We start from the raw sequence: 115,343 nt of genomic DNA on the forward strand, positions 1-115,343 counted from the left end.
GTCTTCGTGTAGTGTCTACGGTGTTGCAACCGCAGGTGATGTCACAGAAGAATCCCCAGTTAATCCCCAAACAGCCTACGCAGAATGTAAAACTCTCGTAGAAAGAGATGTCAGACCACTCGCTGACGATGACTTCTCTCCCACCTTTATGCGGAATGCTACAGCCTTTGGTGCTTCTCCCAGAATGCGTTTTGATATTGTTTTAAACAACTTAGCTGGCTTGGCATGGACTAGCAAAGAAATCAAAATGATTAGTGATGGCACACCTTGGCGGCCATTAGTCCACGCATTGGATATTTGCAAAGCAATAGTTTGCACCTTAGAAGCACCACGAGACATTGTACATAACCAAATCTTCAACGTGGGAGATACAGCAAATAACTATCGCGTTAAAGAAATCGCGGAAATTATTGCTGATGTTTTCCCAGATTGCAAATTGTCCTTTGGTGATAACGGCTCAGATAACCGCAGCTATCGCGTATCCTTCGAGAAAATCAACACAATCCTACCTGGATTTAAATGTGATTGGAATGCCCAACTTGGTGCCCAGCAGCTATTTGATTTATTCAGTCAAATACACATGGCTGAAGATACTTTCTTGTTTAGAGGATTTACTCGTTTAAAACAGCTAGAGTATTTAATTCGCACAGAACAAATTGACAAAGATTTCTTCTGGAATAAAAAGTAGCTAAAGTTGCCTAGCCGCAACTGAAAAAGAATCTAAGCTTCCGAATCAAATAGTATTGATTCGGGCTTATTCCATCCATCAAATTATTTGCAATCAGCGAGTTAAATTTTATGGCGCTCATCTCAGCATTAATAAACGAGTTAGCCATCTGAAAGCTAAAGAGATTGCCGCTGGACTGCATCGCTACATTTTGAGAAAAAGCCAAAGAAACAAAGCAGAAGATGAATAAATTGCTGACTATCGCAATTCCTACATTCAATCGTGCCCAGATTTTAGATAAACAACTTACTTGGTTAGCCAAATCTATTAAAGGGTTTGAGTCTGACTGTGAAATCTTTATTTCTGATAATTGTTCTACAGATAATACCCAAGAAATTATTAAAAAGTGGCAGATAATTCTTAGTAATGTCACATTTACATCAAATAGGAATAATGAAAATATCGGGGTCATGGGTAATATTGCCTGTTGCTTAAAAGCCCCAACTAGTAAATATATTTGGACGATTGGTGATGACGATCCAATTCAAGAGAGAACCCTAGATTATGTGTTAACAACACTAAAAAAACCTTCAGATTTAGCACTAATGTTTTTAAACTTCTCTGGTCGTCAAAAACAAACAGGTCAACTTGTTGTCGAACACTGGTTGAATAGTGATAGCGACGAATTAAGAGTTGATGGTAAAACTGTATTTCAAAGTTATCTAAATGAAAATTTTGGTGGTGTACTTTTTATATCAGCAGCAATTTATCGCACAAATCTAGTGCAACGCGCTTTACAAAAATGGCCGTCTGCTACTAATAATTGGGCATCTCAAGCATATTGGACGGCCTTTTGTGCTGCTCATGGGAGTGTCATCGTCACTAAAGACACTTATTTAGAATGTACTATGGGCGCTAGTCTTTTGGATCTCGATCCAACATGGAACTTTAAAATGCGATATGCCTACATACCTGAAGTTTATATAAAACTACTAAAGGTAGGATATCCTCATAAATTTTGTCAGGAAATGATTTGGCAGAATTTCTATCAAAAAACTGACTTGAAAATCCTATTAGGTGCTTTAAAACGTTGGCCTTTATTGACAATCAAGATATTTATTCCTTATCTACGTTTGTTAAGCATATCAGCTTGGGCAATTCTTTTTCCACCCAAACAGCTAGAGACTAACCTGTAACCATTCATATATCAATTTATTAACTACTATTTTTACCATGCAGAAATTACTGACCATTGCTATACCGACTTATAATCGTGCTGAATTACTAGATAAACAGTTAGCATGGCTAGCTCAAGCTATCAAAGGTTTTGAAGATGATTGTGAAATTTTAGTTTCTGATAATTGTTCAACAGACAATACTCAGGATACGATCAAAAAATGGCAAATAATACTTAGCAGCATCCCATTTAAATCAAATAAAAATGTTCAGAATTTAGGCGTTGTCAAAAATATTATGTATTGCCTAAATTCTACCACAACAAAATATGTTTGGACGATTGGTGATGATGACCCAATTCAAGATAGAGCTATTGCTTATGTAATTAGCAAACTTAAGCGATATGAAGATTTATCATTATTGTTTCTCAACTTTTCCGGTCGGAACCAAATTACTGGTGAACCAGTTCATCCACCAACAATTGTTGGTAATCGCTGGTTTGATATAGATAGTGAAGATGGTGATGGTGATGGTAAAGCTATATTTGAGCATTGTTTCTCAAAAAGTGTCGGTGCAGTCATTTTTCTGACTGCTACAATCTACCGCACTGATTTAGTGAAACGCGCTCTACAAAATTGGCAAGATGCTGAGAATAACTGGATATCTTTAGCATATTTAGCCGGGTATTGTGCCTCTAATGGTCGTGTAATTGTCACGAAAGAGACTTATTTGGAATGTGTTGTGGGTGTGAGTTATTGGCAGAAAGAACCAAAATCTGCACTTTTAATGCAATACAAACATATACCCGAAGTAATTTTGAAATTGGAAGAGAGTGGATATTCTAAGCAGTTTTGTCGGCGGATGCTTTTGCAAAACGGTAAAGAAGTCAACTTGAAAGTTTTCTTAGGTGCTTTAAGAAGATGGCCTATGTCTGCTATTCAGACAGTAGTCCCATTTTTGGCTTTAGTCGGTTTATGTGCTTTTGACGTGATGATTTCTAAAGAATTTAGTTTAGCAGAATCAAGTGAAATACCTGCTCAAGAAATACGGAGCTATAAGCCATAAGCTACTAAATTACTGATAAATCGACATTGAAACTAGGAAGAATTTACCACATGTTTAATCTAATTAAACGCAAAATATCTACGCTATCTGCTGACTTTCAATATTATGTAGCTCGTTGGAAGCATAGCAGAAATCTGCCAGCATTAGAAGGGCGCGATCGCAATATCCTCAAGGCTCTCAAAAAAGACGGTGTTTATGTCACAACACTGGCAGATTTAGGCTTCAACTCTAGCTCCGAACTGCTCAAAGCTGCTTACCAGCAATTGTCTCAGATGGAAAATCCCAACAACGACCATCTAGACGAAAAATTGCCACAAATTTCCACAGTTACAGGTTTACCAGAGTTTTATGCCTGGGCAATGGAGAAAAGGCTTCTCAATCTCATCGAAAACTATATTGGTCTTCCTATTGCTTTTCACGGTGTACATTTACGTAAAGATTTCCCTAGCAAACATCAGTTTGGCACACTACTATGGCATGGCGATTCCGAAGACCGTCGCATTATCAAAATCTTTGTTTACTTGAATGATGTCGAAGAAAAAAATGGGCCTTTTGAATACATTCCCCGCTCTTTAACTTCTTTATTTAGTTGGAACTATATTCGGCTCTATTACAAACTTTGGAAGTCAGGTTATAGGGGCATCGATGATGAAGAAGTGAAAACAGTCATCTCCAAATCAGCTTGGAAATCCTGCCCAGGCCCAGCAGGTACTGTCTTGATTGCAGATCCGAAAAATACTTTGCATCATGGCACAGTCCGCACAGAAGAACGCTCAACACTATTCTTTTGTTACACCGCCAACCCTCCTGAAAAACCAGAACTCTGCACCCAATACTGGGATGATACTTATCCCAGAGCAGAGCTAAGGCAGCAAGTCGAAAATAGCCGATAGTGTACTAAAGGTAGTCATGCAATGCTGATCAAGATTAAACGCAAAATATCTTCATTGGGATCTGAATTAGTTTACAGATTAGCACTTTTGAAACACACTGCTAATTTGCCTACACTAGAAGCAAGCGATCGCAAAATTATTAATGACCTTAAATGTGATGGTATTCATATTACCAAACTTGCTGAATTGGGATTCGATTCAACATCAGAATTACTCAAGGCAGCTTATGGTTATTCATCCCAAATGGAATCTGGCAATCATGACGATTTAAATGAAAAAATTCCCCAAGTTTACACAGTTACATATTTACCTGAATTTGCTACTTGGGGAAGCGAGAAAAGGCTCCTAAACATCATTGAAAACTACATTGGTCTGCCAATCATTTTTCATGGTGTACATCTCCGCAAAGATTTCCCTAATAAAAGTCAGTTTGGTACACAACTATGGCATAAAGATGCAGAAGACCGCCGCATGATCAAAATCATTATTTACTTAAATGATGTTGAAGAAAAGCACGGGCCATTTGAATATATTCCAGCATCTTTAACTTCTTGGTTTAGATTAAACTATTACCGTACTTACTACAAGCTGTGGCAATCTGGTCATTTAGGCATCACAGATGAAGAACTAAATGAAATCATCCCGAAAGAGGCTTGGAAATATTGTACAGGATCGGCAGGAACAGTCATTATTGTCGATCCCAAAAAAGCCATACATCACGGTACATCACGCACAGAAGATAGGTTAACTTTATTCTCGTGCTACACTTCTACTTCTCCCGATCGTCCAGAAGTTTGTACTCAATATCGAGACAATACTTTTCCCCAACCAAAGTTAACTGAACCAGTCAGTAATAGCGCCATATAGTTCAATTAAAGCAAGCTACTTGTTAATCTAAAAATCCACTCAATACTATTGTTGATGAGGTTTGTAACAAGTTAAGTTTTCAAATTTGCCAAGTTTTGTTGTCGTCAATATTCCTATCGAGGTTATTCATTCATGCTCTTTACTCAAACTGCACTCAAAGACGCATTCATCATTGATTTAGAAGAAAAGCCAGACCACCGTGGTTTTTTCGCTCGGTCTTTCTGCGCTCAAGAATTTGAAGCACACGGATTAAAGCCAACAGTTGCCCAATGTAACCTGTCTTTTAATTACAGAAAAGGTACTATCCGGGGAATGCACTATCAAGTTCTGCCAGCAGCAGAAACAAAATTAATTCGCTGTACGAAAGGCGCAATCTACGACGTAATTATTGATATGCGTCCTGAATCTCCTAGCTTTTTATCACATATTGGTGTAGAGCTAACCCCAGAAAATCGCCGTGCTTTATATGTTCCAGAAATGTTTGCTCATGGCTATCAAGCGCTCACCGATGAGACTGAAGTTGTATATCAAGTGGGTGAATTTTACACCCCAGGATATGAAAGAGGTTTACGCTATGACGATCCATTCTTTAACATTGATTGGCCTCTAGATGTGACTGAAATCTCCGAGAAAGATTTAAATTGGCCTTTGTTGAGAATGATGACTGTTGGCGTATAGACTATTTCTCTTTGCCAGGTGTTTTTCGCACAACACACTGGCTCCTCTGCATAAGGTAAGGTACTTCCAAAAAATATACCATTGCTATAACGTGAGTTCGATGAACCTCTCCCTCCCAGCCTCCCTCTCCGAAACGGAAAGGGAGGAGCAACGAAAAATTACCTTTTTGCTCGCCTCTCTGTGTCCGTTGCTATAGAGACAGGGGGAGCAAGAGCAAATCAATACCAAAGAAAAGTTTGCCCAAGCCTACAGAAATGCTGTGGAGCAAATTATCAAAAATCATAGCCGGAAAACAGACTGCTGTTATAGCATCTAGCAAACAACCAGTTAGTAGCTATCATTAATGATAATTTCCATGAAAATGTACTTAATGTTTAGCTGTAAAAATTATTAAGTGCAAAATTATCGAGAATTTGTAACACAACAAACAGTTCCAAAAAGGAGTTTAGTTCATGATTATTATCGATCGCGCCTTACAAGCCCGTGCAGCAGCAGGAAATCCTATCAAGGTGGGAATGATTGGTGCTGGTTTTATGGGTAGAGGAATTGCCAACCAAATTGTCAATTCAGTGCCAGGAATGGAGTTAGTTGCTATTTCTAATCGCCAAATTAGTGCAGCTAAACAAGCTTATTCGGAAGCAGGAATTGAAGATATTCAAGTTGTTGCAACTGTCAGCGAATTAGAAGATGCGATCGCTAACGGTAAGTATGCAGTCACAGAGGACGCTAAGTTACTGTGTCGGGCTGAAGGCATCGATGCATTAATCGAAGTCACAGGTGCAGTGGAATTTGGCGCTCAGATCGTTATGGAAGCGATCGCCCACCGCAAACATGTGATTATGATGAATGCCGAACTCGACGGCACCATTGGCCCCATCCTGAAAGTGTATGCTGACAAAGCAGGTGTGATTCTCAGCGCTTGTGATGGCGATCAGCCAGGGGTACAAATGAACCTTTATCGCTTTGTAAAAAGCATTGGTTTAACTCCCTTATTGTGCGGTAACATTAAAGGACTCCAAGACCCCTATCGCAATCCCACCACCCAGGAAGGATTTGCTAAACGTTGGGGTCAAAAGCCCCACATGGTGGCTAGCTTCGCCGACGGAAGCAAAATTTCCTTCGAGCAAGCGATCGTTGCCAATGCCACAGGCATGAAAGTCGCCAAACGGGGAATGTTGGGATATGACTTCAGCGGTCATGTCGATGAAATGACCCAGTTATATGATGTTGAACAACTCAAAGAACTAGGCGGTATTGTCGATTATGTAGTTGGAGCCAAACCAGGCCCAGGCGTATATGTATTTGCCACTCACGACGACCCCAAGCAACGCCACTATCTCAACTTATATAAATTAGGCGAAGGCCCACTTTACAGCTTCTATACTCCTTATCACCTCTGTCATTTTGAAGTTCCCTTGTCCGTAGCGCGTGCTGTTTTATTTGGTGATGCCGTTATGTCTCCACTAGCAGGCCCGCTAGTAGATGTTGTCACCACCGCCAAAATCGACCTGAAAGCAGGAGAAACCTTAGATGGCATTGGCTACTACATGACCTACGGACAATGTGAAAATTCCGATATCGTCCAACAGCAAAATCTTCTACCAATGGGTTTAGCTGAAGGGTGCCGCCTCAAACGAGATATTTCTAAAGATCGAGTCCTCACTTATGAGGATGTAGAATTACCTGAAGGCAGACTTTGCGACCAACTACGAACTGAGCAAAATGCCTATTTCGCTCCAGAAAAAATCTTAGTAGCAGTTGGATAATATCGGTTCTCAAAACATTTGCCACAAATGAATTGGCTGTAGGGGTGTACAGCTGTACGCCCCTAATACGTTTCGGATAAGATCCCCCCCGCCTGCGGCGACCCCCTTAAAAAGGGGGTAAAAAGAAGAAAAAGCCCCCCTTTTTAAGGGGGGTTGGGGGGATCTCCGAGACCCCTACTAACGTATTTGTCGCCAGAATTTCATCAAGAGGATAGAAAGCTATACTGCGGGACACTAAAGTTGTTGATAGTAACTTGCTGGGGAGCGTTTCAACAAACCCGATCGAAACTTTAGGTCAAATTTCATGAAAATTGCTCTCGTCCATGATTATTTAACCCAGCGAGGTGGGGCAGAGCGTGTGTTTGAACTGCTTTGTAAGCGCTATCCCGAAGCAGATATTTTCACATCTTTGTACGATCCCCAAAAAACTATCGATCTAGGCGATCGCATAGTTAATACAACCTTCTTACAAAAGATTCCTGGTGCAGCAAAATATTTCAGGTCAATGGCTCCTCTATATTTTCCTGCCTTTCGTGCCTTGGATCTGCAAGACTACGATTTAATTATTAGTAGTAGCACCAGCTTCGCCAAAGCAGTGCGAAAAAATCCCAATGCCCACCACATTTGTTTTTGCCATAACGTTACCCGTTTCTTATGGGATACAGCAACTTATTTAAGAGAGTACGGGGACTATAGATATTTTGCTCCTTTAATCGAACAAGTATTTCAAGTCATGAGAAAGGTAGACCTGAAATATGCACAGGAGCCTGACCTTTACATTGCTAATTCTAGTGTTGTTGCCCGCCGAATTGAAAAGATTTATGGCAAAAAGGCAATGATGGTGAACTATCCAATTGATACTAGCAAATTTGTTTTTTCAGATATAAAAGATGAATATTATCTGGCCTCCGCCCGGATGATCAGTTATAAGCGACTTGATATAATAGTCGAAGCTTTTAATTGGTTGGGGTGGCGGCTATTAATATCTGGTGATGGGCCAGAACTAGCACGGTTAAAATCCAAAGCATTACAAAATATTGTGTTCTTGGGACACGTAAGTGATAGAACCCGCAAAGACTTGTTTTCCAAAGCCAAGTCTATTATTGTCGCAGCCTTAGAAGATTACGGGTTAGTTCCAGTAGAGGCTAATGCTAGCGGCACACCAGTCATCGCTTATGGAGCGGGTGGAGTATTAGATACTCAAATACCAGGTGAAACAGGAGTCTTTTTCAAAAGACAAACACCCGAATCTCTACAAATTGCATTACAAGAAGCCAATGGTATTTCTTGGGATTACGATCGCATCCGTAATCATGCAGTAGCAAACTTTTCAGAGAATGCATTTTTTGGCAAGGTTGAGCAAATTATCAATCAAGCTTGTGGCGTGCAGCAATTATTCATTTGATTTCTGAATCTCTTTCCACTATCAGATTACCTATTTATTTGCTCTCTCCTCATTGGCGGTTCGTAAAAAAATAGGTATTTTTCGGAGAATCTCTTAGCGTAAGTCTTGAAGACAAGGATATAAAAGTGGTTCAAACTAGTCTAAATCCTCATCTAGCTCCAGCTTCTGAAAGTGAACCAAGTTACGGGCAAATGTTTGCCGTATTTGTGCGGAGATTTCCTTGGTTCTTAGCAGTATTAATTAGTTCTATTGCTATTGCCAGCATAGTAACTGTAAAAACGAAGCCTACTTATAAAAGTTCTATGCAACTGCTAGTAGAACCTAACTATCAAGGTAAAACGGAAGGTGGTGCGGGGGTAGACAATCAGTTTACTGACTCTAACGTGGTTATAGATACTGCCACTCAGCTTAACTTGATGCAAGGTTCGGGACTCATCCAGAAAGCAGTTGATAAACTTCAGTCTAATTATCCAGATATAACTTCAGCTGAAATTAAAGCTTCTTTGGTCTTAACTCAAATTAGGAGCAAAGAAGATAATGTCGCTACTAAAATCTTTCAAGTTGAATATACCGCTGGCGATCCTGAAAAGACCCAAAAAGTTCTAGATGCAATTCGACAAGTTTATCTGGAATATAACAAACAACAACAAAGTTCGCGTTTACAAAAAGGTCTGCAAATCATCAGGGAACAGCTAAGTAAAGCTAGTGAAGAAGTAAACGCATCTGAGACAAATTTACAAAGATTTCGCAGAAATCAGAACTTAATCGATCCAGAGTCACAGGCCAAAGCAATTGAAACAGCTTTGAACAATCTTTCCCAAGAAAGACAGACAACTCGTGCTCAGTATGGGGAAGCTTTAGCACGCCAAAAATCTTTAGAAGAACAACTTAACCGTTCTCCCCAAAATGCTCTAGTTGCTTCTCGTTTGAGTCAGTCTACTCGCTATCAAGGCTTACTAAACGAAATCCAAAAAAGCGAATTGGCACTAGCACAAGAACGCTTACGCTTTACAGATCAAACTCCGAGCGTGCAAAAGCTGAAAGAACAGCTTCAGGGTCAGAAGGAATTATTGCAACAAGAAGTAGGAAGAACTTTAGGCGGAAAATCTGCTGGTGCATTCACGAATGGAGATTCTCTTCTCGAAAAAGGACAGCTGGGCCAAATCGATCTCAGCCTTGCTGGTCAGTTAGTAGAAACGCAGACAACTATAGTTGCTTTAACTGCTCGCGATCAAACTTTGGCTCAGAAAGAAAACGAGCTACGTTTGGAAATCAAACGCTTCCCGCCTCTGTTGGCTTATTACAATCGGATGCTACCGCAGTTGCAATTTAGTCGTGAAAGATTAGAGCAGCTTTTAAGAGCAGAACAACAATTACGGCAAGAACTTTCCAAGGGTGGATTTAATTGGGAAGTGGTAGAAGATCCCCAAAAAGGCGCACAATTAGGCCCCAATCTCCAACAGAATTTGCTGTTAGGTGCTGTGGTTGGCTTAATGTTAGGAGGAATTGCTGCCTTTATTCGCGAATCGGCTGATGATGCAGTTCACACTACTGCTGAGTTAGAGAAGCAAATGGCTATGCCGTTGTTGGGGACAACTCCCAAGTTACCGCCAGCTAAACCCAGAGAATCAATGATCAAGTTGCCTTTTGGCAAGCCAGAAGTTCTCGCCCCCTGGACGATTCAGGTATTGCAATCTCCACCGCGTTGGGAATCGCTGGATCTGATTTACAAAAACATCGAACTTTTAAATACTGTTACTAATTTAAAATCTTTGATGATTACCTCAGCTTTAGCCGATGAGGGTAAATCAGCTTTGGCGTTGGGTTTGGCAATGAGTGCTGCTCGTTTGCATAAAAGAGTACTGCTGATTGATGCCAACTTACGCGATCCCAGTTTGCACCATCAACTGAATCTTCCTAATGAGCAGGGACTTTCAACTTTATTGGCGAGTGATACAACTCTACCCAACCAAATTAGTCTTCAATACTCAGGTTCCGCCTACATCGATATTTTGACCGCTGGCCCCAAACCTACCGACCCAGCTAATCTGTTGAGTTCTCCGCGGATGATGCAATTAATGGCAGCATTTGAGGAAAACTATGATTTGGTTCTGATAGATGCGCCCCCAGTTCTCGGTTTGGTGGATGCGATGCTTACCGCATCATCTTGTCGTAGTGTGATTATGGTGGCAAGCATTGGTATTGTGACACGAAGTCAGCTTAATCAAGCGACAGCTATGCTGAGTAAGTTAAATCTGATTGGGGTTGTAGCTAATGGGGTATCAAACTCTAGTAGCAATTACGTACCCAATATCAAACAACAGCAATTGGCTCTACGTCAGGCTGTAGAAAAGTAGCTAGTACGGCTAGATGATAAATCCCCGACTTCCTAGAGAAGTTGGGGATTTTGCGTAACGAACCGCAGAGGCGCAGAGGAAACAGAGAGAAGAGAAAAAAATGCTTAACCCAAGCGTATTGGTTCATTGGGCTGCTGCCGTGAGTAAAAGAGGCGGAGCCTCAAGGACGAGCATTCCCAGTCTGAGACTGGGAACGAAGCAATCTGCTAAAAGCTGGTTTTAGACTGGCTTTTAGCTTAAATTGACAGCAATGATTCATGAATTGCCTCTACGTTTTGAATGAACCAAATTGAATTTTGTTGCGATCGGGAAGAATTCAGTATATTTATGCTATCTTTATGAGTTTTCAGAGAAATCACTGACTCTTTAAAGAATAAATAAAGAAGTTATTTGAGCGATCGCTATTTCTACAGAGTCTTATATTCTAGAGATTAAAGCACCTTCATAAAGGCTAGAAGACAAGAGCAGACTGGTTTTTGAAATCTATCGAGACAATGAACACCTTAGCATAATTAAACGTAGATATAGATTCATGGGTAATTTCCCTCTACACTTCTCTACTGTCAGTAGTTTCCGGAAAATCAAGATTTGCCCATGAATGTTAATAGTAGCGGTGATTGCTACCTATGTAATTAGTATCTGTCTAATTTGTACATCTCTACACCAGCAGAATTCTGCGCGATATGTGCTTGGCTAAGTGGCAAATACTATAGCATATTTTTGCCCTCAATTCTCTCCAACTTTTTGGACTTACAACAAGATTCGGATTTGGGTCTTTGGCATTAATAGCCTTTGATAACGCCTCAGTAATTCACTCCTGTATAAACCCAAAGACATTATGACAACTTCAATAATTCCAACTCTAGAGAATTTATATGATGTAACCCAGTCACACCAAGATAATCGTGGGTACTGCACACTCCAGTGGCGACGGGGTAAGCTGTTGGTAAAGCCGCTTGGAGGAGTGAAACAACCATATCTGGCTTCATTAGATAGTAAGCGATCGCTAGTAGAATGCTTACAACATTCTCCAGTAAGTTTGGTCAGCATAGATCCAAAATTGGGTGAGACTTTGCTCAAATTTTGGGCAGATGCGTGTGAAGCAGCTCAAAAACCAATATTCCTAAGCATACCCGCTGGCAAAAAACTTCCTAACCAACCCTTCAGACAATTGCAGCGAGTAATTGATTGGATTGCTGCTTTCGTATTGCTGCTATTAGTAAGTCCAGTCATGTTGGGATTGATTGTATTAATGCAGGTTTACTCGCCAGGGTCACTTTTTTGTCATGAATGGCGTGTTGGGGAACGGGGTAAACTCTTTCAAGCGATGAGCTTTTGCGCCAAGAATAACACACCGCTAGAGCGTTGGATGGGAAAATACAATCTCGACAATCTGCCACAATTATTTAACGTCCTACGGGGTGACATGAGTTTAACCGGATCTCGTTGTTGGACTTTGAAAGATGCAGTACAGCTAAATAAATTACCAGAAATTACAGCTTCCTGGGAAGTAGAGGCACAGTCTCACTTGTTACATCTGGATAGCCAAACTCTGTAATTTATCTGTGCGGTAATTGATGATTTCATCTACCGCACTGAGGCTCAAACAAAAATTGTTTATGTAGCATCTATCTATAGAGTAATCCGGTTCTAGATAATTGATTTTCCAGACGCGATAAATCGCATCTCTACATCAGGTTTTTAGGCTTATCTGAACTGTATTAATCTATAGAGGTCTATCTACCTTGCCAAACTATTATGATAAAATTCATGAATTTACAGCTTCCTCAACCACTCAGTAATCTGCTTAAAGCTAGCAGCTTTTGGCAGGAAAATTATTTGATATTGCGAGAATTTAAACACTTTCGTAAAATTGCAATTTTAGCTCTGGTTTTCTCAATTTTGGCGGCAACTTTTGAAGGTGTCAGTATTGGTTTTTTACTTTCCTTCTTGCAAAGCTTAACTAGCCCAGACGCTCAACCTGTCCAAACCGGAATAGAATGGTTTGATCTTTGGATTTTGGGAGCCAAGACCTCAGCAATTAATCGTTTATATCGTGTATCTTTGCTGATTCTATTGAGTACTTGGTTACGTGCCACCTTTAATTATTTTTCTCAAGTTTATACTGAATTATCTCAACTACATCTTGCCGATCGCTTACGCAAGCAAATTTTTGAACAATTACAATCCTTATCCCTAAGTTACTTTAGTCAAACTCGTTCTGGCGAACTAATTAACACAATTACCACTGAGATTGAAAGGATCAGACAAGGTTTTAGTGGCGGAGCTTTTTTAGTAACTAGAGGACTAACAACCTTTGTCTACTTAATATCAATGTTTTTGATCTCATGGCAATTGACGATAATCTCAGCATTGCTATTTACACTTTTAGGTGTGGGGTTGTCAAATCTGAATGCCAGAGTCAGAGAATCGAGTTTTGGCATGACAACTGCTAATGCTAATTTTACATCAACAGCCATAGAATTTATTAATGGGATTCGCACTGTTCATTCTTGTGGTACTCAAGAATTTGAGCGTCAGCGTTACTATAAAGCTAGCGATAAAGTAATAAGTAGTACAACAAAGGTTGTATTTACCTGGACACTTGTGAAGCCAATTGCCGAAGGTGTAGCAACTACGGTATTGATCGGAATGATTATTTTGGCATTCACTAGTCTTGTCACTAATGGAACGCTACAAGTTGCTTCTTTACTAACCTTTTTCTTTGTACTATTTCGCTTTATTCCATTTGTTCAAGATATTAATGGCACGAGAGCATATCTTAGCACTTTACATGGTTCAGCAGATAATATTAAAAATCTGTTAAAAAGTGATGAAAAATATTACTTTCAAAATGGCATAGTTCAGTTTAAAGGATTAAACAGGTCAATAGATTTAGTATCTGTGGATTTTGGCTATGATGATGAAAATCTAGTACTGCATAATATTACCCTGACGATTGAAAAGGGAAAGATGACAGCGTTAGTCGGATCGTCTGGCGCAGGTAAAACAACCCTTGCTGATTTAATTCCCCGATTTTATAATGCTACAGATGGATATATTTACATTGATGAAATGGATATCCAGCAGTTTGAAATTAACTCTCTTCGTCGCAAAATAGCTGTCGTCAGTCAGGATACCTTCATCTTCAATACTAATGTTTGGCAGAATATTTCTTACGGCACTCCAGAGGCGACGAATGAGAAAATTCAAGAAGCCGCTAAACTAGCGAATGCACTAGAATTTATTTTAGAAATGCCCGAAGGTTTTGATACCCAATTAGGAGATCGGGGTGTTAGATTATCTGGAGGACAAAGACAGCGAATTGCTATTGCACGAGCTTTACTGCGGAACCCAGAAATTTTAATTTTAGATGAAGCAACTAGCGCCTTAGATTCACTATCTGAACGCTTAATTCAAGATTCATTAGAAAAGCTATCTGTTGGTAAAACAGTAATTGCGATCGCTCACCGTCTTTCTACTATTTCTAAAGCAGATAAAGTTGTAGTTTTAGAACAGGGACGGATAGTAGAGCAAGGTAAGTATCAAGAACTATTGGAACTAAAAGGTAAGCTTTGGAAATATCATCAAATGCAGTATGAACTAAGACAGCCAGATTAGAAACAACATCCAATTACCAAAAGACTTACAATATATTAATCGGCTGTATATCTCTACAGCCGTAAACCCCTAAATATGTATCAGTAATTTTGCAAAATCGTAGAACAATAATAGGACTTACGCAAAAACCCTCTCAAACTCTCATTTCTCCGTGACCTCTGCGCCCTCTGTGGTTCGTTTTCCGTTACCTGTGCGTAAGTCCTAAATAGGATTTTAACCACTTATTACCTCTATAAATAAGTTATTAGAATTAGCCCTATATACTTAAAAATCATAGAAAATATGTCCCAGGAAATCTTTGACAAAGACCTAATTTATCAATGCTCAAGTTTTGGTGTCGGTGGGAGCGGAGGTGTTGAAACTTATTTAGCTTCTCTGTTTAAACATCGACCACCTGATGTTAGTGATCGCGTGATAAAATCACTTAAAAATATCGATCAAAGCCAGTTCAAACTGCTACACATCCACAGTCCAGATTTGCTATTACAGCTTACAGGCGAATGTCCTGCTATCTTCAGCGTTCATAATCACTCATTTTACTGTCCTAGTGGCACAAAGTATTTAGCAGAGCAACGGACAATCTGCGATCGCAACTTCTCTTACTTAGGATGTACCTGGGGTAAATTAGTAAATAAATGTGGTAGCCGTAGACCTTTAAGAACTCTTAGAGAACTTCAAACAACTCATCAGTTTTTAGATGTCTTGAAAAGGCTAAAAATTACTTTCATTGCGAATAGCGAATATGTGCGGCAAGAGTTAATTCAAAACGGTGTATCTCCAGAACAAACTATAACGCTACACTGTGGAATCTCTATACCAGAAACAGCAAGTTCACCCCTAAGCTTGGAAGTACATCAAAATCATCGAATTTTGTTTGCTGGACGAATTGTTTCTGATAAAGGTCTGGAATGGTTACTGAAAACCTTAATACATACAGACCCGAAAATTCAACTTGATATTGCAGGTGAAGGTTGGGAACGACCACGATTAGAAAAGTTAGCAAGTACACTCGGATTGAATCAGCGAATCACTTGGCATGGTTGGTGCAATTCGGATAAATTAGATAAACTTTATCAACAGTGTTTTGCAGTCATCTTTCCCAGTGTTTGGCCTGAACCTGCTGGTCTTGTAACTCTGGAAGCATACTCTCGTTGTCGACCTGTAATTGGTAGTGCAGTCGGAGGGATTCCAGAACATTTACGAGATGGAGAAACGGGTATTCTTGTTCCAGGCAATAATATCCAAAAGCTGGCTGATGCTATTAATGAATTGTATAGAGATTATCAAAAAAGCCGATACATGGGTGAGCAAGGTCATACTCTATTGATGAAGGAATTTACAATGGCTGCTCATGTAAATAATCTCCGAACAATTTATGCAAAAACAATAGCTGAATTCTCTTCCCAAGCCAACAAAGTATATAGTATCTCTCCAGCTAAATAAGCTGAATTTACTAAAAACATCAATTATTGCATCTTTTACTTAGAAAATATAAAGTGAGAAAAATATGTCCTTACATCAAGAATGTCAACAACCTTTAGTCAGCGTTGTTATCCCCACCTATAATCGACCAGACTATCTCAAGCAAGCGATCGCAAGTGCAATAAAACAAACTTATCAAAATATTGAAATTATTATTTCTGATAATTGCAGTTCAGAAAATCCCCAAGCAATTGTCGCATCTTTTGGTGATTCACGCATTAAATTTTGGCAGCATCCGCAAAATGTGGGGATGTTAGCTAATCAGCAGTATGGTTTCAATATGGCACAAGGTAAATATGTTGCTAGTCTCCATGACGATGATATTTGGAATGAAGACTTTTTAGCAAAGCTTGTACCACCACTAGAAGCAAATTATGATTTAATTCTCGCTTTTTGTGACCAATACATTATAGATGCTAATGGCATAATTAATCATGCTGGTACTGAAGAAAATACACGCGCTTACAAGCGAGACAAACTAGCAAAAGGAATTTATAAACCTTTTTCCAAAATTGGGTTAGTAGATAAAAGTATACCTACTGCTGCATCTTGCGTAATTCGCAATAATTTGGTGGATTGGTATAGTATTCCCTCAGAAGTTGCTGGGATGTGGGATTTATATTTAACCTATCTATTCTGTATATCTGGTTATGGCGCTTACTATTGTCCAGAAAGATTGACGCGATATCGCGCCCATGAACAAACTGATACTATGCTCAGTGGTAGTCGAGATGTACAAGCAAAAATTCGCAAAGCGAAAAGCGAAATGTTTTGCTATCAAGTATTTATGGAAGATCCTCGGTTACAGGAATTTAAAACTCATTTTCAACAGAAATGGTTAGAAGCTAATACTACTTTGGGAATTGGTTTGCTACGAAGCGAACAGATAGCCGCAGCACGCCCTTATTTTTGGCAAGCGCTGAATCAACAAAAATTTAATGTGCGAACTATGGCAGCACTTAGTCTTAGTTTTACGCCGCGATTTTTAACAAGTAAGTTAATAGGAATATCGAAATAATATCTCAATATCTCTGAGTTGAGGAATTTATTTTACCCCACCCTAACCCTCCCCTTGTAAAGGGGAGGGAACAAGATTCTCTTGTTTCCCCCCTTTATAAGGGGGGATTAAGGGGGGTAATTCGACTTGTGTGTACACCGTAGGCCCTTCCCAAGGGGAGAGGTGATTCAAGGATTTTATCCTTAAGGAAGTAGTGTATGAAACTTTGTATTGTTACTCATAAAATCAAAAAAGGTGATGGTCAGGGGCGGGTAAACTATGAGGTTGCTAAGGAAGCAATTCGTCGTGGTTATCACTTGACATTATTAGCTAGTGAAGTTGCACCAGAACTAGAAGAAAATAGCCAAGTCAATTGGATTAAAATTCCAGTCAAAGGCTATCCTACAGAATTTTTACGTAATTTCGTCTTTGCCCAAAAAAGTGCAGATTGGTTACGTAAACATCGCTCTGACATTGATTTAGTTAAAGTCAATGGAGCAATTAATCTGGCCGCGGCTGATGTGAATGCTGTACATTTTGTCCACAGTTCATGGTTGCGATCGCCTGTCCATATTTCTCGTAACCGCCGCGATTTATATGGTTTCTACCAGTGGTTATTTACGGCTTTTAATGCCCGTTGGGAAAAACAAGCTTTCCAAAAAGCGCAGGTTGTTGTGGCTGTATCCGAAAAGGTAGCTCAAGAATTAGTCAACATTGGTGTACCGCGTTCTCGGATTCGGGTAATTGTCAATGGCGTTGACTTAGAAGAGTTTACTCCTGGTGAAAGTGAGCGCCAAAAATTAGGTTTACCAGAGAATGTCACCCTAGCCCTGTTCGCTGGAGATATCCGCACACCCAGAAAGAATTTAGATACAGTATTACACGCCTTGGTGAAAGTTCCCGATTTACATCTGGCGGTGGTAGGTCATATCGAAGGTAGTCCCTTCCCAGAACTAGCGGCATCCTTGGGGTTAAGCGATCGCGTGCATTTTGTCGGATTTCGCCGTGATATCCCCGAAATTATGCGGTCAGTAGATTTATTTATTTTTCCTTCCCGATATGAAGCTTGTAGCCTCGTATTGTTAGAAGCACTTTCTTCAGGACTACCAGTAATTACAGCCACAGCTACCGGGGGTGCAGAGTTGGTGACACCAGAATGTGGCATTGTCTTAACCGACTCAAATGATATCGAAGCTTTGGCTGTGGCGATGATGTCCTTGGTAAGTGTAGATATGCTTATGCAGCAAATGAGTCAAGCTGCTCGTTCTGTGGCAGAACAACATAGCTGGACTACTATGGCACAAACTTATGTGGATTTATTCGAGGAGTTAATAAAGAATGCGGAACACCGTTCTTATACCGACTTATCGCCGTCCACAAGACCTCTCACGCTGCCTTTTGGCGCTACAGGAGCAAACTAAACCAGTCGATCAGGTGATAGTGGTTGTCCGCGATACGGATGCAGAAACTTGGCAATTTCTTGCGCAATACACAGCGCACAATTTGCCACTGCATACCGTGAAAGTGACACAACAGGGGGTAGTAGCAGCTCTCAACGCCGGACTAGCAGCAGTGGAGGGCGATATTGTTTCGATTACTGATGATGATGCCGCACCCCACCCCGATTGGTTAGAGCGGATTGCGGCTTACTTTACCTGTGATAGTCGCCTCGGCGGACTGGGAGGGCGTGATTGGATATACCACGGCAGCAAATTAGAAGACGAATCCCGCCCAGTAGTGGGACAGTTGCAATGGTTTGGGCGAGTTATTGGCAACCATCACCTGGGAGTGGGAGAACCCCGCGAAGTCGATATTCTCAAGGGCGTAAACATGAGTTTTCGTACCCAAGCGATTGGACAACTGCGCTTTGACGAGCGGATGCGCGGTACTGGAGCGCAGGTACACTTTGAAATGGCATTCACCCTGGCATTAAAGCGGGCTGGTTGGAAGATAATTTACGATCCTAGCGTTGCTGTAGATCATTATCCAGCCCAACGTTTTGACGAAGACCAGCGAAATAACTTTAATGAAATTGCCTTTATTAACTTAGTCCATAATGAAACCTTAGTTTTACTAGAGCATTTACCATTTATCCGCCGGATTGCATTTTTGTTCTGGGCAGTATTTGTAGGTACATGCGATAGTTTGGGCTTAGTACAATGTCTGAGATTTTTACCTAGCCAAGGGCAATTGGCGGGGAAAAAGTTATTAGCATCTTGGCGTGGACGTTGGCAGGGATATCAAGAATTCAAAATTCAAAATTCAAAATTCAAAATTAAGGAAATTTGAATTTATTGGAAGCTGCCAAATTTATTTATATGTACATCTAAAATTGAATGAATTCTAAGCAGATACTTTTCAATAGTTTTTTACAAGAAAACTATTCTCCCGAAGAGCGATCGCTACAGGGTTGGATGGCGATCGCAGGCTTTATATTACTAACTGTAGTTTGCTATTTTGGTGGTGTTACTGCCGGATTGCGCCTAATTTACCCGGCGACAGCTTTAGTAGTAGCCTTATTTTTATACTTGCGGCATCCCATTCTCTACATTGGCTTTACCTGGTGGATTTGGTTTCTCACACCCTTAGCGACTCGCTTAGTTGACTATCGGGTAGGGTGGGATGCTAGCCGTCAAATGCTCATAGCACCATACTTAGTGGTGTTTATAACAATAGCAACATTTTTGCGGCATTTTCCCCGCGCTTCTCGCCAAGGGGGTTTGCCGTTTGTTTTGGCTTTTATCGGAGTTTTCTATGGCTTTCTCATCGGTCTAATTTACAACGCACCTATCCCTGTAGCACGCGGATTGATGGATTGGCTCAGTCCGGTTATTTTCGCTTTTCACTTATTTATCAACTGGCGAGATTATCCCAGCTATCGCCAGAACATTCAGCGAACATTTCTCTGGTGTGTGTTGATTTTAGGAACTTATGGCGTATATCAATTTGTGGTAGCTCCTGAGTGGGATAGGTACTGGCTCATACAATCAAAATTATTCATGAGTTCTGGAAACCCTGTACCTTTCGGGATGCGCGTCTGGAGTACATTACACTCAGTCGGCCCCTTTGGTTCTGTTATGCAGGCTGGGTTACTATTATTATTTACTAGTTCAGGAAGCTTAATTTTTCCGGCTTCAGCTGTTGGTTACTTATCTTTTCTATTAACACAAGCACGTACTAATTGGGGAGGCTGGTTATTTGGAATAATTATGATTATGGGTTCAGTCAAAGCCAGAATTCAAATGCGCTTAATTACCATAATTATGGTCATGGCTATTTGTGTTGTGCCATTGACAACTATCGAACCAATTGCTGGGGTGGTAGCAGCACGTTTTGAAACTTTTTCTAATATTCAAGAAGATGGCAGCTTTAAAGATAGATCGGGAACTTACGATAGAAATCTCGGTTTAGCCATTTCTAATGCTCTAGGTAACGGCTTAGGAAATATTTGGAAGGTCAACGAAAAAACTGGTCAAATTGAAGTAGTGGTAATTGATAGCGGCATTTTAGATATGTTTTTCACCCTTGGGTGGTTTGGAGGCATATTTTATATGGGTGGATTAATCTTTTTGATTATTACTGTTAGCAGCTATGGTGAAGGTCGTTTCGATAGTTTTGTCAGTGCTGCCCGTGCCATTGGGATCAGCTCCGCTTCACAGTTAGTTATCGGTAGCGGGATGTTGAGTGTATCAGGGATGATTCTTTGGGGATTTTTAGCTATGGCTATGGCAGGACATAAGTACTATAGCAATCCTCAGATGCTATCCAATATTCCTAACTTCTCTAAGAAATCGAGAATCTCATAAATCTTACAACTTAAATAGGACTTTTATAGATTATGAAAGTAATTATTGTCATGCCACTGGCCGAGCAACGAGGCGGTGGTGAAATGATGCTTTGGGATTTGGTACAGCAGGGACGTAATGCTGGTGTTGAGTGGCTGGTGATATTTTTAGAAGACGGCCCGATGGTCGAACAAGTAAAGTCTCTCGGTATTGATGCACGAGTTGTGGAAAGTGGACGTTTACGCCAAATACACCGTTTTATTGGCGCTGTTTTGCGGATAGCTGCGATCGCACGCCGCGAACGTGCAGATATAATTGTCAATTGGATGTGGATTACGCATATATCTGGAGGTTTGGCGGCAATGTTGGCAGGGTTGCCTGCTGTGTGGTATCAACTAGAAGTACCTAGTGATAAAACTTGGTTGGTGCGAATTGCTACTTTAATTCCAGCGCGGGCAATTATCACTCTTTCGCAAGATGGCAAGCAAGCACAGGCAGAGATTTGGCCCCACAGACCAACACCTTTGGTTTATCCTGGTGTCGCATTAGACCGATTTGAGCCGAATGCTTTACCAACTCCAGAAGAAGCACGGCGAAAATTAGGCTTACCTTTACACGGGCCGTTGATTGGAATTGTGGGACGATTGCAACGATGGAAGGGAATGCACGTATTGGTGCAAGCAATGCCCAAAATTTTACAGAAGTATCCCGATGCCCATTGTCTGGTAGTTGGCGGTAAGCACGATTTGGAACCGGATTATGAGGACTTCTTAAAAGCCGAAATCGCCGCTTTGGGTTTGAAAGAGCAGGTAATTATGGCTGGACTACAGCGTAATATCCCGGAATGGGTGCAGGCGATGGATGTATTTGTTCATGCATCGGATAATGAGCCGTTTGGGATTGTGATTATTGAGGCGATGGCGCTGGGTAAACCTGTAATTGCTGGTAGTGCAGGCGGCCCGACAGAGATTATCACTGATGGCATGAATGGACTATTAACACCTTACGGCGATGCGGAGCAATTAGCGATCGCAATTCTCCGCTATCTTGACGAGCAAGAATTTGCCCGAAGTGCGGGAATAGCTGCACGAGAACGCGCTCTCGATTTTTCAACGCAGAATTATGCCCAAAATTTTATTAATGCAATTCGCTCTGTAATGCCTAGCCCTTTATCGCAAAAGTTTTGATAGGTTTGTAATAAGGACTTTAGTGCTTATTTGAAAAGTGTTTGACTGTGATTTTAATCACCCCCCTTAATCCCCCCTTGTAAAGAGGGGAAACTAGAAAATCCAGTTCCCTCACGCCACATGCTTCAAGTCGGGCGTTGCCCGCCCAACGCAGTGGCTCCCCTTTATAAGGGGAGGGTTAGGGTGGGGTAAAAAATATTTGATACATCAACTATGACTTTTCAAACAACCTCTTAAATATTTTCAGACTAAAGTCCTGACTACAAACGCATTTACACCTCGTAATTAATGCGATAAATCATTATAAAACTCTCTGCGCGTCTGCGTGAGACAAAAAATATTTATGCAAAAGGAACTAAATCAATGTTGATTGATAGCCGCAAATTGCCAATAGATGAAATTATCAATACGGAAGTTTGTATAGTTGGTGCTGGCCCAGCAGGAATTACACTTGCACGAGAATTAATTGGGCAAGACTTTCGAGTGTGCTTACTAGAAAGTGGTGATTTAGAATTTAATCAAGAAACTGCATCTCTTGGTGAAGGTGAAACGGTTGGAGATCCTTTTCCACCTTTACAAGATATGCGTCATCGTCAATTTGGTGGAATGGCTAATGTCTGGAATATTGAAATTAATAAAAATCAACTTGGTCTGAGGCACGTACCGTTAGACGAAATAGATTTTGAAAAACGAGATTGGGTTCCATACAGTGGCTGGCCTTTTAGTAAATCTCACCTCAATCCATTTTACGAGCGCGCTCAAGCAGTCTGTAAACTCGGTTCTTTTGCTTATGAGGCAGAGGCTTGGGAAAATGCTCAATCTCCTCGGACACATTTCACAAGTGACCGAGTTACTACTAGTATGTTTCAGTTTGGCCCACGCGACATTTTCACCAATGAATATCGCCATCAAATCAATCAATCTCCTAATATAACTACATTCCTCAACGCCAATGTGGTAGAAATTGAAGCAGATGATGCAGCCCAAACAGTGAAACGTGTGCAAGTTGCTTGTTTATCTGGTAAGAAATTTTGGGTTGTTGCAAAAGTATTTATTTTAGCCGCAGGTGGGATTGAAAACGCGCGTTTATTATTACTATCAAACAGAATTCAAAAGAATGGATTAGGCAATCAACATGATTTAGTGGGTAGATTCTTCATGGATCATCCATTTATTCGTTGTGGTATGCTTGTTCCGCAAAATCGCAAAATCTTTAATTCGATGGCTTTGTATGATTTACGCCGCGTGAATAATGTCACAGTCATGGGAAAGTTTGCGCTGACGGAACAAGTGATGCGCCGCGATAAATTACTAAATATGACCGCGTTGTTATATCCCAGAGATGAAAGGTATAGATCGGCTGCAAAGGCTTCTGCAAAAATTTTGTTCTCTTCAGTTCGACAAAGACAGTTACCTAAAAATATTTTTCAGCATTTGCAAAATGTGATTACGAATATTGATGATTTAGTAGCTGATTGGTATAAGTATAATCTCAAAAAGGAATATTTATTCCCTGATTTAAGTCATGGAGGATGGTCTGACCATGAAGGTAATGAACAGAAATATACAAAGTTTGAGGTTCTCAGCCAAACTGAACAAACTCCAAATCCAGATAATCGGGTAACACTCAGTAATCAACTAGATAAGCTGGGTTGTCCGCAAGCAAAATTAACTAATCATTGGAGCGAAATAGATATTTGCAGTGTGAAGCGATCGCAGTTAGTATTTGCACAAGAATTTGCTAGTGCCGGACTGGGTGAGTTGCAGATTGAATTAGATGGCGATCGTCCAGTTGCTTCTCTTAGTACCCATCACAATATGGGTACAACGCGTATGCATCACGACCCAAAACAAGGAGTAGTCGATGCAAATTGTCAAGTTCACGGCATCTCTAATTTATTTATGGCAGGTAGCTCTGTTTTCCCTACAGGAGGCTATGCTAATCCTACGCTCACTATTGTTGCCTTGGCAATTCGATTGGCTGACCATCTGAAAGCTGAATTGTCTCACTAAGTATAACTTTGTGTAAAATCGTCACGTTTTAGATGTAGCGATCGCCTGAGCGCACATCACCTACAGTATCTGCACCGATCCCAAGCCTGTTGCTACTGCCACAAGCCAGTGAAAAATGACTTTTTACTGTTCTATTGCTGGATTAGAAGATAAAAATTGATTTTTCTTTCACCAAAAGTCCTCCAACCCCAGTTGGAGGACTTTTGGTGGGATACTTACTGTAAAAGTTTGTTTCGCTCATTTCGTACATTGCGTTCATTTTGAATAAGAGTTATTATATGGTGGTATAATGAAATTGCAATCCATATTTTCGTATGGATAAGTGGAGTGCAATTCGATATTAGACAGAGAGAGGCTGATATCTATGACACTCAGTACATACCAATCTAGTAGGACTGCTGTACCTACGGAAGAAGATGCTACGCTAGCTAAAAAAAGTAGTCAAACTTTGGCATCCTATGTACGGGATAATGATGCATACCGCACTATCAAAGTTGTGCAAGATAACGCTATAAGTGAAACAGTTACCATACCAGCAGCTGCTTTTCATCTGCTTGTTGACATCCTGACGCAAATGGCTAAAGGTAATGCTGTTACTCTTATACCCGTACACGCAGAACTGACGACACAAGAAGCAGCTGATATTTTAAATGTTTCTCGTCCTTATTTGGTAGGGTTATTGGAATCTGGAGAGATGCCATACCGTAAAGTAGGAACGCGACGACGGGTGCGTTATCAGGATCTACTCAGTTACAAAAATCAAATTGATACTTTACGAATGCAAGCTCTTGATGAGCTTACTGCTCAAGCTCAAGAACTAAATATGGGGTACGAATAAGAATCCTGATACATAACAGTTTCGCATGATTAGCCAGATGCTCTGCTAAAGGCAACTCTAGGAATAAAAGTACATCTAACAATCAAGTAAACTAAGTCAGGAAGCCCTCTAGTAAGCAACTGACTTAGTTTTAACTTTAATGCCATTGAAACTATAAGTTAAGATCAAAAATTTACTTAGTATAAAGGACATTTATAAAAAAAATTTGTTACCACTGTTAAGGGTAATAATTTCAAACTAATAGAGCAATTATAGTGTCTAATTTTACAGCTATTTATGATGCATGTGTCTTATATCCAGCACCATTGAGAGATTTTCTTATGCGGCTTGCAGTCACTGACCTATTTAGGGCACGGTGGACGGATGCAATTCACTCAGAATGGATTAGAAACCTTTTAAAGAATCGTCCTGATCTCACGCTTGAGAAGCTTACCAGAACTAAAAATCTGATGAATAGCCATGTCCGAGATTGTCTCGTTACAGGTTATGAGGCACTGATCGCAGGTTTACAACTTCCAGATCCAGATGATCGCCATGTCCTCGCCGCAGCGATTCGTTGTAATGCAAGTATTATAGTCACTTTTGACCTTAAAGATTTTCCTGCTCAAGCTCTTTCACTATATGGTATTGAGTCCCAGCATCCAGATGACTTCATTGTGCATCTGATTGACCTTAACCCAACAGAAATTTGCAAAGTGGTAAAGAGGCATAGAAGTAGTCTTAAGAATCCGCCTCAAACATCTGAAGAATACTTAGAATCGCTTTTAAGGCAGGGATTACCACAATCAGTTACTGCTCTACAAGATTTTTGCTATGACATTTAATAGAAATCTACTGAGATTATGAGAAATAAAGTATTTTAAAATACTATTGTTATTTTACTCTTTTAAAAGAGCGTAATTAGCCCCAGACGGCCAAAATTCGTGTGAAGCACTGGCTAGATGAACTCTTTTAAAATAATTGCCAAAATATCTATAAGTATTTCTCTCAAACCCTTGTAAAAACTTGATTGCAAATTTTCGGACAGGTCTATTTATCTTTCCTTTTTGAATGCTTGATCTGCCGCCCTACCGATCGCCCTGGCAGAAGTGAAGCAGGAGTTCAAAAACGCCGCCCAAAAGCTTACCCCTTAATGACAAAACCCCAGCATGAATTACGCAAGAAATTGTAAACTGTTTAACTATAAGTGTTTGAGCTTTTCTTCGTGCCATTCAGTGCGAAAACTTACTTGACTCTTACCGAATGTTGTATCAGCCAGCAATGTAAGCCCACCATTAACAGCGCCAATGGCAGCATCAACATTGGGATGATTTCTAAACTTGTCCAACTTGCAATCCAGCCTGCTCCAGTGGGTATAATCGCTGCTCCCAAACTGGCAGCACTAGTGGCAATGCTAACAGCCGCAGGAACATGGGGGTCTGGCAATCGTTGAGGGATTAACCAAATGGTTGCAGGAAAGATGGCTGCCAACCCAAAGCCAATCAACGGCAAGCTAATCCATTGATCTGGCAGTTGCCACCAAGCCAGCAATCCAATCATTACAAGACTGAGCGACATACTGATTGTGCGGACTGCCCCAAGCCATTGCAAGAAATAACCTAAGATGAAACGTCCCAATGTTAATCCCACCCAGTAGGCACTAACGCTGTAACCAGCTATCAGCGTGGGAGTGTGACGAGCTACAGACTGCACAGTGTATGCCCAGTTACCAATGCAGGCTTCAGTACCAACATAAACCAGCAAAAGTAACCCAGTTAGCAGTACTATCGGAGTTTGCAGCGCTCTACCCAGATTTTCTAACGCAGTTGTTTTTGAGGGCAATACCCTTACTGTCATTGGTGTGTAGTTGAAGATGATTACGCCCAGCACGCTCACAATTAATAGGCTGACAATCCCGGCTAATACCCCATAAACCTGTCGCCAGTTCATGCCAACTGCTAACAAAGTAGTAGCGATCGCGGGGCCTGAAAGAGCGCCAATACCATAGAAAGCATGGAGCAAACCAATCAAACTGGCACTGCGGGAATCTTGCACAATGTAAGTGTTGATGCCTGCATCAATCAACCCAATGCCCAATCCCAACGCCGATCCAGCCGCAACCATGAGAAACCAGGAGGGTGAGATGGCATAGATCGTTAGTGCCATCGTCAGCGCAGCCGCAGCAATCAACAGCATTCGCGCTAACCCCAGCCGGCTACTCACCAGACTGCTGGTGAATGCTGCCAGAATGTAGCCGCTAATTTGACTGAGAAACAGCAGGGTGACGGTTGCTGGAGTCAGGTTATAGGTAGAGAGAATGGAGGGCAGAAGCACTCCTAATCCTGCTTCAGCTATACCAATGGCAATAAAGGCATAAAAGGCGATCGCCGAACCTATCCACAGAGGCGGTAAGGTGCGTTGATAGTCTGTCATTGGCTGGAATGCTCCTGGATCGGACAATTTGACTGCTGAGATTTACTCAATTAATCAAGAAATTTATGGTTGTGCAAAGTATGAATAGTTAAAAATATTTTTATAACTACCAAATGGCATTATTAGTAATTATCTCAAAATCTCATCACCATGTGGCTAAAAAGTCTACAAGGATTTATCTCAAATCCTTGTAAAAACTAGATTGCAAATTTTCCGAAAAGTTTATTTATCCTCAATCTTTGAATACTTGAGCTGCTAGCAACGCTAATGCTGCTGTACCAGCGATCGCACCCCATTGTAAAAGCGGATTTTTATCTAGCCAGTCGGAAACGCTAGGTATAACTAAGTTACTAAAATCACCCTTAACTCTATCGTCTTCAGGAACAGATTGGTAAAAATTATTTGGTGCATCTTCAGACTTCGCCTCAGAAGAACGTAGTAAATCGAAGCCGACGAGCAGTAACAGTGAATCTACTAATGATGGTGAGATGCGCTGTATTACATCTAATATTTTAGCTACATCTCCAACCAAGAAGTCACGAGTTGGATGTTCGGCTACGTAGAGGATAGCATCAGCTACAAGTTTAGGATCGTAGTAAGGTGGTATCCCGGAAGGCTTTACGCCTAATTTCGTCAGACCATTATTCCAAAAGGGAGTGTTGATCACCGCTGGTTTCACACTCGTGACGCTGATCGGCCATTTTTCATGTAGCAACTCAAGGCGCATGGCTTCGATAAAGCCCTCGACTCCGTGCTTGGCTGCTGAGTAAGCACTTTGGTAGGGGAGCGATCGCTTACCTTCCATTGAAGAGACGTGGATCAGTGCCCCCCTTCCCTCACGCTTCAGATGGGGTAGGGCTGCCATTGCACCATACACTTGTCCCATGAGATCGACATCAATGACATGCTTAAACTCTTCTGGTGTTATGTTGTCGAAAGTGGCAAAGATGCCGATAGCAGAGACATGTACCCATGTATCGAGTCGCCCGTACACTTCCACAGTTTTATCTACGATCGCTTTAACTTGCTCAAATACTTCTACATCAGCTACGTAAAAAGTTGCCTCGCCGCCAAAGCCGCGAATCTCCTCCACTAAAGACTTTAGCTTCGACTCACTCCGAGCTGAGACTACGACTTTTGCGCCGCGTCTAGCAAACTCAAGAGCTGTGACACGTCCGATACCGCTGGAGGCTCCAACGACCGAAACGACCTGCTGATTGATTGGCTTTAATTGCATAAGTGTTACTCTTTAAAATAAATTAGGAATTAGGAATTGGCTTCGACAACGTTAGAGACTTTAGCTTCAGTAGGTAATTCAGTCGCTTCATTAGTATCAGTTGTTATTAAAAATATTTCTTAATAACTCTCCTATACATATATGTTAATTATTATTACGGTTACATTTCTCTGTCTATTGGGGAATCTGAAAGCGCCACAGGAAGTAGATGTAAGCATTTTCTAGACTTTTAAGACTTTCGACTAATAAACATCAGGAACTTAGTCAACAAATCTCACAAAATCTCATCTGTCGCCTTTTACTTACTTCAGAGGATGTTTGAAAAGTCTGTAGTAGTGTATCAAATATTTGTTTACCCCACCCTAACCTCCCCTTGCAAAGGGGAGGGAACTAGTAGATTTTCCGGTTTCCCCCCTTTACAAGGGGGGATTAAGGGGGGTAATTCGACTTTATTTGATTAAATCTGTTTAAGGGAGCCATTGTAATCCCTTATTCTGTAACTTCTGCTCGATCTGCTGCATTTCCTGGATAGTTTCTCCAGTCACGATCGCATAAATTTCGGTGTAGATTTTTCCGTATTTGACCCTCTCTAAAGCGGACAGAAGGATTAAGTCCTTGCGATCTAGTTCTGATTTTAAGGTGACTAAAATTGAATCTAATGTTCCTTCCATGCGGTAGCTACTAGAATATTTAGCAACTTCCTTTCCCAGTCCCAGTAGGGTGTGACGCTGCAAGCACAATGGAGTCGATCCATTAACTCGGAAATTGGCATCGATCGCATAAAATTGTCCGTCTCGATCTTCCAGCACATCGAACCCAATCACGCCGAAATAACCCTGTTTGTGAGCATACTGACCAATGGCGGTAATCATCTCAAAGAACTTGCTCATGTCAGTGTTGCGGTAGTCAATCAGTCCCCCTAAATAATTACCTTCTGGAGTGACGAGTTGCCTAGTAGTGCCGATGAGGGTTATCTCTCCCATTTTGTTGACATAGAACTGTACGCAGTAATTCTGCACTTCATTCTTAACGAACTCCGAGACAATAATCCTATCGAGCAACTTAATATTGAGATATTTCCTGATTTCTTCCAAGCAGTAGTTCAGATCGTTGAGGCTTTTGATGATATAAGTGCCTTCCCCTGAGAGTCCGTGGGACGTTTTAATTAAGTAGGGAAATTGTGGTAAGTTAATGTCTTCTAAATTACAGGTGTGCAAATCGTAACTATCGTATTTTGGACATTGCACCCCCAGTTCGGCTAGGGTTACTTTGCTGAGTAAACGGTAATGAGTGTCTGAATCAACAGCGTGTTTTTCTTTTTTGAGGCGATCGAAGGGAAATAGAGTAATAAGTTTATCAAAGCGTTCGCCCTTGGCGTTGGCGCAGCCATCGCTGTGGCTGAGATCGTCCAGATAAGTTAAGCGATCCATTATCAACCTATGGGAGTAGCTGAAGCCAAAATGCTCTTGCCAGTATGCAAGCAGCGACTTTGGCGGCGGATTAATCGCAATTCCTGGAATGCGATCGCCTAACACAGCTAAAATTTTCCAAGGTTCCTTTTGGCAAATCTTGTCAAAGGAGGTTTTGGTGGCTTCACTACTGCCATCTTGAATAAAATATTTTTCCAGGTTGGGATAAGCAGCCCAACTGGCTGTTGCAGGGTAATTTAGGATAAATCCATAAGATGCATCTGTGATGTCTTGAGCAAATAGATCGGAAAGAGAACTTCCTTGAAAGTATTGAAAGTTATTTTGTGAGTTCATTTAGCCCTCCCAGAAACCGCATCCTCAAACAATTGCACAGATACATCTTCTGTCTGCACTCCTGCCAGCAGCATCCTGTCTTGCTCAGAGACAATTTCTTTAGTAATTGCAGCTAAAACTTCAATAAATTTCGGCAAAATGAATCTATCTGTTGGTTGATTTTGTTTGGAAATCAGTTGTAATTGTTTTGTTTTACTATATCTTATAGCCTGAATACTGCTATATTTTTTTCGCATAAGCTAAAATTTGGTAATTTGCTCTTTATTTATATACCTTACTTATCTTTTAATTAACTCTATCAAACGAAAGAAGTAAATCACTTTATTCTTTCTACGAAATAGTTGTTCATCTTAATTTTACAACTTAACAATAAAACTATTCCGCAGATGAAAGTCAGCCTCCTCACCTCTATGAGTTAAAGCCCAGTAACTCACATTACCATCTATATTTTTGATAACAGTAGTAATGCCAATTTCAATAGCTTGTTCTGCCGAGACGATTTTATCCAAATCGACATCTAATGCAAGTGCTAAACCGTCGGCTTGATTGTGAACATTAAATGGTAGCTTTTCAAAAGCTGTTTCCTCTTGCATTCCTTGACGATAGCCATCAAAGCGATAGACATTCCAGTGTCCGGCGGGGGAGAGGTTAAATTCCCAATATCGTAGAGAATCTTTGATGCCAAGGAAGAACTCAAAACAAGTGTCTTCCCATAATTCGTACTTGCGTGATGGTGCATTTGATGGTGGAACAATTGCAATTTCCTTTAAATCACCTCCAAGGTTGTAGCAGATAGTAAGTTGATTAGCATTTCGAGAGATATTACCTGTAATTTTCAAATTAGAAAAAGACTCAGTAGAAGGGAAGGGTTGGAGGGAAAATGTCTGGTTGTTCATTTCATATCTTGGATAATTTTGCGAATCTGCGTTTCTTGAGATTCAATACTTTCAGTCAGCTTAAACTGGACGATCGCTCTGGCAAGATTATGTTCTGGGTGCTTAACTTTGAAGTAGACATTCCCTGCTAAATAATCAGCAAAAAATCTCAGTCCTAGTTCAAAAGTAATTAAACGGATGGCATCATAGATGTATGCATAATCATTCTCGGTCAGAAATGTCTTAGCCACAGCAAGATAACCCCGGAGGATTTCTTGACACAGATCGGTATCGAAATAAATACTTTCCCAATTCTCGGTTTCTTCACCAGCAGGATTGCAACCCGATCGCAGGCAATCACCAATATCGTAATGTACCAGACCGGGTTTCACGGTATCGAGGTCGATGACGCTGACGGCTTGCTGGGTAACAATGTCAAACATCACGTTATTGATTTTGGGATCGCCGTGCATCAGACGTAGAGGTAACTTGCCTTCAGCTTTGGCATTTTCTAGGATATGTGCAAAGGTTTGGCGATCGCTAACAAACTGTAAGCAATAATTAACTTCCGAAGATTGACGCACACTAGTTTTCGCCAAAACTTCATCGTAATGCTGGAGATAGAACGGTGTAATATGGAAGCCTTTGAGGGTGTCAGCAAGTTTTTCTGCTGGCAAATCGCTGATCAAATTGTGAAACATCCCCAAGGCATAACCGATTTCTTTGGCGTATGAGCGATCGCGCATACTATCAAAAGACTGGGAGCCTTCAATAAAGCTGATTGCCCGCCAAAAGGAGCCATCTGCATCCTTCCAGTGGTCTTGAGCGTTTTTGGTCAACAGTACGCGTGGTACTTCCCAGCGACGATTAAGGGGTATATCCTGCAACCTTTTTTGAACGTGTTCAGTGAAGGTACACATATTCTGCATAATCAGTTCTGGCTGACGAAACACTTGCGTGTTGATGCGTTGCAAGACAAAATGTTGCTCTTTTGAGGAATCTAGAGTTGCTAAAAAGGTGTCATTGATATTACCACTGCCCAAAGCTTGAACATCAGTAACCTTTCCCAGTTGGGTGAATTGGTTAGCGATCGCCACCAGATTTTCTGCGCCTTGTGTATTGAATTCTTGTATCATCTGTTTGACCTGTACTACTCCTCACGTACATTGCACGAAAGCAATAGGGGATATCGTAGCGCAAGTATCAAGATAATTCGTAATTGATTACCGAACTGTCAATTATAAATTTTTAAAAGTACTAGAGCAATCCTGAATCTATTCGTGAAAACAAGATCCCCGACTTTTTTGAAAAGTCGGGAATCTGCGGGTTGCAATTTTCGTCAACCCTGTGCTAATTCAACAGTTAGGAAATCTCATCGCTATCAACCCACTCGTCATAAGATGAATCATAACCAATGTAGTGAAGAAAGTATTGCTGACCTTGGACTTTCTCAATCGTTGCGGAATACCAAGCCTCTTGGTCATCATCCCAACATTTTACTTTTTGACCTACTGCATATCCATTTTCATCAGTGGAGCGAAGATCGCGAGTCCGAATGTCATCTTCGCCTACCCACTCGTCATAAGATGAACCGTAACCAAGGTAATGAACAAAGAACTGGTCATCTTCGATTTTCTCAATAGTTCCTTGATACCAATCCTCGTCATCATTATCCCAGACTTCTACTGTTTTGCTGACTTCATACTGAGTTTTATCTAATTTATCTGATTTAGCAGCAGATGAGACATCTTGAATCGGCTTTTGTTCCTCTTGTTTGATTTCCTCTTTTACTAGAGTGTATGCTTGCAAAATCAAACTGCGAACGACAGTTTGAATTCCTGTATGCTCATAGTAATTGGTTGTTTGATCTAAGAATGCTGCAACTAAATCTAAATTATCATCAGCAATCTGAATAAAATTACCCAAATGACTAGAAATTGATTGCGGGGTTACGCCTGTCTTGGATACTAAATTAGTCATCCAGCCTTGCACGGAGTTGAAACTCTGATTGATAAAACCAACTTTATCAGAAGGATTACTGCCTGGAAGAAAGTTATTAACGGCTAAGAAAACTGGATTTTGAGTTATTGCACTAGAATCAGTACCACTAATAACTCCGTGAATTTTGCTGAGAAAGTCAGGGCCCAGGGGGAAAATTCCATCTAGACAAACTAAAGCTACCATCCGCATTAGGGATGCATTTTGATAGTTGTTAGTTAGGGAATTAGCAAACTCTTGGGGATTAGGTTGAGGAATACCGTTTAGTTTACAAAAGGCGATAATTTCGACGGCGATTTTCAATACTAAGTCAATAGATTGAGTGACATCAGCTTTAGGAGTAATTTTGCCTAAAAAGGAGAGAAAGCCAATTTTTTCACTAACTTTATTCGCTAAAGCCGCCGCTGCCATCGCTGTGTCTGCCTTATCAATTGTTTGATAAAGTTTGATTGCAAACTGGTAGCCTTGTTGAGGATCTTCGTATAAGGTGACAGCGCGATCGCGAATTTTCTGAATTACCTTAGCATCGGTTTCTCCAGTAATGGCGCGGATATTATTGTCAAACCCCGTCAAATTGCTCCATTCACCTGGTGCTACATAATCAAGAGCCTTTAAAACTTTGACAGTAATATTGTCAGTCGGTAACTCGTCAACCAACTGAATAATTGATTTATCCATCAGCCGATCCTCAAAACTCATAATATCGTTACAATACGGTTCAGAGCAGCCCACATCTAGCGCTGGGCAATTACTAAACCCTATTTATAGAGTTCCCCAACCTGACCAAAAAATAACCATGTTAGTAACAGAGGTTACACCTAAAGATGCTGTAACATAAGTCTGTTTCTCATAACATCAAAACGGAAGTCGCTACAGGGAAGGCGGAAGCTACTACAGGGAAGGCGGAAGCCACTACAGGGAAGACGGAAGCCACTACAGGGAAGACGGAAGCTACTATAGGGAAGGCGGAAGCTACTATAGGGAAGACGGAAGTCGCTACAGGGAAGGCGGAAGTCACTACAGGGAAGGCGGAAGTCACTACAGGGAAGACGGAAGTCGCTACAGGGAAGACGGTAGCCGCTAGAGGGAAGAAGATTTTTATCTTTACTCGGTAATATGTGGTTATTTAACAGAGCATTAAAAATACCCCACCCTAACCCTCCCCTTGCAAAGGGGAGGGAACTAGATTTTCCGGCTTCCCCCCTTTCCAAGGGGGGATTGAGGGGGGTAATTTCACTTGTGTCTACACCGTAACTTTGCTAAGAGGAGGGAATTGTATTCCTAGTTTCCCCTCTTTGCAAGGAGGGATTAAGGGGGGTAATTTGGAATTACCAAAAATCAAGATGTTATGACAGAGCTTTATAACAAAACCTCGGAGAGAGAAAAAAGACGATCGCTCCGTAATAATATGCCATCTGCTGAAAAGATTGTGTGGGAAAGGTTGAAAAATCGGCAAATTGATGGTTGCAAATTTCGTAGACAGTACAGTATTGATGTATTTGTTGTGGATTTTTATTGTCCTGAATTAAAACTTGCTATAGAAATTGATGGTAATAGCCATTTTCAAGAAGGAGCGCAGGTTTATGATTATGAACGACAATGTTTTCTTGAATCTAAAGGGACTTGTTTTTTGAGGTTTACAAATCAACAGGTTTATCAAGAGTTGGAAGGTGCGATCGCAATGATTGCACAAACGGTTTGTCAATTGCGGAAGATTACCCCACCCTAACCCTCCCCTTGCCAAGGGGAGGGAACAGTTTCCCCCCAATGCATCGGGGGGATTAAGGGGGGTAATTTGACTTATGTGTACACCGTAGCTCTCTACGCAACATCACATAACAAATAAATTTATATGCATTAAGCGATCGCTTCCAATCTACTCATAGTTTGTAAACTGTAGCATTCGGCTAATCTCTGTTCACTTGCAAGGTGAGTAATTTATACTGAATAGGCCCTAACAATACAGCAAACGCTTGAGTAATTTATGATCGCACTGGAAGGGTATAAAGTCCTGACAGAACTGCACACAAGCCCTAATTCTCAGGTTTATCGGGGATATCGAGAGTTAGATCGACAACCAGTAGTACTGAAAGTTCTGTGGCAAGAATACCCATCCCCAGAAGCGATCGCTCGGTTTAAACTTGAATACGATCTCACGCGCCGCGCTCAAGCGCCGGGAATTATCCAAGCCTACGATTTGAAAAAGTATCAAAACACCTTAGTCTTAGTTTTAGAGGATTTTGGTGGACAACCTCTGCGTGAGTTACTCAATCAATCGCCTCTACCGCTAGAGGATTTTTTGCAATTGGCTATGCAAGTAGCAGCAGCTTTAGAAGAAATTCATCAGCAACAGATTATTCATAAAGACATTAATCCTGCCAATATTCTTCTCAATCCCACGACTCAACAAACGAAAATAATTGACTTTGGCATTGCTACTTTGCTGTCGCGGGAAAATCCCACGTTGCGAAACCTGAATGTTTTAGAAGGGACTCTCGCTTATATTTCTCCCGAACAAACAGGACGGATGAATCGCTCGATTGATTATCGCACCGATTTTTACTCTTTGGGAGTCACTTTTTACGAACTATTAACTCAGCATTTACCTTTTATTAGCGACGATCCTGTAGAACTGGTTCACAGTCATATTGCGAAACAACCGATTCCGCCTGATCGAATCAATCCCCAAATTCCGCCAGTGCTTTCGCAAATTGTAATGAAGTTGCTGGAAAAGACCGCCGAAGCGCGTTATCAAAGTGCTTTTGGATTGCAGGCAGATTTAGAGCAATGCCTGGAAATGTTGCACACTACAAGGCAAATTCCCTTATTTGAACTAGGACAGCACGATCGCTCCGGTAGATTTCAAATTCCTCAAAAATTGTACGGGCGAGAAGCGGAAGTGGCAAATTTGCTGGCAGCTTTTGAGCGAGCTAGTCACGGTCAGAGTGAAGTAATGCTGATTGCAGGTTATTCTGGGATTGGCAAATCAGCCTTGGTTCAAGAAATTTATAAACCGATTACTCAGCAACGGGGATATTTTATTTCCGGGAAGTTTGACCAGTTCCAACGCAACATTCCCTACAGTTCTTTAATTCAAGCCTTTCAAGCTTTAATTCGCCAACTGTTAACTACAAGTGAAGCCGAAATTACTACTTGGCGCAAAAAATTATTAGATGCTCTTGGTGTCAATGGTCAGGTGATTATCGAAGTGATTGCAGAGGTGGAACTGATTATTGGTCAGCAGCCACCCGTTATAGAACTATCGCCCAAGGAAGCGCAAAGTCGGTTTAATTTAGTCTTGCAAAACTTTATTAAGGTCTTTACCCAAAAGGAACATCCTTTAGTGATGTTCTTGGATGACCTGCAATGGGCGGATAGTGCATCACTCCATCTGATTCAGTTGTTAATGAGTCAGGCGGACAGTCAATATCTGTTGCTGATTGGTGCTTATCGTGATAATGAAGTAGATAAAACCCATCCCCTGCGAACAACGATCGCATCTTTAGAACAAGCAGGGGTGGCTATTCACGAACTCACCTTAACACCCTTAGCATTACCTGAAATTCAACAACTTCTCAGCGATACCCTCAACAATGCCGATTTAGCAGATGTTACTCCTTTAGCAGAACTGCTTCAGCAGAAGACTAACGGCAATCCCTTCTTCATGAATGAGTTTCTGAAGTCGCTGTATGCAGAAGAATTACTCCAGTTTAATTTCACTCAGCGAAAATGGCAGTGGCAACTGGAAAAAATCCAAGCGGCCCAGATTACTGATAACGTAGTTGAGTTGATGGCGCTGAAAATTCAAAAGCTGCCAGTAGCTACCCAGGAAGCTTTAAAATTAGCAGCTTGTATTGGCAATTCCTTTGATTTGCATACTTTAGCGATCGCTAGCTCAAAATCCCTTGCAGATGTAGCCGCCCAACTCTGGGAAGCTGTGCAAACAGGGCTAATTCTACCCCAAGGTAATGACTACCAACTCTTGCAAGTTGCCGACCTAGAAGTAACAGCGTTGACAAATTTGGATGTAGTCTACAAATTCCTGCACGATCGCGTCCAGCAAGCAGCCTATTCACTGATTTCTACCGATCAAAAACAGGCAGTACACTTGCAGATTGGGCAACTATTATTACAAGGCATTACTCCCCAAAAGCAAGAAGAAAGAATTTTTGACATTGTTAACCAACTGAATTTCGGCATCAACCTAATTACAGACCCTCAACAGCGGCAAAAACTAGCTCAGTTGAATTTAACAGCAGGTAACAAAGCCAAAGCCTCAGCAGCCTATCAGCCAGCTTTAGATTATCTGACAATGGGGATTAACAGCCTAGCAGCTAGTTGTTGGCGGCAGCAGTATCAGCTAGCTTTGGCATTGCACACCGCCGCCGCCGAAGCTGCTTATCTGGGTGGGAACTTTGAACGCATGGATGCACTCACAGATGAAGTACTGCAAAAGACCCGCAGCACAGTCGATCAGGTGCAAGTTTATGCCATCAAAATCCAAGCTGCGATCGCTCGCGATCAACTCTTAGCAGCTTCTCAACTCGGTCTGCAAGTTCTGCAACTACTGGGCATTCCCTTAGCTAGCAACCCCGGTCAACCGCAAATTATGCTGGGATTGTTAAAAACTAAATTTGCTTTGGTAGGTAAGCAGGTACACACCTTAGTTGACTTGCCAAAACTCACCCATCCCACAAAATTAGCGGCAATTCGCATCCTTGCTAGTATCGCCTCCGCGACCTACCTTGCAGCCCCGAATGTTTTTCCTTTAACGGTCTTTAAACAGGTAGAAATATCCGCTAAATATGGCAATGCGGCGGAATCAGCCTTTGCCTACGCTACCTATGGTTTGATTCTCTGTGGCGTTGTTGGGGATCTGCAAGGGGGATATAAATTTGGTGAATTAGCCTTGAAAGTGCTAGACCGCTTCAATGCCAAGCACTTGCAAGCGAGAACTTTATTTGTAGTTAATTCCTTTGTCCGCCACTGGCAAGAACCACTCCAAAATACTATTCCTTCACTGCAAGCCGCATTTCAAATTGGGCGTGATACGGGTGATACCGAATACGCTGCATTTTGTGCCAATACATCCTCTATGCATTCCTATTTTTCTGGTCAAAATCTGGCTGAATTAGATAAATATTTAGCTATTTACGGAGAAGCAATTCAGCAGTTTAAGAAAAAACCGATATTTATTCTCATTCAACTTTATCGCCAAGCAGTTGCTAATTTACAGGGCAAAAATACTAATCCCTGTCAGTTGGTGGGGGAATTTTATGATGCAACGGCTATGTTAGCCCAGCATATCGAGAGTAACTATCGCACAGCTATTTTTTATATTTATACTAATCACCTAACACTGAATTATTGGTTTGAAGATTATGCTACAGCCGTCAAAAATGCTGATTTAGCAATTCCTTATTTAGATGCAGTTGTGGCTTTATATATTGTGGGATGGTTCCACTTTTATGACTCATTAGGACGACTAGCTTTAGCTTCTGTTGTCAGTGCGGCAGAACGTCAAAAGTTACTCCAGCGAGTAGCAGCAAACCAGAAAAAATTGCAAGTCTGGGCGAAATTTTCTCCTGTCAACTATACCCATAAATTAGCGCTAGTAGAAGCAGAATGGCATCGGGTGCATGGAGAATCTAGTCAGGCGATCGCCTATTACGATCGCGCCATTGCCTTAGCCCAAGAAAACCAGTATTTGAATGAAGCGGCTCTCGCCAATGAATTGACTGCGAAATTTTATCTAGCCCAGAACAAATCCAAGATTGCCCAAGTTTATCTGCAAGAAGCCCGCTATCTTTATTTGCAGTGGGGAGCGATCGCTAAGGTAAAAGATTTAGAAGCCAAGTATCCCCAACTTTTAACGCGCATTCTAGAAAAAGCTGTTAACTCAACTTTATCAACCACTACTTCTAACCCGACTGGCCTCACAAGTACCAGTCGCTCAGAATCATTGGATTTGGTGACAGTCATCAAAGCATCTCAAACCCTTTCCGAAGAAATTCAGCTAGATAAACTTTTATCTAATTTAATGCGGATTTTAATGGAAAACGCCGGGGCGCAACGAGGATTTTTGTTGTTGTCAACCAAAGGTAAATTTCTAATTGAAGCTCAGGGAACCGTTGGTGAGAATACTATTCAGGTATTGGAATCACTCAGTATTGAAAATAACCAAATTCTCTCGACTGCGATCGTTAACTATGTGATTCGCACTAAAACTAATGTAGTTCTAAACGATGCCATCCACGAAGCAGTTGGGATTGGGGAATTCATCAAAGATCCCTACATTCGCCAATACCAACCGCGATCGATTCTGTGTACTCCCTTAATTAACCAAGGAAAGTTAGCAGGAATTGTCTATTTAGAAAATAACTTGACAACAGGAGCATTTACCCCAGATCGTTTGGAGTTGCTCAACTTACTTTCAGCACAAGCAGCTATTTCTATTGAAAATGCCCGTTTGTATACGGATTTAGCTGCACTCAACAAAGCTTATGAGCGCTTTGTCCCGCGTCAATTTCTGCAATTTCTCAATAAGCAAAGCATTATAGATGTGCAATTAGGCGATCAGGTGCAGCGGGAAATGTCAGTCTTATTTACCGACATTCGCGCCTTCACCACCCTTTCCGAAAGTATGACTCCCGCCGAAAATTTCCGATTTATTAACTCCTATCTCAGTCGCATGGAGCCAATCATTCTGGAAAACAATGGCTTTATCGACAAATATATTGGTGATGCCATCATGGCCTTGTTTGCAGGAGATGCCGATGATGCCGTACAAGCGGGAATTGCCATGTTGCAGACATTAACAACCTACAACGAAAAACGTCAAACCAAGGGCTACTCACCAATTCAAATTGGCATTGGGATTAATACTGGTTCGCTAATTTTGGGGACAGTCGGCGGGTTGAATCGCATGGATAGCACAGTGATTAGTGATGCGGTTAATCTAGCAGCGCGAATCGAAGGATTAACCAAAACATTCAACGCCCCACTCTTAATTACCGACCAAACTTTTGAGCGCTTACAAAATCGCGATCGCTATGGCATTCGTGTAGTTGGTCAGGTAAAGGTGAAGGGTAAAACGAATGCTGTGACTGTTCATGAAGTGTTTGCAGCCGATCCCCCAAAAGTGAGTGCAGGTAAAACAGCGACTTTAGAAGTATTTGCGTCAGCATTAGCGTGTTACGAACAACAAGAATTTGCCGCAGCAGCCAAGTATTTTCAAGATTGCTTGCAGCAAAACCCGTGGGATCAAGTCGCGCAGATATATCTTGGGCGCTGTCATCCGGGAAAAGAAATAGCATCAATTTTTACTGAGGCAGTTAAATTTTAAGGGATTTACCATACTGATTGCTGACTAAATGAAGAAGTACTCAGTAATTAATTACCCCCCTTAATCCCCCCGATGCATTGGGGGGAGACCGGAAATCTAGTTCCCTCCCCTTTGCAAGTTCGCTTGCAGTACAACACAGACCCAACTTTGATGGGGGAGACCGGAAATCTAGTTCCCTCCCCTTTGCAAGGGGAGGGTTAGGGTGGGGTAAAACCATGATTTATCAGCTATTTCAAACTTATGTATACACGGTAGCCCGTTATAGACAGTCTTTCAACTCAGCACTCTTCATAGTTGGATTCAAAAATCCTGAAAAAGCTGATGTTTGGACATTTGAGGGCAAAAACTCAATTTTTAAATTAAAACCTAATGTTATACCTAAAAGCAAAACACCAAATCAGAGTGCAATTCCAGGGTATCAATTAATGAATCCTAAAATTTCCGAACCCCGATTTCCAGAGGCAGCAATAACTGCCAGCCGTCAGGAACTATCGAATTTACCGCTGAATACGATCTATGGGCATATACCGACAGATTTATCTGGGCACATGTTCATTATTGCTCCTGTAGGTAGTGTTGCTTCTGGGGGTTTACCCAATCCAAATGCAACCCACATTTTTAACGGTGATGGGATGATTTACCGCTTAGACTGGCAAGACGGACAGGTTACTGCCAAGACGAAACTGGCACGTACACCTTGCTATTATGCAGATCAAGCAACTTTTAAAAATCTTGCTTATCGCTCTTATCAATTTCGCGATCATGGGTTGTTGCGCTTCTCCCCTTCCTTGGGCTTGCGAGATGAGGTAGATATTGCCTTTCTCGCCTTTAATACAGCTAAAGACAGCCAAGAGCGATTAATGATTACTTATGACGCTGGTCGTCCTTACGAAATTGATACCAGCAGTCTAGAAGTTGTTACCCCGGTGGGTGCTAACACTGAGTGGAAACCGTTTCTACCTTTTTCCTATCCTTTCCCCCCTGTGTTGAGTACGTCTCACCCAACCTTTGATGGTTATACTAACGAAGTTTTCTTAGTTAACTATGGGCGATCGCTGAGTAATTTTCTTGAAAGTGCGCGTTTCATTTATGACCTCGAACAACTGCCCCAGGAATTCGAGCAACTGCTAAGTGCGATCGCTCAACTTTTAGACAACAATCCTTTGCGGATTCCTTTGGGAATGTTCTCGAAGTTTTCTCAAGGTGTCTGGCAACAATTGATTGGCTGGATTGAGAATTTGTTGGGAACTGCTATGCCAGATTTTGTTTATCTGTTGCAGTGGGATGGTGTCGGAAAACTCCAGCGCTGGCAGTTGATGCTGCCGGATGGTTCCCCAGTGCGAATTGAACAAAGTATGCATCAGTTGGCAGTTACCAAAGATTACGTAGTGCTGATGGACACTTCCCTGAAGATTGGCCCAGAACAAATCCTCAATAATCCTATTCCCGATAGTTTGGAAACTGAGCGCCTCCTGCGGCGATTACTGACGCGATCGCAGCAGCCCAATTCCCCCATTTACATTGTGCGTCGGGCTGACCTGAAAGCAGATGTGACTACTGTGGTAGTCCGCCCAGCTGTAATTCCCTTAGAAACAGTGCATTTTTTGACCGATTACGAAAACCCCGACGGTCAAATCACTTTACACGCAGCCCATCTCTGCGCCACAGATATTGCCGAATGGGTTCACAAGTATGACATCTCAAAATTCGACGCTCCCAAATCTGCGCCTCTGTGGTTGGGAGGAATGCTGGCTAATGGGCAAATGGATGTAGGTCGTCTGGGTCGCTATCAAATAGACGGCGAGACAGGTCAGATTCAAGATGCTAAAGTAATTTACGATACTCGCCGTCATTGGGGTATAGGGTTCTACGCTTGCCAGGAAAAACTGGCCTCTGGATTGCCTCCAAAGCGGATTGATAATGTTTATTGGCAATCTCTCGGTTTTTGGCCAGAATTGCTGACTGAATTTATTTACAACTTGTACGAAGACTATCCCTATCGGGCTGTACCACTAAAAGAATTAATGCAACGAGAAGAAGCATTAAATCGCCCTTCTTCTTTGTTTCGGGTCGATACAATCAAAATGGAGGTAGCAGATTTTTATGATGCGCCCTCTGGTTACTTCATCAGTTCACCCCAGTTTATACCGAGATTGAACAGCAATGGCAGTTCTACAGATGGCTATATCGTCTGTACGGTTTTTGGGGAAGATAAGAACGAAATTTGGATCTTCCAAGCCGATCAATTAGCAGCTGGCCCTATATGTAAGTTGAGCCATCCCCAACTGGATTTTGGCTTCACAATGCATACTACTTGGTTATCTGCGATCGCACCTCGCACTGCTAATTACGATATCCCCGTGCGACAAGACTATGAATCGTTACTTAACCAGCCAGCCATTCAGCAATTATTCGCAGAAGCCGTTTATCCACATTTTCAGTAGAAATTGCAATTTGGCAAAGAGCATATACATATATATTAGGAGATTTTAAAAGCGTGAATGTAAGGAACAGTAACGTTTCTACCTTCTGCCTCCTACTAATCGCAGCATTCTCAAACCAGGGCACATTACTAACTAAGAATCAACAGTGTATGACTAAAGTATCTAAAGATGCACGAATTTGTATTGTCGGAGCGGGAGCAGCCGGGTTATCTACGGCTTACTTTTTGAAAAAGCAAGGCTACCGCAACGTACTTGTCCTAGAAAAAGCTGGACGGGTAGGGGGATTGTGTTGTTCGATTACCTATAATTCCCGTTCCTTTGATTTGGGAGCAAATTATCTCACCCCTGCCTACAAAGAAGTCCTAAAAATGGCTGAAGAAGTCGGCGCTCAACTTTACAGTGAAGGGCCAGGGCAAGTCTACAACCCTTTTAAATCTCAACCGGGACAACCTGCCTACACCTCAATTATGAATGCCGTTACCGAGAGAACTGACCCAGTAACGTTTTTGGCAGCCGTTGGACGCTATTGGTGGGAACGTCTTTTGCTAGAGCCAATTATTTCCGTTCCTGGGTTTGCCGGTATCAGTCAACATCCCGAACTCACTCAACCTTTTTCCCAGTGGTTAGCAGAGAAAAATTTGTCATGTCTGGCAACTTTATTTGAAATTCCCATTACTGCGATGGGCTATGGCTATTTAAACGAAATCCCTGCTGCCTATGCCTTAAAATACATGACCCTAGAAACCTTTGGGACTTTAGTTACTTACGGTGCAGATATGCGCTGCGGTTGGCCTAAACGGTTTACTGATGGTTTCCAACGCTTCTGGGAGCGTGTTGCTTGGGGACTAAATGTCCGCTTGAATATTGACATCAAGGAAATCAAGCGTGGGGCAATTACACGAGTGCGGTTGACTGAGCAAGAGCAGATTCTTGACAAGATTGTTACCCATGAAGAAGTTTTAGAATTTGACTATCTGGTTTTAGCTTGTCCGTTAACGCTGAATGTCCTCAACACCTTTCTCGATTTGTCGTCAGCAGAAAAAGACCTATTTGAGCAGATTATTCTCAATCCCTACAGTTTGATTACCTATCTGATTCCCGAACTGGAAATGCCAACCCCGGTAACTAATGTCATTCCCTTAAATGTGGTGGGGAATCCCTGGTTTATCGCTCAACAGTTTGCTGACAATGACCTGATTGCCTTTTACACTCGCCTAGATCGTGAGGGAAAAATCACTAAAGCAGATGTTCTCCAAGGGATTCAAAAGACATTAGAGAATTTGGGAGTGCAAGTAGATGATGATTACTACACCTACGATAAGTGGCCTTACTTTCCTCACGTTACCTCAGAGGTCATGCAAGCGGGATTTTACGATCGCTTAGAAGCCCTGCAAGGTCAACGCAAGACCTTCTATGTGGGAGGCTTATTGAATTTTGAATTGGTTGAGACTATTGTGGAGTATTCAAAAAGTTTAGTCGAGAAGAACTTTTAGTCTAGAAAACTTCTTTCTCCCTTGAAGTAAATAGACTTCTTGCATCTATAGCAATTCTCAATTGCGTGAAATACAGACCTAGCAGCCCCTTAAGAGCTAGCGTAAGCCTCTCTCCTAAAAGGCTACGGTGTACATACAAGTCTGAAATAGCTGATTAATAAGTGTTTTACCCCACCCTAACCCTCCCCGATGCATTGGGGAGGGAACTAGATTCCTGTTTCCCCTCTTGGCAAGGGGGGATTAAGGGGGGTAATTCGACTTCTGCGCACACGCTAGCCTAAAAGGAGAGCTTTTGATAAACATAATTTTGAGCCACTTTCCAGTAGCGCGAGAAGCGTTTCAAGTCGATATAGCCGTCATAGTCAAAAAATGGTTCTACCTCTAGCACTTCCACTGCTATAGAAGGCTTCATTTGATTACAGATATCATCAAATCGGGGACTGGGACTATCGGTTGTGACAACTAAATTAGCATCATTTTCTTGAGCAAAAGCTAAAATTTCTTGTGCCACATTGCCACGGCGGATAACAACAGGTAACTCTAGCAAACATTCGTAGATAAAAGTCAGGCGTTTAAGGCTCAATTGCCATTCCTCTATCAAAGCCTCGTCCCAAACCCAAATAGCTGGGACATCAGGGTATTTTTGCAATGTGGGATTATTTGGACTGAGGCAATCTCCATGCACCCAAACAATTGGTTTATTCATTTTTTACCTTTCTTTCCATGCTGCCAACTTTGGCTATTAGGTTGTTTGCTAAATTCGCCTTGAGGAAAAAGTCGCTGTTCTAATTCTTCATAACTGCCTTCAAAATCACAATGACCGTAAAGCGGACATTTCTGGCAATAAAGGCTTTTGGTGTAGCGTTCTAAGTTTTCACGGTTGAAAAAATACGGTTTCTGACTAAAGGTGCTAGCAACCCACTGCCATGACATATTATTACTAGCAGGATCTCCATCTAAAAGGTGTTCGAGAAACCACTTGGCTCCTGCTTGCCAACGAATACGCCGCCAATGGACAATATAAGCCGCTAGCCACATTCGGGCGTGGTTATGTAAATAGCCAGTTTCTCTCAAATCACGACTGAAACTGTCAATGCAAACCCTGCCTGTAATTCCTTCTCTAATATCTTGTGGCAATTCGGATGCATATTCGCTCACAGTGTAACCAGTTTTGTACTCTTCCTGGTCTTGCCAGATTTCATCCCCTAACTTCATATACAACCGTTGCCAGTAGTCGCGCCAACCTAACTCGTTAATTAGTTTCGTAGCATCATCTTGGTGCTGTACCTGGTCAATAACATAATCTCGAATTTCTCGCAAACTCAAAACGCCATAGCGGATGTAAGGTGAAAGACGCGTGACTGCGCCTGCGAAGAAATTACGTGTTTGGGCGTAACGAAGGGGATCAATTTTTTGCAGCGCTTTTTGTGCCGCTATGCGTCCCCCCACAGTTTCGCTGATGTGGTCATCGCGTTCTGCTGCACCAGGGAATTGTTCGCGCAGGTAGGCTACCAACTCATCGCGGTTAGTAAATTGGCGTTGCATATCTTTAGGCATTGTCAGCAAATATGAATAGTTAGGTGCGATCGCTCAATACTCAATATATGTACAATTCTAAAGCGATATCTACAACAGGCCACGCCTACACAACCTCTCTCACTCCATGAGCAACATTCCCCAAGTCGGACAACCAGCGCCAGATTTCTCCACCCCTGACCAAAATGGCAACTCAGTCACTCTCGACGACCTCAGCAGTCAGTGGGTTGTCCTCTACTTCTACCCCAAAAATGACACACCGGGCTGTACCACCGAAGCGAAAGATTTCACCGACTTGTATCAAGACTTCAGCGCACTAGGAGCGAAAATTTTAGGCGTAAGTCCAGATTTGGGTAAGTCCCATTGTAAATTTATCAGCAAACATAACTTGTCAATCACCCTTTTAAGTGACCCAGAACATCTTTTAATCGAAGCCTACGGCGCTTGGCGGTTAAAAAAGTTTATGGGCAAAGAATATATGGGTGTTGCTCGGTCAACTTTTCTAATTTCATCTGATAGAATTATTGTCTATACTTGGCCCAACGTAAAAACCAAAGGTCATGCTCAAGCAGTTTTAACTAAATTGCGAGAATTAGCAACCACTTAATGCGACTGGATGCTAGAAACTGCTAGCGTAATAATTAAAGTCAGAAATTAGACTTTTCGCAGTTGAAATAAACATGATTCAAGTCATCCAAGCCCAAAATGTTACTCTTGCCTACTTAAAATAGTTATATTGCATCTTTGAAATGAATTATGGTTCAATTTATCCAAGCACAAAATGTCGGGCTTGCCTATTTGGAAGAAAGATTTAGTCTACAGCTAGCCGAAGATGAGGCATTTTTCACAGAATGGTTTGAAAATTTACCGAAAATTACAGATTTAGAAAAGCAAGATTTAGACAGAGTAAAATTTCATTTTCTCCGTTTAGTAAAGTATCCTCCCTTGTCAGAAGAAACGGTGAAATTAGTAGTTTTATCTCCTTTACTCAATTTAGCGGGATTTTATGATGAGCCTTTTTATATAAGAGGCGAACAATCAATAGAAATTTCTGCTGAAGATGAAGGAGAAATTATTAGAGGTAGAATTGATGTTTTAGTTATTCAAGAAAAATTCTGGTTGTTAGTAATTGAATCTAAAAGGTCTAGCTTTTCTCTTTTAGAAGCCATACCTCAAGCACTTGTTTATATGCTTGCTAATCCTAGTCAAGACAAACCTGCTTTTGGATTAGTAACAAATGGTAGTGATTTTATTTTTCTGAAACTTACCAAAGAAAATCAGCCAAAGTATGCTATGTCTGACCAATTTACACTTTTGAAACGAGAAAGTGAACTGCATCAGGTTCTAAGCGTATTAAAAAATTTGAGTCAAAGTTTGAGTTAATAATTATGTCTGTTCGTCCTATATACCTTGATTGCCACGCTACTACAGCTTTAGATGAACGGGTATTAGCAGCAATGACCCCTTACTTCACAGAAAAATTTGGCAACCCAGCAAGTATTAGTCATGTTTACGGTTGGGAAGCAGAAGCTGCTGTTAAGCAAACGCGAGAAATTTTAGCCACAGCAATCAACGCCACACCAGAAGAAATTGTGTTTACCAGTGGTGCAACAGAAGCAAATAATCTAGCTATAAAAGGTGTTGCTGAAACTTATTTTAAAAAAGGCCAGCATATTATTACTGTTGTCACTGAACATGGTGCAGTAATCGATCCTTGTAATTATTTAAAAAGTCTTGGTTTTGAAATTACTATTCTCCCTGTGCAAAAAGATGGATTGATTGATTTAACTGAGTTAAAAAACGCTTTCCGTCCTGAGACAATCTTAGTATCGGTGATGGCTGCAAATAACGAAATTGGTGTGTTGCAGCCATTGGCAGAAATTGGGGAAATGTGCCGCGATCGCGATATCATTTTCCACAGCGATACTGCGCAAGCTATTGGTAAAATTCCCTTAGATGTGCAAGCGATGAAAATTGACTTGATGTCGCTAACAGCACATAAAGTATATGGCCCTAAAGGCATTGGAGCGCTATACGTCCGCAGACGTGATCCCAGAGTACAACTGGCTCCCCAGCAGCACGGCGGCGGACATGAGCGGGGGATGCGTTCTGGGACATTGTATACACCGCAAATTGTCGGCTTTGGCAAAGCTGTAGAAATCGCTTTGGCTGAACAAGCAACAGAAACCCAACGCCTCACCCAATTAAGACAAAGATTATGGGAACAGCTTTCGCAAGTTGAAGGAATTCATCTCAACGGACATCCCCAACAGCGACTGGCGGGAAACTTGAGTATCAGTGTTGAGGGAGTGGATGGAGCCGCGCTTTTGCTAGGATTGCAGCCAGTAATGGCCATATCTTCTGGTTCTGCTTGCTCGTCGGCACATACTGCACCTTCTCATGTTCTCACAGCATTGGGACACCCCCAACAGCTAGCTTATGCCTCGATCAGGTTTGGCATTGGCAGGTTTAATACAGAAGAGGAGATTGATATTGTGGCGAAACATGCGATCGCTACCATTCAAAGTTTACAAAATAAACGGTAAGCACCCTTGTAGAGATGTAGCAATGCTACGTCTCTTAAATTTTAGCAAAGCTTTGAAAACGCTCCTCAATACCAGCGTTGCCCTGTAAGCCACCTGTGTGTACCAGCAGCAATGAGTCACCTCTACTAAAAAATCCCTGCTGTAGTAAATCCATCACTCCGTAAAACATTTTGGCGGTATACACGTAATCAAGGGGTACGCCATGTTCCTGTGTAAACTGTTGGCTGAACATTAATAACTCATCGTTCACCTTTGCATAACCGCCAAAGTGGTAATCACATACCAATTCCCAAGAAGCAGGACAACTATATGGTGTAGGTAAATCAGAAGCGAGGTAATTTGTCAACAAACTTTCGATTTCTTGGGCAAGAAATGCCCCATTTTTCAATACGGGAAATGCGATCGCTCTTTGTCCTGCATCCAACGAAAGCGCAATCCCCGCCAGTGTGGTAGCTGTACCGCAGGCTACGCAGATACGATCGAATGCGATTGCACTACCAACTATTTCTATACAGCCGCGCACACCATTTAAATTACTCCCACCTTCGGGAATGATAAACACCTCGCCGAAGCGTTGTTGCAGATATTCTTTTAACGCTGGTGTGTTGCGCTGTCGATACATTTCGCGGTTCAGATACACAAGCTGCATACCCTGTTGTACAGCAAAACTCAGCGTCGGATTCAACGGTAGCCTCTCCTCGCCACGAATTACGCCGATGGTGCGAAAACCAAAAAGATTACCAGCCGCCGCAGTTGCATAGATGTGATTGGAATAAGCACCGCCAAAGGTTAGCAGGGTTGTGAAATTTTTCTCCTTGGCCTCCAAAAGATTGTATTTCAGCTTAAACCACTTATTGCCGTTAACCCACGGGTGCATGAGATCCAAACGCAGCACATACAGATCGACACCAGCGTGACGGGCGATTTTGCTGTTGATTTGTTGTATGGGAGGAGGAAGAAAGGTTAACGACATGCGTAAACATTTTAACTTAGTATTTACATTTTCTCACATCCATTATTGAAGAGAAAAGTAATGATAAACATCGAGCAATTCAATGGTAAATCAGGCTAAATGATGAATAAAACTTTCTGATGATTAGCTTTAGAAATTGACATTTTACTAATTGACTATTTCAAGTAAATATAAGAGACAGAACACCCGCTTCAGATAATAATCTTTTTGGAGAGAACAAATGGTTGCACTCATAGAGCTTACTCAAGTTACTCCCAGCCCAGGACGTTTGACGATTCAAACTGTTGAAATTGCTCCTCAAACGACAGCCATTCGTTGTCTCGACTGGGATAGAGAACGTTTTGATATCGAGTTCGGTTTACGTAATGGTACAACCTATAATTCTTTCTTAATTCAGGGAGAAAAAATTGCCTTAGTTGACACATCTCACCGCAAGTTTGAGCAATTATATCTTGAGGTAGTGGCGGGATTAATCGATCTGACTAAAATAGATTACTTGATTATTAGCCATACAGAACCAGACCATAGTGGCTTAGTGAAAAATATTTTAGAATTAGCTCCCTCTATTACTGTTGTTGGTGCTAAGGTAGCTATTCAATTTCTAGAAAATATGGTTCACCAGCCTTTTAAATCAATACAGGTGAAAAGTGGAGAGCGATTAGATTTAGGCAACGAACACGAATTAGAATTTATCTCTGCACCTAACTTACACTGGCCTGACACAATCTTGACCTATGACCATAAAACTTCCATTCTCTACACCTGTGATGTGTTTGGGATGCACTACTGTGATGACCACACTTATGATGAAAATATCACTTTACTTGAGGAGGATTTTAAATATTACTATGATTGTCTTATGGGGCCAAATGCTCGGTCTGTCTTGGCAGCTTTAAAGCGGATTGAAAAGTTAGAAATAGCAACTGTTGCTACAGGACATGGCCCTTTATTACAACACTATATATCTGAATGGCTTGGACGGTATCAAAACTGGAGTTTAGAACAAGCAAAAACAGAGACTTTAGTGGCTCTATTTTATGTTGAAGATTACGGACATAGCGAGCATTTAGTCCGTACAATAGCACATGGATGCGCGAGAACAGATGTGGCAATAGAATTAGTAGACTTAAATAGTGCCGAGCCTCAAGAAGTGCGAGAATTAGTTTCACAAGCCTCTGGTTTAGTAATTGCCATGCCAGCCCAATCTTCAGTAATAGCTCAAGCGGCTTTAAGCACTATTTTAGCTGCTGTTCATAAGAAGCAGGCAATTGGTTTATTAGAGTCAGGAGGTGGAGAAGATGAACCAATTTACCCGTTACGCAATAAGTTTCAAGAATTAGGATTAACTGAAGCTTTTCCACCTATTTTAGTTAAAGAAATTCCTACTCAAGCGATAGAACAGCTTTGTGATGAAGCGGGGACAGATATGGGTCAATGGCTGAACCGCGATCGCACCATTAAACAAATCAAATCTATCAATACTGAGCTAGAAAAAGCTTTAGGGCGGATTAGCACAGGATTGTACATTATCACCGCCAAAAAAGGAGAAATTCAGAGTGCGATGTTGGCTTCATGGGTGACACAAGCCAGTCTTGAGCCTTTGGGAGTAGCGATCGCAGTATCCAAAGATCGGGCAATTGAATCCTTGATGCACGTTGGCGATCGCTTTGTTTTAAATGTTTTAGAAGAAGGCAAATATCAAGGATTAATGAAACATTTCCTCAAACGTTTTGCTCCTGGTGCAGATAGATTTGCGGGAGTGAAAACATATCCCGCTAAAAATGAATCGCCCGTTTTAGCTGAAGCTTTGGCTTACATGGAATGTGAAATCACTAGCCGTATGGATTGTGGAGATCATTGGGTAATTTATAGCACAGTCCAAACTGGAAGAGTTTCCAAACTAGATGCACTTACTGCTGCCCATCACCGCAAAATTGGCAATCATTATTAAATTGTCATTTGTTCATTGGTCATTGGTCATTTGTCATTAGGCTCCCCTGCCCCCTCTGCTCCCCACAGACGCGATGAATCGCGTCTCTACAAAATCACAAAAAACTATGTATAAATCTGTTGAAGACACCCCGATTACGATGTATGAAATCAATCGAGGGCGCGTTGTCCGAAGCTTGGAATTTATCCAAGATGTAATTGTGATTTCTTTGTGTATCGGTTTATTTAGCTTCATGGTGCTTCAGGTGAGGGATATGTTTCTCTCTTTACTTCCGCCTCTAGATTTTCATGCTGTTACTGCCGATATTCTCTTTTTACTTATCTTAGTTGAGCTATTTCGATTGTTGATTATTTATCTGCAAGAACATCGAGTATCTATTGGGGTAGCTGTTGAAGTTTCCATCGTTTCCGCTTTGCGGGAAGTCATTGTTAAAGGTGTTTTAGAAACAAGTTGGAGTCAAGTTTTAGCAACTTGTGCTTTTTTATTAGTGCTGGGAGTACTACTATTTCTCCGAGTTTGGCTACCCCCTACTTTTGAAGGTATCGACCCAGAACAAGAAGTATCTAAACGCTATAGAAGCAGAGCCAAGTCTGAACTAACACAAACCAATGGTCATTAAAAATAGGGAGTGGGTAGAGACGCGATTAATCGTGTCTGAATCTTCTGCCATAATGCCCCATGCCCATATTAAGAGAGGTTATTATGTCTGCTGCCACATTAACGCCCAACCATAGCAGAGATGTACAAGTTGCTGAAATTGGTAAAAATACTCTGATTTTACGATCGCGGACTTGGGACAGACTAAAATTTGAGGTGGAATATTCCCGTCAACGGGGAACTACAGCGAATTCTTATCTGATTCAAGCTGATAAAAAGGCTTTAATTGACCCTCCCGGCGAATCTTTTACCGAAATTTACCTTGAGCAGCTAGCACAACGTCTAGATTTCATCTCCCTCGATTACATTGTTCTCAGTCATGTCAACCCGAACCGCAGAGCAACCTTGCAAGTATTGCTCTCTCTGGTTCCTCAAGCCACTCTCATTTGTTCTCGCCCCGCCGCCAATGCTCTCAAAGCTGCCTTTCCCGAATTTGAATCACCTATTCAAGCGATGCGATCGCAGGATACTCTAGATTTAGGACAAGGACATCTTCTATCATTTATCACCGTACCAACTCCCCGCTGGGCGGATGGGCTTTGTACCTACGATCCCGCCACAAAAATTCTCTATACAGACAAACTTTTCGGCGCTCATATTTGCGAAGATACTTTGTTTGATGAAGATTGGAAGGGATTAGATGCGGAACGTCGTTACTATTTTGAATGTCTCCATGCGCCCCAAGCAAAACAAGTCGAAGTAGCCTTAGATAAAATATCGCTTTTGGGAGCCAGATGTTATGCCCCAGCACACGGGCCAGTTGTGCGTTACAGCTTGAGTCGTTTTACTTATGATTACCGTCAATGGTGTCAAGGACAAAAATCTCAAGAATTGAGTGTCGCTTTGCTCTATGCTTCTGCTTATGGAAATACAGCAACTCTAGCGAATGCGATCGCTCAAGGTTTGATCCAAAATGGAGTTAATGTAGAATCAATCAACTGTGAACTAGCCGATTCTGCGGAGATTAACCGCATTGTAGAATCCTGCGATGGCTTGATTATCGGCTCACCCACTTTAGGCGGCCATGCACCGACTCAAATTCAAACTGCTTTAGGAATAGTTCTCTCGGTAGCGGCTAAAACTAAGTTAGCTGGGGTGTTTGGTTCTTACGGCTGGAGTGGCGAGGCGATAGATTTAATCGAAAGTAAGCTCAAAGATGCTAATTATCAACTAGGGTTTGAAACAATTCGGGTGCGTTTTAGTCCTACTTCTGAGATTCTCCAACAGTGTCAAGACGCAGGTGCTACCTTTGCCCAAAACTTGAAGAAAACCAAAAAACTTCGTAGTTCCCGCCAGATTGTCACAGAAACCCATGTAGATCGTACCGAACAAGCGGTGGGGCGAATCATTGGTTCTCTGTGTGTTGTGACAACTCGTGATGAAGAAACTCACAAAGGCGTTTTAACTTCTTGGGTATCGCAAGCAACTTTTAATCCGCCAGGAATTATGATTGCGATCGCTAACGAGCAAAATGCAGATTTAATGCATCATCCTGGCGATAAATTTGTGCTAAATATCCTTAAAGAAGGAAGAAATGTGCGGCGCTATTTTTCTCGTCATAGCACTTTAGGCGATAATCCCTTTGCGAATCTTGCCACAAAAACTGCTCTGAATGGTTGTTTGATTCTGAATGAGGCATTAGCCTATTTAGAATGTACAGTGCAAAATCAGCTTCAATGTGGCGATCGATGGTTAATTTATGCCGTTATCGATGGTGGTGAAGTGTTGGAAAATGATGGTGTCACGGCTTTGGAACATCGGAAATCTGGCAGCTATTATTAATCTGACTGTTCACTCGACTTCTTGCAGAAGTGGGGAAAAGGGTTAAGGTATAGAATTTTCCTTTACCCTTTAACCGAATGGCACTAAGAAAAAATACAGCTCTACTACACAAGCCTTTGGGCTTTTCTTAGTGCCATTCCCCTTTAACTATTAATATGCACTCCAACATCTTGCAAAAGTAACTTTTGCAAGATGTCTACTTTTATCTAGAAAACTTCTCTGTTTGTAGAGTTACGGTGTATAACACACAAGTCTTTTAGAGTTGCAATGCTATTGTTTTAGTTGCACGAATAGTCAGGTGATATATTTTAAGGCGAATTCTTGAATGTGTTCAATAGGGTAATGTAACGGGCATCATAAAATTATCAACTGTAAAATTTTTAATGCCTTTATACGAATGTTAATATCTTCCACTGCTTTGACATCGCTTGAGCTGGAGTCAGCGATTATTCGCAACCCGCTGATAGTTTCACCAAGTACATCTGTGATGGCGGCAATTGGTCAGATGAGTGGTAGTCATACGGTGTGTTCATCTTCAAGAGAAGCAAATATTGAAATTGAAGCCCTACAGCTTGAGGTGCGCTCAAGTTGCGTGTTGATTGTTGAAGGGAATCAGTTATTAGGCATTTTTACTGAACGAGACGTGGTTCGTCTTACTTCTCAAAGGCGAACACTAGAAAATCTGGCAATTGTTGATGTCATGTCACATCCAGTCATTTCCTTACACCAATCTGCATTTACTGATTTGTTCTTAGCTGTGAATCTACTCCAGCAGTATCGCATTCGCCACTTGCCCCTACTTGACCAAGACGAAATTGTTGGACTACTGACTCATGAAAGCTTGCAGCAATTGTCACGTCCAATAGACTTGCTGCATCTGCGCCAAGCGGGAGATGTGATGACTTCAGAAGTGATTTGTGCGGCTCCAAGTGTCTCGATGCTAGCGATAACTGGACTGATGGCAGAAAATCGGGTCAGTTCGGTGGTGCTTGTGGAAGAACTAGTAGCAGAAGGTCAACTCATACAAATACCGATTGGCATTGTGACAGAGCGAGATATTGTTCAATTTCAAGCATTGGAACTGAATTTTGAAGACGTTCAGGCGCAGGTAGTCATGAGTACGCCTGTTTTATCAGTCAGCCCTGAGTACTCTTTGTGGAAAGTTCAAGAGGCAATGCGGCAATATTTAGTTAAGCGGATAGTAGTCACTGGAGCTCAAGAAGAGTTGTTGGGGATAGTGACTCAGAGCAGTATTTTGAAAGTACTCAATCCAGTCGAGCTGACTAATTTAGTTGGAGTCTTGGAATATCATGTGAATCGGTTAAAAGCAGAAAAATTAGCACTCCTCCAAAATCGCAACGCCGAATTAGAGCAGCAAGTTCAAGAACGTACAGCTACACTCAAGGCAAAAGCAGAGCGGGAAAAATTAATTGCAACTATTGCTACTCAGGTTCGCTCTTCGCTCAACCTCCAGGATATTCTTAACACAACAGTTATTGAAGTGCGATCGCACTTCAACTGCGATCGCGTCATGATCTGGCAGTTTCAACCTGACTGGAGCATGGTTGTGGTTGCAGATTCCGTAGGCAATGATTATATTTCTTATCTGGGTAAACAGGTTTACGATAGCTGTTGTGCTACTAATTTGTTTGATTTATATTGCCACGAAAAAATTCGAGTTGTGTCTGATATCTACACAATGCAGATGAGTGATTGTCACCGAGAACTACTAGAAAGCTTACAGATTAGAGCAAAAATTTTGGTTCCGATTATCCAAGGTAACAACCTGTGGGGATTACTGAACGTGGTTGAAAGCTTTGCTCCTCGACAATGGGAAGCGGAAGAAATTGCTCTGGTGCAACAGCTTTCGACTCAGATGGCGAGCGCAATTCAACAAGCTACTGCTTATCAACAGCTGAAAACTGAACTTGCAGAACGGCAAAAAACAGAAGCGGATCTCCGGCAAAGCGAACAACGATATGCTTCTTTGGCTGCCGCCGTTCCAGTCGGCATTTTCCGAACCGATGCTCAAGGAAACTGTTTTTACGTTAATGAACGCTGGTGTTCTCTTACCGGACTAACTTCTGAAGAAGCAGCCGAAACCGGATGGATTAAAGGACTTCACCCCGATGAACGAGAAAAAGTTTTAAATAAGTGGTATTCTACAATTCGAGAAAATAGTCCTTTCCGACTAGAGTATCGATTTCAAAAGCCTGATGGCACGGTGACTTGGGTATTTGGACAAGCTGTTGCAGAGTACGATGCAGCAAGAAAAATCACAGGATATGTTGGTACAATCACTGATATTAGCGAACATATTGCTGTACTGCGCGATCGCCAAAACGCAGAAGAACAGCTAGTTTATAATGCATTGCATGATGCTCTAACCGACTTACCCAACCGTAACCTACTGATGAAGCGGCTAGAATTAGCTCTTAATCGAGCTAACCGCATAGAAACATATTACTTCGCGGTTTTGTTTCTCGACATGGATCGGTTCAAAATCATCAATGACAGCTTAGGGCATTTAACAGGCGATCAATTACTAACAGTTATTGCTCAGAAACTAAAATCCCAGATTCGCTCTGTAGATTTAGCGGCCCGGCTGGGTGGTGATGAATTTGTGATTTTGCTTGAAGACATCGACAGTATTGAAGAAGCCGTTGCTGTTGCTGAACGTATATTGGCAGAATTTCAAGCTCCATTAATGGTCAATAGATATGAAGTCTTTATCACCACCAGCATCGGTATTGTTTTAGGAACCAAAAATTATCTTCAAGCCTCCGATTTGATTCGAGATTCAGATATTGCTATGTATCGAGCCAAGAGTCAAGGTAAAAACTGCTATAGAATCTTTGATGTTGAGATGCACACTCAAGTACTTAAACGGCTCAATTTAGAAAATGACCTTCGTAAGGCTATCGAACGAGAGGAATTTATCATATACTATCAACCAATTATCGATCTAAATAGAAACCATGTTATTGGGTTTGAAGCTTTAGTACGCTGGCAACACCCCACTCGTGGACTAGTTCCTCCCTCTGAATTTGTTCCCCTGGCTGAAGAAACAGGGCTGATTGTTCCTCTTGATAGCTGGATGCTCTACACTGCTTGTCAGCAACTTGCGAGATGGCAAACTCAGTTCTCTGGTCAATTTCCATTGAAGGTTAGTGTTAATCTCTCTGTTCAAGACCTTCGCAAAGCCACTTTAGTTAAGGATGTGGAACGCACTCTAGCTCAGACAGGTTTAGATGGTAACAGCCTAACTCTAGAAATTACTGAGAGTATGCTCATTGATAATATCATTGAGACTATCAAGATATTAGAGCAGTTGAAAGCATTAGGAATTCAAATTAGTATTGATGATTTTGGGACTGGATATTCATCGCTGAATTATCTTCATCTATTACCTGCTGATACCTTAAAAATAGATCGTTCCTTTGTTAATCAAATGCACGAGGGAAGCCGGAATTATCAAGTTGTTGAAACTATTATTACACTCAGCAATCAACTTGAGTTAGAAGTGGTTGCAGAAGGAATTGAAACACGACAGCAGCTGCAATGGTTACAACAGCTAGGATGTGAATTTGGTCAAGGTTATTTCTTTTTTAAACCTCTAGATGTTGATGAAATTGAGACATTATTTATCAATTGAAGAAGTCAGAATTCAGGAGTCGAGCCAGGGACGCTCATTCGCTCTTAGCGTCTTCCCTTCTCCCAAAGGGAGAGAAGGGAGAAGACTTGCTATTTGTGGCGCTATCAGTCCGGGATTCAGACCCGCGACTGAATTGTTGCACCAATAAATCGGTGTTTCTGTGCAAGAGATAGTTATACCAATTTGAAAAATGATTGCGACAGATGTAAAACTGAAACACTTATCCAATGGATGTTGCACAATCCAAAATCTAAAATCCAAAATGGTATTACCTCTAATCCCTCAAAAATGAGCCGACGGTAAGTAACTTGTTAAGATGATGTTGGCTCATTTTGAGTCAAAGCAAACCATCACTGACCACCATTAGAAGCATGAAGCATCTGTCAGACTACAACTTCTTTGACCCAGAAGTGCTTGTGTGCCCTTATGAATTCTACAAGCTGGCACAGGAGCAAGCACCAATTATGGAGCTACCAAGTCCCACAACAGAAGCAAAACTCTTTCTTGTTACTCGCTATGACTTAGCGATCGAAATTCTTAAGGATACAAGAGTATTTTCTAGCAATTTCTCGACTTTACTAGCTGGCAAAGAACAACACGATCAGGAGTTGCAGAAAATTTCGGCTCTTGGCTGGCCTCAGATGAACACCCTACTGACGGCAGATCCACCAGAACACGAGCGATTTCGCTCGTTGGTGAATAAGGCATTCACTTCGTCGCGTATCAATAAAATACGTGACTTGATTGAACAGATTGTTAATGAACTGATTGACAGCTTTATCGATCGCGGCAAGTGTGAATTTGTCAGTGAGTTTGCCGTACCCTTACCGCTCAAAGTTATTGCTCAACAGTTAGGTGTGCCGCAAGCAGATTTGCCGAAGTTCAAGCAATGGTCTGATGCTTTTATTGCGCGTTTAGGTAACTTACTTTCTAGAGAGCAGGAAATCGAGTGTGCTAAAGATGTTGTTGCTTTCCAGCATTATTTTCATGATGTCATCGAGTCACGCCAAAAACAGCCTCAAGATGATTTGATTACTGACTTGGTACAGGCAAAAGTGGATGGAGAGCGATCGCTTGACACTGCTGAACTACTGAGTATAATTCAGCAAATATTAGTGGCAGGCAACGAGACTGTCACCAGTGCGATCGCAGGTGGGATGTTGTTGCTGACAAACAACAAAGAGCAGATGAAGTTGTTACAAACAGATATTTCCCTGATAGAGAACTTTGTTGAAGAAGTTTTACGAATGCAAAGTCCGACAGCAGGAATGTGGCGAGTTGTAACGGAAGATACAAAGCTCCAAGACGTCGATCTCAAAGCTGGGTCTTTAGTGATGCTCCGCTTCGATGCTGCTAACCGCGACTCGCTAAAATTTATTGAGGGTGAGCGTTTCGATGTGCGCCGCCATAATGCCAGCAACCACCTATCTTTTGGTCATGGCATTCATTTTTGTTTGGGTGCTATGCTTGCTCGTAAGGAAATGCAGATCGCATATCAGCGTTTGCTGCTACGCCTGAAGGACATTCGCTTGGCACAAGAAGGATACCAATATTTACCGAACGTACTCATGCGGACACTAAAGCACCTCTATATTGAGTTTGACAAGGCATCATGAACTACCAGTTCGGTAATAAATACTACTAGAATTTCGATAGGAGGTAAAAATAATGCTACGAACCATTGAAGGAATTTATAAAAACGGCAAAATCGAACTAGCTGAAAAACCACAAGGTATTACTGAAAGCAAAGTCTTTGTTACTTTCTTAGAAACAAAACCCATGACTTGGCCAGAAACTATTATGCAACATCAAGGTGTAGTAGAAAGTATTATTTTTGAGTCCTACCGAGACGAACTGCTACCACCTAACGAAATCGAGTTTTAATGATGGGTTATTTACTCGATACCTGCGTAATTAGTGATTTTGTCAAGGGAGAAAAAAATACTCTCAAGCTATTAAAGTCTACTACTCCCACAGATATTTTTATTTCCTCCTTAACAGTAATGGAGATTAAGTATGGATTAGCAATCAATCCTCAACGTGCCTTAAAAATCCAATCATTGATTGAAGCATTGTTAGGTTCGATTACGATTTTACCTTTTAGTGTGGAAGAAGCAGAACAAGCTGCCCAAATTAGAAGTATTTTGAAAACAGCGGGTACTCCTATCGGTTCTTATGATGTATTGATCGCAGCAACAGCAACTAACTCACAATCATATTGTTGTAACATCTAATATTCGAGAATTTCAAAGAGTAAACAGCTTGCAAATAGAGAATTGGCGTTCTTCTTAAATTACATATTAATGTATTGGAAATGGGGCTATAGGCTATTAATCGGATTTTTCGGGCTGTGGCTACTTCTGGATCTGGGTTCCCGTCTGGGAGCAGAGATTTTTTGGTTTCGGGAAGTCGGCTATCTCCAAGCATTTTTGTTGAGGCTGGTGACTCGTGGTATTTTGTGGGTAGTCGTGGCTGGAATAACTGCCGCCTATCTACTGCTAAACCTGGCTTTAGCACAACGGCTAAAATATTTCCAGTCTGTAAAGATTGAGCAAGCAGAAGTCAACAGTGAATTAACAAATTTTCTCAGTCCTAATTATCCAAGACGTAATGAAACCCAGATACTTGGGTCACAACGCTTTCAAACATTCAGATTGCGCTGGTTATTACCCTTAACTCTGATACTGAGCTTGTTGATTGGGTTAATGCTGGCTCACTATGGTCAAATTGCTCTTTTCTACTGGCATTCTCCAGTTAATCAGGCTATTCTACCCATTCCCGCCCTATTTCGACCGGAGACAATCTGGCAGCTTTTGAGGCAGATTGTCTCTCAAGTCTGGTATCTCGGTTTAATTGGGGGAGTAGCGATCGCCATCTTAATCTATCCCCAATTTTTACTCACTGCGATCGCAATTCTCTTCAGTCCCATTTTTGCTTTCATCATATTCCGACACTGGCCCAAGGTACTGCAATATTTCCACCCCACCCTTTTCAACAGCACTGAGCCTTTATTTGGTCGAGATATCAGCTTTTACGTATTTTCCTTACCCTTTTGGGAACTGGTAGAACTCTGGCTGATGGGATTATGTTTGTATGGCTTTGTCGCCGTTACCCTCACTTATCTCTTGTCGGCAGATAGTTTAAGTCAGGGGATTTTCCCTGGTTTTTCGCCCCAGCAACAGCGTCATTTATTCGGTATGGGTGGCTTGTTGATGCTGGTAGTGGCTCTGAGTTATTGGCTGAGTCGCTATGAACTGGTGTATTCTAGCCGGGGAGTGAGTTATGGTGCCAGTTATACCGATGTGACAGCCCAGTTGCCAGCTTACACCGTTTTGTGCGTTGCGGCAGTAGCGATCGCCTTTTACCTCCTTTGGCGAACGTTTTTCTGGAAACCCAAATCTCGGTATCGTCGCTTTGTCTTTTACGGGTTAGGGGTTTATTTAGTATTAGTTGTAGCTGCTGATGTTGTTTTACCTACTGTGGTGCAATATTTAATTGTCCAACCTAATGAGTTGCAACGAGAGCAACCCTACATTCAGCGGACTATTGCCTTGACTCGCCAAGCATTTGATTTAGAGGCGATCGATGTCAGAACCTTTAACCCGCAAGGAACATTAACTGAAGCTGACATTCAAAAGAATGACTTGACAATTCGGAATATTCGCCTTTGGGATCAGCGACCACTGTTAGAAACTAACCGTCAACTGCAACAAATTCGACCGTATTATCGGTTTCCCGATGCCGATATCGATCGATATACTCTGAAAACAGATGCAACTTCACGCCGACCCTCTGCCCCACAAAAGCTACCAGAACTTAAGCAGGAAGCAGTTGAATCAACAGAACGGCGGCAGGTACTGATTGCCGCACGAGAATTAGACTACACTGGTGTACCACAGGAAGCTCAAACATGGGTTAACCACCATTTAATTTATACCCACGGTTTTGGGTTTACTGTTAGCCCAGTTAATACAGTTGGGGCGGGTGGTCTACCAGAATATTTTGTCAAAGATATTAGCGGTGATAGTAGCGCTCTCACAACTTCCAGTAAAGCCATTCGTGAAAGTATTCCGATTGGGCAACCACGAATTTATTATGGTGAAATCGCCAATACCTATGTAATGACTGGCACAAGAGTTAGAGAGTTAGACTATCCTAGCGGTAGTGACAATGTTTACAACTCTTACGATGGTCTGGGTGGTGTTGAAATCGGTTCAGCATGGCGACGCTGGCTGTTTGCCACGTATTTGAAAGATTGGCAGATGGTGCTGACGCGAGACTTTTTGCCAGAGACAAGAGTGCTATTGCGGCGAAATGTCAAGGAAAGAATTCAAGCGATCGCACCCTTCCTAAAATTTGACAGCGATCCTTATTTAGTTGCTACTACCGCTAATCAAGATTTCCCCAGTAATCCCAGTTATCTTTACTGGATTGTTGATGCCTACACAACGAGCGATCGCTATCCCTACTCAGACACTGGTGGCGATGGTATCAACTACATTCGAAACTCGATCAAGGTAGTGATTGATGCTTACAACGGCAGCGTTAATTTTTATATTGCCGATCCCCACGATCCCATCATTGCCACTTGGTCAAAAATATTTCCCAACACCTTCAAACCGCTCAATACTATGCCAGTGACTCTCCGCAGTCATATCCGTTATCCAGTGGACTTCTTCAAAATTCAATCTGAGCGGTTGATGACCTACCACATGACCGACGCCCAAGTATTTTACAACCGGGAAGACCAGTGGCAGATTCCTAATGAAATCTATGGCACTGAACCCCGTCCGGTAGAGCCGTATTATTTGATTACTAGTTTACCCACCGTAGACTTTGAAGAATTTCTTCTGTTTTTACCCTATACTCCCAGACAGCGGACTAATTTAATCGCTTGGTTAGCGGCGCGATCGGATGGCAAAAACTACGGTAGGCTAGTGCTATATGTCTTTCCTAAAGAACGCCTGATTTACGGAACAGAGCAAATCGAGGCGCGGATTAACCAAGACCCAGTAATTTCTCAGCAAATTTCCTTGTGGAATCGCCAAGGTTCGAGAGCGATTCAAGGCAATCTACTAGTAATTCCGATTGAGCAATCGCTGCTGTATGTCGAGCCAATCTATCTAGAAGCAACACAGAATAGTCTGCCAACCTTGGTACGGGTAGTAGTGGCTTACGAAAACCGGATTGTCATGGCACAAACCTTAGAACAAGCATTGCAGGGAATCTTTAAACCAGAAGTTACACCAGCCCCGGCGATTATCCGTCCCTTTGAAGAAGCAGCCCCGCCAGGTTAAGCGATTTTAAACAGAAGTATTGGAAATATGGGAAATTTCCCCTATGCTGAAAAAACCTTCGATACTACGTTGATAAAGAAAGCAGCAAAGCTTTGAAGAAGCGTTAAAGAAGTCACAAAATCATCAATGCAACGCCTGATTGACTCGGCTTACTTGTCTGAAATATCAAAGCCCATTTGCTTGAAAAATGACAATGCCTTTCTCACCACAAGGGAAACTCATTGACTTAACGTCAATTCGATGAACCTCTCCCTCTCAACCTCCCTCTCCTACAAGGCGAGGGAGGAGCAACGAAAAATTCAGCTTTTTGCTCCCCTCTCCGACACGGAGAGGGGTTGGGGGAGAGGTCAAATAAGACTTGTCGAACTCACGTTGACTTAGTGTGCTTTAAGTCACACCAAGCAGCAATTGTAAATTAAAGGTTGTAACTATAATGGACGTGGATGAAATTCTCAAACGCTATGCTGCTGGAGAAAGAAACTTTCAGCGAGTAAATTTGCAAGAAGCAGAGTTAACGAATGCAAACCTCAGAGGCGCAGATTTTAGCGATGCCGATTTACGTCAAACACGGCTGGGTAAAACCAACTTCAACCAAGCATGTTTGCGGGGGGCCAACCTGAGTGAAGCGATCCTTTGGGGAATAGACCTAAGTGAAGCAGACTTGTATTGTGCCATTTTGCGTGAGGCTGATTTGACTGGGGCAAAGCTAGTTAATACACGCCTAGACAAAGCTAACTTACTAAAAACTAGTTTATGTGGTGCTAATTTGAATGGTGCAAAACTTTCTGCTTCTCTACTAATTCAAGCAGACTTACGTCCCAGTTCCAATCAACGCACAGATTTGGGATACGCGGTTTTAACTGGGGCAGACTTGAGCTATGCTGACCTGAGAGCAGCTTGTATACATCATGCCAACTTAGATGGAGCGAAGCTATGTCGGGCAGACCTGAGTCGAAGCATCCAGTGGGGAAATTTGGCGACAGACCTGAGTGGAGCCAGTTTGCAAAGAGCAGACTTGAGCTATGCAGACCTCAATGGTGCGATTCTGCGCAAGGCTAATCTACAAGGAGCAGACTTAACCGGAGCTATTCTCACTAACGTTGATTTCCAGGGAGCAATAATGCCCGATGCTACGGTTCATGATTGAAGGTAGCGATCGCATTAGTGAGCGCTTGCCAAAACTTAAATGGGTAGACCTAAATTATAGACATTAGAAAATTATTCACCACCGATGAAATCGAAATTTTATTATTATGTCTTATTTAGCTCGTAAAAGTCGATTTTTCAGTAAGTTTAATCGCCGAGATTTAAACGCTAGCCAGTTAAGTTGGCTAATTATATCTAGCATCTTTTTATTGCTAGGAACTACTGGTGGTGTAGCGCAAGTTAAAACAGCACAAAAGTCAGGGTTCACACTACAACTTTTACATACTTCCGACCAAGAAGCAGGTGTCCCAGCGCTGAAGGATGCACCGAACTTTTCGGCGGTGTTGAATGCACTCAAAAATCAGGATGTTAATCATGACGGTAAGCCTGATTCTCCTAATACCTTAATCCTTTCATCTGGAGATGCTTATATTCCCAGCCCCTTTTTATTTGCCAGTGACACAGTTTTTGGTGGTCAGGGACGAGGAGATATTTTAATTTTAAATGCTCTTGGTTTTGGTGCGATCGCATTTGGCAATCACGAATTTGATTTAGGTACGGGTGTTGTTGCTGACTTACTCCGTGCTAAAGAAGATTACCCAGGTACAAAATTTCCTTATCTCAGCGCGAATCTGGACTTCAGCACTGATAAAGACCTGGCAAAATTAGTTACTGCTGATGGACAAGAGGCAAGTAAAATTCCCAATAAAATTGCCCGTAGCACCATAATTACCGTCAATGGTGAAAAAATTGCTGTAGTTGGGGCGACAACTCCCACACTGCGGACTATTTCTTCTCCCGGTGGTGTGACTGTGTTGCCTAAAAAATTTAATGCCCGTGATGCCGCAGATATTGCCGCCTTAGCTGCTGAAATTCAAACTTCTGTTGATACGCTGCTGACCAAAAACCCAGAGATTAATAAAGTAATTCTGTTGGCACACATGCAGCAAATTGCCATTGAGCAAAAGCTAGGACAATTACTTAAGGGAGTAGATATTATTATTGCTGGCGGTTCCAATACCTTACTAGCCGACAAAACAGACCGTCTGCGAGTGGGTGATAAATCTGCTGGAATTTATCCAATCATCAAAAAAGCCGCAGATGGTAATCCGATAGCGGTAGTTAATACCGATGGAAACTATCGTTATGTTGGTCGTTTAGTAGTTAACTTTGATGCCAAGGGAGTAATTATTCCTAATAGTATTGACCCCAAAATTAGCGGTGCTTATGCGACTGATTCCCAAGGTGTAGCAGCTGTAGGCGGGAAACCCGATGCCAAAATTGTTGCCATTACAGAAGCACTCAAAAAAGTGATTATTGCCCAAGATGGTCAGATTTTTGGAAAAACCAATGTTTTCCTCAACGGCTGGCGGGGTGATGTCCGCACTCAAGAAACCAATTTAGGGAATTTGACAGCTGAAGCTAATTTAGCGATCGCTAAACGATACGATCCTAAAACTGTCATTTCCATCAAAAATGGTGGTGGTATCCGTGACAATATTGGTATCTATACCTTTCCCCCAGGTTCGACTCGCTCACAAGATGTTATCAAACTGCCACCCCAAGCCAATCCTGTAGCAGGTAAGAAAGAAAAAGACATTTCCCAACTTGATATCGCCAATGCTTTACGGTTCAACAATGGTTTGACTTTAGTTACTTTGAATGCTAAAGAACTAATGGCAGTGATTGAACACAGTGTAGCAGCGATCGCACCTGGTGCGACCCCTGGCAGTTTTCCCCAAGTCGCGGGATTAGCCTTTAGCTTTGACCCAGATTTGCCAGCAGGTAAGCGTGTTAAATCCCTGGTTATCAAAGATGGAAAAGGCAAAATTATTGATGTAGTGGTGAAAAATGCAGAGTTAGTAGGTGACTCTAATCGCATCTTCCGCGCTGTCACCTTAAACTTCCTCGCAAATGGTGGTGATGGTTATCCTTTTCCCAAAACTGAACGGGTTGATTTGACATCAAAAGATGCTGATAAAAGCAAACGCACAGGTTTAGCCACCTTTGCTGCTGACGGTTCTGAACAAGATGCATTAGCAGAATATCTAGCTGCTAACTTTAAGCAGATTCCATTTGCTCAGGAGGATGTACCACCCACCGAAGATACTCGCATTCAAAATCTGAAGTTGCGTAAAGATGTGGTGTTTTAAATCAATGGTCAGAATTCCAGTAATTGATTTCACTAATTTTACTAAGGGCAACGCAGCAAATCGGCAAGTTGTCATCAAACAAATCTATGAAGCTTGTCATGAAATTGGCTTCATGTATTTGCAAAATTCGGTAATATCAAAAGACCTAATCAAAGAAGTATTCAATCACAGCAAATCTTTTTTCAATTTACCTTTAGAAGTTAAGCAAAAGCAAGCTTGGAGTGATGAATTTAGTAATATGGGTTACGTTGGGATTGAGAGAGAACGTCTTAATCCCAATAAACCAGGCGATTTAAAAGAGGCATTTAATGTAAACAAACAAGCGGTAGGGATAGATGCTTCTCTTGTCTCCTTTTATGATAATTGTACAGAACTTGCTAATACGATATTACAAGCTTATGCGTTGGCGTTAGAATTGCCAGAAGATTTTTTTACTATAAGACATAATCAACAAAATCATACCTTGCGACTATTACACTATCCGCCATTGCAGACACCACCGCAACCCGGACAGGTGCGTGCTGGTGAGCATTCCGATTATGGCAGTATTACCTTACTTTTCCAAGATGACATTGGCGGGTTAGAAGTACAAACAGTATCGGGAGAGTGGATTGTCGCGCCTACAATTCCTGATACTGTAATAGTCAATACTGGCGATTTAATGCAACGGTGGACAAATCATCAGTTTTGCTCAACTAAGCATCGAGTGATGATTCCCAGTGATAATAGGATGAATCAGTCGCGGTATTCTATGGCTTTTTTCTGTCATCCTAATGATGATACAGAAATTGCTTGTTTGGAGAGTTGCCAGAAAGAACAATCACCTATCTATCCCCCTATCCTGGCGGGAGAATATCTTTTACAACGTTTACAAGCAACTTATGGTAATTCGTAATGACGCTCGCGGACTCGCTACCGCTACGCTAACGTAATTCGTAATTAAGAAAGATATTTAATATGAAAACCTACGACTGGATTGTGGTTGGTGGCGGAATTACGGGTGCTGCACTCGCTTATGAACTGGTTAAAACTGGCTTTTCTGTACTTTTGTTGGAGCAACACAGCAGACCACAGAATGCAACTCGCTATAGTTATGGTGGGCTTGGCTATTGGTCGGGTACTACACCACTAACTCGGCTATTGTGCAAAGAAGCGATCGCACGTTATCATATCCTAGCTCAAGAGTTAGATGCTGATATCCAATTTCGGGAATTAGATTTATTACTGACTATTTCAGCCCATAACGACCCAGAAACAACTGCGGCATCATATAATCATTGTGCCATTCCACCTCGTTTACTCAGTATTAAAGAAGCTTGTGAGTTGGAACCGCAGCTAAATCGAGAGGCGATATCTGGTGCTTTAACTGTCAAACACGGTCATATTCACCCAGAAAAAACAGCACAAGCTTACATCCAAGCTTTTGAGCGGGCTGGGGGTGAAATGCAGATTACCCAAGTATTGCAAGTATTGCAAGATGGTGTACAAACCACCACTGCAACTTTCCACAGCGCTAACGTTGTCGTTTGTGCGGGTGGACTCAGCCGCCAGCTTTTAAAATCTGCTGGTATTTCCATCAAGCTGTATTTTACCCACGCAGAAATCATTGAAACCCCAGCCGTTGATGTCAGGTTACGGACTTTAGTTATGCCAGCGAATCAGCAACGGTTTCAACTAGAAGCTGAATCTACTCAAGTTGATGAATTATGGGATGAACTTGGTAATGAGTTAGTACCGCCGATTTTAGATGTGGGTGCAATTCAGTTTCAAGATGGTAGTATCCGGATTGGGCAGATTAGCCGTGCGATCGCAGATCCTCAAGCCAAGGTAAACTTAGACGTAAGCGAAAAATGGTTGCGAAAAGGTGTTGGTCAAATTTTACCAGCATTGAAGGATTTACCAGGGACTTGGTATCACTGCTTAGTGGCATTTAGTAGTAATCAACTTCCCTTAATTGGTGCTATCCCAGGATTGGAAGGGGTTCATGTTTTCTCTGGATTTAGCAATCCCCTAGTACTGATACCACCTTTGGCAAAGCGCTTTGCTAGTTTTGCAACTGGTCAGGAAGAAGAAATTATTACACAAATGCTAATCTAAAAGCCCCGTAGTTAAAGACATAAATATTACTGATGCTGGCAAATTAAGCGCTGCACTGATTTTAATTCAATCTCAAACTTGGTTAATTGACAATAGTGCATCTTGTCTGTCTAAATAAATAATTAGAGTTCACCTAATTTTCAGTAAAGGAATAGTAGCAATGTCTTCCATTGAGGACAACAAAATAATTGCTCAACGGTGGATTGAACTTATTAGCGAGCATAAAATCGAAGAAATTTGCGAGATAACCGCCCCAACTTGGAAAATGCACGGTGGTTTACCAGGACTACCCCTTGGCCCTGAAGGGGTACGCAAACTCTTTGGTTCATTTGGGCCTATCCAGCAGAAATGGACAATTGAAGACGTAATCGCCGAAGGTGACAAAGTTGTTATGCGTGCAACTAATACCTGCATCCAGGAGAGTTTTCTTGGCATACCAAGTCACGGACGTCAGCAGACATTCACTGCTACCTTCATTCATTATATTGCCGACGGTAAGATAATTGAAACCTGGCGAAACGCTGACGATCTTGGACGGGTTCTCCAGCTTGGGGCACGGATTGAACCAGGAGTATCTGAATAATAGCAGTGTACGTAGAATATTTTAAGCTGACTTAATGATTAAAACTATTGCTGTGTTAACCAGCTATCTGTTCAGCACAGACCAGAATTTTGAAAAGAGATAAGTAGGTAGACATAAATTAAATATAAAATAAACTCCTAGTTTGTAGTGAGCGATTTATCGCTCAGAGCAAGGATTCTCAGGACTAAAGTCCTTACTACAAACTTGAAATTTATTTATGCCTAGATACTTAGCAGTTTTTTATGCCTAGATACTTAGCAGTTTTTAACTGTCTATAATCTCAGATGTTCGTGGAAGAGAAGGGTTTTGTTGTTTCATAAGTATTTGCATAGATACGAGAATCTTTATAAAGTTCACAAAGCTTAATCTTATAAAGTTTGTTTTTTATTACAAAAACAAACTTTTTTGTATAAGGCGTCACTTTTTACTAGTAAACTATCGCACTAATATCACATTTTAAAGATTGATATTGTCAGCTTTCTATAAGTTGGCTGATTCATCAACAGGAAAATTCATAAAAAGATGAGAAGACAATTTAACCGACGCAAGTTTATAATTTACGGTTCTTTAACTTTTGGAAGCAGCTTTTTTTTGAAAGCTTGCGCGAATAATTCTCCAACTGCGACACAGAGTCCAGCCGCACCTCCCACTGCTTCCCCAGCGGCGGCGACTGCTGGTGACACCATAAAAGTAGGTATTTTGCACTCTCTGAGTGGTACGATGTCTATTAGTGAAAAAAGCGTTGTTGATGCTGAAAAATTAGCAATCAAAGAAATTAACGCTGCTGGTGGTGTCTTAGGTAAACAAATTGAAGCAATTACCGAAGATGGTGCTTCTAACTGGGATACTTTTAGAGAAAAAGCAACCAAGCTAATCGATCAAGATAAAGTTGCTGTAGTCTTTGGTTGTTGGACTTCTGCTAGCCGCAAGAATGTTAAGCCAGTATTCGAGAGCAAAAACCATATGCTCTGGTATCCTGTGCAATACGAAGGTCAAGAATGTTCTAAAAACATTTTCTACACTGGCGCTGCACCAAATCAACAAATTGAACCATCTGTTGATTGGCTGTTAAAAAATAAGGGCAAAGAATTCTTCTTAGTTGGCTCTGACTACGTTTTTCCCCGAACAGCTAATACCATCATTAAAGCTCAACTGGAAGCTTTAGGCGGAAAAACAGTTGGTGAGGATTATTTACCCCTTGGTAATACAGAAGTTACACCAATTATCACTAAAATCAAACAAAATTTGCCCAATGGTGGCGTGATTTACAACACCTTAAATGGTGATAGCAACGTTGCTTTCTTCAAACAATTAAAAGGGGCTGGATTGACACCAGAAAAATATCCCTCTATGTCTGTAAGTATTGCTGAAGAAGAAGTAAAAGCAATTGGTGTAGAGTATCTCAAAGGCCATTATGCAGCTTGGAACTATTTCCAAACAGTAGACACACCTGCTAATAAGAAGTTTGTAGCAGCTTTCAAAAAAGAGTATGGTGAAAATCGGGTGACAAATGACCCAATGGAAGCAGCATACATTGCAGTTTATTTGTGGAAACAAGCAGTCCAAAAAGCTGGTACTACAGACATAGCTAAGGTAAGTGCTGCGGCTTATGGTCAAACTCTAGATGCACCTGAAGGTAAAGTGACAATGGATGCCAATCATCACATATCTAAAATTGTGCGGATTGGTCAAGTTAGACAAGATGGTTTGTTTGATATTGTCTATGCTACTCCAACGGCAGTTGAGCCAGTTCCTTGGAATCAATTTGTGAAAGAAACTAAAGGATTTGCTTGTGATTGGAGTGACCCTGCCAAGGGTGGTAAGTTCAAGAAAGTTTAACTCATTAGTCATTAGTCATCGGTTAATAGTTACAAGCAACAAAGGACAAAGGACAAAGGACAAAGGACTAATGACTAAAAAAGCTGATAGCTGTTGTGGAGAAATAAGTGTTAGCAGGATTCTTAGAAGCTGTATTTAATGGTATTAGTATTGGCGCAGTATTATTAATTGCTGCGTTGGGACTAGCTATTATATTTGGATTGATGGGCGTCATCAATATGGCGCATGGTGAATTGATGATGTTCGGTGCTTATACAACTTATGTTGTCCAAAATGTATGTAAGCAATTAGGTGGAGTGTGGTTTGAAGTCTATATATTTTTGGCTTTGATTATTGCTTTTATCTTCACGGCTGCTGTGGGATTAATTCTAGAAAAAGGCGTGATTCGTTATCTCTATGGACGCCCATTAGAAACTCTATTGGCAACTTGGGGAGTAAGTTTAATTTTTCAGCAGTTTGTCCGTAGTGTGAATTGGGTATTGATAATTGGTCTAGGCCTATTTTCTCTGTTGTTTTTTGGAGGTTTATGGATTTTAAATTCCCGCACAGATTTGGGAAGGGTTCGTAATTGGATTGTGGCGGTGATATTTTTATTATCGCTGGGAGTGACAATCACAACGGGCAATTTATTGAGTCAAACTTATCAGTTAGCAGTGACTCAACCTTGGTTTGGCGCTCAAAATGTCGATGTAACAGCACCGACTTGGTTACAAGCAGGGGTATCTTTAGGTGGTGTGCAATTGCCCTTCGCCAGGTTATTTATTATTGCTTTAACAATAATCTGTGTAGCGGGAATTTATTTATTTTTACAACGTTCTAGCTGGGGTTTAAGAATTCGGGCTGTGACACAAAACCGGAGTATGAGTGCTTGTTTGGGTATCCCAACTCAAAAGGTTGACGCGATTACTTTTGCACTGGGTTCGGGTTTAGCTGGTGTGGCGGGATGTGCGATTAGTTTGCTTGGTTCTGTAGGGCCAAATACGGGACAAAACTATATTATTGATACTTTTATGGTGGTCGTCGTTGGGGGTGTGGGCAATTTAGCCGGGACGATTGTGGCTGCTTTGGGTATTGGTACGGCTAATTTTTTAATTGGTTCTGGGACTCTGGCTTTGTTGTTGAGTCCTGTTAAGCCTTTGGCTGATTTGTTTACTTTTTTTGCGACTACGAGTATGGCGAAGGTGATGGTATTTGCGCTGATTATTGTGTTTTTACAGTGGAAGCCTGGGGGGATTTTTCCGCAGAAGGGACGTACTGTTGATGTTTAACGAACCGCAGAGACGCAGAGGACGCAGAGAATGAGGAAGAGGGGAGGAGGGTTATTAATTGAGGTGGGGGTGGTGGTTGCGATCGCACTTTTCCTCATTATCATTATGCCACTGTTGCTGTCGGAGTTTCGCCTGAATTTGTTGGGGCGATTTTTGTCGCTGGCGATCGCAGCTTTGGGTATCGATCTGATTTGGGGTTATACTGGTTTACTAAGTTTGGGACATGGTATTTTCTTTGGTTTGGGTGGATATGCGATCGCAATGTACCTGAAACTGCAAGTCCCTAGTGGAGAATTGCCTGATTTCATGGGGCTTTATGGGGTTACAGAACTTCCCAGTTTTTGGCAACCTTTTTATTCTTTTCCTTTGACAATAGCTTTGGTGGTACTAATTCCGGGGTTATTGGCGGGTTTGTTGGGATATTTAGTTTTCCGAAATCGCCTCAAGGGAGTTTATTTTTCTATCTTGACTCAAGCCGGAACTATTGTATTTTTCAACTTTTTTAATGGTCAACAACAATTTTTCAACGGCACGAACGGACTGATAGATTTTACAACTTTGTTTGGCGCAACGGTGAGCGATGCCAAGACGCAGTTTGTTTTCTACACGCTGACGGTAATATTTCTCGCAGCCACCTACGGCATTTGTCGCTGGTTGACAACTGGACGCTTTGGGAGATTGTTGATAGCGATTCGTGATGATGAAAGTCGGGTAAGATTTTCTGGCTATGACCCTACAGATTTTAAGGTGTTGGTGTTCGCAGTTTCAGGTGCGATCGCAGGTATAGCAGGAGCATTTTACACTATTCAAAGTGGTTCAGTATCACCCAGAGCAATGGATATTGCCTTTTCCATTGAAATGGTGATTTGGGTAGCTGTAGGCGGACGCGCTACTTTAATTGGCGCGATTGTCGGAACTTTGTTAGTCAATTATGCCCGCACTTTTTTAAGCGAACAATTTGCCGAAATCTGGCTATTTTTCCAAGGCGCACTATTTTTGATAGTCGTCACAGTCCTTCCCGACGGCATCGTGGGATGGTTGCGTAGTCAGAATATTTCTCTTTTCCACCGTCGTCAAGAAATTGCTACATATCCCACCTTGGAAGAAGACCCGGAAGTGCAACATGAACGCGAAAATATTGGAAACTGAAAATGTAACTGTTAGCTTTGACGGTTTTAAGGCTTTAAATCAGCTTAATTTTAGTATGGATGTGGGTGAATTACGAGTAGTAATTGGCCCCAATGGCGCGGGAAAGACAACGTTTTTGGATGTGATTACGGGGAAAGTTCAGCCAACCGTGGGGCGAGTTTTATTCAAAGGAAGAAATCTGCGTTCTTTACCTGAATATAAAATTGCCCGATTGGGAATTGGACGTAAGTTTCAAACACCCCGAATTTACCTGAACCTAACGCCCCGTGAAAATTTAGAAATTACTAGTAACAAGAAAAAAAATGTCTTTTCTACTTTGTTTGAACATTCCAAGTCTGTTGAAAAGAATAATATTAAAGGATTATTAGAAACCATCGGTTTAACGCCAAAAGCCGATATCAGAGCAGCTTTACTTTCTCACGGAGAAAAGCAACGTTTAGAAATTGGGATGTTAGTAGCACAGTCACCTGATTTATTACTTGTTGATGAACCCGTTGCTGGTTTAACAGATGAAGAAACCTATAATATTGGCGAACTACTTTTAGCACTAGCGCAGAGCCATTCAATTTTAGTAATTGAACATGATATGGAATTTGTGCGCCAAATTGCTAAGAAAGTAACAGTATTACATGAAGGTTCGGTGCTGTGCGAAGGAAATTTTGAAGAAGTGCAAAATGACTCTCGTGTAATTGAAGTATATCTAGGAAAACAGGAAGAATGAAAAACTCGATTGCACTTTCTATTCGTCTGGTAATTATGGTCGGTTTGCGCTGTTATAGCTTTCCCTAATCAAAAGTTACTAGTTGGGAATCACTGGCTAATAAATTAAATACTGCATCTTGCCAAACAAGCATCATGCAGAATCAACCTCAATCAAATCAGAGTTTGACAAACACCAATATGATAAATGGTGAATATAATTTTAATAATATTGAAAAATTGACAGTTTTTTTAGAACCTGATGTTGCCAAAATGTTTCCCAATTCGGAAGCTGTAAATGAAGCTCTGCGTTTTCTAATTAGAGTTACAAGTAAAAATTGTTGAAGCGTTTTAGCAACTTTATAGAAAAATATATTTTTCTATAAAGTTGAGCATCTTTTCTTCTCTTATGACTAACTAATAAGGCGTAACACCATCAGAGAGCGATCTGTAACTGGTAAAGTTTGAGAGCCTGAAACTAATTTTCCCCGCTCTAAAAAACGAGGTTCATTAGTGTCAATTACTATCTCCCAGACCTTCTCTTTAAATTCATTGGGCAAAGCAAAGTCAATTAACTCGTAGTGAGCGTTAAAAAATAGCAGAAAACTTTCATCAATAATCCGCTCACCACGATCACCTGGAGTAGCAATTCCCTGGCCATTCAAAAAAATCTCCATTACTTTGGCATAACTAACTAGCCACTGCTTCTCAGTCATTTCACTGCCATCAGCATTAAACCAAGCAATATCATTAATGCCTGAACCGTGAATGGGGCGACCTTGAAACCATTTACGTCGTCGGAATACTGGATGCTGATGGCGAAAATTAATTAGTTCGCGTGTAAAGTCTAGTAAATCCGAGTTTGCTTTATGCAAATCCCAATGCCGCCAGGAAATCTCATTATCTTGGCAGTAGACATTATTATTTCCCTTTTGACTACAGCCAATTTCATCCCCTTCTAATAGCATTGGTACACCTTGAGATAGCATTAGGGTTGCTAAAAAGTTTCGTCGTTGCCGTTCGCGCAAACGCATTACTTCTGGATCGTCGGTTTCGCCTTCTACTCCACAATTCCAGGATCTATTATGGCTTTCACCATCTCTATTATCTTCCCCGTTTGCTTCGTTATGCTTTTCGTTATAACTGACCAAATCATTTAACGTGAAACCATCATGAGCAGTTATGAAATTAATACTTGCATTTGGGTTGCGCCCGTTGGTTTGATATAGGTCAGGGCTACCGGTAAAACAGTAAGCAAATTGTCCTAAACTATCATCTACACCACGCCAAAAATCTCTGACTGTATCCCGATATCTACCATTCCACTCAGACCAACGCAGTGGAAAATTACCGACTTGATAGCCGCCTTCTCCTAAGTCCCAAGGTTCAGCAATGAGTTTTACATCTGCCAAGATTGGGTCTTGATGAATAATATCAAAGAAAGCTGATAGGTTATCTACCTCATATAATTCTCGTGCCAGCGCCGAGGCCAAATCAAATCGGAAGCCATCTACATGCATTTCTATTACCCAATAGCGCAGGCTATCCATGATTAACTTCAGAACTTGAGCATGACGCACATTCAGAGAGTTACCACAGCCTGTAAAGTCCATGTAGTAACGAGGATCGTCCTTTACTAAACGGTAATATACAGAATTATCAATACCTCGCAAAGATAGCGTTGGCCCGAAATGATTTCCTTCGCCAGTGTGGTTGTAGACTACATCTAAGATCACTTCAATTCCAGCAAAATGTAGTGCTTTGACCATTTGCTTGAATTCAGTGACTTGTTGTCCCACCGTCCCACTAGCACTGTAACTAGAATAGGGAGCAAAATAATTGATGGAATCGTAGCCCCAGTAATTCTTTAATCCTTTATCTTCTAAATGTCCCGGATGAGATAGAAAATGATGTACTGGCATCAACTCAACTGCTGTAATTCCTAATTGCAGTAAATGTTGAATTGCAGCAGGATGCGCTAACCCGGCATAAGTGCCGCGCAACTCTTCTGGAATAGCTGGATGTAGTTTAGTAAAACCTTTGACGTGAGTTTCATAAATAACAGTTCTATACCAAGGTGTACCAAGCAGTTGATCGCCTTCCCAATCAAAAGATTGATCGACCACAACACACTTGGGCATTATTTTGGCATCATCTAGTTCCGAAAAAACTAAATCTTTTTCCTCCGCGTCTAGAGAGTAGCCAAAGACAGAAGGATTATTACTAAATTCACCGTCAATTGCCTTAGCGTAGGGGTCAATTAATAGTTTGTTTGGATTAAATCGATGACCTACCTCTGGTGCCCACATCCCATGTACTCTAAACCCATACTTTTGACCTGGGCCAACTCCTGGTAAGTAACCATGCCAAACAAAATTGTTTTTTTCTGTCAAAGATATACGAATCTCTTCGTCATCGTTATCAAATAAACAAAGCTCTACCCCTGTTGCATTTTCCGAAAATAAAGCAAAGTTTGTCCCTTTCCCATCCCAAGTTGCACCTAAAGGATATACATTCCCCGGCCATAAAGCTACATACATAAGTAAATCTTGAATAATTAATTTTTCTGTAAATAATTGATTTCGATTTTTTTGAATAATTAGTTAAAATTTAAAGTTACTAATAATTCATTAAAATCACTAACATTTAAATTTAACTTATAAGTAATGTTGTTTGATCTATCATTAGTAATATAAATCTCTATTCCTTAAGTCAGAAAAATTAATGTCGAGGGTAGCAGGCTGAAGTAAAACTGCCCTATCTGCGACACGCTACGCGATCTACTTTAGTAAAGCAATCAGAGGAAGCAAGAGTTTAAAATCCTCACTATTGCGTCAGTTTTCCACAGGTATGGCTATTTACATGGCTCTAAATCATCCGAGGTCTAATCCTCTCCCGCCTTCTTCAAATACAGATGTTCTGCGGTTTAACCCATAGTTAATTGACCAACAGTCTCATCTAAACTGGGGAAATATGACAGCGTGTCTTTTGACACGATTTTACTATTACAGCAACAATGCTACGTAGTGACTGTTTTTACTTGGTGTGAAAGAGAACGTGAAAAAGGATTTTTTGTTGCTAACAGTTGCTTTACCGAGTTTACTGATAGCGTCTCCTAGTTATGCTGCTGAGAGTGAAATTGAGCAGAGAAATACTAATAAATCAACCGAAGTCATTTTAGATATTCCGAGTTTGAGTGAAGTTGAGCTACCCGCTACTAATGCCGAATTATTAACTCAACAATCTGTACCGATTGAAGTTAATCCAGAAGAAACTCAGCCAGAAACAGAGCAAACTCCGAGCGATGATGCAGACATTTCTATAGAAGCGATCGCAGAACCAGACAACCTACCTCAATCTACTCCAACTTACGTCATTGATCGAGAAGAAATTAAAAAGCAGGGTGCTGCAAGTTTAGCCGATATTTTGAAAAGAATGCCTGGTTTTGCAATCAATGATGTAGGTCATGGTGCAGATACTCACACAGGTACATACTACCGGGGAGCCTCAATTAATCAATCTGTATTTTTGATTAATGGCAGACCGATTAACAACAATGTCAACACTTATCATGGTGGAACTGATTTAAATAGCATTCCTGTAGAGACGATTGAACGAGTGGAATTATATAGCGGCACCGCCTCCGCTTTATTTGGTTCCTCAGCCTTTGGAGGAGTTGTCAATATTATTACCAAAGAAGGTTATGGCAAACCTAAATTGAGTGGTAGTGCAGAATTTGGCTCATTGAATTTAAATAATCAAGAAGTAACTTATGGTGGTTCATCTGATAAGGTTAAGTACAACTTTAGCTTTGAAAGATTCTTTACAGATAACCGTTATCCCGTTCCTGTAGGTGCAGCAAATCGTGATGAAAAGGGGTTTTTATCAAATGCAGACACAGCGACAAGTACATACTTTGGTAGCATTGGACTAGATTTAGATCAGAAAAATTCATTGAATTTAGATGTTACTACACTCAGCAGTCGTCGCGGCTTAATTTATTTTGGGTTTCCTCTCCAAAGAGATAGATTAGACCACGATGGTTTAAATATTGGCTTATCTTGGAAAACTCGGTTAGGTAATGGCGAAAGCTCTAACCTGACAACCTCAATTGGTTATAACCAAGATTATTTCAGCACTTATGGGCCTACAGGAGCATTTTACCGTACAGGAGCTTTAGATACTCAACAACTTACAGCCAGGATAGATCATGAGTGGAAAATTACCGCCAATAATAAATTGCGCTGGGGATTAGATTTGAAAAACACCGACTTAACCGGTGATGTTTTGAGTACAAATCCTAGTAGGATTTCCAATAACGAAACTGAAAACAGGAGTTTGTTCAATGCTGCTTTATTCGCTGTCAATACTTGGAATATTAGCGATAATTTTCTGATAGATTTAGGGCTAAGGCAAAGCTTTGACAGCCAATTTGGAAATTATCTCAACCCTAGTGTTGGTTTACGTTATGCCGTCACACCAATGGTAGCAGTGCGTGGAAGTTGGGCAGGGGGACAACGTAATCCTGGGTTAGATCAGTTGTATGTTTATGATACAGTTCATGGTTGGGAACCTAATCCTGATTTAAGCCCAGAAATTGGCTCAACTTGGACTGCGGGAGTCGATGTTAATTTTTCTCAAAATCTGATTGGACAGTTTACTTACTTTGGTAGTAGTATAGGCGATCGCTTGGGAGTCATCGCCGGAAAATGGGCAAACATTGGATTAGTAGATACCAATGGTTTAGAGGCTGCATTGCAATTAAAAATTGCGGCTGGCTGGTCAACTTTCCTCAACTATACTTATACAGATGCTCAAATAAAAACAGGGACAGAGAAAGGTTTACAATTAGGTTTGATTCCCTACTCTGTACTGCAAACTGGTGTGGGTTATCAAAATTCAGGTTGGCAAGCTAACTTTTATGTTACCTACAATAGTGGCGCTCGTAGATCAATCTTCGCTAATCCTGGTGATAAGCCCACAGATTTTGCACCGTCTTTTGTGAATTTAGATTTGAGCGGACGTATACCTCTAACTAGCAACTTAGGACTAACAGTTTACTTAGAAAATCTACTCGGTGAGCAATATGAGCGAGTTAATCGCATATATAGCCCTGGATTTACTTTTCGTGTGGGTTTAAACGCCAATTTTTAGGTATTCAATGTAGAGATTTTATCGAACAGAATTCAGGAGCCAGGAGTCAGAATTCAGTTGGGTATTTTGTACGACTGGGGGATGAATAATCGGCGTTTTTGTACCCCACCAAATCTACGATTTGGTGTTCTTCAATCAGTCACGGGTCTGAATACCCGACTGATAGCGTAGCGTTAGCAAGTCTTCGAGCGTCACGAACGTCGAGTCTTGATTCTGACTCCTGAATTCTGACTTCTGAATTCTTCTTATTTTACAGCACTTTTTTGATAAAGACGACGCTCCGCCGTATAACATAGTGCGTTAAGCTAAAGCGATAATGACCATACTTAAATATTTACTTTTAATCTAAAATCTAAAATTGCTATGAGAGCCAGAATTGAAAATAAAATACTTTTGATCCACCACGAAGATTTACCAGAGTTTAAGAAGGGCGGTTCGGTGGTGAGAAATTCTTATTTCTGGGCACTACGTTCAATTGCTGGTCAAGCTTCACGTTATCGTGATTGGGAATACGAACCAGAGGTTTGGCTAGCGCTTTCACGAATGCTTTTATCGTTTGCGGAATCTGGATATTTGGGTATTAGAGAAACTTTGCTAGAGTTTCCCTTATCTCAAGGAGAAATTCCTAATTTGCTGCGAGATATTTCTACTTGGGAGTAGGGATGTATAGCTGTCATTGTTGTTAACAAATCCTTTACTAGCTTCTGCTTAAAAATAATTAATCGCTATATATTTCTATTAAGTATTCAAACAAAGAAATGCAAAAATTGGGAAAAAGGTGGGCGGCAGCCCACCCTAAACCATTATTTACTTAGCAATACTTTAAACAGGTGCTTCAGTTGCAGACTTACCAACTAGCATTGCGGTATTTTCGTCGCTTTCCAGGATACCGAATTCAATCAACAATTCTTCTAACTCTTCCATCTCAATAGGGGTGGGGACAGTCAGATTCTTGTTGTTGATGATCTTTGTACCTAATGTCCGATATTCATTAGCTTGGTTACTGTCAGGTGCATACTCGTTAACAGTCATGCGGCGCAATTCTGCGTGTTGCACAATGTTGTCACGAGGTACGTAGTGAATCATTTGGGTGTTCAAACGTTTTGCCAGGGTTTCGATTAGGTCGATTTCCCGGTCAACGTTACGGCTGTTACAAATCAAACCACCCAAGCGCACACCGCCAGTGTGAGCATATTTGAGAACACCACGAGCGATGTTGTTAGCTGCATACATCGCCATCATTTCACCAGAGGTAACGATGTAGATTTCTTGTGCCTTACCTTCACGGATAGGCATAGCGAAACCACCACACACAACGTCACCCAAAACGTCGTAACTTACAAAATCAACATCTTTGTAAGCACCGTTTTCTTCTAAGAAGTTGATAGCGGTGATAATACCACGACCAGCGCAACCTACACCAGGTTCAGGACCACCAGACTCCACACAACGTACATCGCGGAAACCGGTGAGCATTACTTCTTCGAGTTCAATATCTTCTACAGCACCGCGTTCAGCAGCCAATTGAAGAACACTTGTTTGAGCTTTACTGTGTAGCATCAAACGGGTGGAGTCAGCTTTGGGGTCGCAACCGACAATCAGGACGCGCTGACCCATTTCAGCCATTGCTGCAAGGGTATTTTGAGAAGTGGTAGATTTACCAATACCGCCTTTACCATAGAAAGCTATTTGTCTAATCTTTGGATCAGTCATGGTTGTGTTTCCTACAATGATTTAGTTAATGGGTCGTAAGCTTGATGTGAAATATTCACCCTTGGTGTCGTAGGGAAGTAGAGCCTGTTGGCAATCGCACCCTGGCAAAAACAGTTAAAATCAGAACATATTTACCCACGAAGCGTAGACGCAGAGTGGCTTGTCGTCAGACATGGCTTAAGAGATAGAGAAATCTAATCTCCTAATAACGAAGCCTTTGAAACTATGACTTCAGCATTATCAGTTGTTGTAATGAATCCCAAATGGTTGCTCAAGCCTCAAGAGTGGTTGCAGCAGGAATTCAAATGAACGCAGATTTGTTCCTTGAACCACACAACCAACCAAATTGCAATCCACTCTTAAATGGTCGCTACAACTTTTCTGATTTTGCTGATGTCAAGTAACCAAGAAAATCTATAGCGCTTCTCGTTTCGTGATTGATGCAGCAAGATAAATTCCAGCCTAAAAGTGGTAGCTACCAGTGCAGTAATATAATATTTGCACAGACAACATCTCATACTCTGGCTTAGATAATATCTTGGTGACTTTTGACAGTATAGTTAAATTCTTAGAAATTATGGAACTACACCATTCTGCTTGAAGTTTTCGTTCCAAAAGTCAGCAACTGCTTCAACTTAGTTGGCGGTTGAAAATGTTTATTCCCGCAAGACTAAGTTAGTAAATATTCTGTATTTCTATTGAATTGTCAGGCTGTACTAAGAGTCTTTCTTCCCAGACTCCAAGAGTAATTGCCTTTGGCGGGTAATGCTCTAGCTAGGTTAGCCAACTCTTATTGGCTCATACCCAGATAAATTTTGATTGACTTCAAGTTGTTACAAAGGCTACTATCCTACTCAATCTAGTTTTAGATTTTCGTTAAAAAAAGATGTAGCTAATTGAAGGGGACTTACCAGAGCAAAAAAACTTTCTTGAGCTTGCCTCAAACTTGTTTTGAAGTCTTTTTGTGTTTTCACTTGTTTGATTCCTATAAAAACCATAACATACATCTCACTAATTAATTTGCCGAATCTCAAATTATTTATCTATTTAATAGAAGATTATCCTTGGACCCTTTAATAGTCATACGTTACGTCCTCACTGGTTGTTAGTTAATAAAATTATTTATAATAACAAATATGTGCAGTTAGATACTTTTGGGAATTTGATAAAAGTATTTCAAACTATTGTTTGATAAAGCAATCCAGTTCAGGTTAAGCAAAGCGTAACCCAACAAAGCTATGAAAATGTTGGGTTCCGTTCCTCAAACGCCACTTGCTTGTCCCTTGGCGCTAGCCTCTTCCAAAAGGAGAAGGAGAGACGCGCTGCGCGGACAAGTCGGGAAACCGCAAGGGCGCAGTGGCTCCCCAACCTACACAGTAGACTTCTTGGTATTATGGGGAAAAGGGTAATGGGTAAAGGTATGGAATTTTCCCAAACCCAGTAACTTTTAACATGCACGCCAACATCTTGCAAAAGTTACTTTTCCAAGATGTCTAGTTTAAGATTTTTGGCGCTAACCCAAGCGTATTCTTTTATAAAGACAACAGAATTTCTTATTTTTGCAGTCAAAAAATTTGTAAAGAAAGTAGATTAAATAACTCACAAAATACTAGATTTTTTGGCTCTCCCAGATTTCGTTTGATAAATTAATACTAAAAAACAGTTAAAATACCTGATGTAACTAGGTTTCGCTAAAACAGAATCAAAGATTTAATAAAAATATGCTTTCTGATTCTTGAATCCCTTACTATATAAGGACTTAACCTGATATCAAGTATTAATTTTCTATAACTAGTCTAGGAGAGCCGATTTTTTCAACTAACTATAATTTGAGGAAAATTACAAGACCTTGAAAGGGCTGGTTCCGATCATATTGAACTAGCAGTCTCCCTAGCAGCTTCTCGCAGGCGCTCCACATCCCGCATCGGTGGTGCACCAAAGAGCCGCTTGTACTCCCGATTGAAGTGCGAGGTATCGTCATACCCAACTCGATAGGCAGCACTGGTAGCATCAAGGTTTTCCCCCAGCATCACGCGGCGAGCTTCTTGGAGCCGCAGTTGCTTCTGGAACTGCAAGGGACTCATTGCAGTGACAGACTTGAAGTGATGGTGAAAACCCGAAACACTCATTCCCATCTCTCGTGCAATGCTTTCAATCTTGATCGGCTCGTTAAAGTCTTTACGAAGTCGCGCGACGGCTCTGGCGATATGGTAGGTATAGCCACCCAGAACTGCAATATGACGGAGCCGATTACCTTGCTCTCCCATCAGGAGTCGGTAAATGATTTCCCGCTTAATCAGTGGTGCGAGAACATGAGCTTCAGCAGGGGAATCTAGAAGCCTGACGAGCCGCACCACAGCGTCCAACAGATTTGCATTCAACGGACTTACCGTCAATCGCTTTCACATCAGCACGGCAACGCGATGAGGGATACCCTGCCTCGACCATCACTGAGCCAACGAGGGTGGGGTCAAGATCGAGGCGAACGCTAAGATACGGTTGCTCCTTAGACGCTTCCAGAATTTGGCTGACAATCGGTAGTTCAACCGTAGCAAGCAGATAATGCATCGGGTCGTAATGATAGCGATCGCTACCCAGAAAAACTTCTTTGCTGCCCTGAGCGATCGCACAAAAGGCAGGAACAGAGACACTATGAAGGCATTCCGAAGGCGAGGAGGAGCGGTTGAAGTGCAAACCTTTGAGCGGCTCAATCGTCCCATCATGACGAATAGCTTGTGCAATACGCTCTTTCAGTTCGTCTCTGTTGGCTTGCGCTCTGTCTGCCTCGCGCTTTGCCTGCGGATCGTTCATTAAATCGATATTGGACTTTTCACTCGTTTTGGCAGCGTTCATTTCTAAGTTTGCAGGATTGTACAACGATCTTAGACGATCGTTTTATTGCTTGTCCTCCAAAATGCCTAAGATGAAGCTAAAGCAATGAAAAACGATTCCGGCTTCTTGCAAGCGTCTGGATTTTTATTTAAGAGAAAACTCAGTTTTGATTGGGTAAGGGATTCACCTACTGACAACCAAAACGGCATCAAGGCTAACCTTGCTTCTTAAAAAATCCATCCCTATTGATAGAGAAGCGATAAATGCTCAATCTCTACGATTGGGGCAGCCACCCAAATGGTATCAAGTAAAAGAATTAAGGAAATGGACATCAAAAGAAGTGGCTCACAGCCTTCCGCCAAAGGAGCGGCTGAGTATTTTACAGGCACTGTCCGCATTGACCCCCTGTTCGAGGCGCACGATCCAGCACGCACACTTGGTGCCAGTGTCACGTTCGAGCCTGGTGCTCGGACAGCATGGCACACCCACCCGTTGGGACAGACCCTGATCGTGACGGCTGGCTGCGGTCTCGCACAGCGCTGGGGCGGCGCGATCGAGCAAATCCGACCGGGGGACACGATCTGGTTCTCGCCGGGTGAGAAGCATTGGCACGGTGCTACCTCAACCACGGCAATGACACACATCGCCATTCAGGAACAGCTCGACGGCAAGACCGTGGACTGGATGGAAAAGGTCAGCGACAAGCAGTACTCCAGCTAATCACCACATCCGGTGGTTTTAAGACCTTGTTAAGCGAAGAATCGAAGGAGGAAAATAGTGGCGACGAACGAGAATGGAAACTACAGAGGAAAGGTTGCGTTTGTGACCGGAGCAGCGAGCGGTATCGGTCGAGCTACAGCGCTGGCGTTTGCCCGTGAGGGTGCCAGCGTGGTGGTTACTGATGTTTCAGAACCGAGCAATCAAGAAACAGCACGCATGATCGAGGAACTCGGCGGTCGGGCGATCGCCGTCAGGTGTGATGTAACGCGGGCTGAGGACGTGAAGGCTGTGCTGGACAAGACCATTGAAGCTTTCGGGCGGCTGGACTTCGCCTTCAACAACGCGGGCATCGAGCCGAAGAAGGCGGCTCCGACTGCGGAGTACGAGGAGGAGGAGTGGAACCGGATTATCGACATCAACCTCCGCAGCGTTTTCCTGTGCATGAAACACGAGATCCCACTGATCCTCAAGCAGGGACGCGGTGCGATCGTCAATACGTCTTCGGGCGCAGGAATCATCGGCATCAAGGGCAGCCCTGCGTACACCGCCGCCAAACATGGCGTGATCGGACTGACCAAGGCAGCGGCCCTCGACTACGCCGCGCAGAACATCCGCGTCAACGCCGTCTGTCCTGGCTACATCGACACCCCAATGATGGGTCGTTTCACCGGCGGTACGGACGAAGGACGCGCAAAGGTGATTGCGGAGGAGCCGGTCGGACGGATGGGCAAGCCCGAGGAGATCGCTGCGGCCGTCGTCTGGCTTTGCTCGGACGCGGCTGCCTTCGTCGTTGGGCACGCTATGGTCATCGACGGTGGCCAAACGGTGCAGTAATGTTCGTCGCCAACTCGATCAAACCCTAAACGCACGACAACAAAGCATTGTCGCGTATCGCCACTCAGGAGGTACTCGACGGCAAGCCCGTGGATTGGATGAAAAAGTTCAGCGACAATACCAGGACAGATTCAAGACCGAGTAGAAGGAAACCAGCTTATCTTCCAGATTGGAGCATCAATTTATGTACAACGCCAAAGCTTACTCCGCAGCCAGTGCAACTGCACCGCTCGCTTCCGACACGATCGCCCGGCGCGATCCAACCGAACGCGATGTTCAGATCGAAATCCTCTTCTGTGGCATCTGCCACTCCGACCTCCATTCAGTGCGTAACGAGTGGAGCGATTTCATGTCCACGAACTACCCGATTGTCCCCGGTCATGAGATCGTGGGACGTGTCACCCAGGTCGGCTCGGCAGTTACCAAGTATAAGCCCGGCGACCTTGCGGCGGTCGGTTGCTTGGTCGATTCGGATGGTACCTGTCCTAATTGCAAAGCTGGCCTTGAGAATTTCTGCCCGAATCAGATCCTCACCTTCAACTCTCCAGACAAGCACCTTGGTGGCGTTACTTATGGGGGCTACTCCGATAGCATTGTCGTTGATGAACGCTTCGTGCTACGCGTTCCCTCCAACCTCGATCTCGCCGGGGTTGCACCGCTTCTGTGTGCTGGAATCACAACCTATTCACCCATGCGTCACTGGGGTGTCACTGAGGGTAAGAAAGTTGGCATAGTCGGTCTTGGGGGGCTGGGACACATGGGCGTGAAGTTTGCCCGTGCGTTTGGTGCCCACGTTGTCGTCTTCACCACCTCACCCGACAAGACGGAAGACGCGCTCCGCCTGGGTGCCGACGAAGTGGTCGTCTCCCGCAATGCCGAAGAGATGCAAAAGCACGCTGGCAGCTTCGATTTCATCCTCGACACCGTTTCCGCCAAGCACGACATCAACGCTTATCTCAACCTGCTCCGCCTCGATGGCAGCTTCCCCGATTCCCCTGGATGTTTCGGCATTTAGCCTGATTATGGCGCGCCGCAATCTCTCTGGCTCAAACATCGGTGGCATTCCCGAAACCCAAGAAATGCTCGACTTTTGTGGCGAACATAACATCACCGCAGATGTCGAAGTTATCCCGATCCAAAAGGTCAACCAAGCTTACGATCGCCTGCTCAAGTCCGATGTGAAATACCGCTTCTGTATCGATATGGCATCCCTTAAATCTGCATAACCGAGGTAGAACCTCAAAGGAGTAACAATGCAAAAGCGCAAACTTGGAAACAGTAACTTAGAAGTCTCGGCGATCGGGCTAGGCTGTATGGGGTTGAACTATGCCTACAGCCATACCCTCGACAAGAAAGAAAGCATCTCCCTGCTCCAAGCCGCGGTGGAGCGTGGCGTCACCCTCTTTGATACAGCCGAAATGTATGGGCCATTCACCAATGAAGAATTGGTGGGCGAAGCGCTCAAACCTTACCGCGATCGCGTCGTCATTGGGAATCGGTTTTGTGCCGTTTAGTCCTTTGGGTAAAGGTTTCTTGACAGGCAGTATCAGCAAGGACGCGAAATTCGACAAATCCGACTTCCGAAGCATCGTTCCTCGGTTTACGCCGGAGGCTCTCAATGCCAACCAGTTCTTAGTGGATTTGTTGAAAGAGGTGGCGAACCAGAAGAAAGCTACAGCAGCGCAAATCGCCCTGTCCTGGATACTGGCGCAAAAACCTTGGATTGTGCCCATTCCCGGCACGACCAAATTGAGCCGCCTGGAAGAAAACGTTGCGGCAGCAGATATCGAACTGACGCAGGACGAGTTGAAGAGCATCGACGCGGCATTGGCGCAAATTCCAGTGTCAGGCGATCGCTATCCAGAAGAGTTGGAAAAGCGCACGGGATTATAGACGGAATCGCTGACCATAGAATTTTAACCCCAATAAGGAGGTGCGGATGACAAATACACAGCAGCAGGACTCTGTAAGGATAAGTGAAGCGGCACATAAAAACCATGAAGAACTGTTTCCAAACCACAAATCGACCCTGAAAGAAACCGACCCTGAACTGATCGAAGTCTTTGACAACTTCGCCTTCGACGAAGTAATTGCTGAGAGCAAACTGGATACAAAGACAAGGGTGATGCTGATTCTGGCGTCTATCATTGGCAGCCAAGCAGTAAGCGAATACAGGGTTATGGTGGGCGCAGCGCTCAATGTCGGAGTAACGCCGATTGAAATCAAGGAGATCCTGTATCAGTCGGTACCCTACGTGGGAATGGCGAAAGCATTTGACTTCGTTCATGCCACGAATGAAGTGATGTCCAGCAGAGGTATTCAATTACCTTTAGAAGGGCAATCTACTACCAGCCCGGAAACACGCTACGACAAAGGGCTGGCAATACAGAAAGCTGTGTTCGGCGAAACGATCGAGCAAATGTATCAGCGATCGCCCAAAGAGCAGCTCCACATTCAAAGGTTTCTGTCTGCCAATTGCTTTGGCGATTATTACACCCGCAATGGCGTAGACATAAGAGTTAGGGAGCTGATCACACTGTCTATCCTCATTGCTCTGGGTGGGGTTGAATCACAGATAAAGGGGCACATTCAAGGCAACCTGAATGTCGGCAACGGCAAAGATATACTGCTGGATCTGATTACACAATTGTTGCCTTGGGTGGGATATCCCCGAACACTGAACGCGTTGAAATGCCTTCAGGAAGTGGCGACGGAGTAATGGTGACGATCGCGATTGACTAACGAAGAATATGTTCTCTCATTGACATTTCGGCCGCTGTAGAAGACTACATACGCGAGATAAACGACTGCTGCGGCAATACCAGACCCGATCTTAGGTTAAGACAGTTCGACCTTTAAATCAAAGACAGGAGTTCAAATAATGCAAAAGCGCACACTTGGAAACAGTAATCTGGAAGTCTCGGCTATCGGGCTGGGCTGCATGGGAATGAGCTTTTCTTATGGCCCACCCAAAGACACGCAGGAGATGACCGCTCTTCTGGGGGCGGCCGTCGAACGTGGCGTTACATTCTTTGACACCGCCGAGGTCTACGGCCCGTTCACCAACGAAGAGCTTGTGGGCGAAGCCCTCGCTCCCTTTCGGGGGCAAGTGATCATTGCCACCAAATTCGGATTCGACCTGAGTCCTAATTCCGATCCTCGCGGGATGAAGGGTTCGCCCAGCCTGAATAGCCGGCCGGAGCAAATCAAGCAGGCCGTTGAGGGTTCGCTCAAGCGACTCAAGGTCGATTGTCTCGACCTACTCTATCAGCACCGGGTTGACCCGAACGTGCCGATCGAAGACGTGGCAGGAGCGGTGAAGGAACTGATTCAGGCAGGTAAGGTGAAGCACTTTGGACTCTCGGAAGCAGGAGTGCAAACGATTCGTCGCGCGCATGCAGTTCAGCCGATCACGGCTCTCCAGAGCGAATACTCGCTGTGGACGAGGACTCCTGAGAAAGAAGTGATACCGACCCTTGAGGAACTCGGAATCGGCTTTGTCCCTTACAGCCCGTTGGGCAAGGGCTTTCTCACTGGTAAGATCGACGAAAACGCCACTTTCGACAGTTCCGACTTCCGCAGCACCTTGCCTCGCTTTACGCCGGAAGCTCTCAAGGCGAATCAAGCCCTGATTAATCTGCTCGGTAGCATTGCCGAACAGAAACAGGTGACACCTGCTCAGATTGCACTTGCCTGGCTGCTGGCCCAAAAGCCGTGGATTGTTCCGATCCCAGGCACCACGAAGCTGCATCGCTTGGACGAAAACATTGGGGCAGTCTCCGTCGAACTTACGCCCGACGATCTGCGTGACATCGATGATGCCGCCTCCCAAATTACGGTGCAAGGGGCGAGATACCCCGAAAAGCTGGAGCAAATGACTGGTCGCTAAACATTGATTGCAGTTTTTGGGTCTGGCATAACTATCCCTTAGACCAGACCCAAACCATTATGGCTGGTTGCGATCAAGTGGCAGAGGTCAACCACGAATCATCGCAAGGCTACTGACCGCTCATTGAAGGAAAAAGCACAATTTGGAGAGAAATAATGCAAAAGGTTGTACTGAATAATGGTGTCGAGATGCCCATTTTAGGGTTCGGTGTCTACCAGATAACTGACCTTGAAGAGTGTGAAAGAAGCGTATATGAAGCAATACGTGCGGGCTATCGTTTAATTGATACCGCCGCTGCTTATCAAAACGAAGGAGCCGTTGGCAAAGCCATTGAAAAAAGTGGTGTGCCAAGAGAAGATATCTTTGTCACCACCAAACTTTGGATTCAGGATACTGGCTACGAAAGTACAAAGAAGGCGTTTGAGCGATCGCTCAAAAGATTGCAATTGAATTATCTGGATCTTTATCTGATTCATCAACCCTACGGCGATATCTATGGCTCGTGGCGAGCAATGGAAGAACTTTATCGAGAAGGCAAGATTAGAGCCATCGGTGTTAGCAACTTCCAACCCGATCGCTTAATGGATCTGATGGTTCATAACGAAGTCGTTCCTGCGGTCAATCAAATTGAGACCCATCCCTTCCATCAGCAAATTGAAACCCAGAAGTTTTTAGAGGAAAACAATGTTCAGATTGAATCCTGGGGACCGTTTGCTGAAGGCAAGAACAACATTTTCAAAAATGAACTGCTGCTTGCGATCGCTGGGAAATACAAGAAAACCGTTGCTCAAGTGATCCTGCGCTGGCTGACCCAGAGAGGAATCGTGGTGATTCCAAAGTCAGTTCGTAAGGAAAGGATTGTTGAGAACTTCAACATTTTCGATTTTGAACTTAGCCCTGAAGATATGAATGCAATTATCTCGCTAGATATGAAGGTTAGCAGCTTCTTCGACCATCGTGATCCGGAGATGGTGAAACAGTTGAGTACCGTAAAACTTGACATTTAGAATCACTGCGCTCCCGTTTGATTTGGCGCGTAACGCGCGGTGCAACCCAAATGTACATAGGGACATTGGGACGATTTCGCTATAATTGTTTGGCGGCGATCGCTTTAATTATTTAATAGACATAAGTTCTGGAAACACTACTCAGAAAACTGCATAAAAAAACTCAACTGGATCTATTAAGTCAGTGAAGGGTTTTAAACCCAAAATCTGGAATACTGTTGCTTGCCTTTGTAGCTAAGTATCTACAGAGGTACACGCTCCCTAGTAGTTCAGCTGAAAGTATATATTAAACAGGAAAAAGGCTTGATATGCAAAAGCAAATTTTGGGTTTAGCGATCGCATTACCAACGATATTATTCACTGCCTTACCTACTTTGGCAAATCCTGTACAACTTATTACACCCAAAGTTGGTAATTTACAACAAGTTGTGGTAAAAGGGGAGTTTCAAACTCCTGTAATTGAGAATCAACTCAGGAACCCAGGAGATGAACAATCACCGGGGCCAACCGGTGGGAACTCGCCGGTGAAAGGACCAGGGCCCAGACCTCCTCGCAGAGATACATTGTTGCAAAAGCTGGGTACAGGTTTACAAGATACGATCAATTCTAGCTCCGTCAATCAGAACATAGCCAACCCCGTTCTTGGTCGCTAATCTTCGGGTTAGTTTTGAGGTAATCCTTTAGCAATTTACAACTGCGAATCAGTAGATTGTCTAAATCTTGGGTTTGCAGTTCTGTGCTCAAAAGACGCCAAAGTTTAGCTGTACCATCAAAACTGGCAGAAGCCAAAAATTTCCCATCAGGGCTAAAACTGACGCTCAATACTGCATCAGTATGACCTGGGAGAGTTTTGAGTTCTCTGCCATCACGGTTCCAAAGTTTAATGCTTCCATCACCGCTAGCTGAGGCTATTATCTTGCCATCAGGACTAAAGCTGACGCTGTAGACGCCATCAGTATGTCCTGTAAGAGTTTGTAGTAAAGTTCCATTGCTGACTTGCCAGAGTTTGATAGTTTTATCAGCACTAGCCGAGGCGAGTACTTGACCATCAGGACTAAAACTGATGGCGTTGACAGCATTAGTATGTCCTGGCAGATTATACAGTAACTTGCCATCCTTAACTCTCCAAAGCAAAACTTTGTTATCTCTACCAGCTGAGGCGAGTACTTGGCCATCAGGGCTGAAACTAACGCTCAAAACTTCAGCCGTGTGTCCTTGGAGAGTTTTAATTAAAGCTTTTTGCTGAATATTCCAAAGTTTAATGGTCATATCAGCACTGGCGCTTGCCAGAATTTGACTATTAGGGCTAAAGCTGAGACTATTGACATTGCTACGATGACCTTGCAGGGTTTTAATCATATAGCCGTCACGAGTCCGCCAAAGTTTAATGTAATGGTCAAGACTCGCTGAGGCTAATGTCTCGCCGTCAGGACTGAAGGCTAAACCGTAGACTTCATCGCTGTGTCCATAAACTGAAGTACTATGACCTTCCAGAGTTTGGCGCAAAGTTCCGTCACGAGTTCGCCAAAGTTTGATCGTAGTATCAAGACCTGCGGTGGCTAGAGTTTGCCCATCGGGGCTAAAACTCACACTATAGAGTTGACCTTGAGATCCGGTCAGAGTTTTGAATAGAGGATTATCTCGCTGCCAAAGTCTAACAGTTTTATCAGCGCCAGCCGAAACTAAGGTCTGGTCATCTGGGCTAAAACTGGCGCTGTAGACTGCAATGCTATGTCCTAGTAAAGTTTGGCGTAAAAAGCCGTCCTTAGAACTCCAAAGTTTGATTGTGCTATCAGCGCTGGTGGAAGCTAGGGTTTGACCATCATGACTGAAGTTGACGCTGAGAACTCCTGCATTGTGCGCTGCAATACTTCTCAGCAGTGTGCCATCTCTGCGCCACAGTTTCACGGTTTTATCTTCACTGGCTGAAGCTATTTGACCATCGGGGCTAAAAGCGACACTGGAAACTGCGGCGCTATGCCCAAGTAGGGTTTTTTGCAACAATCCATCGCTAACCCTCCAAAGTTTAACAGTCTTATCTGCACTAGCGATCGCCAAAATTTCACCATCAGGGCTAAAACTGACACTATTAACAAAATCCCTATATCCGCTAAAAGTTCTCAGCAAATGACCATCGCTAACTTGCCAAATTTTAGCAGTGCGATCGGCGCTACCAGTTGCGATCGTCTTACCGTTGCCAGACCAAGATAAACTCAGAACTTCCGCAGTATGACCGTTTAGTGTTCTAATCAAAGTACCGTCGCTAGTTCTCCACAGCTTGACGGTGCGATCGAAACTAGCAGTTGCAATCATTTGACCATCTGGGCTAAAACTGACACTCCGCACTATATCAGTATGCCCTGTTAATGTTCGTAGCTTTGTGCCATCCCGTCCCCAAATTATGGCCGTTTTGTCGTTGCTAGCCGATACAATTGTTTTGCCGTCAGGACTGAAACTCACGCTCGATACTTCAGCGCTATGCCCTTCCAAACGGTTGCGCTCTTGGGTTCCAGAAATTACTTGTTGTAAAACATTGAGAGTCTGAGTTTGCAACTCGGCTGGTGCGCCAAAAGTGTTTTTTAGTTGTTTACCTGCTTTGACGCTGGCAATCAGTGCTTCTAACTGCTGATGTGATAAAAGATTAGCTTGAGATGAGGCATTTAATGCTTCAATTTCTCGCAATTGGGCTGCTTGGGATTTCCAATAGGCTAAAGAGCCAAAACAGACTGCCGCTAATCCCAAAACACTGAGTGCAACTACAGCCCTTTGGGCTTGCTTGAGTCTTCTTTTCTCTTGTTGTTGCTGTTGTTTTCTTTGTGCTAAACAAGCTTCAATAAACCGTTGTACATCAGCAGAAAGTTCGTCGGTATATTTAATATAGATATCTTCTGCCTCTGCTAGTCGCACTCCTTGCAACAAAAAATCAGCTTGCTGACTACGTTGCAGCCACAATTGGGAAGCCTGTTCAATTTGCCTTTGTTTTCGCAAGCGATCGCGATTTTCTTCTAACCACCAGCGTAAAGTTGACCAATGACGGATGAGGATTTCATGGGCGACTTCTACTGTTATCGGGGAAGGGGACAAGGGAGACGGAAGGGTACTTGTTTTGTTGTCTCCTTTACTACCCTCGGCAATATTTGTATCTTCTTCTAAATTCATCACCACTAACTTGGCAGCAGTTAAGGCGTTGAGGGTTTTTTCTACCAATGCGGCGGGATATTTTTTGACTATCAACTCTGATTTATGTACCCGTCTGCGAGTATCTTCTGTACCCTCACCTAGTTGCGTCAAAGATAAAAAAATCCATTTAGCACACTCTCGCATTTGGGCATCTAAACTTTCGTAAACAGCTTGAGACGAGCGCTCTAATGCTCCTTGAATTCCGCCTAGTTGCTCTTGATAGGTTTGTAAAGTCAACTCACCAGCAACTCGATATTGCCATAATTGCTCTAAAACAAATTCTAGTAACGGCAAATCTCCTGGCGAGTGATTTAGCTCCCGCAACAATACTTCCACCAGTTCTGGTTCTACTTTTAATCCGACTTGTTGAGCCGGGTTGAGAATCACCCGCCGATAATCATCCAAACTTAATTTCGGTGGAACTAACACGCTCAAATCCTGCAAAGCTTTAGCCAGTGCTGGTACTTCTAAACAGGAGGCAATAAAGTCTGCCCGTAAAGTAATAATTAATTTGAAGCGATCGCCAGCATATTGCACCGCTCCCAGCAATAATTCTAAAAATAGCTCTCTGTCTGGAATTGGAGCTAGGGTAAAGAGTTCCTCAAACTGATCTACCACTAGCACTACAACTCGATGGGGTTGGTTACGTATCCAGTAAACAAATCCCTCTACTCCTTGGTGAAATATTCCCTCTAACAACAGGTGGGAAGATGAAGAATAATTCTCCCCCTGCTCCCCTGCTCCCCTGCTCCCCTGCTCCCCCGCTCCCCCAAGCCGCCGCGCTAAAGCTTCAAGAGGATTTGCCCCTGGACGAATACTTCTAACCCACCATTGTTCGCTGCTGGGTATTTGTTTACCCAATCGTAGTTGGGTAATTACACCAGCTTGCACAATTGAAGATTTGCCGCTTCCAGAAGCACCGATAACGGCTAGAAAAGAGCGATCGCGTAGTTGGTGAATTAACTGCTGAGTCAAAGCTTCTCTACCGTAAAAATACTGACTATCTTCTTCTAAAAAAGCACTTAGCCCCATGTAAGGGCATACTCCCAAATCCAATCCTATGGTTGTTTCTGGCGTGTTTGTATAAGTTTTTGCTCGGAGAATTTCTATAATGCCTTGCGTACCTGATAACGAAATGGAAAGAGGAACACCGCTACCTGCCAAGGATAATTGTAATTGAGCGATCGCTCCGGCGGCTGAGAGTCCATCTGTATGGGTTGCCGCCATCAAAGTATCGAGAAATTTTTGGGCGAAGCGTTCTGGTTCCTTAGCAGGTGAGCCGTAGGCGATTAAACATTGCCCTTGGTGAGAGTCAATTTGCAAATCTTCTACCCAATCTTGCAAGGATGTATTAGCTACAGGACAATCGAGGATGACAATTTGTTGAGCGGTACAGAGGCGTAGCTGTTGTTTCAACCAAGAACGCTTGATGCGGATATTTTCTGCCAGCAATAACCATTCGCCTGCATCGGTTTCTTCAATTCGTCCCCGCAAATAAAGCAGCATAACTTCTGATGCTGGTTGTTGTAAATGACGAGCGATCGCTTCTTTGATCCGATCGGCAGATACTTTTGTTGCTGGCAAATACTCTAGTGCAAAATCTCCAGCACTTCCGAGAAATTTGCTAATATCTAGTGTTGTTTTGCTGACTGATAATCCCTCTACTACTATTCCTATCCGGCGATGCACTCCAAGAGTTGCCTGGGTTAATCTTTTTCCTACAATTAGTTCCCCAACTCCCTCAACAATTCGTTTAGGAGTTTGCAACGGATATTCTCGAAAAAGTTGAGTTTCTCCTTTAGTTTTTTTCTGCTGATTAATCAGCCGCAATTGTTGATTACTTTTATCTATATATTGGAGAGTTTGATGATATACGTATCGATACAAATTATCTACATAAATTAAGCCTTGGCTATCTGCTGCCTCACCTTGCAATCCTTTCATTAAATAATAAGTAAACACCCCATGTCCCAATTCGGGAAACTCCCAAGATTGCTGGTTAGCATCACAGGAAAGCAAAGCATAAAAACCTTTACTTTTAGCAGCCCGCTGCTGTAATACTTCAACCATTTTTGGTGTAGCATTCAGCAATGATTCTATTGTTGTACCTCTGAGTGTCATCCCGCCACTATGACAAGCATCTAACCAAACAAGCTGATTTTGCGCTCCGCTATTACCCAAAAATAGCAAAAGTTCTTGCAAAGCTAAAGCTGTGTTTTGAAGATGAGATTTTTGAGTATCTGCCAAACACAAAAATGCTTGCTGCGTGTTTGGTTCTACAATTCCATGTCCAGAAAAATAAAATAGAATAGTATCAATAGGTTGAGCCGCAGTGGTAATTTGCCGGAGACTAGCACGGATGTTTTCTAAAGATGGTGGTTGCGGTGCAAAATCATGGTGTATTGTTACCTCTGTTTGAGTAAATTGTGCTGATGCATCTACCAATGCTTCTGCTAAACCCTGACAATCTACTGTTGAATAACTAAGGCTGGGTAGTCCGTCATCTTGATATTGATTGACTCCCACCAACATTAGCCACAGCTTAGGAGTTGCAGTTTGTTTGACTGAAGTTGAGCGACTAGCGATCCCAATTGGTGGCATTACAGTAAGTAGTCCTAAATGCGTTGTAAACAAGGCTGACTTTTCACGTTATGTGGAAAAGCTAACGATTAACCTAACCCCCTAACCCCCAACTCGTCGCGGGAAGGGGGAAAATTCAAAGTTTCTCTCCTTTTAGGAGAGAGATTTAGAGAGAGGTTTTCCAGATACCGTGAAAAGCCAGGTAAACAAGTTAGATACTGTTGTAACTTAGGCAAATCAAATTGTTGATGATTATTCAATAAATTAAATAACCGTTTAACAACAGCAAAATATTTACAAAGATGCCAAAGCTTTCTCAAAAAGTCCTTCATTACTAACGATTTGTGACTTATACTTTAGGATAAAATTACAACTCAGATAAGATTGCTATACAGAATTAATAATAACTGAATTGCAGCCCAAAGCCGATAAATTTCTATACGAATACTTGTCATAGATTGGGGGGATTTTAATTACCAGTAAAGTAACCATTGACCATCACAAAACAATCCATGACCTTGCAGAGTTATTCTTTCATCGTCAGGATAAATACAAGTAGTTGGTGCAATCTGATGAAGTGTGTGTCCACTGTGCAAGACAATTTCACCAACTTTGTAATTATGAAAAGTTTTGGTTCTAAATCGTTTAAGAATCTCTGCATCACCTGCGATCGCTTGACTATAATCATTTATATAGTTAAAATCCCAAACATTCAACCCACCCCCACTTTTCGGCAGTTTAATTGGTAAAGTAAAGGATATTGTGTTTATAGTATCGAGTTTACCTTCATCCCATTTGAGGTTTTGGTATTGCAAATCGAAGTGTGTGGTAGCATTTGGTTTCGTGATAAGATTAGAATCTTGCCAAATATGAAACCCAGGCAGCGCTGCATCTGGTTTATACCTTACAGGGTTTATAAGCGTCTGCTCTAAATACTCTTTGATTAACTTATAAAGCCAACCTAAGTGTAGTTCTAGAAGTAGATTATATTCATGAGCTATAGTATAATAATCCTTAGAAAAATTAGGTTGATTTAAGAAATCTAAGTAACTAGCTGTACCTAAAGTATAGAAAAACTTTGGAGAGTTCCCTCGTTTTATCCAGAATTCTCTTAAACTATGAATTACAGAACAAATATCATTACACTGTTCAGATGTCACAATTTGTTCTGAGAAAATTTCATTACGCGAATCTGTATACCAACTAATATTATTTCCTGCAATATCTTCTGTAAGCAAAGCTAATAGCGAATCTGTTATTTTCCCATCTGCCCGAATATCATATCCATCGTATCCCGGCATTGGATTAACTTCTAAACACCAGTACTCTAAATCGTTAGTAACTTTAAAATCCCAACCTGCAAACTTTAACCCCAACGCAGCAGTTGCATTAATAATTTTTTGATGTAAAGCTTCTGGTAACTCCCACTCGATATACTCAGCTTCTTCATGAAAATGGCGATAGTCTACCTGCGGACATTTTATTAATTCTGCGTGAACTCTATCACCCACTACATGCGCCCGCACATCAGCGCCCTTTATATATCTTTGCAAATGAACTGGGCCAGCGTCTGGGTGAAAATCGAGAAACTCCTCTGATTTTACCAGTCTACTATCGGCACGAACACCCGATGTTGTCTTAACAATTGTTAATCCAGCGTTAGCAAACTCAGCTAGAACTTCTGGATTGGAACTAGTAAGGCTATCAGCAACTTGAAAACCTAAAGATTTTAGATGAAATTCATGAAGCGGTTTTGAGAAATTATTTGCACCAGCACCAGGACGATTAATTACGTTACCGGGAATATGTTCTAGCCAACAGCAAAGTGCAGCAAGAAGACTTTTCCATCGCCTCGCATCTTGTACATCTGATTGTACGGTTGAAAGATCAATCAAGCGACAATAATAAGAACCATGAGGATTTAATACATATTTTTGGCTAGAACAACTTATCCAGCTTTGATTATCATCGGGTAATGCTAGCCTCCAATCTCCATTTTGAATAACTTCGCGTAAATTAATTACTTGGACTTCGACACCACGAGATTCAGCATAGTTAACAAAATGACAAAAAGTGCGATCTGAATCGAGACCAATTGCATAAATCATGAGAAAATAGTCTCCAAAAGTGCGGGAGCAAAATCTGACCAAACAAACTGTATTTCTTCCAGTGATGGATAAGGGTTAATACGAGCAATATTGGCACTTTCTAGGTTGCTATCAATACTCCAAGTTACAGTGCCAAATACCAAATCTAAATTTCTCAGCAGCGAAATACTTTTTTCTTCTAACTGCAAATGTTCTAGAGATGTATTGGTGCAACGCCATGCTTTATCTTCTAAAACAACAACAATTTCATATTCAAGGTTAGTCGAAACCCAACTTGCGCGAAATGGCCCCACCCCTTCAGGGATTTCTGGATACGCAGTAGTATTATAAGTAGTTAAATCTTGGAGATACCATTGTTTATTGAGTAATGCTTGCGGCGATGGTGGAACTTGTGAAGAGAATATTTCTAGATTGCTAGTATAACCAGCCTTTAATTTAGTCAAGTTAGAAGAATATGATAAATTACCCCAAAGACTATTTGCAGTTGGACGATTAATTACTGGTGATTTAGATAATGTCATCGCTGCCCATAAAGTAGCAAGACACTCATCATAAATAAAAGAATCATCAAAACTAGTGCGAATCGGCATCTGTGGCGGAATTCGTAAAATAACTGGGATTTCTGGTGTAATAGATAATTTTTCAGAAGTAACACTGATAGAAAACATTCTTGCAGCATTGCAAACATCTAAAACTTGACTCGTATAACCTTTTTGTCTAACCAATTCGTTAACTGCTTGACAAAAAATGTCATCAGTCGAACCAATAATTAATAAATCCATAATATTTAGTCCATCATTTTTCTCATCGGAGGCTTAGATTCCCAACTTCTTGAAGAAGTCGGGAATCTGTTTTTTGACAATCTCTATTTTTTAGAAGATTGGCTTGTTAACTTTAATTAAAGTTTGAGGACGCGCATTTCGTAGTACAGGTATTTTTAGCTGATCTGCTGGTAAAATAACTGGATTAATTCTATCTATAAGACCACCACCACAGTTACCACTTTCGCAAGTCTCTTTACTATCCTTACCTTTATCGCTAGAATCTTTGCCTTTATCGCTCGATTCTTTTGTTTTACCACCGTCAGTTTCTAAGACACTATTCAACGGTCGTTGGTTCAAATTATAAAGAGTATCGCGACGAGCAGCATTGCTAATAAAAGGCTTATTGGATACGCTATTATGAGAATTTACTTGTGGGATAGATTCAGCTTTAGCTACAGTACTAATAATTGAACTAGCAATTGCTAAACCCATTACTAATGCTAAACGTGTAGAAGTTGAACTTGTAATTTTCATTTTGATTATCTTTTAAGTTGGTTTTTTGCTTTTGTTGTTTTGACTGGATTTGTCAAGGTTGTACCGCTACTTAAATTTCATCTTTTTTTCTCTTATAACTCATTCGTGACAGGTTAAAACAAGATTACTTTATTAAGTAAATTGTGATAGTATGACAACTGGTGAAAAAATCAAATTAAAGTTTTCAGTTTTCACCTTTCACTTAGTCAATAGGTTTGCTTTGATATTTTTATGCAGTCTTGGTAAAATTTTTGAGAATTATTTTTTGAGAATAATTCAATCTGGAATACAAATAGAAAAACCCCGCAGAGGCGAGGTTTAATGCTGGGATAAATTTTATATTTTGCAGCAGTTTTGAAGTACAAAGCTATGGGTTTTGAGGCAATAACTAGAAACTCTTTCTATCTGATTTTCAGTCTTGCTTTGTTTACCTCACCCTGCGGGTTCAGCAGTCGCTCATGGGGAGAACCCCCTTCTCTACGAGACGCTCCGCGTTCGCGTAGCGTTGCGTTCGCGCAGCGTCTCGTAGAGAAGGAAAGGCGCTAGCCTCTCCCTTTGGGAGAAGACCGCGCTGCTTCACTTACTTGCAAACTTCTCTATTGTTGTTAGAGTAATAATTGATGCTGATTTTTAGTGATTATTTATCTCACTCTTGTTTGCTTTTGAAAGTATTCACGAGAATAGTAATTTTGTCTGCCGCTATTATCTAAAAACTGCGTGTAGCCTTGCAACAGTAATTCTTGACGAGCAGAACCCAAGGTTAGTAAGGAATTTGCGAACCCTTTATTATAGTTGGCTGTTGCATATTTATGATTAGTATCTTGGACATTAATACCATAGGTAACTAATGGTGCAGTTCCCCAATCACAATTACTAGGATGACATTTGCCAAACACCTGAATATTTAATTTATTGCTACCACCTGAGGTAATTACTAAACGAGTAATATTAGAAGTATTGGCATCTTTATTTACCCAAGTACCAATAAAGTCAGCTGGTACAGCTAAAGCAGGATTGATTAAAGCAGTAGTTAAGATGCTACTAGCAGCAATAATACTCAAAGAACGTTTCAACATTTTAGTCACACTCCATTATTCGTAATTGTTTTTGTAACTTATTGATAAGTAGACACGATTACCAGTTGGCTAAGTATAAAACATTTCATTTAAGTCGAAATATAATCCTCACACCTTGTAGTAAAGTTTGTGTAGGCGTCCTTTAACGCTTTCAGTCTTTCTATAGGTTGGGTGACAATTTTTTATGCATCCTCGACAAAGCATTATTGAAATTTTTTCAACTTTTGTGCAATTTGACGCCGATCGCTTCAGCCGTTGGGCGACGGAACCAAAATTACGTCGCAGTATGCAAAGTTATCTCAACCGCACGTCTCAAGAAACTTCGGAACATTTTTGGGTTTTGTATTGGTATAAATTTTGGCTGATATCTGAAACGAAGCTACTGGCTAAAGAGCATCTGGCAGCTTACTTGCAAGAATCCTGTTATTGGGCATCCCAAAAAACAGTTAACAGTTTTGCGAGTACTCAGTACAAGCTATCAGACTGTTTTCAGATTGCGATCGCTCAAGTTGATAAAGTCCTCAAAGGATTTAATCCAGATCGAGGCTTTATTTTAAAAAACTACGCTACTGCCCTCTTTAGCAGTGCTATTCGGGAAAATTTACGCCAAAATCGTGAAATTGATATTTGTACCGATTGGGGATTATTACGAAAAATCACTAAAAAGTTTTTGGTGGAGTCTTTACAAAATGCAGGTTTATTGCTAAAAGATATTAACGATTGCATCCTCGCTTGGAACTGTTTCAAAAGTATATATATCCCAACGCAAAAAGGTACTTCTCGCCAGATTTCTCAACCAGACAATGAGATTTGGGAGGCGATCGTGAAAGCTTATAATTTACAAAGTGGTCAGCAAGTCAATTCCCAAACCCTAGAAAAGTGGCTTTTAACTGCTGCTAAAGCCGCACGCCGCTATCGTTATTTTCCCGTTGACTCTCTCAATATCCCTAAAGGGGGCGATGATTCGTGGGAGTGGCTTGATAATATTCCTGGAACACAACAAGAATCTCTAATTAATGAAATTCTTGCTCAAGAAGAAGAACAAACAAGAAACTTTCAACAAACTGAGATTAACAAAGTTTTAGTGGCTGCGATCGCTCAACTTGAACCACAAGTACAAGAAATTTTGCAACTTTACTATGCTAAAGAACTAACTCAAGACCAAATTGCCAAACAATTACAAATACAGCAATATACTGTCTCACGGCGACTAAAAAAAGCCCAAGAAACTTTGTTACGCTTTTTAGCTAATTGGAGTAAAGATAGTTTGCATATTTCCATTACTTCAGACCTACTTAAGAATATAAACATCCTAATGGAGGAATGGTTGAAAAATTACTATGGTGTATGACAAGGGAGTGGGGGCTGGGGACAAGGGGAGTTAGAACCTTGTTCATCCATCTCAAAGCTTCGTTAATTCACCTCAAAGCTCCGTTAATTTAGCCTAGAACCTCAACCCCAATCCCTATGACTACTGACACCACTGTATTTACTTTCGCTAACCCAACAGATATGGTTTTGGAAATCCCTACAACTACCCAAAACCAAGCGGATTTACACAGCCAAGCTTTTTCTAATGCTAGTTCTCGCTATCAAGCTTATATTAATCAACTTTGCCTCGGTGCTATCTTGCTATGGTTGCAAGAAGACTGGACACCACAGACAAAGGTTTGGCCAACTACCACTGCTTTACCCAGTTTCTGGGAACTGGTTAATGGAATTGCACTCACGCTTGATACAACAAGATTAGTCTTAGTTCCCAGTGAAGCAATTGATTTGAGTGAATTGCGAGTCCCCCAAGAATGGGTGGATATTCCTAGTTGGGTAGGTGATTATTATTTAGCTGTGCAAGTTGAACCAGACGAAGGCTATGTTAAGGTTTGGGGTTATTGTAGCCATGAAAAACTAAAAACTCAAGGCAGTTTTGATGCCAGCGATCGCACTTATTATCTGGATGCTACTGATATAATCAACGACATCAGCGTTTTAGCGATGGCGCGTCAATTGTGCCCAGAAGAACCCACCCGTAGCCCTATCGAAGAGATTCCAAGCTTATCATCACAACAGGCACAAAATTTAATTGCCCGTCTGGGAAACCCGGAAATACTTACACCTCGCCAAGAAATCCCTTTTCAACTGTGGGGTGGATTAATTCAACATGGCGGTTGGCGACAAAATTTATATCAACGACGCTTAGAATTACCAGAACAGTGGTCAGTTCTCCAATGGTTGCAAAGCGGTGTTTCTCAAGTTGCTGAGGCTGTTGGTTGGGGAAGCTTTGATTTACAACTTAGTGCTGCTGGGGCGCGGGGTGTGGAAGACACACAACCAAGTACCATTCTCTCTCGTCGGTTGGCGATCGCAGGCCAAATTTACGAACTTTTGATTAGACCACAAGGTGAGCCAGATGCAACTATTTGGCGATTTGAATTACGTAATGCCGCAATCGGTGCAGCTATTCCCGGTGGTTTTAAACTCCGATTACTTACCGAAGATTTACAGCCTTTTCCCAATAATGAAGATGTAGCTGCAACGGCTGTAGAACAACTCTACGTAGAAGTTGCCTTAGAAGCAGGAGAAAGCATAGTTTGGGAAATAGAACCTTTTCCCGACAATTATAATTGGGAAATACTCAAGTTTTAAAAAAGAATTTAGGCGTTGCATATTTGCGGGGTGCCGAAAACCGCGTACAAGAAATCGACTCCATCTTGAAACAACTCAGTGCGATCTCTAAACAATTCAATTGCGCTGTCTTGGGTTTGGCACAGTTAAAAAGAGAAGTTGATACCCGCTCCGAAAAGCGTCGAACCAAATAGTCCGTTTAAAACTTATACCAAGTCTAAGTGAAGGTGCATAGAACTGTAGAATAGAGAGCATAAAAGAAGAAACTCTTGAGGAAGCAATGGCACGCTCTTTCAACCTAGAAGTTCAAGAAAGTGCTGAGTATTTGTCAAAAAGCCTGAAAAATGCGCGAACAGCAGATGAAAAAGAGCGTTTACAGATGCTCTGGTGGCTCAAAACAGAGCAAGTGACGCAGCATTAAGAATTGAGCCGAAGGTTGGGCAAGAGATGGATCAACAATCACGAGATGGCTGCAAAGGTATAAACAAGGAGGACTATCTAAACTTTTAGAGGTAAAAACTGCACCAGGGGCAAGTCCTTTAATTCAAGGAGAAATGCTGACACAGCTAGTGTCGAGATTAGAATCTCCAGAAGGATTTAGCAGTTATAGACAAATTGTCCAATGGCTGGAGCAAGAATGGAAAGTACAAATCAAATACAAGACAGTTTACAGTTTAGTATGACTTTATCCTTGAAGCTCTGTTTCACCAAGCTTTATTATATGCAGACTCATAAAGAATTGGTATAACAATATCTGCAAAAGAGATAGCCTTTTATCAAATAAATCTAAAATTTATATAAATAATTTATCAGTGAAGTTTGCATTACAGGTGAATACCCTGGCTAATGATGTGCTAAAAATAGTTTTACGGCAAGTATGCTGTGGTTAACATCTGGCTGAAACTGTTAAATGTTAACCATTACATCTGACGTTATAAGCCTACATAATTTCTCAAATTTAATTATTACAACAAGTCATGAACAAAAAATGGGCTGTCAAACGAATCACAATAAATCTCGCATCAGTTGAAAGCGAAAAACTTGAAAAATATTGTGCCAACACAGGTAGACCAGCAACTGATGTGATTCGGGAGTTGATTCGCTCTCTGACAATAACCGAGATGTCAGCGTCTGAACAGACTACACCATGTAGCTCTGACCCTGTTGTACACAATCATTCTTTACCTACTCCTTGTTAACTAAAATACCCAAGATTTAACTAGCACGATATACACAACGCATATGTGCTAGGTCTTTGTTGTGTTGTCAATAATGCAAAATACCCGAAAGCAATCCATATATCCATCACATTATCGTATTGCTCTCCATCTTGCTTCTTGAGTTCCCAACCGAAATTAGCAGTATTTTACTTACGCCTTGCACTCAATTATCTATTTTTCTTCAATGCCTCAAGGCTTACCTCTTATTCATTGTATTTGTAATACTATAAGGTAATAACAATGATTCCAGTTGCGTTAATGTTGGATGATTCTGTTTTAAATATTAGACCTGATTTTAATAAAGAATCTGTGACAGTTGTTCAAATGAGCAGAGTACCCAATATTGGCGAATCTCTAGAGATTTATGCAAATCAAAACGTCTATTCTGAAACAGAAAAGTTCACAGTCACTAGAGTTACTCACTGGGTTCTTTTACAAGGAGATTTTAGAGAAAGTGAGCCAAAAGCTGAATTCACTCTTGCTTACCAAAGCTAATTTGGACAAAATACACATCTTGCAAGAGGAAATTTTGCACGGACGAACTGGTACGTAGGGCAGTTTTTGTATCCGTAACCCCATGAAGACCGTTTTCAATTATACCGTAGAGCGCAGATTTTGAATATCCCGCTTTGGTGGCTGGCCAAAGTAACGGCTATATTCGCGGTTAAACTGGCTGGCGCTTTCATATCCAACCTCGAAGGCCGCGCTTGCCGCATCCAGTCCATCTATCAGCATACGGTTGCGCGCAATATGGAGCCGAACCCCTTTTTGAAATTGAAGCGGGCTGAGTGTTGTTAGCGCCTTGAAATGATGGTGGAATGTGGACAGCCCCATTCCAGCCAGTTGGGCAAGTTCTTCAACCCGTAATGGCTTCATGTAATTCGCCCTGATCCATGCGATTGCCTTGGCTGTCCTGTTGCTTTGACAACCCTGCATTGCAATCGCACGAAGGCGTGCGCCTTTCGGCCCGCGTAAAAGCCTGTAAACGATCTCACGTTGGATAAGGCCACTAAGAAAAGGAATATCATGCGGGCTGTCCAGCAGATCAAGGAGGCGGGAACAGGCACCGAGCAGCTCGGCCGTATTGTCACCCATGAGCATAGCAGGTCCATCCGATGAGGCATAACTATCAGGTATATCATCACGACTGAGCATCTCCCTGACCATGAGCATTTCAAGTTTCAGGACGAGGCATAGATAAGGTTTTTCTTCACTCGCTTCGACCACCTGGCCCAAAACGGGAAGATCAACGGATGTCAGAAGGTATTGGGAGGCATCGTAAATGAAAGTTTTTGGTCCGAGATCAACGCGCTTGCGGCCCTGTACGACCACAGCAAGGTTCGGTTCGTATGTGACGGATGCCGCAGCGGTCGGGGCCGTAAATCTGTAGAGGATTAGTCCGGGAATATCAGTTGCATAATCCTCTGCTGTTCCGACAATACGGCCGATCATTTCCACAAGCTCTTGCCGGATAGTAGACAGCTTTTCTGTGCTAAATGGTTTAATCATATATCTATCTCCAAGCTTGGGTCTCATTTTTAAATATAGCTCCGCGCTCCTTTGAGTTATAAGTATTTCCAGGCATTAAGAGAAATAGGCAATAATCAGGCAGGATCAAGATACCGCCTCTAGGCAAGATCAGAATATGTTGGAAGCAGAGTGAAGCATTGCAGGAACGGGTCATGGGCAACGATACGAAAAGTGATGAATCAGGCAAGCGCCTTCGGGGCGTTTTAGACCGTCGTGAGTTTCTGACTGCAACGGCAATTGTCGGCGCAGCGCTGGCAGTTGCGCCGTTAGCATGGACTGCGCCGTCGGATCAACACAGAACCATCAACAAAGGAGAAGGCAAAATGAAAACCCGCAAACTCGGAACATTACAAGTCTCGGAATTAGGCGCAGGCTGCATGAGCATCAGCGCCAACTACGGCCCGCCCGCAGACAAACAACAAGCTATCAAAACCATTCGCACAGCGTTTGAAAGCGGCATCACATTCTTCGATACCGCCGAAGCATATGGCCCTTATACAAATGAAGAGCTTGTCGGTGAAGCTCTTGCGCCGTTCCGCGACAAGGTTGCCATCGCCACCAAATTCGGTTTTGCGATTGATGGCACTATCGGGCTGAACAGCAAACCCGACCACATCAAAACGGTGGTTGAAGCGTCGCTTAAGCGACTCAAAACCGACCATATTAATCTTTATTACCAGCACCGTGTTGATCCCAACGTGCCAATTGAAGATGTCGCGGCCTCGATCAAGGAGCTTATCAAGGAAGGAAAAGTTTTGCACTTGGGCCTTTCCGAGGCGAGTGCCCGCACGATCCGCCGCGCCCATGCCGTTCAGCCTGTGACGGCCATTCAAAGCGAATACGCGCTCTGGACCAGAAGCCCCGAACAAAACGGTGTCCTTGAAACATGCGAGGAATTGGGGATCGGCTTCGTTCCGTGGGGGCCGCTAGGATTGGGGTATCTGACTGGAAAAATGAATGCCGACACTAGGTTCGATCCGAAAACGGATTTCCGTTCTGAGTTCCCCCGCTTTTTCCCTGAAAATCTGGCTGCCAATATGCCGGTTGTCGATTTGCTGCGAAAATATGCAGAAAAGAAGAATGCAACGCCCGCTCAAATTGCGCTGGCGTGGCTGTTGGCGCAAAAGCCGTTCATTGTTCCAATCCCTGGCACGCGCAACATAGATCACTTGAATGAAAATCATGGCGCGCTCAATGTCCATCTAACGCCTGAAGACCTTCGTGAGATTGATGTAGCTTTGTCTAAAATCACAGTTCACGGCACAACGATGTCTGAAAAACACATGGCGCAGATTGATCGGACTTAATAATGAAAAAAGCACTGCTCATAAACGCGCACCAATTCTATGAAGGTATTTCCTCCGGCAGCCTGAACAAGGCTATGCTTGACCTTATCAGGGAAGGCATGGAAAAGCGGGGTTACGAGGTTCAGAAAACCGACATCGAGCAAGGCTACGATGTTGATTCAGAGGTGCAAAAGCACCTTTGGGCAGACATCATTATTCTGCAATCGCCCGTGTATTGGTTCGGAACACCTTGGATATACAAGAAATATGTGGACGAGGTATTCACGGCTGGAATGATTCAAGGGAGTTTCCTGGATGGGGACGGCAGGACGCGAAAAGACCCGACACGGCAGTATGGGTCGGGCGGCAAAATGCATGGCAAGAAATACATGATTTCCCTGACCTGGAACGCCCCCAAAGAGGCGTTCGGGAATGCGGATCAGCTTTTGTTTGAAGGAAAAACTGTAGATGAGGTTTTTGCCTTTAACACCGCTAACTATAAGTTCTGCGGTGTTGAAATTCTGCCATCCTTTTCCTGCCATGATGTCATGAAGGCACCAAATTTTGAAGGTGATGTCACAAAATTGCGGGAACACTTGGCGGCTACCTTTGGAACATAGTTCTCGCGTTCAATTCGTGGCTCACTCGCACCGGAGATGAAAACTGGCGTTCCGGTCGATACTCAGTAATAAGCGACATAGGGTTGCATCGGGCGACTTTATCTATTGTGCCTCACTGGTCTTTTTCAGTGTACATTGGCACAACCAACACTTTATCTACTCTGCTTCCATCCATACTAACTACTTCAAAGCGTAGTCTTGCCCACTTAAAATGTTCAGCGACCAAGGGAATATGCCCTAGTTGGTTAACGACAAATCCCCCTAAAGTTTGATAGTTGACCCCTGCCCCTGGTAACAAATTTCTGATGTCTAAAATTTCTTTCAACTCATCAATTGACAACAGTCCATCTAACAACCAAGACCCATCTTCACGTTGCACCACATCGGGATCAGCTAGTTCTTCACTGGTTGGGATATCACCTACTATCGCTTCCACAATATCAGTGATTGTCACCAAGCCTTGTGTCACGCCATATTCATCTACGATTAAAGCAAGGTGAGTCCCAGATTTCTTAAATAATTCTAAGAGGTTCAAAGCCTTCATGCTTTCCGGTACATATAAAAGTGGCTTTAGTAAAGCTTGCAATTCAATGGCTTGGGTTGGATTTTGGGCTAAAAATTCTTTGGTTTGCACAATACCTAATAAGTTATCAATGCTCTGTTGACCAACTGGGAAGAATGAATGAATACTTTCAATGACTTGGCTGCGGATTTTTGACAATGGTTCATCAATATCAAGCCAAACCATCTCTGTGCGTGATGTCATAAATGCACTGACTTGTCTGTTGCCAATGCTAAACACTCGCTCTACTACGTCTTGTTCGGCTTCTCCCAATAGACCCGCTTCATGGCTAGCTGCCACTAAAAGTTTCAATTCTTCAGTTGAATGAAGCAATTCTTCGCTACTTCCTGGTTCCAAGCCTATAAGCTTTAGAACCAAATTTCCTAAACTATTCAAAGCTTGGACAACAGGGCGAAATATCACTAAGTATAGTTCTAAGAGATTTATAACCGCGAAGGCTGTTCTTTCCGTGCGCTGGAGCGCTAAACTTTTCGGAGCCAATTCTCCCAAAACGATGTGGAGAGATGTAATGATTGTAAAGGCAATCACTACTGATAACGTATGGGCGCTAGTTTGTGATAAAGATTTTGGCAGCCAGTGGAAAGCGGGTTCGACCAGTACTGCAATCGCTGGTTCTCCAAGCCAACCTAAGCCTAAAGAAGATATGGTAACACCAAGTTGGGTCGCTGCTAGATAAGCATCCAAGTTATTTACTGCCCGTTGTAAAGCTTTTGCACGGGGATGACCTTGGATAACCAACTGTTCGACACGACTACGGCGAAGCGCAACCAAGGCAAATTCAGCCGCCACAAAGAATCCGTTGGCTAGCACCAAGAAAATCACCGATAGCAATTTGCCCGCAGTAAGCCAAGTCAATGGACTGTTCATAACTATCTATTCTAGCCTTTGATCCTAATTACTACTGCGATTATTTTGTCAACGCTAATTGCTACCTACCTATTTGCCGACCAATGGTCGGCAAATATTCTTTGGATATGCAAGTAGACAAGATCATAAGTTAGAGCATTTTAATTGGAGCATATCGAGATAATGAGGTAAATTCAACGCATCCACTGGCGTTAATGCTAGAAAGACTGCGAAAACAAGGAGTAGTTTTTCAAGAAATTATCCTGACACCTTTAACGCTGGAACCGTTGAGTCAGTTAATTGCCGAGACGCTACATCAAAATACTGACAATGTTCATTCTTTGGCTGAGTTAGTGTTGCGGAAAACTGAGGGCAATCCTTTCTTTGTCAATGAATTTTTGAGAATGCTGTATAGCGAAAATTTGTTGACCTTTGACCTCCCTCAATTCCCCCTTAATAAAGGGGGATGGCAATGGAACATTGCTCGAATACAAGCCCAAAATATTACCTATAATGTTGTAGAATTAATGTTGGTAAAGTTGAAGAAACTACCAGAGTCCACACAGCAAATTATCCGATTAGCGGCTTGTATTGGAGCTGAATTTGATTTAGATGTTTTATCGATTGTTTGTAATAAATCACCTCAATTAGTTTTTCTGGATTTACTCGCAGCTTTACAAAATGGATTAATTCAACCCCTATCTGAATTAGATGAAAACTTGTTAATTAAAGAGCATAAGTTTCTGCACGATCGCGTACAGCAAGCAGCTTATGCTTTAATTGATGAGGCGCACAAACAAGTTGTTCATTTACAAATTGGGCATAATCTCCTCGAAAAAACCTTGCCAGAGCAACTATCAGAACGAATATTTGAAATTGTCGATCATCTCAATCATGGAGTTGAGCTGATTACCGAGCAATCCGAACGCAATGAAATTGCGCGATTAAATTTAATCGCAGGTCAAAAAGCAAAAGCAGCGATCGCCTGCTGCTTACCTGTCCACTCTTGAGCCAATAAAGAAGAAAGCAATCTTTCTTTGCTGCTTGCTTGTGTGGCATGTCTGAGAGCTTTCTCCAATTCTTCAAGGCTTTCTGAAATCTCGATTTGGAATGGACGACTCATAACAAAATTACTAAATGCACCCATCTATAAGTTTGACGTAGTTTGGCGCATCTTCATACAGAATTGGTATCAGCCAAAGCAACAGAAGAATAAATTCAGAATTATCACCTGCTCTTAAGGATAGGTTGTTTCTAGCCCTAAGAGTAAGTTGATCCCTATCCCTGTTGTTAGTGCAAAAACTCCCCGCAGGGGATGCGACAAAGTGGGGTCAATTTTCATATTCTCAGAATCAAGAAATGATATTCAATTTCTTACTTTTCTAGCATTTTCATCGCCAAAATGCTATCCACAGACCGCATAAAACAAAGATGAGTCAGACAAGCGATCGCGACAGGCTGCTCATGCCAATTTCAGAACACGACCATACCCAAGGAAAAATCGATGCCTCAGTCATTTTAGTGGAATACGGTGACTATCAATGTCTTTGCTGTAGTGAGGTTAACAGGATGATTCAAGAAATTCAGCAACAGATCCAATTATGCTTTATATTTCGTCATTTCCCCCGCACACAACTTCATCACCAAGCACAAAAGGCGGCAGAAGCCGCCGCCGCGCAAAATAAGTTTTGGCAAATGCACAATCTCTTATTTGCGAATCAATCCGCACTTAACAATGGCTATCTTCTAGAGTATGCCAATGCAATACAGCTTGACATCAATCGATTCCTTCGGGATATGACAGATCGCGTTCACGCTCAAAGAGTCAATCAAAATGGGCTTCACGGGTCTAATTGCTTTAGTTCATCCTGAAAACATTGGCAGTGTCAGTTTGCGATCACCCGATCCCAAAGACACGCCAGTGATTCGGCTAAACTATTTGCAAAGTCAATCCGATGTGCAAAAGCTCGTTGCCGGAGTTAAATTAATGCGCCAATTGTTCCAGACCAGTGCTTTTGATGAATTTCGCGGTCGGGAAGTTGCTCCGGGCGCTGATGTAACTGACGATGTAGCCCTTGAAGCATACATCCGGGAAAACTGCGGTACGGTGTTTCATCCAATCGGCACCTGTAAAATGGGCACAGATTCAATGGCAGTTGTAGACTCCCAACTGCGGGTCTATGGGGTTGAAGGCGGATCGTCGATGCCTCCATTATGCCAACTCTAAATACAGGGCATACAAACGCGCCCACAATTATGATCGGCGAAAAAGCAGCCGATTTAATTAAAGCAGCAGATAGCGTTTCCAAGCCAGCACAGAAAGCACAAGTGACTCATACCTATTCGCAATAGGCTTTTGCTTCGCTACGCTAACGTAATTACTTTTTGTAATGGGGATTTTACCCCAAGGTAGAAGAAAAATGAAGATTGCTCAATATGGAACAGCGATCGCGGTTCTTCATGCGATCGCCAACGGACTGCATGGTTTAGCACATATAGAAATCCCAGTTGCCTTATCTGTGCTTCAAAGTTCGTTTGTGGGGATTGTGATTCTTCTAACTCCCATCATTGCCGCCGTTTTACTTTGGACGCAGTTTTACCGCCTTGGTAGCTGGCTATTGGTGAGTTCAATAGCTGGATCGCTGCTTTTTGGAATCTACAATCATTTCATCGTAATTAGCCCCGATCATGTGTCTCAAGTTTCCTTGGCAGGTTGGGGTCTGCTTTTTCAAGTTACAGCCATTCTCATATTAATAGTAGATGGATTCGGGTGCGGAATTAGCGTTTGGGCATTGAAAACAATCCAGCAACCAGAGGAGGTCTTATAAGTTCGTAACCATCATCGTTCCTAGAGATCGCAACACTGGGGGCAGTAGCATTGTAAACTCACAATCAACAGGTAGTTAGGGTTTATCAAAATCCATCTGCAACCCTCATTTTCTCAGTGTTGAAACACTTACACTATAGGGAGAAAGAACCATGAGCCAATCTAATCTATCCATTACTGCCCAAGAAGTAGCTGCTGCTCAAGAAGCAGCTACTGATACTATCGTGGACATTGATCTTAACGTTCAAGCCCAGAAGGGCCCAGACCTGCGAAAAGACCATCCTAAAAGTCACGGCTTGGTTTGGGGAGAGTTCAAAGTTGAGGAAAATATTCCTGAATCGTTGAAGGTGGGTATATTTGCCCAGTCCAAAACCTACCCGCTTTGGATGAGGCTCTCCAATGCTTCCTCAGTAGAGAAGCGCGGTAAGCTCAAGTCGGATCTTGATCCCGATGTTCGGGCACTCGCGATCAAACTCTTACAGGTAGAGGGTGAAAAAGTGCTGGATGATGAGCAGGAAACCCAAGACTTTTTGATGATTAATCATCCGGTCTTCTTTGTCCACGATGCCCAAGGGTTTGCCAACCTGACGAAAGCAAGCGTTGGTCAAGCAAATGAAGAAGAGCTGCGATCGCTAGAACCCACGTTTGAAGTTCTCAAAGCGGTTACGAGCAAACAAGTTGCAAATCCACTGCTGATCCAATATTGGAGTACAACTCCCTATAAACTTGGCTCTGTGTCTATCAAGTTTTCTATAAAACCTCATCAGCAAGATACTCCCGGTTCACCCCCCACTTCAGAGACTTACTTGCGTGAGGCAGTCGTCAAATATCTGTCGGAAGAGGGCAAAGATGCAACCTTTGACTTCTTGGTGCAGCTTTATGTCAACGATGAGAAAACTCCAATTGAAGATCCAATGCAGGAGTGGCAAGAGAAGGACTCACCGTTTATCAAGTTTGCAACCATCACAGTTCCAGCTCAGAAATTTGACTTCGAGGAGCGGAAGCGACTGGATGAGGGTCTATCGTTCATGGCTTGGCATACCCTCCCAGAACACGCACCCTTGGGTAGTGTCAATTTAGCTCGTAAAAAAGTTTATCAAGAGATAGTAAAGGCTCGACGGAGTAACATACACCACCGCGTTGAAGAGCCGCAAGCATATAGTTCAGTTTTAGACGATCCTGAATAATCTTGCTTGCCAACTACTTCTGCCAACAATTGGTGGAAGTAGTGTCTCACAATATCTAGAATACTAACGATTGCTCTTTCAGGGTAACTGAAACTTTTGGGGATTTTACAACCCTCCATTTGCATGAAGGGTTTTAGCATCAGGTCACGGGAATCACTTTACACAATTCTTGGAACAGTAGGTTAACTACTTTACTCATCAGTTTTCCCTGGATGTGTTTGCCACCTAGCAGCTTTTCACCTTGTTCAGTGACGTTAGCTTTGAGTGAGTCACGGTAGCTAATCAATTCCTTGGTCAGTTCGTTCTCTGGTAGTCTGCCAGTTTCTACACCAGTTAGAACATACTGCCACAAGCTGATCCGGCACAGCGAGGAACCGCTCGGTTTTTCAACTAAACCGTCTCCTGATTCTTCTAAAACCGTTCCCATACCCAAACGCATTTTGAAAGTGTCGCGGCTGCGGTTGCGTTTAGTCCGTTTGGTGTCCCCAGCTAGATGTCGGATTATAGTTTGCCCGTCTCTGCGAATGCGTGCAGTTTTCTTTACTTCCCTGACTTCGTACTCAGTTACGGGCTTGCCGTTGATGCCCAGGAACGATTCAAAAGGATAAATCCTGGTGAGCAGCCGCGATCGCACTCTTAGCCCAAAACCAAATTTATCAAACACGCTCATATAAGGCTTAAATTCACTCAGAGAGAGCATTTGAGTGATTCTCGCTTCTAAGTGCTGCTCAAAAAGTGAGATATCGCACATCCAGCCAGCGTGTAGTTCAAGAATCGGATCGAACTCAATTTCATAGTCTTGCGCAATGGAAATTTTATAGCGATTTTCAATTCGGGTTTTCGCTGCGGGCGAAATTTCCAGCCTTTTAGCTAACCATCCCCAAAGTGGCGGTAGTAATCCTGGTTTGCTAGATGCGCTCTTGGTGTGAGCGACTTCTGGGAATTGCCAAGCGAGAAGCTGTCTAGCATAGTTAACGATCGGTGACTGTACGCGGTTGAGGTGTTCGAGTTGCTGACAGATGTCGCGTAACTCGTCGATTGGTTCAGGGCGGTGCATGAGAAAGTATCTCATGTTTAACTCCCCAGTCTCCAGACTGTGATCTGGATCGTGACCGTAGGCAGCCATTGCTAAAGCATCAGCTGGGTCACTTTTATTTGGTAAATTTTTGCCTCCGCGATAACGCCTTAGCTCAACGTGACCAACCCAGAGTATTTTGATTTCTAACTTATTAAGGATGGATGCCCATAGTCTTGAATAGTGGTTTCCTGTCGGTTCAAGAATTGCATAATCTGGCTTGATTTCTGATAGATAATCAGCAAAATCAAAAGCTGATTTTTGCTTCTTCTTAGCATCAGGATTGGAGTAAAAAGCCGGATATAAAGTAGATGCTTTATTTCTTGTTTTATTCCAGTATGCTTGCAATCCGCCCTTGGGGTATTGTGTTAAAATGTGAGTGGTTATACTCGATTTACTAACATCAATTCCCAGAATTATTAATTCTGTTGTCATGGTTCTGCGAAATAAAATGGTGGTTTTCAAGGACTGGCATCCTTTGATTAGCCCGAACTTAATAGCGCACGAATCACCCTAACGCCCCACATTTTTAGGGGCGCGATTCAGGAGTAAACGCATTCGGGGAATTAATAGAGAAGTGTTGCGCGTGAAATTAGGAACGCCACACTTTAGGGGCGCAATTCCGTATGAACGCCGCACTTTCTCTAATTAACTTGCTGATTGCTTTGGACACAACCCGCGACGGTGGAATTTACCCACCGTTTCGGCTACTGTGTCAGGTAGCCATCATCAGGCGTCAGCGATCGGAATTCGGATATTTTCCAGGTCGCTAACTAACTCGAATAAATCTTCATTAATTGATTGATCAAAAGTTGCCGTAGCTGATTCAAGATCGCTAATGAAGCGAATCAATTTATCTATATCGGATTTAGCTTTGAGTAGTCTGTGGTGGGTAAGATAGCAGTCCCAAGATGGATCGGGCTGGGGAATATTATTAGTTGTATTTTCATTATTCATAAATATTCATCCTCATCAAAATCGTCATCATCACCGACTAATGAATATGAGTTTTCTGGGTCAATCATGTTAAGGGAATCTACCATTGCTCGACCTGTGAGAACACCAAGAACTGAGTAGTTAGCATTCGCGATCGCAGTCTCAAATTCTCTCATCTTGAAAGCTTGCTCCAGTTCTGGAGTGCGTAATCTGGGGTCAACATCCTCAATGGAGTTGATTGGTGGCGGCTCCTCGTCACCTTCAATCCAGCGCTCATACTGACTGTTGCTAAATTCCTGAAATGCTATAGCAGCCTCACGAGTTTCTAAATGAGGTGCAGTTTCCAAAAAATCAGCAAGTTCTTTGCCACGAGCGAAGCCTTCAACCCAACACTGCATAGAAGCAACCCACTCGTAACTTATGGCAAGGCCACCTTTTAGCTCTGCCTCAAGTGCAACTGCAATCGGATCAGCTTTACAAACGATGGCAATAGCTTGGACTAGGGCTTGAAATTGAATGCTGCTA

At 42.2% G+C, this 115,343-nt stretch carries 97 protein-coding genes and 1 pseudogene (2 of these 98 cut by a window edge); 72 read left to right on the forward strand and 26 right to left on the reverse strand.

Annotated features, from left to right (window positions below; all coding sequences use genetic code 11):
- The 20 genes from HWQ42_RS16075 to HWQ42_RS16170 all read left to right on the forward strand — a co-directional run.
- Positions 1-688 carry the 3' portion of an NAD(P)-dependent oxidoreductase gene (locus tag HWQ42_RS16075; RefSeq protein WP_094351585.1) on the forward strand. Its footprint begins 341 nt before the window's first position, so only the last 688 of its 1,029 coding nucleotides appear in the window; the start codon falls outside the window, past its left edge; its stop codon occupies positions 686-688.
- Positions 689-909: 221 nt separating this feature from the next.
- On the forward strand, positions 910-1,863 hold the full coding sequence (locus HWQ42_RS16080) for a glycosyltransferase family 2 protein (protein WP_292813739.1): 954 nt from the start codon (positions 910-912) through the stop codon (positions 1,861-1,863).
- Between the two features lie 37 nt (positions 1,864-1,900).
- On the forward strand, positions 1,901-2,908 hold the full coding sequence (locus HWQ42_RS16085) for a glycosyltransferase (RefSeq protein ID WP_292813742.1): 1,008 nt from the start codon (positions 1,901-1,903) through the stop codon (positions 2,906-2,908).
- Positions 2,909-2,958: 50 nt separating this feature from the next.
- A complete protein-coding gene (locus tag HWQ42_RS16090) occupies positions 2,959-3,801 on the forward strand; it encodes a phytanoyl-CoA dioxygenase (protein ID WP_292813745.1) in 843 nt (280 codons plus the stop codon).
- Positions 3,802-3,822: 21 nt separating this feature from the next.
- Positions 3,823-4,668, forward strand: coding sequence for a phytanoyl-CoA dioxygenase (locus HWQ42_RS16095; protein ID WP_292813747.1), 846 nt, complete (start codon positions 3,823-3,825; stop codon positions 4,666-4,668).
- A 132-nt stretch (positions 4,669-4,800) separates the two neighbouring features.
- A complete protein-coding gene (rfbC, locus tag HWQ42_RS16100) occupies positions 4,801-5,346 on the forward strand; it encodes a dTDP-4-dehydrorhamnose 3,5-epimerase (RefSeq protein ID WP_292813750.1) in 546 nt (181 codons plus the stop codon).
- A gap of 452 nt (positions 5,347-5,798) precedes the next feature.
- Entirely contained in the window at positions 5,799-7,112 is a 1,314-nt protein-coding gene (locus HWQ42_RS16105; protein WP_292813752.1) for a Gfo/Idh/MocA family oxidoreductase, read from the forward strand.
- A gap of 304 nt (positions 7,113-7,416) precedes the next feature.
- Positions 7,417-8,517: a glycosyltransferase gene (locus HWQ42_RS16110; protein ID WP_292813754.1), complete on the forward strand. Its 1,101-nt coding sequence runs from the start codon at positions 7,417-7,419 to the stop codon at positions 8,515-8,517.
- 125 nt (positions 8,518-8,642) lie between these two features.
- Positions 8,643-10,874: a polysaccharide biosynthesis tyrosine autokinase gene (locus HWQ42_RS16115; protein WP_292813756.1), complete on the forward strand. Its 2,232-nt coding sequence runs from the start codon at positions 8,643-8,645 to the stop codon at positions 10,872-10,874.
- 838 nt (positions 10,875-11,712) lie between these two features.
- Positions 11,713-12,432, forward strand: coding sequence for a heterocyst development glycosyltransferase HepC (gene hepC, locus HWQ42_RS16120; protein WP_292813758.1), 720 nt, complete (start codon positions 11,713-11,715; stop codon positions 12,430-12,432).
- Between the two features lie 212 nt (positions 12,433-12,644).
- Positions 12,645-14,495 carry a heterocyst formation ABC transporter subunit HepA gene (hepA, locus tag HWQ42_RS16125; protein WP_292813760.1) on the forward strand — a complete coding sequence of 617 codons (1,851 nt, stop codon included), beginning with the start codon at positions 12,645-12,647 and terminating at the stop codon, positions 14,493-14,495.
- Positions 14,496-14,777: 282 nt separating this feature from the next.
- On the forward strand, positions 14,778-15,938 hold the full coding sequence (locus tag HWQ42_RS16130; protein WP_292813762.1) for a glycosyltransferase family 4 protein: 1,161 nt from the start codon (positions 14,778-14,780) through the stop codon (positions 15,936-15,938).
- 64 nt (positions 15,939-16,002) lie between these two features.
- Positions 16,003-16,995: a glycosyltransferase family 2 protein gene (locus HWQ42_RS16135; protein ID WP_292813764.1), complete on the forward strand. Its 993-nt coding sequence runs from the start codon at positions 16,003-16,005 to the stop codon at positions 16,993-16,995.
- Between the two features lie 197 nt (positions 16,996-17,192).
- Complete coding sequence (locus tag HWQ42_RS16140; RefSeq protein WP_292813766.1) at positions 17,193-18,395, forward strand: glycosyltransferase family 4 protein; 1,203 nt, start codon at positions 17,193-17,195, stop codon at positions 18,393-18,395.
- On the forward strand, positions 18,313-19,263 hold the full coding sequence (locus HWQ42_RS16145; RefSeq protein WP_292813768.1) for a glycosyltransferase family 2 protein: 951 nt from the start codon (positions 18,313-18,315) through the stop codon (positions 19,261-19,263). Before HWQ42_RS16140 ends, HWQ42_RS16145 begins: the two co-directional genes overlap by 83 nt.
- 47 nt (positions 19,264-19,310) lie before the next feature.
- Complete coding sequence (locus HWQ42_RS16150) at positions 19,311-20,780, forward strand: O-antigen ligase domain-containing protein (protein WP_292813770.1); 1,470 nt, start codon at positions 19,311-19,313, stop codon at positions 20,778-20,780.
- A gap of 32 nt (positions 20,781-20,812) precedes the next feature.
- On the forward strand, positions 20,813-21,946 hold the full coding sequence (locus HWQ42_RS16155) for a glycosyltransferase (protein WP_292813772.1): 1,134 nt from the start codon (positions 20,813-20,815) through the stop codon (positions 21,944-21,946).
- 363 nt (positions 21,947-22,309) lie between these two features.
- Positions 22,310-23,959 (forward strand): GMC family oxidoreductase, encoded by a 1,650-nt coding sequence (locus HWQ42_RS16160; RefSeq protein WP_292813774.1) that lies wholly within the window; start codon positions 22,310-22,312, stop codon positions 23,957-23,959.
- Positions 23,960-24,323: 364 nt separating this feature from the next.
- Positions 24,324-24,797, forward strand: a complete 474-nt coding sequence (locus HWQ42_RS16165) for a helix-turn-helix domain-containing protein (protein WP_094351605.1) — start codon at positions 24,324-24,326, stop codon at positions 24,795-24,797.
- Between the two features lie 254 nt (positions 24,798-25,051).
- Positions 25,052-25,621, forward strand: a complete 570-nt coding sequence (locus HWQ42_RS16170) for a PIN domain-containing protein (protein WP_190240972.1) — start codon at positions 25,052-25,054, stop codon at positions 25,619-25,621.
- Positions 25,622-26,021: 400 nt separating this feature from the next.
- Here HWQ42_RS16170 and HWQ42_RS16175 read toward each other — a convergent pair whose 3' ends face one another.
- The 8 genes from HWQ42_RS16175 to HWQ42_RS16210 all read right to left on the reverse strand — a co-directional run bounded on the left by HWQ42_RS16175 (position 26,022) and on the right by HWQ42_RS16210 (position 34,121).
- A complete protein-coding gene (locus HWQ42_RS16175; protein ID WP_292813778.1) occupies positions 26,022-27,209 on the reverse strand; it encodes a sugar MFS transporter in 1,188 nt (395 codons plus the stop codon).
- 232 nt (positions 27,210-27,441) lie between these two features.
- Positions 27,442-28,446, reverse strand: a complete 1,005-nt coding sequence (locus HWQ42_RS16180) for an SDR family oxidoreductase (protein WP_292813780.1) — start codon at positions 28,444-28,446, stop codon at positions 27,442-27,444.
- A gap of 467 nt (positions 28,447-28,913) precedes the next feature.
- Positions 28,914-30,209: a carbamoylphosphate synthase large subunit gene (locus HWQ42_RS16185; RefSeq protein ID WP_292813784.1), complete on the reverse strand. Its 1,296-nt coding sequence runs from the start codon at positions 30,207-30,209 to the stop codon at positions 28,914-28,916.
- Positions 30,206-30,445, reverse strand: coding sequence for a hypothetical protein (locus tag HWQ42_RS16190; RefSeq protein ID WP_292813786.1), 240 nt, complete (start codon positions 30,443-30,445; stop codon positions 30,206-30,208). The genes HWQ42_RS16185 and HWQ42_RS16190 overlap by 4 nt, the downstream gene beginning before the upstream one ends.
- A gap of 120 nt (positions 30,446-30,565) precedes the next feature.
- Complete coding sequence (locus HWQ42_RS16195; RefSeq protein WP_292813789.1) at positions 30,566-31,105, reverse strand: DOMON-like domain-containing protein; 540 nt, start codon at positions 31,103-31,105, stop codon at positions 30,566-30,568.
- Positions 31,102-32,220, reverse strand: a complete 1,119-nt coding sequence (locus tag HWQ42_RS16200; RefSeq protein WP_292813791.1) for an aminoglycoside phosphotransferase family protein — start codon at positions 32,218-32,220, stop codon at positions 31,102-31,104. The genes HWQ42_RS16195 and HWQ42_RS16200 overlap by 4 nt, the downstream gene beginning before the upstream one ends.
- Before the next feature lie 226 nt (positions 32,221-32,446).
- Entirely contained in the window at positions 32,447-33,760 is a 1,314-nt protein-coding gene (locus tag HWQ42_RS16205) for an agenet domain-containing protein (protein WP_292813794.1), read from the reverse strand.
- Between the two features lie 169 nt (positions 33,761-33,929).
- Positions 33,930-34,121, reverse strand: coding sequence for a hypothetical protein (locus HWQ42_RS16210; RefSeq protein ID WP_292813797.1), 192 nt, complete (start codon positions 34,119-34,121; stop codon positions 33,930-33,932).
- Between the two features lie 309 nt (positions 34,122-34,430).
- Between HWQ42_RS16210 and HWQ42_RS16215 the strand changes: the two genes are divergently transcribed.
- The 4 genes from HWQ42_RS16215 to HWQ42_RS16230 all read left to right on the forward strand — a co-directional run bounded on the left by HWQ42_RS16215 (position 34,431) and on the right by HWQ42_RS16230 (position 44,364).
- Positions 34,431-34,811: an endonuclease domain-containing protein gene (locus tag HWQ42_RS16215; RefSeq protein ID WP_292813799.1), complete on the forward strand. Its 381-nt coding sequence runs from the start codon at positions 34,431-34,433 to the stop codon at positions 34,809-34,811.
- A gap of 255 nt (positions 34,812-35,066) precedes the next feature.
- On the forward strand, positions 35,067-40,427 hold the full coding sequence (locus HWQ42_RS16220) for an AAA family ATPase (RefSeq protein ID WP_292813802.1): 5,361 nt from the start codon (positions 35,067-35,069) through the stop codon (positions 40,425-40,427).
- 215 nt (positions 40,428-40,642) lie between these two features.
- Positions 40,643-42,871 carry a carotenoid oxygenase family protein gene (locus HWQ42_RS16225; RefSeq protein WP_292813804.1) on the forward strand — a complete coding sequence of 743 codons (2,229 nt, stop codon included), beginning with the start codon at positions 40,643-40,645 and terminating at the stop codon, positions 42,869-42,871.
- Positions 42,872-43,020: 149 nt separating this feature from the next.
- Entirely contained in the window at positions 43,021-44,364 is a 1,344-nt protein-coding gene (locus tag HWQ42_RS16230; RefSeq protein WP_292813807.1) for an FAD-dependent oxidoreductase, read from the forward strand.
- 277 nt (positions 44,365-44,641) lie between these two features.
- Here HWQ42_RS16230 and HWQ42_RS16235 read toward each other — a convergent pair whose 3' ends face one another.
- On the reverse strand, positions 44,642-45,070 hold the full coding sequence (locus HWQ42_RS16235) for a hypothetical protein (RefSeq protein WP_292813809.1): 429 nt from the start codon (positions 45,068-45,070) through the stop codon (positions 44,642-44,644).
- Entirely contained in the window at positions 45,067-45,921 is an 855-nt protein-coding gene (locus HWQ42_RS16240) for an FAD-binding domain-containing protein (RefSeq protein WP_292813812.1), read from the reverse strand. The genes HWQ42_RS16235 and HWQ42_RS16240 overlap by 4 nt, the downstream gene beginning before the upstream one ends.
- Before the next feature lie 106 nt (positions 45,922-46,027).
- Here HWQ42_RS16240 and bcp point away from each other — a divergent pair, with 106 nt between their 5' ends.
- From bcp to HWQ42_RS16255, 3 genes are all read left to right on the forward strand, one after another.
- Positions 46,028-46,507 (forward strand): thioredoxin-dependent thiol peroxidase, encoded by a 480-nt coding sequence (bcp, locus tag HWQ42_RS16245; RefSeq protein ID WP_292813814.1) that lies wholly within the window; start codon positions 46,028-46,030, stop codon positions 46,505-46,507.
- 149 nt (positions 46,508-46,656) lie between these two features.
- On the forward strand, positions 46,657-47,283 hold the full coding sequence (locus HWQ42_RS16250) for a type I restriction endonuclease (RefSeq protein WP_292813816.1): 627 nt from the start codon (positions 46,657-46,659) through the stop codon (positions 47,281-47,283).
- A gap of 5 nt (positions 47,284-47,288) precedes the next feature.
- Entirely contained in the window at positions 47,289-48,446 is a 1,158-nt protein-coding gene (locus HWQ42_RS16255; protein ID WP_292813819.1) for a cysteine desulfurase family protein, read from the forward strand.
- Positions 48,447-48,480: 34 nt separating this feature from the next.
- Here the strand turns inward: HWQ42_RS16255 and HWQ42_RS16260 are convergent, their stop codons facing one another.
- A complete protein-coding gene (locus HWQ42_RS16260) occupies positions 48,481-49,419 on the reverse strand; it encodes a 1-aminocyclopropane-1-carboxylate deaminase/D-cysteine desulfhydrase (protein WP_292813821.1) in 939 nt (312 codons plus the stop codon).
- Between the two features lie 220 nt (positions 49,420-49,639).
- On the opposite strand from HWQ42_RS16260, the gene HWQ42_RS16265 reads away from it, so the two are divergent.
- From HWQ42_RS16265 to urtD, 17 genes are all read left to right on the forward strand, one after another.
- The gene (locus HWQ42_RS16265; protein ID WP_292813824.1) at positions 49,640-51,370 is read left to right on the forward strand and encodes a diflavin flavoprotein; all 1,731 of its coding nucleotides are present in this window, start codon (positions 49,640-49,642) and stop codon (positions 51,368-51,370) included.
- 106 nt (positions 51,371-51,476) lie between these two features.
- Positions 51,477-51,989 (forward strand): phosphate-starvation-inducible PsiE family protein, encoded by a 513-nt coding sequence (locus HWQ42_RS16270; protein ID WP_292736910.1) that lies wholly within the window; start codon positions 51,477-51,479, stop codon positions 51,987-51,989.
- Positions 51,990-52,072: 83 nt separating this feature from the next.
- The gene (locus tag HWQ42_RS16275; RefSeq protein WP_292813827.1) at positions 52,073-53,809 is read left to right on the forward strand and encodes a diflavin flavoprotein; all 1,737 of its coding nucleotides are present in this window, start codon (positions 52,073-52,075) and stop codon (positions 53,807-53,809) included.
- A gap of 397 nt (positions 53,810-54,206) precedes the next feature.
- Positions 54,207-57,464, forward strand: coding sequence for an EAL domain-containing protein (locus HWQ42_RS16280; RefSeq protein WP_292813829.1), 3,258 nt, complete (start codon positions 54,207-54,209; stop codon positions 57,462-57,464).
- Between the two features lie 371 nt (positions 57,465-57,835).
- Positions 57,836-59,080 (forward strand): cytochrome P450, encoded by a 1,245-nt coding sequence (locus tag HWQ42_RS16285; protein ID WP_292813832.1) that lies wholly within the window; start codon positions 57,836-57,838, stop codon positions 59,078-59,080.
- A gap of 52 nt (positions 59,081-59,132) precedes the next feature.
- Positions 59,133-59,348, forward strand: coding sequence for a hypothetical protein (locus tag HWQ42_RS16290; protein WP_289799833.1), 216 nt, complete (start codon positions 59,133-59,135; stop codon positions 59,346-59,348).
- Entirely contained in the window at positions 59,348-59,698 is a 351-nt protein-coding gene (locus tag HWQ42_RS16295; protein WP_292729918.1) for a PIN domain-containing protein, read from the forward strand. Before HWQ42_RS16290 ends, HWQ42_RS16295 begins: the two co-directional genes overlap by 1 nt.
- Before the next feature lie 69 nt (positions 59,699-59,767).
- Positions 59,768-62,761 carry a UPF0182 family protein gene (locus tag HWQ42_RS16300; protein WP_292813834.1) on the forward strand — a complete coding sequence of 998 codons (2,994 nt, stop codon included), beginning with the start codon at positions 59,768-59,770 and terminating at the stop codon, positions 62,759-62,761.
- Between the two features lie 433 nt (positions 62,762-63,194).
- Entirely contained in the window at positions 63,195-63,908 is a 714-nt protein-coding gene (locus HWQ42_RS16305; protein WP_292729911.1) for a pentapeptide repeat-containing protein, read from the forward strand.
- 106 nt (positions 63,909-64,014) lie between these two features.
- Complete coding sequence (locus HWQ42_RS16310) at positions 64,015-66,060, forward strand: bifunctional metallophosphatase/5'-nucleotidase (RefSeq protein WP_292813836.1); 2,046 nt, start codon at positions 64,015-64,017, stop codon at positions 66,058-66,060.
- Positions 66,061-66,064: 4 nt separating this feature from the next.
- Positions 66,065-66,955, forward strand: a complete 891-nt coding sequence (locus tag HWQ42_RS16315; RefSeq protein ID WP_292813839.1) for a 2-oxoglutarate and iron-dependent oxygenase domain-containing protein — start codon at positions 66,065-66,067, stop codon at positions 66,953-66,955.
- A 62-nt stretch (positions 66,956-67,017) separates the two neighbouring features.
- Positions 67,018-68,157 (forward strand): FAD-binding oxidoreductase, encoded by a 1,140-nt coding sequence (locus HWQ42_RS16320; protein ID WP_292813841.1) that lies wholly within the window; start codon positions 67,018-67,020, stop codon positions 68,155-68,157.
- A 160-nt stretch (positions 68,158-68,317) separates the two neighbouring features.
- Positions 68,318-68,740, forward strand: a complete 423-nt coding sequence (locus HWQ42_RS16325; RefSeq protein WP_292813843.1) for an ester cyclase — start codon at positions 68,318-68,320, stop codon at positions 68,738-68,740.
- 522 nt (positions 68,741-69,262) lie between these two features.
- Positions 69,263-70,579, forward strand: a complete 1,317-nt coding sequence (urtA, locus tag HWQ42_RS16330; protein ID WP_292813846.1) for an urea ABC transporter substrate-binding protein — start codon at positions 69,263-69,265, stop codon at positions 70,577-70,579.
- 107 nt (positions 70,580-70,686) lie between these two features.
- On the forward strand, positions 70,687-71,847 hold the full coding sequence (gene urtB, locus HWQ42_RS16335) for an urea ABC transporter permease subunit UrtB (protein WP_292813848.1): 1,161 nt from the start codon (positions 70,687-70,689) through the stop codon (positions 71,845-71,847).
- Between the two features lie 30 nt (positions 71,848-71,877).
- Complete coding sequence (gene urtC / locus HWQ42_RS16340) at positions 71,878-72,996, forward strand: urea ABC transporter permease subunit UrtC (protein WP_292813851.1); 1,119 nt, start codon at positions 71,878-71,880, stop codon at positions 72,994-72,996.
- On the forward strand, positions 72,971-73,717 hold the full coding sequence (urtD, locus tag HWQ42_RS16345; protein ID WP_292729895.1) for an urea ABC transporter ATP-binding protein UrtD: 747 nt from the start codon (positions 72,971-72,973) through the stop codon (positions 73,715-73,717). Before urtC ends, urtD begins: the two co-directional genes overlap by 26 nt.
- A gap of 391 nt (positions 73,718-74,108) precedes the next feature.
- Here urtD and glgX read toward each other — a convergent pair whose 3' ends face one another.
- Complete coding sequence (gene glgX, locus HWQ42_RS16350; RefSeq protein ID WP_292813854.1) at positions 74,109-76,235, reverse strand: glycogen debranching protein GlgX; 2,127 nt, start codon at positions 76,233-76,235, stop codon at positions 74,109-74,111.
- Positions 76,236-76,752: 517 nt separating this feature from the next.
- Between glgX and HWQ42_RS16355 the strand changes: the two genes are divergently transcribed.
- Together HWQ42_RS16355 and HWQ42_RS16360 are read left to right on the forward strand one after the other, a co-directional pair.
- Positions 76,753-78,849, forward strand: coding sequence for a TonB-dependent receptor (locus tag HWQ42_RS16355; protein ID WP_292813856.1), 2,097 nt, complete (start codon positions 76,753-76,755; stop codon positions 78,847-78,849).
- Between the two features lie 363 nt (positions 78,850-79,212).
- The gene (locus HWQ42_RS16360; protein ID WP_289798762.1) at positions 79,213-79,509 is read left to right on the forward strand and encodes a hypothetical protein; all 297 of its coding nucleotides are present in this window, start codon (positions 79,213-79,215) and stop codon (positions 79,507-79,509) included.
- A gap of 162 nt (positions 79,510-79,671) precedes the next feature.
- On the opposite strand, the gene nifH is transcribed toward HWQ42_RS16360, so the two are convergent.
- The 3 genes from nifH to HWQ42_RS16375 all read right to left on the reverse strand — a co-directional run bounded on the left by nifH (position 79,672) and on the right by HWQ42_RS16375 (position 83,415).
- Positions 79,672-80,562 carry a nitrogenase iron protein gene (gene nifH, locus HWQ42_RS16365; RefSeq protein WP_292813859.1) on the reverse strand — a complete coding sequence of 297 codons (891 nt, stop codon included), beginning with the start codon at positions 80,560-80,562 and terminating at the stop codon, positions 79,672-79,674.
- A gap of 1,868 nt (positions 80,563-82,430) precedes the next feature.
- Positions 82,431-82,916 carry an AraC family transcriptional regulator gene (locus tag HWQ42_RS16370; RefSeq protein WP_292813861.1) on the reverse strand — a complete coding sequence of 162 codons (486 nt, stop codon included), beginning with the start codon at positions 82,914-82,916 and terminating at the stop codon, positions 82,431-82,433.
- The gene (locus HWQ42_RS16375; RefSeq protein WP_292813864.1) at positions 82,882-83,415 is read right to left on the reverse strand and encodes an AraC family transcriptional regulator; all 534 of its coding nucleotides are present in this window, start codon (positions 83,413-83,415) and stop codon (positions 82,882-82,884) included. Before HWQ42_RS16375 ends, HWQ42_RS16370 begins: the two co-directional genes overlap by 35 nt.
- A gap of 84 nt (positions 83,416-83,499) precedes the next feature.
- Between HWQ42_RS16375 and HWQ42_RS16380 the strand changes: the two genes are divergently transcribed.
- From HWQ42_RS16380 to HWQ42_RS16430, 11 genes are all read left to right on the forward strand, one after another.
- On the forward strand, positions 83,500-83,625 hold the full coding sequence (locus tag HWQ42_RS16380) for a hypothetical protein (RefSeq protein ID WP_292729876.1): 126 nt from the start codon (positions 83,500-83,502) through the stop codon (positions 83,623-83,625).
- 66 nt (positions 83,626-83,691) lie between these two features.
- Positions 83,692-84,114, forward strand: a complete 423-nt coding sequence (locus HWQ42_RS16385) for a cupin domain-containing protein (RefSeq protein ID WP_292813865.1) — start codon at positions 83,692-83,694, stop codon at positions 84,112-84,114.
- A 57-nt stretch (positions 84,115-84,171) separates the two neighbouring features.
- Positions 84,172-84,948 (forward strand): SDR family oxidoreductase, encoded by a 777-nt coding sequence (locus HWQ42_RS16390; RefSeq protein ID WP_292813868.1) that lies wholly within the window; start codon positions 84,172-84,174, stop codon positions 84,946-84,948.
- A gap of 184 nt (positions 84,949-85,132) precedes the next feature.
- Positions 85,133-85,963 (forward strand): NAD(P)-dependent alcohol dehydrogenase, encoded by an 831-nt coding sequence (locus HWQ42_RS16395; protein WP_292813870.1) that lies wholly within the window; start codon positions 85,133-85,135, stop codon positions 85,961-85,963.
- 7 nt (positions 85,964-85,970) lie between these two features.
- Positions 85,971-86,174, forward strand: coding sequence for a hypothetical protein (locus HWQ42_RS16400; RefSeq protein WP_292813872.1), 204 nt, complete (start codon positions 85,971-85,973; stop codon positions 86,172-86,174).
- Positions 86,175-86,201: 27 nt separating this feature from the next.
- The gene (locus HWQ42_RS16405; RefSeq protein WP_292813874.1) at positions 86,202-86,462 is read left to right on the forward strand and encodes an aldo/keto reductase; all 261 of its coding nucleotides are present in this window, start codon (positions 86,202-86,204) and stop codon (positions 86,460-86,462) included.
- A complete protein-coding gene (locus HWQ42_RS16410) occupies positions 86,452-86,841 on the forward strand; it encodes an aldo/keto reductase (protein ID WP_292813876.1) in 390 nt (129 codons plus the stop codon). Before HWQ42_RS16405 ends, HWQ42_RS16410 begins: the two co-directional genes overlap by 11 nt.
- A 46-nt stretch (positions 86,842-86,887) precedes the next feature.
- The gene (locus tag HWQ42_RS16415) at positions 86,888-87,667 is read left to right on the forward strand and encodes a carboxymuconolactone decarboxylase family protein (protein WP_292813879.1); all 780 of its coding nucleotides are present in this window, start codon (positions 86,888-86,890) and stop codon (positions 87,665-87,667) included.
- Positions 87,668-87,829: 162 nt separating this feature from the next.
- Entirely contained in the window at positions 87,830-88,837 is a 1,008-nt protein-coding gene (locus HWQ42_RS16420) for an aldo/keto reductase (protein ID WP_292813882.1), read from the forward strand.
- Between the two features lie 155 nt (positions 88,838-88,992).
- Complete coding sequence (locus HWQ42_RS16425) at positions 88,993-89,844, forward strand: aldo/keto reductase (RefSeq protein ID WP_292813884.1); 852 nt, start codon at positions 88,993-88,995, stop codon at positions 89,842-89,844.
- Between the two features lie 308 nt (positions 89,845-90,152).
- Positions 90,153-90,497, forward strand: coding sequence for a hypothetical protein (locus tag HWQ42_RS16430; protein ID WP_292729853.1), 345 nt, complete (start codon positions 90,153-90,155; stop codon positions 90,495-90,497).
- On the opposite strand, the gene HWQ42_RS16435 is transcribed toward HWQ42_RS16430, so the two are convergent.
- From HWQ42_RS16435 to HWQ42_RS16455, 5 genes are all read right to left on the reverse strand, one after another.
- The gene (locus HWQ42_RS16435) at positions 90,460-95,625 is read right to left on the reverse strand and encodes a caspase family protein (RefSeq protein WP_292813887.1); all 5,166 of its coding nucleotides are present in this window, start codon (positions 95,623-95,625) and stop codon (positions 90,460-90,462) included. The two genes, HWQ42_RS16430 and HWQ42_RS16435, sit on opposite strands and share 38 nt — an antisense overlap.
- A gap of 452 nt (positions 95,626-96,077) precedes the next feature.
- Positions 96,078-97,712: a hypothetical protein gene (locus HWQ42_RS16440; protein WP_292813891.1), complete on the reverse strand. Its 1,635-nt coding sequence runs from the start codon at positions 97,710-97,712 to the stop codon at positions 96,078-96,080.
- Positions 97,709-98,494, reverse strand: a complete 786-nt coding sequence (locus HWQ42_RS16445) for a hypothetical protein (RefSeq protein WP_292813894.1) — start codon at positions 98,492-98,494, stop codon at positions 97,709-97,711. Before HWQ42_RS16445 ends, HWQ42_RS16440 begins: the two co-directional genes overlap by 4 nt.
- 90 nt (positions 98,495-98,584) lie before the next feature.
- Complete coding sequence (locus HWQ42_RS16450; protein ID WP_292813896.1) at positions 98,585-99,010, reverse strand: hypothetical protein; 426 nt, start codon at positions 99,008-99,010, stop codon at positions 98,585-98,587.
- 641 nt (positions 99,011-99,651) lie between these two features.
- Positions 99,652-100,086 carry a hypothetical protein gene (locus HWQ42_RS16455; RefSeq protein ID WP_292813899.1) on the reverse strand — a complete coding sequence of 145 codons (435 nt, stop codon included), beginning with the start codon at positions 100,084-100,086 and terminating at the stop codon, positions 99,652-99,654.
- Positions 100,087-100,270: 184 nt separating this feature from the next.
- Between HWQ42_RS16455 and HWQ42_RS16460 the strand changes: the two genes are divergently transcribed.
- The 7 genes from HWQ42_RS16460 (at position 100,271) to HWQ42_RS16485 (ending at position 104,423) form a co-directional block, all read left to right on the forward strand.
- On the forward strand, positions 100,271-101,437 hold the full coding sequence (locus HWQ42_RS16460; RefSeq protein WP_292813902.1) for a sigma-70 family RNA polymerase sigma factor: 1,167 nt from the start codon (positions 100,271-100,273) through the stop codon (positions 101,435-101,437).
- A 116-nt stretch (positions 101,438-101,553) separates the two neighbouring features.
- Positions 101,554-102,729, forward strand: a complete 1,176-nt coding sequence (locus HWQ42_RS16465; protein WP_292813905.1) for a DUF1822 family protein — start codon at positions 101,554-101,556, stop codon at positions 102,727-102,729.
- A 23-nt stretch (positions 102,730-102,752) separates the two neighbouring features.
- Entirely contained in the window at positions 102,753-102,902 is a 150-nt protein-coding gene (locus tag HWQ42_RS35570) for a DnaB-like helicase C-terminal domain-containing protein (RefSeq protein ID WP_367119059.1), read from the forward strand.
- An 86-nt stretch (positions 102,903-102,988) separates the two neighbouring features.
- Positions 102,989-103,129, forward strand: a complete 141-nt coding sequence (locus tag HWQ42_RS16470) for a hypothetical protein (RefSeq protein WP_292813908.1) — start codon at positions 102,989-102,991, stop codon at positions 103,127-103,129.
- 37 nt (positions 103,130-103,166) lie between these two features.
- Positions 103,167-103,391, forward strand: a complete 225-nt coding sequence (locus HWQ42_RS16475) for a helix-turn-helix domain-containing protein (protein WP_292729924.1) — start codon at positions 103,167-103,169, stop codon at positions 103,389-103,391.
- 294 nt (positions 103,392-103,685) lie between these two features.
- Positions 103,686-103,907: a CopG family transcriptional regulator gene (locus HWQ42_RS16480; RefSeq protein WP_292729831.1), complete on the forward strand. Its 222-nt coding sequence runs from the start codon at positions 103,686-103,688 to the stop codon at positions 103,905-103,907.
- Positions 103,908-104,186: 279 nt separating this feature from the next.
- The gene (locus HWQ42_RS16485) at positions 104,187-104,423 is read left to right on the forward strand and encodes a hypothetical protein (RefSeq protein ID WP_292813910.1); all 237 of its coding nucleotides are present in this window, start codon (positions 104,187-104,189) and stop codon (positions 104,421-104,423) included.
- Positions 104,424-104,522: 99 nt separating this feature from the next.
- Here HWQ42_RS16485 and HWQ42_RS16490 read toward each other — a convergent pair whose 3' ends face one another.
- Positions 104,523-105,437 carry an AraC family transcriptional regulator gene (locus tag HWQ42_RS16490; RefSeq protein WP_292813911.1) on the reverse strand — a complete coding sequence of 305 codons (915 nt, stop codon included), beginning with the start codon at positions 105,435-105,437 and terminating at the stop codon, positions 104,523-104,525.
- Positions 105,438-105,610: 173 nt separating this feature from the next.
- Here HWQ42_RS16490 and HWQ42_RS16495 point away from each other — a divergent pair, with 173 nt between their 5' ends.
- Positions 105,611-106,765, forward strand: a complete 1,155-nt coding sequence (locus HWQ42_RS16495) for an aldo/keto reductase (RefSeq protein WP_292813914.1) — start codon at positions 105,611-105,613, stop codon at positions 106,763-106,765.
- A gap of 2 nt (positions 106,766-106,767) precedes the next feature.
- Entirely contained in the window at positions 106,768-107,364 is a 597-nt protein-coding gene (locus HWQ42_RS16500) for an NAD(P)H-dependent oxidoreductase (protein ID WP_292813916.1), read from the forward strand.
- Between the two features lie 112 nt (positions 107,365-107,476).
- Here HWQ42_RS16500 and HWQ42_RS16505 read toward each other — a convergent pair whose 3' ends face one another.
- Positions 107,477-108,814 (reverse strand): hemolysin family protein, encoded by a 1,338-nt coding sequence (locus HWQ42_RS16505; protein ID WP_292813918.1) that lies wholly within the window; start codon positions 108,812-108,814, stop codon positions 107,477-107,479.
- 194 nt (positions 108,815-109,008) lie between these two features.
- On the opposite strand from HWQ42_RS16505, the gene HWQ42_RS16510 reads away from it, so the two are divergent.
- Positions 109,009-109,803: a hypothetical protein gene (locus HWQ42_RS16510; protein WP_334812389.1), complete on the forward strand. Its 795-nt coding sequence runs from the start codon at positions 109,009-109,011 to the stop codon at positions 109,801-109,803.
- Here the strand turns inward: HWQ42_RS16510 and HWQ42_RS16515 are convergent.
- Positions 109,755-109,916 (reverse strand): hypothetical protein, encoded by a 162-nt coding sequence (locus HWQ42_RS16515; protein ID WP_292813920.1) that lies wholly within the window; start codon positions 109,914-109,916, stop codon positions 109,755-109,757. The genes HWQ42_RS16510 and HWQ42_RS16515 overlap by 49 nt on opposite strands.
- A 308-nt stretch (positions 109,917-110,224) precedes the next feature.
- Here HWQ42_RS16515 and HWQ42_RS16520 point away from each other — a divergent pair, with 308 nt between their 5' ends.
- The 5 genes and pseudogenes from HWQ42_RS16520 (at position 110,225) to HWQ42_RS16540 (ending at position 112,807) form a co-directional block, all read left to right on the forward strand.
- The gene (locus tag HWQ42_RS16520) at positions 110,225-110,665 is read left to right on the forward strand and encodes a thioredoxin domain-containing protein (protein WP_292813922.1); all 441 of its coding nucleotides are present in this window, start codon (positions 110,225-110,227) and stop codon (positions 110,663-110,665) included.
- Positions 110,628-111,007, forward strand: a pseudogene (locus HWQ42_RS16525) (GMC oxidoreductase); the annotation flags it as partial. The gene HWQ42_RS16520 and the pseudogene HWQ42_RS16525, both read left to right, overlap by 38 nt.
- Positions 111,008-111,145 carry a hypothetical protein gene (locus HWQ42_RS16530; RefSeq protein WP_292813984.1) on the forward strand — a complete coding sequence of 46 codons (138 nt, stop codon included), beginning with the start codon at positions 111,008-111,010 and terminating at the stop codon, positions 111,143-111,145.
- A gap of 68 nt (positions 111,146-111,213) precedes the next feature.
- Entirely contained in the window at positions 111,214-111,621 is a 408-nt protein-coding gene (locus HWQ42_RS16535; protein WP_292813924.1) for a hypothetical protein, read from the forward strand.
- Positions 111,622-111,772: 151 nt separating this feature from the next.
- On the forward strand, positions 111,773-112,807 hold the full coding sequence (locus tag HWQ42_RS16540) for a catalase family protein (protein ID WP_292813926.1): 1,035 nt from the start codon (positions 111,773-111,775) through the stop codon (positions 112,805-112,807).
- 139 nt (positions 112,808-112,946) lie between these two features.
- Here HWQ42_RS16540 and HWQ42_RS16545 read toward each other — a convergent pair whose 3' ends face one another.
- The 3 genes from HWQ42_RS16545 to HWQ42_RS16555 form a co-directional block, all read right to left on the reverse strand.
- A complete protein-coding gene (locus HWQ42_RS16545; RefSeq protein ID WP_292813928.1) occupies positions 112,947-114,317 on the reverse strand; it encodes a transposase in 1,371 nt (456 codons plus the stop codon).
- Positions 114,318-114,611: 294 nt separating this feature from the next.
- Positions 114,612-114,839, reverse strand: coding sequence for a hypothetical protein (locus HWQ42_RS16550; RefSeq protein WP_292813930.1), 228 nt, complete (start codon positions 114,837-114,839; stop codon positions 114,612-114,614).
- Positions 114,836-115,343, reverse strand: the 3' portion of a protein-coding gene (locus tag HWQ42_RS16555; protein WP_292813932.1) for a hypothetical protein. Its footprint extends 83 nt past the window's final position; only the last 508 of its 591 coding nucleotides appear in the window; its start codon lies beyond the right edge, outside the window — the gene reads right to left on this strand; it ends in the stop codon at positions 114,836-114,838. The genes HWQ42_RS16550 and HWQ42_RS16555 overlap by 4 nt, the downstream gene beginning before the upstream one ends.

Source organism: Nostoc sp. JL23, from assembly GCF_017115065.1.
In the GTDB taxonomy this organism is placed as follows: domain Bacteria; phylum Cyanobacteriota; class Cyanobacteriia; order Cyanobacteriales; family Nostocaceae; genus Nostoc; species Nostoc punctiforme_A.

What these genes read in the sequence shown, in the direction of transcription:
- HWQ42_RS16280 (WP_292813829.1), top strand. Translation starts at nt 54,207, where the DNA reads ATGTTAATATCTTCCACTGCTTTGACATCGCTTGAGCTGGAGTCAGCG.
- urtC (WP_292813851.1), top strand. Translation starts at nt 71,878, where the DNA reads ATGAGGAAGAGGGGAGGAGGGTTATTAATTGAGGTGGGGGTGGTGGTT.
- HWQ42_RS16260 (WP_292813821.1), bottom strand. Translation starts at nt 49,419, where the DNA reads ATGTCGTTAACCTTTCTTCCTCCTCCCATACAACAAATCAACAGCAAA.
- HWQ42_RS16315 (WP_292813839.1), top strand. Translation starts at nt 66,065, where the DNA reads ATGGTCAGAATTCCAGTAATTGATTTCACTAATTTTACTAAGGGCAAC.
- HWQ42_RS16185 (WP_292813784.1), bottom strand. Translation starts at nt 30,209, where the DNA reads ATGAACTCACAAAATAACTTTCAATACTTTCAAGGAAGTTCTCTTTCC.
- HWQ42_RS16535 (WP_292813924.1), top strand. Translation starts at nt 111,214, where the DNA reads ATGAAGATTGCTCAATATGGAACAGCGATCGCGGTTCTTCATGCGATC.
- HWQ42_RS16285 (WP_292813832.1), top strand. Translation starts at nt 57,836, where the DNA reads ATGAAGCATCTGTCAGACTACAACTTCTTTGACCCAGAAGTGCTTGTG.
- HWQ42_RS16360 (WP_289798762.1), top strand. Translation starts at nt 79,213, where the DNA reads ATGAGAGCCAGAATTGAAAATAAAATACTTTTGATCCACCACGAAGAT.
- HWQ42_RS16080 (WP_292813739.1), top strand. Translation starts at nt 910, where the DNA reads ATGAATAAATTGCTGACTATCGCAATTCCTACATTCAATCGTGCCCAG.
- HWQ42_RS16505 (WP_292813918.1), bottom strand. Translation starts at nt 108,814, where the DNA reads ATGAACAGTCCATTGACTTGGCTTACTGCGGGCAAATTGCTATCGGTG.
- HWQ42_RS16160 (WP_292813774.1), top strand. Translation starts at nt 22,310, where the DNA reads ATGTTGATTGATAGCCGCAAATTGCCAATAGATGAAATTATCAATACG.
- HWQ42_RS16460 (WP_292813902.1), top strand. Translation starts at nt 100,271, where the DNA reads ATGCATCCTCGACAAAGCATTATTGAAATTTTTTCAACTTTTGTGCAA.
- HWQ42_RS16325 (WP_292813843.1), top strand. Translation starts at nt 68,318, where the DNA reads ATGTCTTCCATTGAGGACAACAAAATAATTGCTCAACGGTGGATTGAA.
- HWQ42_RS16515 (WP_292813920.1), bottom strand. Translation starts at nt 109,916, where the DNA reads ATGAGTCGTCCATTCCAAATCGAGATTTCAGAAAGCCTTGAAGAATTG.
- HWQ42_RS16130 (WP_292813762.1), top strand. Translation starts at nt 14,778, where the DNA reads ATGTCCCAGGAAATCTTTGACAAAGACCTAATTTATCAATGCTCAAGT.
- bcp (WP_292813814.1), top strand. Translation starts at nt 46,028, where the DNA reads ATGAGCAACATTCCCCAAGTCGGACAACCAGCGCCAGATTTCTCCACC.
- HWQ42_RS16240 (WP_292813812.1), bottom strand. Translation starts at nt 45,921, where the DNA reads ATGCCTAAAGATATGCAACGCCAATTTACTAACCGCGATGAGTTGGTA.
- HWQ42_RS16435 (WP_292813887.1), bottom strand. Translation starts at nt 95,625, where the DNA reads ATGCCACCAATTGGGATCGCTAGTCGCTCAACTTCAGTCAAACAAACT.
- HWQ42_RS16105 (WP_292813752.1), top strand. Translation starts at nt 5,799, where the DNA reads ATGATTATTATCGATCGCGCCTTACAAGCCCGTGCAGCAGCAGGAAAT.
- HWQ42_RS16465 (WP_292813905.1), top strand. Translation starts at nt 101,554, where the DNA reads ATGACTACTGACACCACTGTATTTACTTTCGCTAACCCAACAGATATG.
- HWQ42_RS16150 (WP_292813770.1), top strand. Translation starts at nt 19,311, where the DNA reads ATGAATTCTAAGCAGATACTTTTCAATAGTTTTTTACAAGAAAACTAT.
- HWQ42_RS16455 (WP_292813899.1), bottom strand. Translation starts at nt 100,086, where the DNA reads ATGTTGAAACGTTCTTTGAGTATTATTGCTGCTAGTAGCATCTTAACT.
- urtD (WP_292729895.1), top strand. Translation starts at nt 72,971, where the DNA reads ATGAACGCGAAAATATTGGAAACTGAAAATGTAACTGTTAGCTTTGAC.
- HWQ42_RS16420 (WP_292813882.1), top strand. Translation starts at nt 87,830, where the DNA reads ATGCAAAAGCGCACACTTGGAAACAGTAATCTGGAAGTCTCGGCTATC.
- HWQ42_RS16310 (WP_292813836.1), top strand. Translation starts at nt 64,015, where the DNA reads ATGTCTTATTTAGCTCGTAAAAGTCGATTTTTCAGTAAGTTTAATCGC.
- HWQ42_RS16275 (WP_292813827.1), top strand. Translation starts at nt 52,073, where the DNA reads ATGTCTGCTGCCACATTAACGCCCAACCATAGCAGAGATGTACAAGTT.
- HWQ42_RS16225 (WP_292813804.1), top strand. Translation starts at nt 40,643, where the DNA reads ATGATTTATCAGCTATTTCAAACTTATGTATACACGGTAGCCCGTTAT.
- HWQ42_RS16300 (WP_292813834.1), top strand. Translation starts at nt 59,768, where the DNA reads ATGTATTGGAAATGGGGCTATAGGCTATTAATCGGATTTTTCGGGCTG.
- HWQ42_RS16545 (WP_292813928.1), bottom strand. Translation starts at nt 114,317, where the DNA reads ATGACAACAGAATTAATAATTCTGGGAATTGATGTTAGTAAATCGAGT.
- hepA (WP_292813760.1), top strand. Translation starts at nt 12,645, where the DNA reads ATGAATTTACAGCTTCCTCAACCACTCAGTAATCTGCTTAAAGCTAGC.
- HWQ42_RS16290 (WP_289799833.1), top strand. Translation starts at nt 59,133, where the DNA reads ATGCTACGAACCATTGAAGGAATTTATAAAAACGGCAAAATCGAACTA.
- HWQ42_RS16190 (WP_292813786.1), bottom strand. Translation starts at nt 30,445, where the DNA reads ATGCGAAAAAAATATAGCAGTATTCAGGCTATAAGATATAGTAAAACA.
- HWQ42_RS16095 (WP_292813747.1), top strand. Translation starts at nt 3,823, where the DNA reads ATGCTGATCAAGATTAAACGCAAAATATCTTCATTGGGATCTGAATTA.
- nifH (WP_292813859.1), bottom strand. Translation starts at nt 80,562, where the DNA reads ATGACTGATCCAAAGATTAGACAAATAGCTTTCTATGGTAAAGGCGGT.
- HWQ42_RS16165 (WP_094351605.1), top strand. Translation starts at nt 24,324, where the DNA reads ATGACACTCAGTACATACCAATCTAGTAGGACTGCTGTACCTACGGAA.
- HWQ42_RS16445 (WP_292813894.1), bottom strand. Translation starts at nt 98,494, where the DNA reads ATGGATTTATTAATTATTGGTTCGACTGATGACATTTTTTGTCAAGCA.
- HWQ42_RS16485 (WP_292813910.1), top strand. Translation starts at nt 104,187, where the DNA reads ATGTTGGATGATTCTGTTTTAAATATTAGACCTGATTTTAATAAAGAA.
- HWQ42_RS16175 (WP_292813778.1), bottom strand. Translation starts at nt 27,209, where the DNA reads ATGACAGACTATCAACGCACCTTACCGCCTCTGTGGATAGGTTCGGCG.
- HWQ42_RS16090 (WP_292813745.1), top strand. Translation starts at nt 2,959, where the DNA reads ATGTTTAATCTAATTAAACGCAAAATATCTACGCTATCTGCTGACTTT.
- HWQ42_RS16155 (WP_292813772.1), top strand. Translation starts at nt 20,813, where the DNA reads ATGAAAGTAATTATTGTCATGCCACTGGCCGAGCAACGAGGCGGTGGT.
- HWQ42_RS16450 (WP_292813896.1), bottom strand. Translation starts at nt 99,010, where the DNA reads ATGAAAATTACAAGTTCAACTTCTACACGTTTAGCATTAGTAATGGGT.
- HWQ42_RS16140 (WP_292813766.1), top strand. Translation starts at nt 17,193, where the DNA reads ATGAAACTTTGTATTGTTACTCATAAAATCAAAAAAGGTGATGGTCAG.
- HWQ42_RS16495 (WP_292813914.1), top strand. Translation starts at nt 105,611, where the DNA reads ATGGGCAACGATACGAAAAGTGATGAATCAGGCAAGCGCCTTCGGGGC.
- HWQ42_RS16510 (WP_334812389.1), top strand. Translation starts at nt 109,009, where the DNA reads ATGCTAGAAAGACTGCGAAAACAAGGAGTAGTTTTTCAAGAAATTATC.
- HWQ42_RS16520 (WP_292813922.1), top strand. Translation starts at nt 110,225, where the DNA reads ATGAGTCAGACAAGCGATCGCGACAGGCTGCTCATGCCAATTTCAGAA.
- HWQ42_RS16270 (WP_292736910.1), top strand. Translation starts at nt 51,477, where the DNA reads ATGTATAAATCTGTTGAAGACACCCCGATTACGATGTATGAAATCAAT.
- HWQ42_RS16230 (WP_292813807.1), top strand. Translation starts at nt 43,021, where the DNA reads ATGACTAAAGTATCTAAAGATGCACGAATTTGTATTGTCGGAGCGGGA.
- HWQ42_RS16110 (WP_292813754.1), top strand. Translation starts at nt 7,417, where the DNA reads ATGAAAATTGCTCTCGTCCATGATTATTTAACCCAGCGAGGTGGGGCA.
- HWQ42_RS16085 (WP_292813742.1), top strand. Translation starts at nt 1,901, where the DNA reads ATGCAGAAATTACTGACCATTGCTATACCGACTTATAATCGTGCTGAA.
- HWQ42_RS16375 (WP_292813864.1), bottom strand. Translation starts at nt 83,415, where the DNA reads ATGAACGCTGCCAAAACGAGTGAAAAGTCCAATATCGATTTAATGAAC.
- HWQ42_RS16470 (WP_292813908.1), top strand. Translation starts at nt 102,989, where the DNA reads ATGGCACGCTCTTTCAACCTAGAAGTTCAAGAAAGTGCTGAGTATTTG.
- HWQ42_RS16135 (WP_292813764.1), top strand. Translation starts at nt 16,003, where the DNA reads ATGTCCTTACATCAAGAATGTCAACAACCTTTAGTCAGCGTTGTTATC.
- HWQ42_RS16200 (WP_292813791.1), bottom strand. Translation starts at nt 32,220, where the DNA reads ATGATACAAGAATTCAATACACAAGGCGCAGAAAATCTGGTGGCGATC.
- HWQ42_RS16255 (WP_292813819.1), top strand. Translation starts at nt 47,289, where the DNA reads ATGTCTGTTCGTCCTATATACCTTGATTGCCACGCTACTACAGCTTTA.
- HWQ42_RS16425 (WP_292813884.1), top strand. Translation starts at nt 88,993, where the DNA reads ATGCAAAAGGTTGTACTGAATAATGGTGTCGAGATGCCCATTTTAGGG.
- HWQ42_RS16320 (WP_292813841.1), top strand. Translation starts at nt 67,018, where the DNA reads ATGAAAACCTACGACTGGATTGTGGTTGGTGGCGGAATTACGGGTGCT.
- HWQ42_RS16400 (WP_292813872.1), top strand. Translation starts at nt 85,971, where the DNA reads ATGGCGCGCCGCAATCTCTCTGGCTCAAACATCGGTGGCATTCCCGAA.
- HWQ42_RS16530 (WP_292813984.1), top strand. Translation starts at nt 111,008, where the DNA reads ATGCCAACTCTAAATACAGGGCATACAAACGCGCCCACAATTATGATC.
- HWQ42_RS16490 (WP_292813911.1), bottom strand. Translation starts at nt 105,437, where the DNA reads ATGATTAAACCATTTAGCACAGAAAAGCTGTCTACTATCCGGCAAGAG.
- HWQ42_RS16235 (WP_292813809.1), bottom strand. Translation starts at nt 45,070, where the DNA reads ATGAATAAACCAATTGTTTGGGTGCATGGAGATTGCCTCAGTCCAAAT.
- HWQ42_RS16220 (WP_292813802.1), top strand. Translation starts at nt 35,067, where the DNA reads ATGATCGCACTGGAAGGGTATAAAGTCCTGACAGAACTGCACACAAGC.
- HWQ42_RS16215 (WP_292813799.1), top strand. Translation starts at nt 34,431, where the DNA reads ATGACAGAGCTTTATAACAAAACCTCGGAGAGAGAAAAAAGACGATCG.
- hepC (WP_292813758.1), top strand. Translation starts at nt 11,713, where the DNA reads ATGACAACTTCAATAATTCCAACTCTAGAGAATTTATATGATGTAACC.
- HWQ42_RS16305 (WP_292729911.1), top strand. Translation starts at nt 63,195, where the DNA reads ATGGACGTGGATGAAATTCTCAAACGCTATGCTGCTGGAGAAAGAAAC.
- HWQ42_RS16205 (WP_292813794.1), bottom strand. Translation starts at nt 33,760, where the DNA reads ATGGATAAATCAATTATTCAGTTGGTTGACGAGTTACCGACTGACAAT.
- HWQ42_RS16480 (WP_292729831.1), top strand. Translation starts at nt 103,686, where the DNA reads ATGAACAAAAAATGGGCTGTCAAACGAATCACAATAAATCTCGCATCA.
- HWQ42_RS16180 (WP_292813780.1), bottom strand. Translation starts at nt 28,446, where the DNA reads ATGCAATTAAAGCCAATCAATCAGCAGGTCGTTTCGGTCGTTGGAGCC.
- HWQ42_RS16395 (WP_292813870.1), top strand. Translation starts at nt 85,133, where the DNA reads ATGTACAACGCCAAAGCTTACTCCGCAGCCAGTGCAACTGCACCGCTC.
- HWQ42_RS16385 (WP_292813865.1), top strand. Translation starts at nt 83,692, where the DNA reads ATGGTATCAAGTAAAAGAATTAAGGAAATGGACATCAAAAGAAGTGGC.
- urtA (WP_292813846.1), top strand. Translation starts at nt 69,263, where the DNA reads ATGAGAAGACAATTTAACCGACGCAAGTTTATAATTTACGGTTCTTTA.
- glgX (WP_292813854.1), bottom strand. Translation starts at nt 76,235, where the DNA reads ATGTATGTAGCTTTATGGCCGGGGAATGTATATCCTTTAGGTGCAACT.
- HWQ42_RS16265 (WP_292813824.1), top strand. Translation starts at nt 49,640, where the DNA reads ATGGTTGCACTCATAGAGCTTACTCAAGTTACTCCCAGCCCAGGACGT.
- HWQ42_RS16430 (WP_292729853.1), top strand. Translation starts at nt 90,153, where the DNA reads ATGCAAAAGCAAATTTTGGGTTTAGCGATCGCATTACCAACGATATTA.
- HWQ42_RS16295 (WP_292729918.1), top strand. Translation starts at nt 59,348, where the DNA reads ATGATGGGTTATTTACTCGATACCTGCGTAATTAGTGATTTTGTCAAG.
- HWQ42_RS16500 (WP_292813916.1), top strand. Translation starts at nt 106,768, where the DNA reads ATGAAAAAAGCACTGCTCATAAACGCGCACCAATTCTATGAAGGTATT.
- HWQ42_RS16550 (WP_292813930.1), bottom strand. Translation starts at nt 114,839, where the DNA reads ATGAATAATGAAAATACAACTAATAATATTCCCCAGCCCGATCCATCT.
- HWQ42_RS16540 (WP_292813926.1), top strand. Translation starts at nt 111,773, where the DNA reads ATGAGCCAATCTAATCTATCCATTACTGCCCAAGAAGTAGCTGCTGCT.
- HWQ42_RS16250 (WP_292813816.1), top strand. Translation starts at nt 46,657, where the DNA reads ATGGTTCAATTTATCCAAGCACAAAATGTCGGGCTTGCCTATTTGGAA.
- HWQ42_RS16145 (WP_292813768.1), top strand. Translation starts at nt 18,313, where the DNA reads ATGCGGAACACCGTTCTTATACCGACTTATCGCCGTCCACAAGACCTC.
- HWQ42_RS16195 (WP_292813789.1), bottom strand. Translation starts at nt 31,105, where the DNA reads ATGAACAACCAGACATTTTCCCTCCAACCCTTCCCTTCTACTGAGTCT.
- HWQ42_RS16405 (WP_292813874.1), top strand. Translation starts at nt 86,202, where the DNA reads ATGCAAAAGCGCAAACTTGGAAACAGTAACTTAGAAGTCTCGGCGATC.
- HWQ42_RS16415 (WP_292813879.1), top strand. Translation starts at nt 86,888, where the DNA reads ATGACAAATACACAGCAGCAGGACTCTGTAAGGATAAGTGAAGCGGCA.
- rfbC (WP_292813750.1), top strand. Translation starts at nt 4,801, where the DNA reads ATGCTCTTTACTCAAACTGCACTCAAAGACGCATTCATCATTGATTTA.
- HWQ42_RS16440 (WP_292813891.1), bottom strand. Translation starts at nt 97,712, where the DNA reads ATGATTTATGCAATTGGTCTCGATTCAGATCGCACTTTTTGTCATTTT.
- HWQ42_RS16380 (WP_292729876.1), top strand. Translation starts at nt 83,500, where the DNA reads ATGAAAAACGATTCCGGCTTCTTGCAAGCGTCTGGATTTTTATTTAAG.